The 115,343-nt window shown below is 40.2% G+C and carries 109 protein-coding genes (2 of these 109 cut by a window edge); 43 read left to right on the forward strand and 66 right to left on the reverse strand.

The window, feature by feature from the left end:
* The 7 genes from metH to Q4567_RS04120 form a co-directional block, all read right to left on the reverse strand.
* On the reverse strand, positions 1-978 hold the start of the coding sequence (gene metH / locus Q4567_RS04090; RefSeq protein ID WP_303499470.1) for a methionine synthase. Its footprint begins 1,659 nt before the window's first position; 978 of the gene's 2,637 nt are visible here — the first part of the coding sequence; its start codon is at positions 976-978; the stop codon falls past the left edge of the window.
* Positions 979-990: 12 nt separating this feature from the next.
* Positions 991-2,046, reverse strand: coding sequence for a homocysteine S-methyltransferase family protein (locus Q4567_RS04095; protein WP_216050087.1), 1,056 nt, complete (start codon positions 2,044-2,046; stop codon positions 991-993).
* Positions 2,047-2,057: 11 nt separating this feature from the next.
* Positions 2,058-2,984 carry a homoserine O-succinyltransferase gene (gene metA, locus Q4567_RS04100; RefSeq protein ID WP_216050086.1) on the reverse strand — a complete coding sequence of 309 codons (927 nt, stop codon included), beginning with the start codon at positions 2,982-2,984 and terminating at the stop codon, positions 2,058-2,060.
* Between the two features lie 197 nt (positions 2,985-3,181).
* Entirely contained in the window at positions 3,182-4,819 is a 1,638-nt protein-coding gene (locus tag Q4567_RS04105; protein ID WP_216050085.1) for a phosphoethanolamine transferase, read from the reverse strand.
* 187 nt (positions 4,820-5,006) lie between these two features.
* The gene (locus tag Q4567_RS04110) at positions 5,007-6,683 is read right to left on the reverse strand and encodes a glycosyltransferase family 39 protein (protein WP_303499473.1); all 1,677 of its coding nucleotides are present in this window, start codon (positions 6,681-6,683) and stop codon (positions 5,007-5,009) included.
* Between the two features lie 79 nt (positions 6,684-6,762).
* On the reverse strand, positions 6,763-7,479 hold the full coding sequence (locus Q4567_RS04115) for a TVP38/TMEM64 family protein (protein WP_252729371.1): 717 nt from the start codon (positions 7,477-7,479) through the stop codon (positions 6,763-6,765).
* Positions 7,480-7,482: 3 nt separating this feature from the next.
* A complete protein-coding gene (locus Q4567_RS04120; RefSeq protein WP_216050083.1) occupies positions 7,483-8,211 on the reverse strand; it encodes a glycosyltransferase family 2 protein in 729 nt (242 codons plus the stop codon).
* Between the two features lie 181 nt (positions 8,212-8,392).
* On the opposite strand from Q4567_RS04120, the gene Q4567_RS04125 reads away from it, so the two are divergent.
* Together Q4567_RS04125 and Q4567_RS04130 are read left to right on the forward strand one after the other, a co-directional pair.
* On the forward strand, positions 8,393-9,070 hold the full coding sequence (locus tag Q4567_RS04125) for a response regulator transcription factor (protein ID WP_216050082.1): 678 nt from the start codon (positions 8,393-8,395) through the stop codon (positions 9,068-9,070).
* Positions 9,067-10,497, forward strand: coding sequence for a HAMP domain-containing sensor histidine kinase (locus tag Q4567_RS04130; RefSeq protein ID WP_303499475.1), 1,431 nt, complete (start codon positions 9,067-9,069; stop codon positions 10,495-10,497). Before Q4567_RS04125 ends, Q4567_RS04130 begins: the two co-directional genes overlap by 4 nt.
* A gap of 97 nt (positions 10,498-10,594) precedes the next feature.
* On the opposite strand, the gene map is transcribed toward Q4567_RS04130, so the two are convergent.
* The 3 genes from map to Q4567_RS04145 all read right to left on the reverse strand — a co-directional run bounded on the left by map (position 10,595) and on the right by Q4567_RS04145 (position 12,312).
* On the reverse strand, positions 10,595-11,371 hold the full coding sequence (gene map, locus Q4567_RS04135) for a type I methionyl aminopeptidase (protein ID WP_216050080.1): 777 nt from the start codon (positions 11,369-11,371) through the stop codon (positions 10,595-10,597).
* The gene (locus Q4567_RS04140) at positions 11,364-11,570 is read right to left on the reverse strand and encodes a ParD-like family protein (RefSeq protein ID WP_216050079.1); all 207 of its coding nucleotides are present in this window, start codon (positions 11,568-11,570) and stop codon (positions 11,364-11,366) included. The genes map and Q4567_RS04140 overlap by 8 nt, the downstream gene beginning before the upstream one ends.
* Positions 11,571-11,712: 142 nt before the next feature.
* A complete protein-coding gene (locus Q4567_RS04145; protein ID WP_216050078.1) occupies positions 11,713-12,312 on the reverse strand; it encodes a TetR/AcrR family transcriptional regulator in 600 nt (199 codons plus the stop codon).
* Between the two features lie 200 nt (positions 12,313-12,512).
* On the opposite strand from Q4567_RS04145, the gene Q4567_RS04150 reads away from it, so the two are divergent.
* Positions 12,513-13,274, forward strand: a complete 762-nt coding sequence (locus tag Q4567_RS04150) for a haloacid dehalogenase type II (protein WP_303499478.1) — start codon at positions 12,513-12,515, stop codon at positions 13,272-13,274.
* Between the two features lie 222 nt (positions 13,275-13,496).
* Here the strand turns inward: Q4567_RS04150 and Q4567_RS04155 are convergent, their stop codons facing one another.
* The 15 genes from Q4567_RS04155 to pssA all read right to left on the reverse strand — a co-directional run bounded on the left by Q4567_RS04155 (position 13,497) and on the right by pssA (position 28,842).
* Positions 13,497-14,525, reverse strand: a complete 1,029-nt coding sequence (locus Q4567_RS04155) for a proline iminopeptidase-family hydrolase (RefSeq protein WP_252729370.1) — start codon at positions 14,523-14,525, stop codon at positions 13,497-13,499.
* A gap of 202 nt (positions 14,526-14,727) precedes the next feature.
* Positions 14,728-15,138, reverse strand: coding sequence for a DUF2802 domain-containing protein (locus Q4567_RS04160; RefSeq protein ID WP_216050076.1), 411 nt, complete (start codon positions 15,136-15,138; stop codon positions 14,728-14,730).
* 32 nt (positions 15,139-15,170) lie between these two features.
* On the reverse strand, positions 15,171-15,665 hold the full coding sequence (locus Q4567_RS04165) for a chemotaxis protein CheW (protein ID WP_216050075.1): 495 nt from the start codon (positions 15,663-15,665) through the stop codon (positions 15,171-15,173).
* 25 nt (positions 15,666-15,690) lie between these two features.
* Positions 15,691-16,407, reverse strand: coding sequence for a chemotaxis protein CheW (locus Q4567_RS04170; protein WP_216050074.1), 717 nt, complete (start codon positions 16,405-16,407; stop codon positions 15,691-15,693).
* Positions 16,404-17,186 carry a ParA family protein gene (locus tag Q4567_RS04175; protein ID WP_216050073.1) on the reverse strand — a complete coding sequence of 261 codons (783 nt, stop codon included), beginning with the start codon at positions 17,184-17,186 and terminating at the stop codon, positions 16,404-16,406. The genes Q4567_RS04170 and Q4567_RS04175 overlap by 4 nt, the downstream gene beginning before the upstream one ends.
* Before the next feature lie 34 nt (positions 17,187-17,220).
* On the reverse strand, positions 17,221-18,372 hold the full coding sequence (locus tag Q4567_RS04180; protein WP_303499480.1) for a chemotaxis response regulator protein-glutamate methylesterase: 1,152 nt from the start codon (positions 18,370-18,372) through the stop codon (positions 17,221-17,223).
* 32 nt (positions 18,373-18,404) lie between these two features.
* Positions 18,405-20,603 (reverse strand): chemotaxis protein CheA, encoded by a 2,199-nt coding sequence (locus tag Q4567_RS04185; protein ID WP_303499481.1) that lies wholly within the window; start codon positions 20,601-20,603, stop codon positions 18,405-18,407.
* 13 nt (positions 20,604-20,616) lie between these two features.
* Positions 20,617-21,384, reverse strand: coding sequence for a protein phosphatase CheZ (locus Q4567_RS04190; RefSeq protein ID WP_216050070.1), 768 nt, complete (start codon positions 21,382-21,384; stop codon positions 20,617-20,619).
* Between the two features lie 34 nt (positions 21,385-21,418).
* A complete protein-coding gene (gene cheY / locus Q4567_RS04195; RefSeq protein WP_216050069.1) occupies positions 21,419-21,802 on the reverse strand; it encodes a chemotaxis response regulator CheY in 384 nt (127 codons plus the stop codon).
* Between the two features lie 38 nt (positions 21,803-21,840).
* Positions 21,841-22,572: an RNA polymerase sigma factor FliA gene (locus Q4567_RS04200; RefSeq protein WP_216050068.1), complete on the reverse strand. Its 732-nt coding sequence runs from the start codon at positions 22,570-22,572 to the stop codon at positions 21,841-21,843.
* Positions 22,569-23,435 (reverse strand): MinD/ParA family protein, encoded by an 867-nt coding sequence (locus Q4567_RS04205; protein ID WP_216050067.1) that lies wholly within the window; start codon positions 23,433-23,435, stop codon positions 22,569-22,571. The genes Q4567_RS04200 and Q4567_RS04205 overlap by 4 nt, the downstream gene beginning before the upstream one ends.
* Positions 23,432-24,802 carry a flagellar biosynthesis protein FlhF gene (gene flhF / locus Q4567_RS04210; RefSeq protein WP_303499483.1) on the reverse strand — a complete coding sequence of 457 codons (1,371 nt, stop codon included), beginning with the start codon at positions 24,800-24,802 and terminating at the stop codon, positions 23,432-23,434. Before flhF ends, Q4567_RS04205 begins: the two co-directional genes overlap by 4 nt.
* A gap of 54 nt (positions 24,803-24,856) precedes the next feature.
* Entirely contained in the window at positions 24,857-26,953 is a 2,097-nt protein-coding gene (flhA, locus tag Q4567_RS04215) for a flagellar biosynthesis protein FlhA (protein WP_303499485.1), read from the reverse strand.
* A gap of 296 nt (positions 26,954-27,249) precedes the next feature.
* Positions 27,250-27,843 (reverse strand): PEP-CTERM sorting domain-containing protein, encoded by a 594-nt coding sequence (locus Q4567_RS04220; protein ID WP_303499487.1) that lies wholly within the window; start codon positions 27,841-27,843, stop codon positions 27,250-27,252.
* 204 nt (positions 27,844-28,047) lie between these two features.
* Positions 28,048-28,842 (reverse strand): CDP-diacylglycerol--serine O-phosphatidyltransferase, encoded by a 795-nt coding sequence (pssA, locus tag Q4567_RS04225; protein ID WP_216050064.1) that lies wholly within the window; start codon positions 28,840-28,842, stop codon positions 28,048-28,050.
* A 457-nt stretch (positions 28,843-29,299) separates the two neighbouring features.
* On the opposite strand from pssA, the gene xdp1 reads away from it, so the two are divergent.
* Both xdp1 and prsT (Q4567_RS04235) read left to right on the forward strand, forming a co-directional pair.
* A complete protein-coding gene (xdp1, locus tag Q4567_RS04230; protein ID WP_303499490.1) occupies positions 29,300-30,100 on the forward strand; it encodes an exosortase-dependent surface protein XDP1 in 801 nt (266 codons plus the stop codon).
* 201 nt (positions 30,101-30,301) lie between these two features.
* The gene (gene prsT, locus Q4567_RS04235; protein ID WP_303499492.1) at positions 30,302-33,067 is read left to right on the forward strand and encodes an XrtA/PEP-CTERM system TPR-repeat protein PrsT; all 2,766 of its coding nucleotides are present in this window, start codon (positions 30,302-30,304) and stop codon (positions 33,065-33,067) included.
* A gap of 111 nt (positions 33,068-33,178) precedes the next feature.
* Here prsT (Q4567_RS04235) and clpB read toward each other — a convergent pair whose 3' ends face one another.
* The 3 genes from clpB to rluD all read right to left on the reverse strand — a co-directional run bounded on the left by clpB (position 33,179) and on the right by rluD (position 37,677).
* Positions 33,179-35,749, reverse strand: a complete 2,571-nt coding sequence (gene clpB / locus Q4567_RS04240; protein WP_303499494.1) for an ATP-dependent chaperone ClpB — start codon at positions 35,747-35,749, stop codon at positions 33,179-33,181.
* 196 nt (positions 35,750-35,945) lie between these two features.
* On the reverse strand, positions 35,946-36,701 hold the full coding sequence (gene pgeF / locus Q4567_RS04245; protein ID WP_303499496.1) for a peptidoglycan editing factor PgeF: 756 nt from the start codon (positions 36,699-36,701) through the stop codon (positions 35,946-35,948).
* The gene (rluD, locus tag Q4567_RS04250) at positions 36,694-37,677 is read right to left on the reverse strand and encodes a 23S rRNA pseudouridine(1911/1915/1917) synthase RluD (RefSeq protein WP_216050059.1); all 984 of its coding nucleotides are present in this window, start codon (positions 37,675-37,677) and stop codon (positions 36,694-36,696) included. Before rluD ends, pgeF begins: the two co-directional genes overlap by 8 nt.
* Before the next feature lie 232 nt (positions 37,678-37,909).
* On the opposite strand from rluD, the gene Q4567_RS04255 reads away from it, so the two are divergent.
* On the forward strand, positions 37,910-38,677 hold the full coding sequence (locus tag Q4567_RS04255; RefSeq protein ID WP_216050058.1) for an outer membrane protein assembly factor BamD: 768 nt from the start codon (positions 37,910-37,912) through the stop codon (positions 38,675-38,677).
* 96 nt (positions 38,678-38,773) lie between these two features.
* Here the strand turns inward: Q4567_RS04255 and Q4567_RS04260 are convergent, their stop codons facing one another.
* The 3 genes from Q4567_RS04260 to Q4567_RS04270 are packed head-to-tail and all read right to left on the reverse strand — an operon-like array spanning position 38,774 to position 40,690.
* Complete coding sequence (locus tag Q4567_RS04260) at positions 38,774-39,445, reverse strand: ChrR family anti-sigma-E factor (RefSeq protein WP_216050057.1); 672 nt, start codon at positions 39,443-39,445, stop codon at positions 38,774-38,776.
* Positions 39,438-40,052: a sigma-70 family RNA polymerase sigma factor gene (locus Q4567_RS04265; protein ID WP_216050056.1), complete on the reverse strand. Its 615-nt coding sequence runs from the start codon at positions 40,050-40,052 to the stop codon at positions 39,438-39,440. The genes Q4567_RS04260 and Q4567_RS04265 overlap by 8 nt, the downstream gene beginning before the upstream one ends.
* A gap of 56 nt (positions 40,053-40,108) precedes the next feature.
* The gene (locus Q4567_RS04270; protein ID WP_216050055.1) at positions 40,109-40,690 is read right to left on the reverse strand and encodes an LON peptidase substrate-binding domain-containing protein; all 582 of its coding nucleotides are present in this window, start codon (positions 40,688-40,690) and stop codon (positions 40,109-40,111) included.
* A gap of 182 nt (positions 40,691-40,872) precedes the next feature.
* Between Q4567_RS04270 and Q4567_RS04275 the strand changes: the two genes are divergently transcribed.
* Genes Q4567_RS04275 through Q4567_RS04305 form a run of 7 tightly spaced genes read left to right on the forward strand, consistent with a single transcriptional unit; the run spans position 40,873 to position 46,353 of the window.
* Entirely contained in the window at positions 40,873-41,295 is a 423-nt protein-coding gene (locus Q4567_RS04275; RefSeq protein ID WP_216050054.1) for a nuclear transport factor 2 family protein, read from the forward strand.
* Positions 41,292-42,020 carry an SDR family NAD(P)-dependent oxidoreductase gene (locus Q4567_RS04280; RefSeq protein WP_303499499.1) on the forward strand — a complete coding sequence of 243 codons (729 nt, stop codon included), beginning with the start codon at positions 41,292-41,294 and terminating at the stop codon, positions 42,018-42,020. Before Q4567_RS04275 ends, Q4567_RS04280 begins: the two co-directional genes overlap by 4 nt.
* Positions 42,017-43,306 carry an NAD(P)/FAD-dependent oxidoreductase gene (locus Q4567_RS04285; protein WP_216050052.1) on the forward strand — a complete coding sequence of 430 codons (1,290 nt, stop codon included), beginning with the start codon at positions 42,017-42,019 and terminating at the stop codon, positions 43,304-43,306. Before Q4567_RS04280 ends, Q4567_RS04285 begins: the two co-directional genes overlap by 4 nt.
* Positions 43,306-44,049, forward strand: coding sequence for a DUF1365 domain-containing protein (locus Q4567_RS04290; protein WP_216050051.1), 744 nt, complete (start codon positions 43,306-43,308; stop codon positions 44,047-44,049). The genes Q4567_RS04285 and Q4567_RS04290 overlap by 1 nt, the downstream gene beginning before the upstream one ends.
* The gene (locus tag Q4567_RS04295) at positions 44,039-45,292 is read left to right on the forward strand and encodes a cyclopropane-fatty-acyl-phospholipid synthase family protein (RefSeq protein ID WP_216050050.1); all 1,254 of its coding nucleotides are present in this window, start codon (positions 44,039-44,041) and stop codon (positions 45,290-45,292) included. The genes Q4567_RS04290 and Q4567_RS04295 overlap by 11 nt, the downstream gene beginning before the upstream one ends.
* Positions 45,293-45,346: 54 nt before the next feature.
* Positions 45,347-45,802 carry a chalcone isomerase family protein gene (locus Q4567_RS04300; protein WP_252729369.1) on the forward strand — a complete coding sequence of 152 codons (456 nt, stop codon included), beginning with the start codon at positions 45,347-45,349 and terminating at the stop codon, positions 45,800-45,802.
* Between the two features lie 2 nt (positions 45,803-45,804).
* Positions 45,805-46,353 (forward strand): DUF3833 domain-containing protein, encoded by a 549-nt coding sequence (locus Q4567_RS04305; RefSeq protein WP_303499503.1) that lies wholly within the window; start codon positions 45,805-45,807, stop codon positions 46,351-46,353.
* Between the two features lie 26 nt (positions 46,354-46,379).
* Here the strand turns inward: Q4567_RS04305 and Q4567_RS04310 are convergent, their stop codons facing one another.
* Together Q4567_RS04310 and pomA are read right to left on the reverse strand one after the other, a co-directional pair.
* Positions 46,380-47,309: a flagellar motor protein MotB gene (locus Q4567_RS04310; protein WP_216050048.1), complete on the reverse strand. Its 930-nt coding sequence runs from the start codon at positions 47,307-47,309 to the stop codon at positions 46,380-46,382.
* A 3-nt stretch (positions 47,310-47,312) separates the two neighbouring features.
* A complete protein-coding gene (gene pomA, locus Q4567_RS04315; RefSeq protein WP_216050047.1) occupies positions 47,313-48,077 on the reverse strand; it encodes a flagellar motor protein PomA in 765 nt (254 codons plus the stop codon).
* A 313-nt stretch (positions 48,078-48,390) separates the two neighbouring features.
* On the opposite strand from pomA, the gene Q4567_RS04320 reads away from it, so the two are divergent.
* The 3 genes from Q4567_RS04320 to dxs are packed head-to-tail and all read left to right on the forward strand — an operon-like array spanning position 48,391 to position 51,433.
* Positions 48,391-48,642: an exodeoxyribonuclease VII small subunit gene (locus Q4567_RS04320; RefSeq protein ID WP_216050046.1), complete on the forward strand. Its 252-nt coding sequence runs from the start codon at positions 48,391-48,393 to the stop codon at positions 48,640-48,642.
* Positions 48,639-49,532 carry a (2E,6E)-farnesyl diphosphate synthase gene (gene ispA, locus Q4567_RS04325; RefSeq protein ID WP_216050045.1) on the forward strand — a complete coding sequence of 298 codons (894 nt, stop codon included), beginning with the start codon at positions 48,639-48,641 and terminating at the stop codon, positions 49,530-49,532. The genes Q4567_RS04320 and ispA overlap by 4 nt, the downstream gene beginning before the upstream one ends.
* 38 nt (positions 49,533-49,570) lie before the next feature.
* Positions 49,571-51,433: a 1-deoxy-D-xylulose-5-phosphate synthase gene (dxs, locus tag Q4567_RS04330; RefSeq protein ID WP_303499505.1), complete on the forward strand. Its 1,863-nt coding sequence runs from the start codon at positions 49,571-49,573 to the stop codon at positions 51,431-51,433.
* Positions 51,434-51,577: 144 nt separating this feature from the next.
* Here dxs and Q4567_RS04335 read toward each other — a convergent pair whose 3' ends face one another.
* The 8 genes from Q4567_RS04335 to nrdR all read right to left on the reverse strand — a co-directional run bounded on the left by Q4567_RS04335 (position 51,578) and on the right by nrdR (position 57,461).
* Entirely contained in the window at positions 51,578-52,066 is a 489-nt protein-coding gene (locus Q4567_RS04335; RefSeq protein WP_303499506.1) for a phosphatidylglycerophosphatase A, read from the reverse strand.
* The gene (thiL, locus tag Q4567_RS04340; protein ID WP_216050042.1) at positions 52,063-53,028 is read right to left on the reverse strand and encodes a thiamine-phosphate kinase; all 966 of its coding nucleotides are present in this window, start codon (positions 53,026-53,028) and stop codon (positions 52,063-52,065) included. Before thiL ends, Q4567_RS04335 begins: the two co-directional genes overlap by 4 nt.
* A 1-nt stretch (position 53,029) precedes the next feature.
* Positions 53,030-53,461 carry a transcription antitermination factor NusB gene (gene nusB, locus Q4567_RS04345; RefSeq protein WP_216050041.1) on the reverse strand — a complete coding sequence of 144 codons (432 nt, stop codon included), beginning with the start codon at positions 53,459-53,461 and terminating at the stop codon, positions 53,030-53,032.
* A gap of 3 nt (positions 53,462-53,464) precedes the next feature.
* Positions 53,465-53,938, reverse strand: a complete 474-nt coding sequence (gene ribE / locus Q4567_RS04350) for a 6,7-dimethyl-8-ribityllumazine synthase (protein ID WP_008845708.1) — start codon at positions 53,936-53,938, stop codon at positions 53,465-53,467.
* A gap of 65 nt (positions 53,939-54,003) precedes the next feature.
* A complete protein-coding gene (ribBA, locus tag Q4567_RS04355) occupies positions 54,004-55,101 on the reverse strand; it encodes a bifunctional 3,4-dihydroxy-2-butanone-4-phosphate synthase/GTP cyclohydrolase II (RefSeq protein WP_303499510.1) in 1,098 nt (365 codons plus the stop codon).
* A 48-nt stretch (positions 55,102-55,149) separates the two neighbouring features.
* Positions 55,150-55,812 (reverse strand): riboflavin synthase, encoded by a 663-nt coding sequence (locus tag Q4567_RS04360; protein WP_216050039.1) that lies wholly within the window; start codon positions 55,810-55,812, stop codon positions 55,150-55,152.
* Between the two features lie 39 nt (positions 55,813-55,851).
* Positions 55,852-56,973, reverse strand: a complete 1,122-nt coding sequence (gene ribD, locus Q4567_RS04365; protein WP_303499511.1) for a bifunctional diaminohydroxyphosphoribosylaminopyrimidine deaminase/5-amino-6-(5-phosphoribosylamino)uracil reductase RibD — start codon at positions 56,971-56,973, stop codon at positions 55,852-55,854.
* A gap of 32 nt (positions 56,974-57,005) precedes the next feature.
* Positions 57,006-57,461: a transcriptional regulator NrdR gene (gene nrdR, locus Q4567_RS04370; protein ID WP_216050037.1), complete on the reverse strand. Its 456-nt coding sequence runs from the start codon at positions 57,459-57,461 to the stop codon at positions 57,006-57,008.
* A 68-nt stretch (positions 57,462-57,529) separates the two neighbouring features.
* Between nrdR and Q4567_RS04375 the strand changes: the two genes are divergently transcribed.
* Complete coding sequence (locus Q4567_RS04375) at positions 57,530-58,003, forward strand: DUF6265 family protein (protein ID WP_303499512.1); 474 nt, start codon at positions 57,530-57,532, stop codon at positions 58,001-58,003.
* A 15-nt stretch (positions 58,004-58,018) separates the two neighbouring features.
* Here Q4567_RS04375 and Q4567_RS04380 read toward each other — a convergent pair whose 3' ends face one another.
* The 3 genes from Q4567_RS04380 to Q4567_RS04390 all read right to left on the reverse strand — a co-directional run bounded on the left by Q4567_RS04380 (position 58,019) and on the right by Q4567_RS04390 (position 61,029).
* Positions 58,019-58,417, reverse strand: a complete 399-nt coding sequence (locus Q4567_RS04380; RefSeq protein ID WP_303499513.1) for a rhodanese-like domain-containing protein — start codon at positions 58,415-58,417, stop codon at positions 58,019-58,021.
* 143 nt (positions 58,418-58,560) lie between these two features.
* On the reverse strand, positions 58,561-59,817 hold the full coding sequence (gene glyA, locus Q4567_RS04385; protein WP_216050034.1) for a serine hydroxymethyltransferase: 1,257 nt from the start codon (positions 59,815-59,817) through the stop codon (positions 58,561-58,563).
* Positions 59,818-60,036: 219 nt separating this feature from the next.
* Positions 60,037-61,029 (reverse strand): Gfo/Idh/MocA family protein, encoded by a 993-nt coding sequence (locus tag Q4567_RS04390; protein ID WP_216050033.1) that lies wholly within the window; start codon positions 61,027-61,029, stop codon positions 60,037-60,039.
* A gap of 212 nt (positions 61,030-61,241) precedes the next feature.
* Here Q4567_RS04390 and ettA point away from each other — a divergent pair, with 212 nt between their 5' ends.
* From ettA to Q4567_RS04405, 3 genes are all read left to right on the forward strand, one after another.
* On the forward strand, positions 61,242-62,909 hold the full coding sequence (gene ettA / locus Q4567_RS04395) for an energy-dependent translational throttle protein EttA (protein ID WP_216050032.1): 1,668 nt from the start codon (positions 61,242-61,244) through the stop codon (positions 62,907-62,909).
* Positions 62,910-63,024: 115 nt separating this feature from the next.
* Positions 63,025-63,378, forward strand: a complete 354-nt coding sequence (locus tag Q4567_RS04400) for a PilZ domain-containing protein (protein WP_216050031.1) — start codon at positions 63,025-63,027, stop codon at positions 63,376-63,378.
* Positions 63,379-63,542: 164 nt separating this feature from the next.
* Positions 63,543-64,421, forward strand: a complete 879-nt coding sequence (locus tag Q4567_RS04405; RefSeq protein WP_216050030.1) for a diguanylate cyclase — start codon at positions 63,543-63,545, stop codon at positions 64,419-64,421.
* Between the two features lie 16 nt (positions 64,422-64,437).
* On the opposite strand, the gene radA is transcribed toward Q4567_RS04405, so the two are convergent.
* The gene (gene radA, locus Q4567_RS04410) at positions 64,438-65,802 is read right to left on the reverse strand and encodes a DNA repair protein RadA (RefSeq protein ID WP_216050029.1); all 1,365 of its coding nucleotides are present in this window, start codon (positions 65,800-65,802) and stop codon (positions 64,438-64,440) included.
* A gap of 137 nt (positions 65,803-65,939) precedes the next feature.
* Here radA and Q4567_RS04415 point away from each other — a divergent pair, with 137 nt between their 5' ends.
* Positions 65,940-68,447: a PilZ domain-containing protein gene (locus tag Q4567_RS04415; protein ID WP_303499516.1), complete on the forward strand. Its 2,508-nt coding sequence runs from the start codon at positions 65,940-65,942 to the stop codon at positions 68,445-68,447.
* A gap of 133 nt (positions 68,448-68,580) precedes the next feature.
* The gene (suhB, locus tag Q4567_RS04420) at positions 68,581-69,354 is read left to right on the forward strand and encodes an inositol-1-monophosphatase (protein WP_216050027.1); all 774 of its coding nucleotides are present in this window, start codon (positions 68,581-68,583) and stop codon (positions 69,352-69,354) included.
* A gap of 274 nt (positions 69,355-69,628) precedes the next feature.
* Here the strand turns inward: suhB and secF are convergent, their stop codons facing one another.
* From secF to Q4567_RS04450, 6 genes are all read right to left on the reverse strand, one after another.
* Positions 69,629-70,570: a protein translocase subunit SecF gene (gene secF / locus Q4567_RS04425; protein WP_216050026.1), complete on the reverse strand. Its 942-nt coding sequence runs from the start codon at positions 70,568-70,570 to the stop codon at positions 69,629-69,631.
* Positions 70,571-70,579: 9 nt separating this feature from the next.
* The gene (gene secD / locus Q4567_RS04430; protein ID WP_216050025.1) at positions 70,580-72,424 is read right to left on the reverse strand and encodes a protein translocase subunit SecD; all 1,845 of its coding nucleotides are present in this window, start codon (positions 72,422-72,424) and stop codon (positions 70,580-70,582) included.
* Between the two features lie 61 nt (positions 72,425-72,485).
* Positions 72,486-72,818 carry a preprotein translocase subunit YajC gene (gene yajC, locus Q4567_RS04435; protein WP_216050024.1) on the reverse strand — a complete coding sequence of 111 codons (333 nt, stop codon included), beginning with the start codon at positions 72,816-72,818 and terminating at the stop codon, positions 72,486-72,488.
* Positions 72,819-72,839: 21 nt separating this feature from the next.
* Positions 72,840-73,952 (reverse strand): tRNA guanosine(34) transglycosylase Tgt, encoded by a 1,113-nt coding sequence (tgt, locus tag Q4567_RS04440; RefSeq protein WP_216050023.1) that lies wholly within the window; start codon positions 73,950-73,952, stop codon positions 72,840-72,842.
* A gap of 171 nt (positions 73,953-74,123) precedes the next feature.
* Positions 74,124-75,164 (reverse strand): tRNA preQ1(34) S-adenosylmethionine ribosyltransferase-isomerase QueA, encoded by a 1,041-nt coding sequence (queA, locus tag Q4567_RS04445; RefSeq protein WP_216050022.1) that lies wholly within the window; start codon positions 75,162-75,164, stop codon positions 74,124-74,126.
* A 202-nt stretch (positions 75,165-75,366) separates the two neighbouring features.
* The gene (locus Q4567_RS04450; protein ID WP_216050021.1) at positions 75,367-75,654 is read right to left on the reverse strand and encodes a DUF6471 domain-containing protein; all 288 of its coding nucleotides are present in this window, start codon (positions 75,652-75,654) and stop codon (positions 75,367-75,369) included.
* A 216-nt stretch (positions 75,655-75,870) separates the two neighbouring features.
* Here Q4567_RS04450 and Q4567_RS04455 point away from each other — a divergent pair, with 216 nt between their 5' ends.
* The 12 genes from Q4567_RS04455 (at position 75,871) to Q4567_RS04510 (ending at position 86,624) form a co-directional block, all read left to right on the forward strand.
* Positions 75,871-76,260: a DUF2170 family protein gene (locus tag Q4567_RS04455; protein WP_216050020.1), complete on the forward strand. Its 390-nt coding sequence runs from the start codon at positions 75,871-75,873 to the stop codon at positions 76,258-76,260.
* A 25-nt stretch (positions 76,261-76,285) separates the two neighbouring features.
* The gene (locus tag Q4567_RS04460) at positions 76,286-76,966 is read left to right on the forward strand and encodes a PspA/IM30 family protein (RefSeq protein WP_216050019.1); all 681 of its coding nucleotides are present in this window, start codon (positions 76,286-76,288) and stop codon (positions 76,964-76,966) included.
* 16 nt (positions 76,967-76,982) lie between these two features.
* Positions 76,983-78,035, forward strand: coding sequence for a potassium channel family protein (locus Q4567_RS04465; RefSeq protein WP_216050018.1), 1,053 nt, complete (start codon positions 76,983-76,985; stop codon positions 78,033-78,035).
* A gap of 30 nt (positions 78,036-78,065) precedes the next feature.
* Entirely contained in the window at positions 78,066-78,713 is a 648-nt protein-coding gene (locus Q4567_RS04470; RefSeq protein WP_303499521.1) for a YjfK family protein, read from the forward strand.
* A gap of 33 nt (positions 78,714-78,746) precedes the next feature.
* Positions 78,747-79,163 carry a DUF350 domain-containing protein gene (locus Q4567_RS04475; protein WP_216050016.1) on the forward strand — a complete coding sequence of 139 codons (417 nt, stop codon included), beginning with the start codon at positions 78,747-78,749 and terminating at the stop codon, positions 79,161-79,163.
* 11 nt (positions 79,164-79,174) lie between these two features.
* Positions 79,175-79,786, forward strand: coding sequence for a DUF1190 family protein (locus Q4567_RS04480; RefSeq protein ID WP_303499522.1), 612 nt, complete (start codon positions 79,175-79,177; stop codon positions 79,784-79,786).
* A 38-nt stretch (positions 79,787-79,824) separates the two neighbouring features.
* A complete protein-coding gene (locus Q4567_RS04485) occupies positions 79,825-80,991 on the forward strand; it encodes a glutathionylspermidine synthase family protein (protein ID WP_216050014.1) in 1,167 nt (388 codons plus the stop codon).
* A 5-nt stretch (positions 80,992-80,996) separates the two neighbouring features.
* Positions 80,997-81,554, forward strand: coding sequence for a rhomboid family intramembrane serine protease (locus tag Q4567_RS04490; RefSeq protein ID WP_303499524.1), 558 nt, complete (start codon positions 80,997-80,999; stop codon positions 81,552-81,554).
* Between the two features lie 102 nt (positions 81,555-81,656).
* Positions 81,657-82,391, forward strand: a complete 735-nt coding sequence (locus Q4567_RS04495) for a VC0807 family protein (RefSeq protein WP_216050012.1) — start codon at positions 81,657-81,659, stop codon at positions 82,389-82,391.
* Between the two features lie 30 nt (positions 82,392-82,421).
* A complete protein-coding gene (locus Q4567_RS04500; RefSeq protein WP_216050011.1) occupies positions 82,422-83,090 on the forward strand; it encodes an ABC transporter ATP-binding protein in 669 nt (222 codons plus the stop codon).
* Positions 83,083-85,545: an ABC transporter permease gene (locus Q4567_RS04505; protein ID WP_303499525.1), complete on the forward strand. Its 2,463-nt coding sequence runs from the start codon at positions 83,083-83,085 to the stop codon at positions 85,543-85,545. The genes Q4567_RS04500 and Q4567_RS04505 overlap by 8 nt, the downstream gene beginning before the upstream one ends.
* Positions 85,530-86,624 (forward strand): lipocalin-like domain-containing protein, encoded by a 1,095-nt coding sequence (locus tag Q4567_RS04510; protein WP_303499526.1) that lies wholly within the window; start codon positions 85,530-85,532, stop codon positions 86,622-86,624. The genes Q4567_RS04505 and Q4567_RS04510 overlap by 16 nt, the downstream gene beginning before the upstream one ends.
* A 48-nt stretch (positions 86,625-86,672) precedes the next feature.
* On the opposite strand, the gene Q4567_RS04515 is transcribed toward Q4567_RS04510, so the two are convergent.
* Both Q4567_RS04515 and Q4567_RS04520 read right to left on the reverse strand, forming a co-directional pair.
* Positions 86,673-87,965: an alkaline phosphatase gene (locus Q4567_RS04515; RefSeq protein ID WP_216050008.1), complete on the reverse strand. Its 1,293-nt coding sequence runs from the start codon at positions 87,963-87,965 to the stop codon at positions 86,673-86,675.
* Between the two features lie 174 nt (positions 87,966-88,139).
* Positions 88,140-89,090 carry a chemotaxis protein CheV gene (locus tag Q4567_RS04520; RefSeq protein WP_303499528.1) on the reverse strand — a complete coding sequence of 317 codons (951 nt, stop codon included), beginning with the start codon at positions 89,088-89,090 and terminating at the stop codon, positions 88,140-88,142.
* Between the two features lie 348 nt (positions 89,091-89,438).
* Between Q4567_RS04520 and Q4567_RS04525 the strand changes: the two genes are divergently transcribed.
* The 3 genes from Q4567_RS04525 to Q4567_RS04535 all read left to right on the forward strand — a co-directional run bounded on the left by Q4567_RS04525 (position 89,439) and on the right by Q4567_RS04535 (position 94,380).
* Positions 89,439-91,040 carry an isocitrate lyase gene (locus tag Q4567_RS04525; RefSeq protein ID WP_216050006.1) on the forward strand — a complete coding sequence of 534 codons (1,602 nt, stop codon included), beginning with the start codon at positions 89,439-89,441 and terminating at the stop codon, positions 91,038-91,040.
* Positions 91,041-91,153: 113 nt separating this feature from the next.
* Complete coding sequence (locus Q4567_RS04530; RefSeq protein ID WP_216050005.1) at positions 91,154-92,092, forward strand: LysR family transcriptional regulator; 939 nt, start codon at positions 91,154-91,156, stop codon at positions 92,090-92,092.
* Between the two features lie 116 nt (positions 92,093-92,208).
* Positions 92,209-94,380: a malate synthase G gene (locus Q4567_RS04535; RefSeq protein ID WP_216050004.1), complete on the forward strand. Its 2,172-nt coding sequence runs from the start codon at positions 92,209-92,211 to the stop codon at positions 94,378-94,380.
* Between the two features lie 83 nt (positions 94,381-94,463).
* Here the strand turns inward: Q4567_RS04535 and Q4567_RS04540 are convergent, their stop codons facing one another.
* The 7 genes from Q4567_RS04540 to Q4567_RS04570 form a co-directional block, all read right to left on the reverse strand.
* Entirely contained in the window at positions 94,464-95,483 is a 1,020-nt protein-coding gene (locus tag Q4567_RS04540) for an NAD-dependent epimerase (protein ID WP_216050003.1), read from the reverse strand.
* Between the two features lie 10 nt (positions 95,484-95,493).
* On the reverse strand, positions 95,494-96,774 hold the full coding sequence (gene tviB / locus Q4567_RS04545) for a Vi polysaccharide biosynthesis UDP-N-acetylglucosamine C-6 dehydrogenase TviB (RefSeq protein ID WP_303499530.1): 1,281 nt from the start codon (positions 96,772-96,774) through the stop codon (positions 95,494-95,496).
* A gap of 237 nt (positions 96,775-97,011) precedes the next feature.
* Positions 97,012-98,133 carry a nucleotidyltransferase family protein gene (locus Q4567_RS04550; RefSeq protein ID WP_303499531.1) on the reverse strand — a complete coding sequence of 374 codons (1,122 nt, stop codon included), beginning with the start codon at positions 98,131-98,133 and terminating at the stop codon, positions 97,012-97,014.
* A 4-nt stretch (positions 98,134-98,137) separates the two neighbouring features.
* A complete protein-coding gene (locus tag Q4567_RS04555) occupies positions 98,138-98,986 on the reverse strand; it encodes an HprK-related kinase A (RefSeq protein WP_216050000.1) in 849 nt (282 codons plus the stop codon).
* Positions 98,973-99,251, reverse strand: a complete 279-nt coding sequence (locus tag Q4567_RS04560; protein WP_303499532.1) for a hypothetical protein — start codon at positions 99,249-99,251, stop codon at positions 98,973-98,975. Before Q4567_RS04560 ends, Q4567_RS04555 begins: the two co-directional genes overlap by 14 nt.
* A gap of 14 nt (positions 99,252-99,265) precedes the next feature.
* Positions 99,266-99,913 (reverse strand): hypothetical protein, encoded by a 648-nt coding sequence (locus Q4567_RS04565; RefSeq protein WP_303499533.1) that lies wholly within the window; start codon positions 99,911-99,913, stop codon positions 99,266-99,268.
* Positions 99,914-100,058: 145 nt separating this feature from the next.
* The gene (locus Q4567_RS04570; protein ID WP_216049997.1) at positions 100,059-100,829 is read right to left on the reverse strand and encodes a serine protease; all 771 of its coding nucleotides are present in this window, start codon (positions 100,827-100,829) and stop codon (positions 100,059-100,061) included.
* A 92-nt stretch (positions 100,830-100,921) separates the two neighbouring features.
* Here Q4567_RS04570 and Q4567_RS04575 point away from each other — a divergent pair, with 92 nt between their 5' ends.
* Positions 100,922-101,770: a patatin-like phospholipase family protein gene (locus Q4567_RS04575; protein WP_303499635.1), complete on the forward strand. Its 849-nt coding sequence runs from the start codon at positions 100,922-100,924 to the stop codon at positions 101,768-101,770.
* 59 nt (positions 101,771-101,829) lie between these two features.
* Here the strand turns inward: Q4567_RS04575 and Q4567_RS04580 are convergent, their stop codons facing one another.
* On the reverse strand, positions 101,830-102,720 hold the full coding sequence (locus Q4567_RS04580; RefSeq protein ID WP_303499534.1) for a hypothetical protein: 891 nt from the start codon (positions 102,718-102,720) through the stop codon (positions 101,830-101,832).
* 176 nt (positions 102,721-102,896) lie between these two features.
* Between Q4567_RS04580 and Q4567_RS04585 the strand changes: the two genes are divergently transcribed.
* The 3 genes from Q4567_RS04585 (at position 102,897) to Q4567_RS04595 (ending at position 105,766) form a co-directional block, all read left to right on the forward strand.
* The gene (locus Q4567_RS04585) at positions 102,897-103,634 is read left to right on the forward strand and encodes a PEP-CTERM/exosortase system-associated acyltransferase (protein ID WP_303499535.1); all 738 of its coding nucleotides are present in this window, start codon (positions 102,897-102,899) and stop codon (positions 103,632-103,634) included.
* Positions 103,635-103,728: 94 nt separating this feature from the next.
* Complete coding sequence (locus Q4567_RS04590) at positions 103,729-104,580, forward strand: ThiF family adenylyltransferase (protein ID WP_303499537.1); 852 nt, start codon at positions 103,729-103,731, stop codon at positions 104,578-104,580.
* Positions 104,581-104,914: 334 nt separating this feature from the next.
* Positions 104,915-105,766: a PEP-CTERM sorting domain-containing protein gene (locus tag Q4567_RS04595; RefSeq protein ID WP_303499539.1), complete on the forward strand. Its 852-nt coding sequence runs from the start codon at positions 104,915-104,917 to the stop codon at positions 105,764-105,766.
* Between the two features lie 569 nt (positions 105,767-106,335).
* On the opposite strand, the gene Q4567_RS04600 is transcribed toward Q4567_RS04595, so the two are convergent.
* From Q4567_RS04600 to Q4567_RS04620, 5 genes are all read right to left on the reverse strand, one after another.
* Positions 106,336-107,394, reverse strand: coding sequence for a hypothetical protein (locus Q4567_RS04600; RefSeq protein ID WP_303499540.1), 1,059 nt, complete (start codon positions 107,392-107,394; stop codon positions 106,336-106,338).
* A gap of 75 nt (positions 107,395-107,469) precedes the next feature.
* A complete protein-coding gene (prsT, locus tag Q4567_RS04605) occupies positions 107,470-110,229 on the reverse strand; it encodes an XrtA/PEP-CTERM system TPR-repeat protein PrsT (RefSeq protein WP_303499541.1) in 2,760 nt (919 codons plus the stop codon).
* A gap of 46 nt (positions 110,230-110,275) precedes the next feature.
* Positions 110,276-111,529, reverse strand: coding sequence for a UDP-N-acetyl-D-mannosamine dehydrogenase (gene wecC / locus Q4567_RS04610; protein WP_303499542.1), 1,254 nt, complete (start codon positions 111,527-111,529; stop codon positions 110,276-110,278).
* A gap of 9 nt (positions 111,530-111,538) precedes the next feature.
* Entirely contained in the window at positions 111,539-112,663 is a 1,125-nt protein-coding gene (gene wecB / locus Q4567_RS04615) for a non-hydrolyzing UDP-N-acetylglucosamine 2-epimerase (RefSeq protein WP_303499543.1), read from the reverse strand.
* A 26-nt stretch (positions 112,664-112,689) separates the two neighbouring features.
* Positions 112,690-112,977, reverse strand: a complete 288-nt coding sequence (locus Q4567_RS04620) for an acyl carrier protein (RefSeq protein WP_303474391.1) — start codon at positions 112,975-112,977, stop codon at positions 112,690-112,692.
* Positions 112,978-113,065: 88 nt separating this feature from the next.
* Between Q4567_RS04620 and Q4567_RS04625 the strand changes: the two genes are divergently transcribed.
* Together Q4567_RS04625 and Q4567_RS04630 are read left to right on the forward strand one after the other, a co-directional pair.
* Entirely contained in the window at positions 113,066-114,643 is a 1,578-nt protein-coding gene (locus Q4567_RS04625; protein WP_303499545.1) for an acyl-CoA ligase (AMP-forming), exosortase A system-associated, read from the forward strand.
* Positions 114,636-115,343: the 5' portion of a pyridoxal-dependent decarboxylase, exosortase A system-associated gene (locus tag Q4567_RS04630; protein ID WP_303499546.1), read on the forward strand. The gene runs 528 nt beyond the window's last position; 708 of the gene's 1,236 nt are visible here — the first part of the coding sequence; the start codon lies at positions 114,636-114,638; the stop codon falls past the right edge of the window. Before Q4567_RS04625 ends, Q4567_RS04630 begins: the two co-directional genes overlap by 8 nt.

Raw genomic sequence — 115,343 nt, forward strand, 5'->3', positions numbered from 1 at the left:
GGTAATACCTTTAACTAAAGCGTGCTCTAGACGCTTACTAACTGGGAATTCACGCCACTCTAGATTCTCTTTTACAACCGCTTTGCCGTCACCTTGATATTTGGGTGCCAGCGCCAATAGATTATCAGTGGCATCTGGGTGGCGATTAAGAATCACATCTTCAACAGCGTCTTTTAATTCCTTAGGAATATTGTCGTAAACTTCTAACTGGCCGGCATTAACAATCGCCATGTCCATGCCTGCTTTAATGGCATAATACAAAAACACCGAATGCATTGCTTCGCGAACTGGGTTATTGCCGCGAAATGAAAAGGAAATATTCGATAAACCACCAGAGATATGACAGTGCGGTAGATTTTGTTTTATTTGACGAGTCGCTTCGATGAAATCAACCGCATAGTTGTTGTGCTCTTCAATTCCGGTTGCTACGGCAAAAATGTTCGGATCAAAAATAATATCTTCAGGTGGAAAGCCGATTTTTTCAGTTAATAGTTTATAACTGCGCTCACATATCTCGTATTTTCTAGCTTGTGTGTCGGCTTGACCTTTTTCATCAAACGCCATCACAACAGTCGCTGCACCATATCGTTTCAATAATTTAGCTTGCTTTAAAAAGGGTTCTTCACCCTCTTTTAAGCTAATCGAATTGACTATCGCTTTCCCCTGAACACACTTTAAGCCAGCTTCGATGACGCTCCATTTAGAAGAGTCAATCATAATAGGCACGCGAGAAATGTCTGGTTCAGAGGCAATTAGACATAAAAATCGTACCATGGCAGCTTCGGAATCCAACATGGCTTCATCCATGTTGATATCGATGACTTGCGCACCATTTTCAACTTGCTGACGAGCCACATCTAACGCTGCTTCATAGTTATCTTCGAGGATCAGACGTTTAAACATTGCTGAACCTGTAACGTTGGTACGTTCCCCTACGTTTACAAAGGTAGCACTGGTATTTTGTTGTTCTTGTGACACGAAAAACTCCTGTTAATGCACAAAGGGTTCTAAACCAGACAAGCGCATTTTAACTTCTTTTTTGACTGGAACCCGAGGCGCAATGCCTTCTACGGCTTTTGCAATTGCAGCAATATGTTCTGGCGTACTGCCGCAACATCCACCGACAATATTCACCAATCCTGATTTCGCCCATTCTTGGATATGTTCTGCCATTTCGTCTTCTTCCATGTCGTATTCCCCAAACTCATTCGGTAAGCCCGCATTAGGGTGCGCAGAAACCAGACACTCAGCTTGGTTAGCAATCTCTTCTACATACTGACGTAATAGATCCGGTCCAAGGGCACAATTGAGCCCAAATGACACAGGGTTGATATGTCGCAGTGAATAGTAAAAAGCTTCAGCAGTTTGCCCTGATAAAGTACGGCCAGAGGCATCAGTGATAGTACCTGAAATCATAACGGGTAGAGTAATACCTAACTCATCAAACACAGTGTCTACTGCGAAGGCAGCCGCTTTAGCGTTCAATGTATCAAAAATAGTTTCAATTAGAATTATGTCAGCTCCGCCCTCAATCAAACCGTGTGTCGCTTCTGAGTAGGCTGCTACCAGTTGATCAAAATTCACATTACGCTTGCCCGGATCATTTACATCGGGAGAAATTGAAGCCGTGCGGTTTGTGGGTCCTAAGACGCCCGCAACAAAACGAGGTTTATCGGGCGTTTTTGCGGTGTATTCATCGGCCGCTTTACGGGCTAACTTGGTTGCTTCAATATTAATTTCTTTGGCCAGGGATTGCATATCATAATCAGCCATGGCGATAGTGGTAGCATTAAAGGTATTGGTTTCGATTATGTCAGCGCCAGCTTCGAAATATTGGCAATGAATATCATAAATAATTTGGGGTTGACTCAATACAAGCAAGTCGTTATTGCCTTTGACATCACAATGCCAATCGACAAATCGATCACCGCGGTAATCATCTTCTTCCAGTTTATGCCGTTGAATCATAGTTCCCATTGCACCGTCAAGAATAAGAATTCGTTGCTGTGCAATGGAGTAGAGTTGTTCGGTGTTATTTTGCGCCACGCAATTACCTCTTATTTTTTACTTGGAAGATCAGCAAGATCAAACGGTGTCGTCTGATAAACATAATAGTTTAACCAGTTTGTAAACAGAAGCGAACCATGGGAGCGCCATGTTACATGATAGGGCTGACTGGGATCATCATTTTCGTAATAGTTTTCTGGAATTTTCGGCGCTAATGCATTATTACTATCACGCTTAAACTCCTGATCCAGTGTTTCAGGATCATATTCTGGGTGCCCAGTAACGCATACCATTCGTTTATCTTTTGAGGCGACTAAATACGCCCCAGTTTTTTCCGAACTGGCTAATACATTTAGCCCCTCAACACTTTTATATATGTCGATGGGAATTTCCCCAAAACGAGAATGGGGTGCATTGAACTGCGGATCAAAGCCGCGCATTAACGCATCGTGTGGTTCGTTCACATTATGGGTGTAAACACCGGAAAGCTTGTCGTTTCGAAGTTGACGATTGTGCCCGTAAAAATGAAACATGGCAGCGTGGGCCGCCCAACAAGAATATAAAGTAGACTGCACATGACGTTGTGTCCACTCCATAATAGTGGTGATTTTGTCCCAATATTTGACGTCAGCATAATCGAGGTGAGCAATGGGTGCACCGGTGATAATAAACCCATCGTAATTTTTATGAGCCACGTCATCAAAAGACAAATAAAAGGCATCCATATGGGCTTTAGGTGTATTCTTAGGTGCCTGATTATCGATGCGAATAAGATCAATATTAATCTGTAATGGCGTATTGGAAAGAAGTCGTAAAATCTGAACTTCAGTTTCAATCTTATTCGGCATTAAATTCAAAATGCCCACTTCTAGAGGACGAATGTCTTGCTTAGCAGCGGCTTCGCTGTCCATAACGAATATATTTTCCGCGTTCAAGACCCCTTGGGCGGGAAGATCACTAGGTATTCGAATAGGCATAAGTTCTCCAATGTGGTTGTAAGAAAACAAATTTCGCCTATTCACACTCAAAAGTCAACATCTTTACGTCTAGACGTCTAAACGTTTATCCGGCCTATACACTTTATACCTGAGAATTTTTATTTCACATATTCGAAATAACCTTAATTATTCTTATTCCTCACATAAAATTGGTTAACTGAAATTGGAGCAAATAATCAACTTTTAGCCATTATTGTTGTTGTTCTACACTGCTGAAATATATCCATTTCTGGTTGATAAATGCTGCTTTTCACATTGGTTAAACCTAACAGGGTGTCAAAAATATTGTCTTGTGAGAAATCAGAATTCAATTTGCTGGAAATACAGTCTTTAAAATTAGCATCCGCTAATTCAGTACTCCAGTACAACATAGGCACATGAGTTTGCTCTTCAGGGGCAATGCTGTAGGGAAAGCCATGCAAATAAAGTCCATTTTCACCTAATGACTCGCCATGGTCTGAAATGTACAGCAAGGACTTATTGGCTACATTACTTTGCTGCAGAACCGCAATAACTTTACTTAATACAAAGTCGGTATAAGCAATAGTATTGTCATATGTATTTTTTAACTGGTTTTCGCTGCAATGTTGAATATCACTTTGCGGACAATCTGGCATAAAAGGTTTAAATGTATCGGGATAGCGCCGGAAATAAGTAGGACCATGGGAACCGATCATATGTAAGACGATAAGTTTATTGTCGGATTTATGCTGGCTAATTTGTTGTTGCAATTTTTCGATAAGAATTTCATCAAAACAATAATCACCATCACACAACGGTGAGTCTTGAGTTGGATCAAAACGAATTTCACTCACTCTTTCACATACCCCTTTACAAGTACTGTTATTATCAATCCAAGTGACGTCCACGCCTGCTCGATGAATTATATCTAAAGCATTATCTTGACTACTCGCCACTCGACTTTCGTATTTGCTTCGTGGTAAACGAGAAAACATACATGGCACAGACACTGCGGTAGCAGTACCGCAAGAGCTTACCTGTTTAAAACTGAGTATTGGGGTTTGCGCCAAAAACTTATTGGTATTGCGAGTATAACCATTCAACGAAAAGTTCTGTGCACGGGCAGTTTCCCCGACCACAACTATTGTTAAGTTTTGTTGTCCTTGTTTTGACGGCTTGATCGTTGGCGATTTATCTAAAACTTTAAAGGGCAAAGGGGGATAAAAATAATTATCTCGTAAATACCTAAATCCAGAATCATAAAATGCAAAAGGGACAATATACTTAAATAAATTATGATTATTTCTGCCTACCGCTGCGTAATCTTTATACAGGAAAGTAACAGTCGAAGCAGTGACGATTAGTGCAAGCAGATTTATCGTTAACACACTTTTTATTCGGCTTTTTAAATCTCCTTTAACCTTTATTTTAAACATCAATATTGCAGGGACAACTCCCAGCAGAATAAAGTAGATAAGAAAACTAATATTCAAATAAGATGAGGCTTCACCAGAATTGGTTTCAGCAATGTTTTGAATCATGCTTTTATCAAAAATGACACCGTATTGAAAAGTTGCATAAAACAATAAGCATGACACTAGCACTGTGACCGCAGATATAGTTCTGGGAAAAACTATTCCTCCCAAAATACTAGTGATTATAATGGTTAGACTAAACAATAATAGAATAACTGAAGCGTAAAAACTCCATTGTGACAAGTTGTTAGGTTGAATGGCTGCAAATACACCATTTAAAAAACAATAATTAAATACAAATACAATAAATAACGAATTTATCGCGATAATTTGTGCGCCAGTATATTCATGTCGCATTAGCTTTAAAATTACATTCATCTTGTTTCATTTATGGTTGATTACACAAGCTATTTTAGAAGCCAAACCTTAGCTGAAACTGAAGATAAACTGATGTTTTGCAATAATTTTTTAAATAAAAACAATTCTATAATTTAATTTAAAATCTCTACTGTCTGAGTTGAACTTTTTGCAGTTATTGATATGTTTTTTTGATTCAAATAGGCACTTAGGGTTTGGGAATATACTGATATTCAATAATATTGCCCTGTGGTTTATGAAGCTGTGGTTTAGGACACCCATTTACGCGACTAGCGGTATTTAATAATACCCAATCAGTGCGGTGGGCAAACCCAAGATGTATGGCTTTATTTTTATCAAAACAAAGCCCCTCGACTAACTCAAAACTTAGCAATATAAATCGGTTTTTACTGGTTCCTATCCACTGGTAAGCCGCTTTAACTTGCTCTGCATTGTCAGTGTGATAACCAAAATGAGTAATAGGATAAGGGGAAAATAGAATAAATTGCTCGGCAAAATCGACTAGCCCAACTTCAGCATTTTGCGGAACAATATGTTGCATTTGTTGAAATATTTTTTTCGGCGTTTTAACCACTTCTAATAAACCGTATCCCCAAGTAGAGTACAAAATCCATAACACAGATATAAATAGCGGCCAGCTCCGCCACTGCTGTTGTTTGACTGTGATAAGTGTGCCCAGGAGTCCAGCCAAACCAATTGATATAAAAAAGTACCAAGGTGAAATAGCGTATTCAGTCACTAGCTTTTGGGTAAAACTGGCATTGCTTAATCCAGCCAATGCGAAAGCTAATAAGCCTAAAGATATACCAGTCACCAGTGCCCATAAAATCCAATTGACGGCCCGTCGCTGTAAAATTTGTCGCACATAAGGTGCACTGATTAAGGCTAACATTGGCAAAGCTGGCAATATATATACGCCTCTTTTGCCTGGGCTGATACTGAAAAACACTAACACGAGTACAATCCACGTTAGCGGCAGAATTACCCGGGCATCCTGCTTTTTGATTGCGCGTATCCAATGAGGAATTAACCACGGAATGAAAATGCTTAGGGGTAACCAAAAGGCAGGGATTACGGATACGAAATAATACCAAAATGGTTTAATATGATGCCAAGAATCAGCATAACGAGTAACTGTTTGTTTAAACAAAATATTATCGCGATATTGTTCTAATAACGGATTGTGGCTTAATTCAACTAATACCAACATAGGTACAAACCACAAACCTATTGCTAAAAGCATGACCAATAGTCCCAGCAACCACTTAACAATAGACTCATTATCCGGCTTAAGTATTGAGTGATAATTGCAAATAAAGCGCATAAACATATACGGAATCAATATCAATATAGGTAAAAAGCCTACGCCTTTGGTGATAACACCGATTCCCATAAAAAAACAGGCTAAATAGAACCATCGCCATTTAGCGTCAAATAGCAAAAACCTCAAGAAACCATAACAACCAAGGGTGATCCACGCACAAACCATTGCATCAATTTGCGCACTTTTAGCTTGCAGCATAAATTGAAAGCTAAACACTAGTAGTAAACCTGCTATAAAACCAGTTTCTGGGCTCCATAGCTTACGTCCAATATCAAATACTAAATAAATAGTCAGTAGTGAACACAGCGCAGAAGGCAATAAGAAAGCTATATTTAAAGAGCCGAACAATGCGTAAAAAATCGCGATTGACCACATAAATACAGGTGGTTTATCAGGATAAAACTCTGCCGCTCTGGCCGGGAAAAACCATTGACCAGTTTCTACCATCTCTTTAGCAATTTGTGCGAAACGAGGTTCATCTGCAGGCCATGGATCGCGAAATCCTAATCCCACAAAAATTAAGATGATCGAAATGAACAAAAGTACACCCAAAAGCTGCAGTTCGCGCGCATGTTTTTGAGAAGATAAATGGAACTGAATTAAATGCGTAATCATGTCACTATTTATGACCGCTCGTGGCAGCAAATTGAGCAGTATTTTGTGCACCGGTGCTAGTGATTAAGTACTTATCAGCCTTAAACTTTTTATAGACATAAAGACTTAACAAACTGGATATGGCGAGAAATACAACACTGAGAGTGATCTTCCAATAAGATTGCACCACAACCCCCTTTCCCATAAGCGCAAAAATAGCCATCTGAGGGATGTAACCAAACATAGATCCCATCACAAATGGCCAAATTTTAATAGTGGTTACTCCCGCCGTTATATTGGTAATGAGGTTATTGCCAACTGGCAACAACCTAACAATAATTGTTTTTATAAAAACTTGATTAGTCAAAAACCGATTGAGACCGATCACTTTGTTTGGGAAAAAGTGCGTGACCACAGGTTTGGCATAAAAACGAGAAAGAAGCATGGTGAGTAAACAACTCAACGTAATCGCAAACGTCGAATAAACTACACCTTCAGCAAAGCCAAAGGCATAGCCGCTTAGAAAAGCGATGAATTGTCGAGGAGCGCCCAAAGACGCCAGTAAACCGCTAACTAAAATAAAGTTAATAATCCCCTGCCATCCATTGTCTCGAGTGTGAGCATCTATCCACGATTGATTAAATGTATTAATCGATGGGATCTGAGCTAGTAGCTCACTACCAATTAAACAAATCAATAATAAAGGTATTAGACGTACAAAAACGTTGAGAAACAACTTCAAAATTTATTGCTCATGAGTTGTTTCAAGCAAAGCAATTTTACCTCGTCGTTGTAGCCACATCACACCAAGAAGATCGACAATTCCCACTCGTAGTCTTCCCAACATATTATACTTGGAAGTGCCATATTGACGATCTCTATGGCTGACTTCAACAACCACAATCTTTCCTCCAAGACGACGCACTAAGGCAGGAAGAAAGCGGTGCATATGATCGAAGTATGGGAGTTGTAAAAAGGTACTTTTGGGAAAGATTTTTAAGCCACATCCCGTGTCAGGGGTATTGTCCCGCAAAATTCGACTGCGTATATTGTTAGCAATCTTAGACTGCATGCGTTTCCATGCCGTATCTTTACGATTTTTCCGATAACCGGCGATACAAAAATGAGCACCAACTGGAAATTTTTGAGCTTCTTTTAACAAATCTGGAATGTCAGCAGGATCATTCTGACCATCTGCATCTAGGGTTATTATCAGCTTTCCTTTGGCAAAACTGACACCGGTGTGAATCGCTTTGCTTTGGCCAACAGAATACTTATGTCGAATAGGTTTTACTTGAGGGTAATCACTTGACGCGGCTAAACACAAGTTACTATAGGTATTATCATCGCTACCATCGTCCACATAGACAATTTCAAACTCATTATTACGATTAAGAACAGCAACAATTTCTTCTATCAACGGAATGATATTGTCTTGTTCATTTTTAGCGGGGATAACTACAGAAATATCCACAATATCAACTCTCCCAGACTTATTACTTTAAGTTTTTAGCAATATATCCGAGCAACCTTAAGGTTAACTGAAGATTAGATTTAATATTGTTTAACACATACAAGTTTACGATCTTAAGTAAACCTTAAGATTGGAAGCGTAAAGTTGTCACTTACTAGCATTCAGTGGCGAACAATAAATTGTGCGATTATTACTAATTGAAGATTCGGAGTCTTTGCGACGCAGTTTAAAAATAGGTTTAGTCAAACTAGGATACTCTGTAGACACCTCAGGAGATGGCGCTGAGGGCTTAAGCATGGCCTTGATGTGTGAGTACGACGGCATAATACTTGACCTAATGCTCCCTAGTATTGACGGCATGACAATTCTCGAAACACTGCGAAAAAGTAAAAATGACACTCGCGTATTAATTTTATCAGCTAGAGCCGAACCTGAAACGAAGATCACTGGGATTTTATCAGGCGCGGATGATTATTTATCTAAACCGTTTTCGTTCGATGAATTGCACGCAAGATTAATCAACCTTATGCGACGAGGTTCAACTCAGAATCATTTTGACAAAATTAAAGTCAAGGGGTTTGAGCTTAACTTGCAATTAAAAAGCATTAGTTTTGCAAATCAAAATATTGATTTAACCCCCAATGAATACAAAGTTTTAGAGTGTTTATTTGTTAACCGAAACAGAATAACCACCGCAGAGAAACTGAGCGAATATATATCAGGGCAATACGACAGTATTTCTAAAAATGCGATTGAAGCACACCTGTCATCTGCTAGAAAAAAGGCTAGAAAACTCGGTGCTGATCTCCCTATAAAGAACAAACGTGGATTTGGTTATCAAATGCTGGAAGGTGAATGAAATCCATCCGCAAAACACTAACAAGACGGTTATCGTTTTTTATTTCACTCATTGTTTTAATTGTACTTTTAGCTGCAGATATTACTGTAGATACTTGGATCTCTGACGAATTTGAGCGTTCCATGATCAACAAGGCTGGGATGCTCATGACATTTGTACGGGAGGATCACGACGGTCTTGAATTCGAATTTGCCGGTGAGTTTTTACCTGAGTTTGAGGGTACAACGGAATCAGAGTACTTCCAAATATGGCATGGAGAGGATATTTTCGAACGCTCAGACACACTGACAATGCACACAATAAGAAGTTTAGCCTACAAATCAATCCCTGTTGATTCAATCCTATCTGAAGATATTAAATTACCCGATGGTCGTTCAGGCAGGGTAATCTATTCACGTTTTATCCCACAAATTGATAGTGAATATAGAAGTGAATTACTCAACAACAAACAAGCAGACGAAGATTTTCAAAAACCCGTGTTACTCGCCTATGCAGCTTCCGTTGAAAACCTGAACTTTTATCTCTGGTTTATTGATTTAGCCTTTATCATTGCCGTAATAACTATCCCCCTACTTATCAGGTTAACCGTTAGAAGAGTGGTATCCTCGGCACTAAAACCAATCGATGAATTAAATAAAGAAATTAAAGCCATACGATTTTCGGAACAAAACCAATGCTCAAGAATAAAAGACACAGCTTCAGAACTAGTGCCTATAGTAGAAAGCTTAAATCATTTTATTAATGAAAATTACTCTCTATTTCTTCGGGAAAAAAGGCTGACATCCGATATTGCTCACGAGTTAAAAACCCCAGTTACCGAGCTGATTAACTTAGCAGAAATAGCCATTCGTTTTCCTGAAGAATATAACCTTAACTCGGAATTTAAACCGGAAGTGCTTAAAATCAGCGAACGAATGAAAAGTATCATTTCAAATCTAATGCTGATCCATAAATATAGCGTGCAAACCTTACAATGTACTGATGAGATTGACCCGTTATCGTTAGTTCAACAACTTAGTACTAAGCTTAACCAAAAGCGTATACAGATAATTAGCGCGGATCATTCACACAGCATACTAACCAATGCATTTGCATTGGAGTCAATATTAACAAACCTTCTGACCAATGCATTGCAACATAGCGTTGAAAACTCCACTGTGACAGTCGCTATTAAACATGCTAACAAAGGCCCGCTAGTGATTGATATAAGCAATATTTGTGTTAACCACTTAAACAATGAAGAACTTGCAGGGATGTTCGAACCACTGTGGCAAAAAGACACAGCCAGGACTTCAACCGAAAACTTTGGGTTAGGACTGACAATAGCCAAAACGCTAGCTAATGGAATTGGTTCAGAACTTACGGTGACAGGCGATATGCAACATATTACATTTCAATTAATCTTAAATCAGCAGAGCACTGATTAGAATGCCTATGCAACCTAGTAACTAGGCTGCACTTTATTCAAAAAACTTGGGGTTAAAAGTAAAGTCACTAATATGAGGCGCCCACTAAATAGCAGTTTTAAGATTGCTTTTCTTCATCACGTAAGGTTAGCACTTCATATCCAGTTGGAGTCACTAACACAGTGTGTTCCCATTGGGCTGACAACTTTTTATCTTTGGTGATAACCGTCCAGCCATCTTTTTTCAATTTGGTTTTAAATGAGCCTTGATTGATCATAGGTTCAATCGTAAATGTCATACCTTCTTGCAATACAACACCTGAGTTAGGTTTTCCTATATGTAAAACCTGCGGTTCTTCGTGCATCTCGCGACCTATTCCATGTCCGCAATAATCGCGCACCACACTGAATCCATGTTTTTCTGCATGTGTTTGAATTGCATGCCCAATATCGCCAAGGGTATTACCAGGCTTGACCGATTTGATGCCTTGCCACATTGCTTGGTAAGTAACATCGACTAGTTTTTTAGCAATAGGCGATACATTGCCAATCATATACATTTTGCTACTGTCAGCAATATAGCCATTTTTCTCTAAGGTAATATCAATGTTAACGATATCTCGTTCCTTAAGCTTTTTCCCTATCGATGGTACGCCGTGACATACAACCTCATTGATAGATGAATTTAACGTATATTGATAACCGTATTGACCTTTACTGGCAGGCCTTGAATGCAACGAATTTACAATATAATCATCAACCAAATCATTAATTTCCATGGTGGTCACGCCTGCTTTTATAAAGCTATCTAAGACTGCAAAAACACTTGCTAATAGCCTTCCTGACTCACGCATAAATGCTATTTCTTGGTGCGACTTGATGTTGATATTACTCATTGACTAATTTCACTGTGGTGACATTTTGACTACGCATTTCACGCTGCAGAATTTGTTCGTAAGTTAAAGTTGGATTTTGCTCCGCTAAGCGCCCGATTTTCAGCCAAAATTCAGCCTGTGAATTGATTGACCTTTCCATTACAGCACTATTTTTTCGAACTTCTTCATGCAATTCATTCGAAATTTTTACTATGCCCATACCTCCCCCCGGATATACATTATGCTACAAAACGTAGTATATCGTATATTTATTGAAAAAGTTAAGTGAAATGAATTATAAATTAGCGGATCAGGAAAATTCCCATTTCTTGGTTTTCATATAGGCTTTTGAAAACAAGCCTCTAATGTAATGACTTGTGTGAAATAAAAGGTGAAAATATACCGTCAATGATTTCCTCGGTCGGCACTTGTCCACCATACACTCTTATATAAGTTCGAAGTCCTGAAAAGTTAATCTGTACATGGCGAGCAATGTTTTTACTGTGATAATTTTTATCTAACTCCCCTAAAGATTGCGCTTCAATAATCAGTGACTCAAAACTGCTTTCCATGGCTTTTAATGACATTCTGGCTTGTTCTAATAACTCCGAATTATCATCGGTTAACTCTGCTATCGTTTTAGCCAATAAACAAATACTGCAAGGAGAAGACATTTGATTTTCAGCGACTCTGTGTAGCATAAACATTTTGAGTGCGGCCAGCGGAGAGGTAGCTTTGTTGCGACATTGTTTAAGATGCTCTGACCCTATCTGGGTGTAACGAATAAGCGCTTGTTTAAATAAACCTTCTTTGCTACCAAATGCTGCATAAATACTGCCTGGACGCATATCAATTTCATTCTGTAATGTGCGCATGGAAGTGCCATGAAAGCCTCGATTCCAATAAAGTTGTAGGGCTTTATCAATCACTTCATCTCGGTTAAATTTTGTATTACTTGCCACTTACAACCTCCTTTTGAACAACTGTTCAATATTAACTTGAACGATTGTTCAAAGCCAGATATATTGCGCTAATCAAGTTAATCGTTTTAACTTGATATTATTCAACAGATTTAAATTCGAACCGATTATGGTTGTCTTCGGTGAAATTTAATCACCCAAGTTCAACTAATTTCCCACCTAAATTAATGTAGCGAGTATCCATGTATTTTAAAGTGTTATCCCAATACTTCCGTTTTTTACTATTGAGCCTAGTTTTAGTTGGTGTGAGCTTTAACAGCCAAGGCGCAAGCAAACCTAAGATCATTGTTTTTGATGTTAATGAGACCTTGCTTGATCTGGAATCCATGCGCACATCCATTGCAAAAGCATTGCATGGAAACGACGATTTAATCAGCTTGTGGTTTTCAACTATGCTGCATCATTCACTGGTCACCACTGTGACGGGCGAATATCATGATTTTGGTAAAATTGGCGTCGCAGCATTGATGATGGTTGCAGAGAGTAACAATATCGAGATTACCCAAGAGCAGGCCTTAACAGCAATTAAAAGCCCGTTGTTATCGTTGCCACCTCATCCCGATGTGAAAGCAGGTTTAGCCGCATTAAAAGCCGAAGGCTACATGCTCGTCAGCTTAACTAATTCATCCAACAAGGGAGTAGAGACACAGTTCAAGAATGCCGGTTTAACCGAGTTTTTTGATAAACGTCTAAGCATCGAAGATATTAAAATCTACAAACCTGACTTAAGATCATATGCATGGGCATTAGAAACCTTAGGGGTAAAACCAGAAGAAACATTGATGGTTGCCGCCCATGGCTGGGATGTGGCGGGAGCTAAAGCCGCTGGCATGCAGACCGCGTTTATTGCCCGTAAAGGCAAAGCACTTTATCCACTTGCTGAAAAGCCAGATTATATTGTTGAAGATCTGCAGCAACTGGTAACGATTTTGGAATCAAAATAAAAACGTCAATAATGCAAATGAGCAATCTGAATTATTCAACAATGGGTGTTAATAGGCACTGATAACATTCGCTCATATCAGATATTACAGTTTGAATGAATAGACCTTTTTCCTTCAACTAAGCTGATATGAGCGAATAACAACACCGACCTTTGTTTCACCTAACCTAATAATGCCAGTGTTAAAACTTTTTTGTAAAATGCATTTGTTTAAAAAGACGTTTTATCTATTTATTTCAAAAGCAGAATCTTTTCGAGTAAGCCAGTCTTTTAATATGGCTTGGGTAATTATCGGCCGATCAGAATAGAAGCCATGTGCTCCTCCTGGCACCACAGCCAGTTCAGCACCCGACGTCAGTTTGATATAGTCTTGCACGGTATCAATGCGCGCCGAGTCATATTGGCCAATCATAAAAAGAGTGCGGCTGCCATCAATCTCAGTCAATAAATGGGTGGCATCGTAGTGTTTAAGCACACCTGTAGAAGAAAACTCACTTGGTCCCCACATTTGATTATAAATAAGCGGATTAAACCCTTTTCCACCAACGTTTTCGTAGTACGCTAAAGCCGCTTCAGTGGTTGGTTTAGGCTGGTAATAAGGTGAATACAAAACGGTATAGGCATTATCACAAATATCTTTTTTCGGAGGCGAGTCAGATTCACATTGTTTAAGGGTTTCTCTTATTGTTTCCGGGGCTGCTTTTACAAGCAAGTTGGCATCCATGATCCAGTGCGGCGTAGAGATAAATGTCCCCCCCAAAACTGTGGAGACAGTATGCTGCGGGTATTTAGCCGTATATTCGAGGGCCAGCGCAGAGCCCCAACTATGTCCAACCACATGCCAGCGTTCAATTTTAAGTGCTAGGCGTATTTTATCCAATGATTCAACAAAGCGTTCAACTCGCCAATTTTCGGGATTGTTAGGCTGTTCAGATTTACCACTGTCGAGCTGATCATACATTATAACCATACGCTCATTCGCCAGCCCCAGCATTTCAGCAAAGCCGTTATGTGCGCCACCAGGCCCTCCATGAACAAAAATAACAGGATAAGCATCACTGTGAGACAGGCCATTTAGCCGGACATACACTTTACCGCCTTCGACTTCGACCATTAATTCCTGTTCAGGTGGACCAAAAGGCTCTGTGATATTTGTGCTGCTTTGGGCCTCAGTACCTGTTGCTACCAATGGCACCAGGGTGAATTGAACAGCCATTAAAAAAGCCAGTAGGTGTAAAACAGTGGTTTTCATAAATGTATATCTCATTAGAGGAATATTAGTGACTGCATAGCGGAATAACACCATGTTAAATCAACTTATCAACGATAAAGGTAATCTGCTGATATTACACAACACATTGATTAGTTATCCCATAAACCAACAACCACGACAAGGGAAAAAGGTTTTTAAGAGTAGATTGAAATAAATGCCGATAACAGAGGTTAGGGAAATTTTACTGGGATTTTTTCACCGCAATTAACAATTCAGCTTCTGCCCGTGGAAGCTCACATTCTCGCATAAGTTCTTCTACGCTTGCGCCTGCGTCGGCCATTTTAGCAGCTTGGGAATACAATTTAGTTTCTGGATCTAGATACTCAATTTCTTCTAACTTATCTTGCATCAATCCGATTTTAAGCACTAAATCCTTTACTTTCGCTGCAACACCCATGGCTCCGGAGCGCACTTCATGCAACTCTTCTTGTGCGTGTGAAATTTGCTGTTGTAGAGTGTGAATTTGCAGCATTAACTCATCGACACGCTGCTTGTTTTTTTTATCTCGATTAGCAAAAACGTAAGTAACTATGCCAATCAGAATAACCAAAAACACCAACGTTGCGATGGATGCATATTGCCAAGTAAGCATTTAGGTATGCCTTTTACACAAAATCAAACGAATTATAATCCACTAATTTCGTCCCACTCTTCATCACTTAGCAATTTATTTAAATCTACTAATATAAGCAATTCGCCGTCACGATTACTGACACCTTGAATAAATTTAGCACTTTCTTCGGTGCCAACATTGGGTGCGCTATCAATTTCAGAAGAACGTAGGTAAACAACTTCAGCGACACTATCAACCAAAATGCCCACCACTTGTTCTTCAGACTCAATAATGACTATACGGGTGCTGTCAGTGATGTCATGGGGTGGAAGACCAAAACGAGTTCGAGTATCAATCACAGTTACAACATTGCCCCGCAAATTGATAATACCAAGCACATAATCTGGTGCACCGGGAACAGGAGCGATTTCTGTATGCCTAAGTACTTCTTGTACTTGCATAACATTAATTCCGTAGGTTTCGTCACCTAATCGATATGTTACCCATTGCAGTACTTCATCGTTGCTATCGGCGGCTACATTTTTAGTACTTCTTTCATCACTCATATGACTCGCTCCCTACAAGCTGCGTCTACTTATCATTGCTATTTTGGCCCTTGTCGAGCAATTTAATCAACTGCTTCACATTAACAAGTGCACACATTTTATCTTTTACCATGCCAGCCAGCCAAGGGCGTTTATTATTCGCTTTTCGCCACTTCACATCAGTGGGTGCTAACGTCGATGTGGTAATCAAACGTTCGCAAGCCAATCCCCAGCCACTTGAATCTAGCATAATAAGATATTGATAATTTAATGATTCTGCCAGTTCATCATTATATTTTTCAGGCATTACCCACAATGCGGTATCAACAACGCTTAATTTTTCATCTCTATGCAGCATAACACCTTTAAACCATTTAGGTTTACCAAACAAGGGGCCTACTTTTTGGATTTTATGTATGCCGCCTAACTCCGTTAAAGGTAATGCTAAGGTTAATCCTGCCACTTCAAAAAATAGTGCTTGAAAATCTTTAGTCGGAATAAAAGACGCTTCAACTTCCTTTGCCTTGACTGACGAAGACTCTTTATTTTCGACCAAAACACTGGTTTCTTTAATTTCCGGCAACGGATTCGGTTCGCAGAAAGTCGGCTCTTCAAGGGATTCTTGAACGGCCGCAACATCTGCTGTGGCCAAGAGCTTAGCAACACTTTCGAGTTGCTCCCTATCCTCTTCTACCTCTTCAGTCAGTAATGATGTTAGATAATCTTCTACAACGTCTTCTTTTGCAAAGGTACCTTTACTCATGTGATGTAATCGACTTTAGTTTGAAGTTGCGACAATAAATTTTTATACGCAAAAACGCCTCGGGTTTTAGGACTAAATAACGACGGAGGAGATTGTGCCTGACTCGCGTCTCGAAAGCGCGTATCAACAGGAATGATGCCAGACCAAACTCTGCCTTTGTTATTATCGCACAGATCTTTATATGCATCTGACGCCGCGTTAACACGCTTATCATACATTGTAGGTACAATAATATAATCAAAATCGCGTTTTTGCGACCTCGACATAATTTTTAATGTATGCATCATTCGCTGCAACCCTTTAAGCGCAAGAAACTCGGTTTGCACTGGCACTATTAATTTGTCACATGCGGCTACAGCATTCACCATCAATACACCTAATACAGGAGGACAATCAATTAAAACATAATCAAATTCATCTTCAATTTTTGCAAATGCTTTTTTTAATATCAGACCCATGCCAGGCCTAGTACCCATGGTTCGATCTAACGTTGCTAGCGCCATTGAAGAAGGCAAAATAAATAGCGAATCGAGTTTGGTCGAACACAAACTATCCAACACTTTATCTTTGTCTAACCCGTCACCAGCAATAAAAACATCATGGACACTATGCGATAACTCCTCAGCATCCACACCAAAATAATAGCTCAAAGATGCTTGCGGATCCGTGTCAACCAATAGAACACGTTTCCCTTGTTGTGCCAAAATTCCACCTAAAGTGACAGTCGTGGTGGTTTTTCCAACTCCACCTTTTTGGTTAGCAACAGCCCAAACTATCACAAGCGATCTCTTTCTACTCGATATCCAATAGTGTTCATTTTATTTGCATTTCCAACACTATACTCTTGGCAATATCAAATATTGGTATATTTCGTTCTGAGATATTGGCTTTCGTCACGGCTTGTGGCATGCCATAAACCACGCAAGTTTGCTCGTCTTGCGCCCAAATTTTAGCGCCTTTTTGTTTTAATGCTGCGCAGCCTTCTTTTCCATCAGAGCCCATTCCCGTTAATATTATGCCCAACACATTGCCAGCGTAAACCTGACTTATCGACTGAAACGTTAAATCAACGCTAGGTTTAAACAGATGATGAGCCTGGTCGTGAGTTTCTACGATATTAACGGTGGCATTGCGACTTGAACCTTCAATTAACATTTGCTTCCCGCCGGGAGCTAAATACGCACAACCTTTGACTAAACGTTCTCCATGAGTCGCTTCTTTGACGGTAATTTTACAATTGTGATTTAATCTATCAGCAAAGGCTTTAGTGAAACTACCGGGCATATGTTGTACAAGAATAATCGGATGTGGAAATGTTTCAGGCAGTTCAGTAAGTATCTTCTGTAAAGCCACTGGTCCCCCAGTAGAAGTACCAATTGCTAATAGTTCGTAACGTTTACCTGATGAACGGCGAATAGTTGAAAATGACTCTTTAACATCAGTTTGCGATGCTGCCGGTGCAACGGCAACACTTGAACTTCGCATAAATATTTGGGTTTTCGCCGTGGTTCCGGGAGAATTAAACGCTGTTTTCGAGGCTGTTGAATAACGTCTTGCCACTAGTCCACGCTTTGCAGCAAGAGTCCGTACCCTATTTTGCAGCAATTCAACAGACTCTTTGCTATTTCTGGCAATGTCTTCAAACTTTTTAGGTAAAAAGTCCAAGGCTCCAGCATCTAACGCGTCTAAGGTTGCTTTCGCGCCATCAGATGTCAACGACGAAAACATTAGAATCGGTAAAGGCTGAATTTGCATGATACGCTTGACCGCGGTAATGCCATCCATTACTGGCATTTCAACGTCCATAGTGACAACGTCGGGTTTTAGCTCAGTCACCATTTTAATGGCTTCTTCACCGTTTCGAGCAATACCAATGACTTCCAACAGACGATCTTGATTTAGGATATCTTTTACGCGTCGGCAAAAAAAACTTGAGTCGTCAACTACTAATACCCTGTATGCCATCGCGAAAAAGCGTCCTCTTATGAATTTGGTTATTATTTCTTTTTAGCGTATCGCTTTAATAAGCTTGGAATATCAAGAATTAAGGCAATCCCGCCATCACTTGTAATTGTAGCGCCAGCCATGCCAGGAGTACCTTGTAGAAGCGCATCTAGGGGCTTAATAACCACTTCTTCTTGCCCTATTAAGCCATCAACAACAAAGCCGACTTGCTGGGTGCCTATTTGCACGACGACCACATGTCCTTGATTTTTATCCACCGTTCCAGGTTCTTTTCGCAACCAGTCTCGAAGATAAAAAAGCGGAATGGCTTTAGAACGAACAATCATAGTCAATTGACTATCAACCGTATTGGTTTTGCTCAAGTCCATATTAATAATTTCGTTTACCGCACCTAAAGGTAGTGCAAACGTTTGCTCTCCAACAATAATCATTAATGTCGGCAGGATAGCTAACGTCAGTGGTACTTTGATTTCTAAGCGTGTGCCTTTACCCAATTCGGAATTGATATTAACCGTGCCATTAAGCTGGTTAATCTTGGTTTTCACCACATCCATGCCAACACCACGTCCAGAAATATCAGATATCTCTGTTTTAGTGGAAAATCCTGGAGCAAAAATGAGATTGAACGCTTCTTCATCCGACATTCGAGCCGCCGCGTCAGCGTCTAACACACCTCGACTTATGGCAATATCTTTTAACTTATCGGGATCCATGCCTTTACCATCATCTTCAATGGTAAGCAGTATATGATCCCCTTCCTGAGACGCAGCGAGCTTTACAGTGCCTAGTGACGGTTTACCTGCAGCCAAGCGTTCATCTGGCATTTCGATTCCATGATCGACTGAGTTTCGAACCAAATGAACCAAGGGATCTGCCAAAGCTTCGACTAAATTCTTATCTAAATCTGTTTCTTCTCCCTCAAGGACCAAAGAAATTTCTTTTTTGAGACTACGTGCCAGATCTCGCACTACTCTGGGAAAGCGACCAAAGACTTTCTTAATAGGTTGCATGCGCGTTTTCATCACCGCGCCTTGCAAGTCACCTGTCACAACATCAAGATTCGCAATCGCTTTGGTCATGCTTTCATCATTGATATTGACACCTAAACTTAACAGTCTGTTCCTAACCAATACCAGTTCACCAACCATATTCATGATCTGATCTAGGCGCTTGGTATCGACTCTTACTGTTGTTTCACCCTGGGCACTGGCAACTGGTTTTTTGTCATCTTTTTTGACGACAGCCTTGGCAGCTGCTGGCGAATTTGCTGGTTTTACAGCCACTTCTGCTTTGGCTGCTGGAGGTGGTGGCTGTATTGATGACGGTTTTGGCGCTGGTGTAGGTGAAGGCGCTGCTGTTGGCGTCGGCGTCGGCGCTGGTGTAGGTGTTGGCGCTGAAGCTTGCGCTTTTACAGCAGGTCCTTTCCCTTCACCATGCAATTGATCTAACAATGCTTCAAACTCATCATCTGTAATATCTTCAGAATCAGAGGTCTCTTCTGGTGCGGCACTCACTGGTTCTGGCGTCGGCTCTGGAGCTGGCTGGACTGCTTCAAATTTATCGTTTGAGAAGCCACCTTCACCGTGAAGTTGATCAAGTAAGGCTTCAAATTCATCGTCAGTAATATCTTCATCACTGGCACCAGTGATTAAGTCGGCGGGGGGAGTAACTTCTGCAGGTATTGACTTAGCTGTACCATGCAGTTCATCCAATAGAGCTTCAAATTCGTCTTCAGTGATGTCTTCCATGTCGTCGTTCGACTCTGCACTAGAGTCGGTCTCGACTATCTCTTGAGGCGCTTCAAAGGCCGCTGGGGGTTCTACACTTGACTCATCTTTTGATTCTGGTTTACTCAATCGATGTAACGTTTCTAAGAGTTCAGGGGCGGCAGCTTCAAGTGGCACGCGTTTTTTGACATCTTCGAACATCTGCACAACCACATCTGTGGCTTGTAAAATAACATCCATTAACTCTGGCGTCAGAGTGCGTTGTCCATTACGCATGGTATCGAAGACATTCTCAGCACCATGGCAAATATCGACTAATTCTGTAAGTGATAAGAATCCAGCGCCACCTTTAACTGTGTGGTAACCGCGGAATATCGCATTCAGCAAATCAGAATCTTCTGGATTGTTTTCAAGATCAACAAGCTGCTCTTGCAGTTGCTCTAATAATTCACCTGCCTCAACTAGAAAGTCTTGTAGAATATCCTCGTCAACTTCAAAAGACATGAATAAGTTCCTCTTAAAACCCTAAGCTAGATAATAAATCATCTACATCGTCCTGATTGGACACCACATCATCGCGTATTTCAGCATCAATGATTGGACCTTCAGCTTTCACTGTATCGGACTCAGCTTTAGATTTATGAGCATTTTCATCTGCTTTTGAAATTAACGAACTTGTTTCAGAAGCACCAAAAACAGTCAACATATGCACTAAACTGTCTTCAACTTCTTTCACCAATTCGATAACTCTGCGAATAACTTGGCCAGTGATATCTTGATACCCCTGTGCCATCAATATATCTGTTAAGAATGCAGTTAATTGTTCGGTGTCTTTAGATGACTGTTCTAATAATCCATCTAAGTCCGAGCAAAGAGATTTAAATTCGCCAAGTTGTAACTGCCTAGTCATCAACTTTTTCCACTCGGGGAGCAAATTATTAATACCTGTATGCAGCTTTTCAGCAATAGGCATACTTGCTTCCACGGCATCCATCGTTGTGTTAGCCGCTTTTTCGGTCGTTTCTATAACATAGTTCAGGCGACTTTGCGCATCAGGTATTTCTTCATTGGCTAAATTCGAAATGCGATCATCAAGTTGAAAACTATTCAGAGAGTCATGGAGCTGGCGGGTTAATTTGCCCACCTCTGCAAATAATTCAACAGAATTGGTTAAAGAGGCTTCTTCGAGCAATTCGCTAGCAGCTTGGTTATCTCCGCTTTCCAGCAATTCAACTAATTTTTTAGCGTCATCAAGAGACATTGGAGCTTTATTAGAGCCGGTCATTTAGACACTCCTAATTTTCAACACAGGTTAAATCTTAACCCAGTCTCTCAAAAATCTTGTCTAGCTTCTCTTTAAGCGTAGCCGCCGTAAAAGGCTTAACAACATAACCGTTCACTCCAGCCTGAGCTGCCGCCACAATTTGTTCTTTTTTCGCTTCAGCCGTTACCATTAAAACTGGTAAATGCTTTAAACTATCATCTGCACGAATGGCTCTAAGCAAGTCAATTCCTTGCATGCCTGGCATATTCCAGTCTGTTACTACAAAATCAAAATCACCTTGTTGCAACATAGGTAACGCAGTGCTGCCATCATCGGCTTCTTGAACGCTTGTGTAACCTAAGTCTTTAAGTAAATTTTTGATGATGCGTCTCATCGTTGAAAAGTCATCAACAACGAGGATTTTCATATTTTTATCCAAAACTGCCTCCAATGAGGATTAAATCAAATGGTGTTTTATTATTCTTCGTTAACTCGCCAAGATTGCATTTTGCTTTTCAATTTTAACATTGCTTGGCTGTGAATTTGGCTGACTCTGGACTCGCTAACTTCGAGTACCTCGCCAATTTCTCTGAGATTCAACTCCTCATCATAATACAATGACAGTACGATTGCTTCTCGTTCCGGCAAAGTAGTAATAGCATGTGCTAATGCTTTTTGAAATGAACCTTGTAGTAAATCCTGAAAAGGCGTGTCACTACCTTTATTTTGCTCAGTGGTAATCACATCTTCGGTAATACCTAAATCTTCAATACCGATAATTTTTCCAGCGTTGACTTCATTCAACATCTGATGGTATTCGGGTAGGCTTACTTCTAACTTTTCCGCGATATCTATATCTCTAGCATCTCTGCCCGTTTCACGTTCTACTTGATTAATTGCTTGGGTAATTGCTCTGCCATTTTTATGCACAGATCTGGGTGTCCAGTCGCCTTTGCGGATTTCATCAAGCATGGCTCCGCGGATACGGATACCTGCAAAAGTTTCGAAACTTGCGCCTTTTGAGCCATCGAAGTTTTTTGCGGCCTCGAGCAATCCAATCATTCCAGATTGAATTAGATCATCCACTAATACACTGGCAGGTAATCTGGCTAATAAATGATGGGCAATTCGCTTAACCAAGGAAGCATGTCTTTCTACAAGTTGAGCCAAATCGGCTTGTTGTTGATAAGCTGCTGCCTTTCTAATCACCTTTGTCCACCTACCACTTTTTCGGCGACAAGTTGTTCTAAGAAAAACTCTAAGTGTCCACCAGGTTGGTTGGGAATTGGCCAATGCATTGCTTTTTCTGCAAGGCCTTTAATAGCGATAGAAGCTGGCGATCCTGGAAATGCATCTACAATTGCTTTTTGTTTTCGAACTGACTTACGAATATTCTCATCGTAAGGAACCGTTGCTACTAGTTCTAAAGCAACATCTAAGAAACGGTTAGTCACTTTAGATAACTTTGCAAATAACTCTTGTCCTTCGCGCATGTTACGTACCATGTTGGCAACGATCTTAAAGCGAAACACGCCGTGTTCTCTGTTCAGTAGTTTGATCAACGCGTATGCATCAGTTAAAGAGGTGGGTTCATCACAAACAACCATCATTATATCTTGTGATGCTCTGGAAAAACTGAGCACCATATCTGATATGCCCGCGGCCGTGTCTACAATAAGCACATCTATATTGGTACGCAACTCACTAAACGCGCGAATTAGTCCTGCATGTTCAGTGGGGCTGAGTTCGGTCATTGATTGTGTTCCGGAGGTTGCCGGTGCAATCAATACCCCATGAGGGCCCACAACTAAAACTTCATCCAGCGTACATTCACCAGATAAAACATGGGATAAGTTTTTTTCTACTCGCAAGCCTAACATGACGTCGACGTTTGCCAACCCTAAGTCGGCATCTAACACCATGACGCGCTTGCCCATTTTAGCCATCGAGATAGCCGTGTTTAAGGTAATGTTCGTTTTACCGACCCCACCTTTACCACCGGTTACCGCAATCACTTTGATTAATCGAGATTGATTCATTCGTCTTAAGCTACTCGCTTGGTCGTCAATCATATTGCTAATGCCGATTTGTTTAGTTCTGGCTTAGCAGTATGAATCAAACCATATTTTTTATAAAGCTTAGCCGCTGCAGAGATTAAAAACTTTGCGTCTGCAACTTTAATATCTTCAGGGACTCGTTGTCCATCCGTCAAATAACTAACGGCTAACTTATGTTCAATTGCCACACTTAACGCTTCTCCGAGACTATAACTCTCATCGAGCTTGGTTAAAATACATCCCTGCAAATCAATATTGCTAAATGCACTCAAAGTATGCTGCAGCACTTTGTATTGTGCATTGGCTTGAATCACAACATACTTCTTGATATTAGCACATGAATGCTGATTTAAGGTATCTAACTGCTTGATTAGTCGAGAATCTCTTTGACCAAAACCTGCAGTATCTATTAAAACCAATCGCTTGTTACGCAGTTGGAAGAGTATATCTGACAATTCTTCCGCATTTTGCGCTTTTTTTACGTTACAGCCAATAATTTTTCCATAAGTCGCCAATTGTTCAAACGCCGCTATACGATAGGAATCAATTGTTACCATCGCGATTTGGTCAGCGCCATACTTTTGCGCTGCTCTGGCCGCCAATTTGGCTATGGTTGTGGTTTTTCCTGTCCCTGTGGGACCAACTAATGCAACAACACCTTTGTCGGCCAGAATAGCATTGCCAGTGGTTTGGATACGATTAGACAATAGTTTAAGTAAAAATAACCAAGCCTGCCTTTCATCTGCGTTTTCGGGAGTAGGAGTATAAGAGACTATGTCATCGGCAATGTGACTACTAATGCCCATTTCAATCAGTCTTGAGGTTAAATACCCGTGCATAGGATGAGCACTTTGACGTTGTTGTTTTAGCAAACCAGAAACTTGAAATTGAAGTACATTGCGCAGCGAATTTAACTCATTTTTTATTTCACTAATGGCAGAATTCGAAACGTCTTCAGCCTGTGCCGTTTTTACCTCATGACTATTAGCTTCATTTTGTGACGTTGGCACGGCTGCTGCGGCTTGTTTTTCGAGTAACTCACGCAGGCTATCTGGCCCCGAGTCGCCAATAATTTCACTCAGACTCGGCACTTTTTGTTGTGCTGCTCGCAGGCTTTGTGGTTGATTAAAGTTTGCTGTAGTAGCTTGTCGCCCAGGATGCGCAGTTGCAGTTGCAGTTGGCTGTTTATTAATACCAGAATGCTTAATTCGTTGATTAGGTTCCGTAACAGCTTCAGGTTTTGCTTGATCGTACGCAGCAACAATTTCGATTCCTTCCGAAGTCTTCTTGTTGGACATAATGACCGCATCACCGCCAAGTTCTTTTTTTACTTGGTTAAGCGCATCGCGCATGTCTTTTCCGATAAAACGTCTAATTTTCACATTGCCCCCCAAAGAAGCATCTGGTCTAGTTTATATAAATTAGTCTGCGCCATTTTATTGACCCACAGCACTTACAATTCGAATTTGTTTGTCACTTGGAATTTCTTGATAAGATAAAACGTGCAAGCCCATCACTGAATGTTTGAAGAATTTTGATAACACAGGTCTGAGCATGCCTGATGTTAATAATACGGCTGGCTCACCTTCTAATTCTCTTTGTTGCGAAGCTTCAGACAACGAGTTTTGTAATTTTTCAGCTAAGCCAGGTTCAATACCAGCGCCGTCTTCTCCACCAGCTTGTAAAGATTGATGGAGCATTTGTTCCAAGTCAGGTGCTAGGGTAATAACCGGCAACTCTTGTTCGTTGTTATTAATCTCCTGCACGATTAAACGTTTTAACGATATTCTAACGGCAGATACCAACACATCAGGATCTTGAGTTTTAGGACCATATTCACATAACGTTTGCACAATACTGCGCATATCTCGAATAGGAACGCCTTCATATAGCAAGGTTTGCAATACTTTTACCACTGTACTTAACGGCAAGACTTCCGGTACCAAACCTTCAACCAACTTAGGACTGTTTTTAGCTAACATATCGAGGAGTTGTTGAACCTCTTCATGTCCAAGTAGCTGATACGCATTATTAGTTAGTAACTGGCTAAGGTGTGTAGCAACCACTGTTGCCGCATCTACTACTGTGTACCCTAAAGTTTGTGCGTGTTCACGTTGTTGAGGGCGGATCCAAACGGCTTCTAAACCAAAGGCTGGGTCTCGTGTTGCCTTGCCCTCTAGTTTTCCGAAAACCTGCCCTGGATTAATCGCTAATTCATCGTCATGACTAATCTCGGCATCCCCAACCGTAACTCCTAGCATAGAAATGGTATAGCTATTGGGGTTTAAATCTAAGTTGTCACGGATATGCACAGGTGGAATTAAAAATCCCAACTCTTGAGACAATTTTTTACGAACGCCTTTAATCCGGGTGAGAAGCTCACCACCTTGAGTTTTATCAACTAAAGGAATTAAGCGATAACCCACTTCTAAACCTATGGTGTCGACATGCTGCACATCATCCCAACCAAGCTCTTTAATCTCTTGCTGCTGGCTTTGTTCCGGCGTATTTTCCAATACTTGCGGTTCAGCAGCCTGCTTCTTGGCGTTCCAGAAATTGTAGTAAGCAACTGCCGCTACAAATGCACTAAAACCAAGAAATGCTATGTGTGGCATACCTGGCACTATACCCATCACGAATAAAATCGCGGAGGTAACATAAAGCGCTTTTTGGTTACCTAGTTGGCGTCTCATTTCCTGACCCATTTCTTGAGAGTCATTTTCGCGGGTAACAATAATCGCCGTAGCCACGGAAAGTAATAACGAAGGTATTTGCGCAACTAAACCATCACCAATGGTTAAAATAGTATATATTTCAATGGCTTCGCCAAAGGCTAAGTCATGTTGAATAATACCAATGAATAAACCACCAACAATGTTGATAAGCATAATGAACAAACCAGCAACGGCGTCACCTTTAACAAATTTAGAAGCACCGTCCATTGAGCCGTAAAAATCGGCTTCACTGGTAATTTCCGAACGTCTTTTTCTGGCTTCATCTTGATCAATATAACCGGCGTTCAAATCGGCATCTATCGCCATCTGTTTACCGGGCATCGCGTCCAAGGTAAAACGAGCACTTACTTCTGAAATACGTCCTGCACCAGCAGTTACCACTTTAAAATTGATAATCAGTAGGATAGCAAACACCACTATACCCACAGCGTAATTACCACCAATAACCACTTCACCAAATGCCTGTATTACTTTACCAGCAGAATCTCCACCTTCATGCCCTTCCAACAAGACAATTCGCGTGGAAGCAACATTTAAGGCAAGGCGTAATACAGTGGCAACTAACAGTATTAAAGGAAAAATACCAAAATCAACAGGCTTATTAGTAAACACAGATACCAAAATCACCATAAGTGATAAGGCGATATTGAAGCTAAAAAGTATATCTAGTAGAAATGCCGGCATCGGCAGAATAACCATGCCCATTATGGCTAGCACTACGATTGGAGCGCCGACCCCATTCATAAAGCTTTTTACCTGATTTTTGTCTACCCGATTGAGGTAACCTGCAAGTTCCATAAACAAATTTTTGACGGTTATTAATATAATATGTGGAATTGCAACAAGCGCGCCAAAACTAAAATGACTGTAAATTGACGTTCTTTGCTAGAAAATGAGTTTACGAAATTAAAGCCACTCTACTCCGCTCTATCACGCATAGTGAATAAGCCTGAGGACAAATTAAACTGCTCCGCAATAAAATAATGGAAATGAACAAAAAAGCAGAAATAGGACAAATCGGTATACAGGTGAATATATTAACAGACATAAAAAAACCTGGCTGAAGCCAGGTTTTTTAAAACGAGAGAATAAATTTACTTAGCAGCCACTTTTCTGCGTACTAGTAAACCTAAACCAGCAAGCATAAGAACTAATGCTGAAGGCTCTGGAACATAAGTTACGGCGCCAAGAAAAATATCAGCATCTACTGATGGAAACACGCCTATTATATCGCCACTAACGTCATATACATATTCATCAACAAACAAGAAGCCGTCAAGAAAGCCAACATCTAACGTTAATATATAGTCTGGCATGGAACCAAATAAAGGAAATGTTTCAAATAAAAATTCTAACCCAGCATTTGGAGCAAATGGATTAATACCCGCTATAATTGGAAGACCTTGATCCGCTGAATCACCATCAGCCTCAGTTAAAACTAAATCGCCGATAGACAAATCGAGCTCTACAACGCTCAAAAAACCGGCCCCATCCGCGTCTTCAGTATTGTAAGTAACAGAACCTATTACCTGAGGACCTAAATCAATATTGAATGGATGAAACTCAGAAAGCAGAACATCTGCATAGATATCTTGTTGAATAATTGCGCCAGCGTTAGCTGAAAGAGACATTCCCAGTGTAGTGGCAATAAGACCTGTTGCGAGCAAAACTTTTTTCAAATACTTCATACTAGTGAACCTTATTATTGTTTTAAACGATTTCGTTCATTTTTATTGTTATATTTCGGTCACAAACTAAACAGTGCGACCTCAGCAATTAAGTAAAGCAATTACTGAACCAACTTATTTTTATTATATGAATCAGTAATTTATTATTACGTAACAAAATAAGCCTATTGAGATCGTTAAATTTTTTGACACTTAGTTGCTCGATTATTTATCGTCTTCAGTCGATTTTTTGGGTGTATCGTCGAAATCACAATCAGACTCTTCACGATCCCCAACTACATCTTCAAGACGCACTTTATCAACACTTCGAAACGTATTTATAGGTCCTGCTAACGCATAGAGGGCAAACACTATAAACAACACTAAAGAAGGCGCCGTGGCAACAATGATGAAAATTAACATCACAATTAAAAGTCCAACAAAAGGTACCTTGCCGTGCCAGTCAACTTCTTTAAACGAGTTATATTTGAAGTTACTTACCATTAATAATCCAGCTAAGCCCGTTAACACAGCAACTACTAGACCGAAATCTTTGCCATCGACGTCGTATTCAACGCCAACCCAGACCATTCCGGCAACTAATGCAGCCGCAGCGGGACTTGCTAAGCCTTGGAAAAAACGTTTATCCGCCACACCTAATTGGGTGTTAAACCTTGCCAGTCTTAATGCAGCACCCGCCACATAAATAAAGGCAGCCAACCAGCCAACTTTACCTAAATCGGTTAAACCCCAATTATAAGCAACAAGAGCCGGCGCCATTCCGAAAGACACCATATCGGCCATAGAATCGTATTCAGCACCAAATTCGCTTTGGGTATTTGTCATGCGCGCAACTCGACCATCTAGGCCGTCAAAAATCATCGCCACAAAAATCGCCACTGCCGCGGCTTCAAATCGACCGTTCATCGATGCGACTACAGCATAAAAACCCGAAAACAGACCAGCCGTTGTCAGCAAGTTCGGTAACAAATAAATACCTTTACGTTTAGAATCCGACATTATTCCCCCTTCAAAATGAGCGCACAAGATAGCATAATCCTGAATTAGCTCAAAATCATACACACCCTTGCACGGACTAATTTTAACGCTTCTTTGCGCAAATATACTGTTTCTTTTTGAAAAATGTTTCCTATTTGAGCATTTCCTTTATAAGTAAACGCTTATATCTCAAAATACCTATGCTACGAAAGTCATACATAACTCCCTTTAATCTCGCGGTATACTGGCTTTAAGAAAGATTAGAACGATAAAATCTTACCATGTCGCCATCTGGAAACAGGTAAATTTTTTACTGTCCATTATTTTTACAGGGAGACAAATTGACCTGGGGAAATATTACCGAAAAAGCACTTAAGCTGTTGTTTACAATACACTTACAATAGTTGGTTTGTTTTTTGCTTAACTCATTCCAGTGAAGGTCTCGGCCTTTAGGTTGGAAGATGTAGGAATATTAGTTATGGTTAATAAAGTTTTAGCGGGATTTTTCGCATTAGCGGTCACAGGTTTTGCTTCAGCAAGCACGACCACGTATGAAACTCAGAATTGGAATTTCAGTTCTGGTGGAAGTTGGGGTTCTAATTCCCTTAGTTATACCTCTGGAACAATCGGTATGACGGTAACAGCTTGGTCATCAACCGGCTATGCCAGTTGTGGCACAGGCCCAGAGTGTAACAGTAGTAATGTCGCATACGATCAAGACCCGTTTATCGAAAGCGCAGATTTACAACGTTACTCCTCTGGTCTTGGCGCAATAAACGACGATGATTCTGATTATTCTCCTCATCATGCTTTAGATAATAAAGGTAGTAACGACGGATGGCGTGACTATGACATGGTGTTATTTGAATTTGATACTGCTGTAGAGTTAACCAGCGTTCAAGCCGGTTGGTATAGTAATGATTCAGATGTCAGTATCGTTGGTTACACTGGTACGAAAGATCTCGGTACTACTCCATTTTCTTCGGATACCAAGTGGAGTGATTTGTTATCTGAAGGTTGGGGATATCAAACCGACAAGTTCAACATTGGCACAAACACGGCAACCATTGCCCCAGGTTTTGAATCAAAATATTGGTTAGTGGGTGTGTATAACTCTGTTTTTTCTGGCAATGCGGAAGACAGTTACTATGATGCGATTAAACTGAAAAACATCACAACCCGCAAAGGTGAAGGTCAAACACAAGTTCCTGAACCAGCAACATTTGCGTTATTTTTAGCGGGTGTGGCAGCAATATTCAGACGTAAAATGTCAGTCTAGACAAATATATTGTGACAAAAAGACGGTTCGCCGTCTTTTTTTATGTCTAAAATCTGACATTATCAACGCAGCAGTGCGCAGTAATTTATCCGCTAACAGTATAAAGTATGTGCGCTTTGCGGTATCTTGTAATGCAAAATGATAGCAATTCATAGTTACATAATTATAGAGAGATCATACGTGGTGAAACTGGCCAGAAAAATGTCCTTAGCTGCTTTTCTTTTAGTAAGTAGCCAGGTTATCGCACAAACCAGCAGTGAATTTTACGAAAAAGCTCTGGCTTCATTTGAAGATAAAGATTTTGAAACTGCTTATATCCATTTGAAAAACAGCTTACAACAAAACGAAGATAGCCTACCCGCTAAAATACTCATGGGTAAAGTACTGTTAATCAGTGGTTATATGTATGAATCAGAGGAAGTACTCGAAGAAGCATTAGCCATGGGAGCAGATCCCAGTTTAATAGTAGATACCCTCGGTAAGGTTTGGCTTTATACCAAGCAAAACGAAAAAATCATTGATAGTCAATTCAATAACCTCACTCCTAAGAGCCGAAACGATTGGCAAATTATTGTCGCCACCGCCCACTTAAACCTTAAAAATATCGACGCTGCACGCAAAGGTTATGAATTAGCATTAAAGAATGATCCAGCCAATATACGCACACTCAATGCGCTTGCGTCACTTGAAATACGAGATGAGCAGTTTGACAAAGCTCTGTCTTACATAGAATTATCACTTGCGCTAGAACCCACCAACGCTCAAACATTGCGTATCAAAGGAGATTTGTATCTTTTCCAAAAAGATATGCCAGAAGCCATAACTTACTATAAACAGAGTTACGCACTTGACGTTGATGATCCTATTATAAAACGTTCGTTAGTAAGTGCTTATCTGCAAAACCAAGATATAGATTCAGCCAAGCAGTTATTGGACGAAATTTTGCAGCAGACCCCCGGCGATCCGACTGGAATGTTATTGAAAGCTTGGTTATTAGCGAAAAATCAATTAAGTGACGATGCTGCAAAAGAATTAGAAAAATTAAGCTCTCAACTAGCAGGACTTAGTGAAGAAAGTTTGCAAGATGATCCATCTTTGTTTTACGTCAGTGCTTTATCCGCTTTTGCCTTACAGAACTATTTGCAAGCCAAAACATTTTTCATTCAATATCTTAATTTCGTGCCAGATAACATCGAAGCTATCGCACTGCTGGCGCAAACTCATTTAAAACTGAATGATCCTAAACTTGCTTTAGAAGTTATGCAGCGTCATGAAAGTAAACTCATGGAGAAGCTAGATAATGCTCTGTTACTTGCCGAATTATATTTAGCTAACGATAAAGCATTTAAAGCGGTGGAAATATCTGGGAAATTAAAACGCCAGTATCCAGAAAATCCAAATGTTGAATTATTGGAAATTAAAACCCTAAAGTCGAGAGGCAAACTCGAAGATGCTTTAACCAGATTAGACCAATCCGAATATGCGCAAACAAATCTTCGTTTTGTTATTCTGCGCAGTGAATTATTAATGGATATGGGTAGGCTAAACGAAGCGGATGAAATTGCCGATAAACTGCTACAAGCGGTTCCTGAAAATATCGACTTTTTGAATTTAAAAGCTGGCATTCAAATTCGCCTAGGTAACCCAGCAGTAGCTGAACAATATTTAGACCAAGCACTTGCCATTAACCCTGAACATTTCTCTGCACAATTTAACAAAGCCAACCTATTAAGCTCCCGTGGTGAACATCAGACAGCACTGCAGATTGTCGAAAAGCTCAACACTATTCAACCCGACAATGTGCGGATTTTAACCCTGTTAGCTCGCTGCCAATTTAATGCAAACATGAGCGATGAGGCAGAGAAGAATTTAGAGCGGGTATTACAGAAAGACATTAATAATTTAACCGCTCTAGAATTGCTGGCCACTATTTATACTCAACAAGGTGAGCTTGAAAAAGCAATTAGGCAATTAAACGTCGCAATTAAAACTGAACCTGATATGGCCGTTTATCAAATGCGTCGAGTGGAGTTATATATTGCGTTGAAGCAAATTGACCGAGCGGCGCGAGAAATTAAAAAGATTCATTATTTGGTTAAAGATGATGCTGTAGGTTTGGTTGAGTTAAGTAAACTTCAGTTTAAAGCGGGGCTTTTTGATGATGCGAAACAGAGCATAGCTGACGCTTCCGCAATACATCCTGATAGTTTGTTTCTTGCCACTGAGTACATTCGCCTACATTTAGCCAGCAACGACTTGAATAAAGCTAATGATATGGTCAGTAAATGGTTACAGACCCATCCTAATGATTCAAGATTGTTGATCTTGGCTGGAGATGTGAATGTGGCTAGCGACAACTTGGATGCGGCATTTGAACACTATTTACTTGCCCTAGAGGTCAATAATTTAAACCGCACTGCAATGTTTAAATTATACCAGTTAGCTTCCAGAGGCATTAACAGTGACAAGTTTGAGCATTTTACTACTGAGTTTTTACAACAAAATCCCGAAGCACATTTCCATCGTAGTATGTTTGCGGACTTTTTGCTTAATCAGAATCGTTTTGAAGAAGCTTCGAAGCATTATGAGAAATTAGTAAAAATTCAAAATTTACCGAACAAAGCTTATATGTTCAATAACTTAGCTAACATTTATGTTAATAAAGATTTGACTAAAGCGAACCAATATATCGAAGAAGCACTAGCCCTTGGAGCAGAAAATGCGGCAATTTATGATACCCAAGGATGGATCAAAACATTACAAGGCAAACATGAAGAAGGACTAACGATATTGCGTAAATCTTTTGCAATGAATTCTAATTCGCCTTCTAATCAATATCACTTAGCCTTCACTTTGCAAAAGCTAGGAAGAACGGGTGAAGCTAAAGCTTCTTTGCAAAGAGCCCTATCTTCTGATCAGGATTTCATCGAAAAGAAGCAAGCTAAAGCGTTGTTAGAAAAACTCTAAAATCATCGTTTGAAGTAAATAAAAAACGCCGACTACAAATAGTAATCGGCGTTTTAATAAATGGCCTTACAATGGGTATAGCAACAACAATGCTGTACCCAAATTCTCGGTTTAACTAATCTTCAATGAATCACCATCCATATCGATTCGAATAGTACTTTCAGCCTGAATCTCTCCTGCTAGCAACCGTTGTGCTAGCGGATTTTCAATCTCCATCTGAATTGCTCGTTTAAGCGGTCTTGCTCCGTATACAGGATCAAAACCAGCCTCAGCGATTTTTTCCAGAGCTGCTGGCGACAAATCAAGTTCAAAGCCTTTTTCAAGTAGACGCTGACGTAAAGACTGTAACTGTATCTTAGCGATAGCTTTGATTTGTTCCAAACCAAGTGGATGAAACACCACTACATCATCAATACGGTTTATGAATTCAGGTCTAAATTGTTGCTCAACGATCTGCATTACCATATTTTTCATTTCGGAATACTGACTCTCTTGATGTTTGTCTTGAATTACATCAGAACCAATATTCGAGGTCATGATTATGACCGTATTTTTAAAATCAACAGTTCGACCTTGACCATCGGTTAGACGACCATCATCCAGTACTTGCAATAAAATGTTGAACACATCTGGATGCGCTTTTTCAACTTCATCCAACAATATGACTGAGTAAGGTTTTCTTCTTACCGCTTCGGTCAAGTATCCACCTTCTTCATAACCGACATACCCTGGAGGCGCACCCACTAAACGGGAAACCGAGTGTTTTTCCATAAATTCTGACATATCGATACGCACCATTGCTTGCTCAGTATCAAACATAAAGTTAGCAAGGGCTTTACATAGCTCTGTTTTACCTACACCGGTAGGGCCTAAGAACAAAAATGAACCAATAGGTCGACTGGGATCAGACAATCCGGCGCGAGAACGTCGTATAGCGTTACTCACTGCGTTCACCGCTTCTGTTTGACCAATCACTCGACTTTGCAAGGCTTCTTCCATGCGCAACAGCTTGTCTTTTTCCCCTTCAAGCATTTTGTTGACGGGAATGCCTGTCCAGCGCGATAACACATCCGCGATTTCGTTTTCAGTCACTTTATTTTTTAACAACTGAGTTTCTGTTTGCTCCGCTTCTGACGCATGTTCTAATTTCAATTCAAGTTCAGGTATGCGTCCGTATTGTAACTCTGACATGCGATTAAGATCAGAAGCCCGACGCGCTATTTCCATATCTAATTTAGCTTGCTCAAGTTCAGATTTAATGTGCTGTGTACCTTGCATCGCACTTTTTTCAGCATTCCAAATGGCTTCAAACTCAGAAAATTTGTTTTCTAATTGTTCACGCTCCAATTCAATTAGTTCTAGGCGTTTATGACTGGCATCATCTTTTTCTTTAGATAGCGCCTGCTCTTCTAGCTTTAATTGAATTATTCTACGTTCTAAACGATCCATGTCCTCTGGTTTAGAATCCATCTGCATACGGATACTGGAGGCAGCTTCATCAATCAAATCAATCGCTTTATCTGGTAACTGTCGATCCGAAATATAGCGATGCGATAACGACGCTGCTGCGACAATTGCCGGATCAGTAATATCAACAGAATGGTGCAATTCATAACGTTCTTTGAGCCCACGTAAGATCGCAATGGTGTCCTCAACACTAGGTTGATCGACAATGACTTTTTGGAAACGTCGCTCTAAAGCAGCGTCTTTTTCAATGTATTGACGATACTCATCTAATGTCGTTGCGCCAACGCAGTGTAATTCCCCTCGCGCCAAAGCAGGTTTGAGCATATTACCAGCGTCCATCGCGCCTTCGCCTTTACCCGCGCCGACCATAGTGTGCAACTCGTCGATGAATAAGATCACCCGACCTTCTTCTTTAGACAGTTCATTTAGCACTGCTTTTAAGCGCTCTTCAAATTCACCTCTAAATTTTGCTCCTGCGATAAGTGCGCCCATATCCAGAGATAGCACACGCTTATTTTTCAATCCTTCAGGCACTTCAGAATTAATAATCCGCTGTGCTAAACCTTCTACGATAGCGGTTTTACCCACGCCAGGCTCACCGATTAATACAGGGTTGTTTTTGGTACGTCGTTGTAAAACTTGGATAGTACGGCGTATCTCGTCATCTCTACCTATCACTGGATCCAGTTTGCCCTGCTCTGCTCGTTCAGTAAGATCTGTAGTGTATTTTTCCAACGCTTGACGTACATCTTCGGCATTCGGATCGGTCACTTTTTGACCGCCCCGCATGGTTTCAATGCCTTTCTCGATTTGTGATTGGGTAATGCCTAGCTGACGAAGAATATCGCCTAGTTTGCCTTTATCTTCTAATGCAGCTAACACAAACACTTCAGAACTAATGTATTCGTCTTTACGTTTCTGGGCGATTTTATCGCTCAGGTTCAACAGTACAATGGAGTCTTTGCTCAATTGCACATCGCCGCCAATCCCTTCTACTCTGGGCAATCTATCAATTGCCTCTGCTAGGGATGAGCGTAAACCATTAACGTTAGCTCCTACGCTATCAAACAACGAGCGAATTGAACCACCTTGCTGATTAAGCAAAGCTGTCATTAAATGGACAGGGTCGATATATTGGTGGTCTCGGCCCAATGCAATCGATTGTGCGTCAGAGATTGCCATCTGAAATTTACTGGTAAATCTATCTAATCGCATAAAATTTCCTCAAAATTGATTTACCAACTTAATGGGTACTTTTAGTAACCAATTCAAGGTAAGGAATGATTAATGATTGATCTAGATCAGTAAATTGTCGATATACGCGAGAGAATTGCGATTTTAATTTGGAATAAGACCTAAAGTTGGATTTAGGAAAAAAAAGCTACTGAATTTATAGCAACTCAAATTACAATTACTGTAAATAAATACCGCATACAAATCGACCTGTCTGAGCTTGGCCGTGATGTTGGGCATACCGATGAGAGTAGAAGTCGCCATGATGAACATAAGTACATATACCACTTTCTACAAAACTACCCACACCTATTGAATGACACTTTTCACGGGCTATTTGGGCTAAACTACACAAGTATTTTCCCTTTACCGTATCTTTAACAAATGCTTCAGGATACTGAGCAAATACTTTCCTCAAATCCTCAGATACTTGGAAATGTCGTTGCGAAATATGCGGGCCGATCCAAACCGTCAAAGCACCAGGCTCACAATTCATCGCAGCAATTGTGTTTTCAATAATACCATTGGCTAAACCGCGCCAGCCAGCGTGAATGGACGCCACACAAGTGCCGGCAGTATTCGCCACAAGAATTGGCATACAATCAGCAGTCATCACAGCGCATACACTTTTTCTTTCAGTGGTAAAACTGGCGTCGGCTTTGGCAACTTCTAGAGGTAAAAAATAATCTTTTGTAATACGAATACATCGAATTCCGTGTACTTGCGTTAACCAAGCCACCGAGTCTGCACATGGCAATGCATCTCGATTAAACTGCACATCAGCTGGATTATCGCCAACATGCATTGCCAAATTATTACTCTCGTATGGGGGCTGGCTAACTCCCATTTTACGTGTGGTATAAAAAGCCTTAACACCTTCAGGCAAAGTCCAATGAGGCGTCCGAATTGGGCTTGATAACACAGCTTCAGTCATCGGCAAATCCATGTTCCTTGGTATCTTCTTTGAGAACAGATAGTAGTTCCACCATGTCATCTGGTAAAGGGGCCTGCCAACTCATCCACTCACCTGTAGTAGGATGAGATAGTTCCAATTGAATAGCGTGCAATGCTTGGCGTTTAAATCCTCTTAACATGTTAATCATATCTTCAGAACAGGCTTTAGGTAAACGTGGTCTGCCGCCATATAACACATCTCCAACTAACGGATATCGCAAATGGGACATATGGACGCGAATTTGGTGGGTACGGCCGGTTTCTAATTTTAGTCTTAGGTGCGTATGGGCGCGATATTTCTGTTTAATACGATAATGAGTGACCGCTGGTTTACCGGTTTCACGGACAGCCATACTGGTACGTTTAGTCGGATGTCGCCCAATCGGAGCATCAACAATACCACCAGCGACCATAGTGCCATAGACCACAGCTTCATATTCTCGACTAATTTCGCGAGCTTGAAGTTGTTCAACCAAATGAGTCTGGGCAGGAACTGTTTTAGCAACGACCATAAGGCCTGTTGTATCTTTGTCGAGGCGATGAACAATACCAGCTCTTGGTACACTAGCGACCTCAGGCGCGTGGCTAAGCAGAGCGTTTAAAATGGTGCCGTCCGCATTTCCTGCTCCAGGATGAACAACAAGATCCGTTGGTTTGTTAATCACTAATATATGTTCGTCTTCATACACTATATTTAATTCGATATCTTGCGCCACATGATTTTCTTGCACCTGCAACGTGGCGTCTATGGATACTTGCTCACCACCAAATACTTTTTCTCTTGGTTTATCGCACACAGTCCCATTTAGACTGACACTTCCGGCTAAAATCCATTCTTTTAAGCGAGATCGTGAATAATCAGGGAACAATTCGGCTAAAGCTTGATCTAACCGTTTACCAATTAATGTTTCTGGTACATCTGTAGAGAGTTTTATCGCTTGAGGATCGCTGGGCATGTAAAATTGTGTCCTTAAAGATCTATAAAAATATAATTTCCCGCAACTGGCGATATAATTCACATTATGCGGGTACAAATGCAAACGCCAGATATCACGATTAGGTGATTTATAACAAAACGTGCATCCCATGGATCCCTAGGGTAGAATGCCTCGGATCGATGGATTACTGAAAACAAAGTTTAGCGGATTTTTTAACGCCTGCTAAATCCCTGTATAGAATAAGAGTAACATGACATTTAAAAATTCATTCTACAAACTAATCATTCTGCTTTCTGTTGCCACTATGTATGGCTGTTCTTCTTCACCTGATGATGAAGATATTTTAATTGGGAACAGAAGCGAAAGTGCGCTGTATGATCAAGCAAAAGAAAGTATGTCGCAAGGTAATTTCAACGTTGCGACGGAAATATTAAGTACACTTGATTCTCGTTTCCCTTTTGGACCACATTCACACCAAGTGCAATTAGATCTGATTTACTCTTATTATAAAGTAGGTAAAACAGATGAAGCTATTGCCACTATTGATAGATTTGTGCGACTCAATCCTAATCACTCAGATGTGGATTATGCACTATATATGCGTGGTTTAACTAATTTAGATGCTGATAAAAACCTTTTCCAAGAACTGGTTGGCATTGATCGCTCAGATCGAGACCCGAGCCGTTCACGAGAAGCATTTTCTGATTTTCGCCGTTTAATTAATAAATTTCCCGATAGTAAATACGCTGCTGATGCTAAAAAGCGCATGGTGTTTATTAAAAATCGTTTAGCCAAGTATGAAATCGCCGTTGCACGTTTTTATATGCGCAGAGAAGCTTATGTTGCTGCTGCAAATCGTGGCAGATACGTGCTTGAATACTTCCCTGATTCTAGTGAAATTCAAAATGCATTAGAGATAATGGTTGAATGTTATGACCAACTGGAACTTGAAGAATTAAAAAATAATGCGTTAAAAACCTTGAGACTGAATTATCCAGACAGTCGCTACGTTAGCTAATAGATAAATCTAACGTACTAATTAATTTAAATCATTAAAAAACGCGCTGACAATAATTGCCAGCGCGTTTTTTTATATGGATTGTTAGGATTATACCTAGAAAAACAAGTGACTAAAGGGATTAAGCAAACGTGCGATACCAGATGTGAAGTGCAAGGGCGCATCAACAATGGTAAACACCAAACAGCCTTCACTGGCTTCAGAATATGGCGCGTGAGTATTTTCGCTATTCATCAGAATAAAGTCACCCGTATCATAATGTGAAATACCGTCACTAAACTCACCATCAATCACCAAGGTCAGTTCTGTTCCTCTGTGAGTGTGTTCCGGCACCCGCCCCTGTTTTTGCATAAAAATAAAATTAGCTTTACCTATGGGACCTAAATCAACGGGAGCTTGCCAAAGGTTTCCCAATAGATGTGACCAATTACCGGTCTTTTCAACATAGCGTTTCAAAGCTCTGGGGACAGTAAATTTGCGACCATCTAATTCTATCTGATGGGATTGAGAGATATTGCTCGGCCCCTCAGCAGCGGGTAAACAGGTAATTTCAGCTAACATAGATGCAAAATCAGTGGGTTGTTCAGCCATTCTGTCAATAGGTTGCTCAACAAGTATTTTCGCAGATGCACTTTCTAACTGAGAAATTTGCCTTTTACATTGTGGGCACATGTCAGCATGGGCGGAAATCACCAGCGACAACGCTGGAGCACTTAAGCCTTGAGCAAAATCGCTCAACTGCTGCTGAGTTGGGTGGAAATTAATCATCGTCTTTAATCAACTCTTTCAATCGTTGTAACGCCAACCTTGTACGAGACTTCACAGTCCCCAAAGGAATATCTAGCTGTGAAGCAACCTCTTGTTGAGATTTGCCCTCAATATAAATGGCTTCAATAACCACTTTCTGCTTTTCTGGAAGAGATTCGAACATGGTATTTATTTGTTGCATGGTCATTTGCTGTTCCAGCGAAACCTCGTTGACATCCGCTGTATGCTCGCACAACACTGGCCACAAGTCGTCTGAACAGATGTCTTCCTTGCGGTTTTGTTGTTTGCGCAACATGTCAAATCGTAGATTTCTAGCTATAGTAAAAATCCATGTCGAAGGGGAACCTTTTTCAGCATTGAATAAATGCGCTTTTTGCCAAACATTAGACATAGTGTCTTGCACTAACTCCATCGCCAGCGCTTCGTTTCCTGTTTGTTTCAAGCAATAAGATCTAAGCCTAGGTGCGAAGTAATTAAATACTTCAGCGAACGAACGCTTACAGCGCATTTCAGCCACTGTAACCAAGTGCTCAGACATTTCTTTAGCACATTCTTTAGGTGTGGGTATATTTGCATTTTTCGACTGCAATGGAATTCCGACCAGCATGCGTACTTTCCTGAAATCAAATTATTTCAATTTATACGCATTCAAATAGATAAGGATCACTTTACCAGTTGTGATAAAAATTCCAAGGCTGCTAGACAATCTTTCTGCTGTAAAAAGGTTTGTTTCTGATCTGCATCGACAGGGAGAAGTTCTAACCAGCGATAAACCACCCAAACCGGATCGTCGAATTTGGGGTTAGGGTAAAGCGCTTGAACTTCTGGGTATTTATCGAAAATTTCTTTTAATTTTAAATCTACATCGATATTTCGAGTTTCAACTGCCGAAGATGTCCAGTTTTCTTGCCAGCGGCACTGTCCGATTCTGAGATCGTCCTTTGCCGTCTCAACTGATTCTATACATACACAAGAATGGCCCTTGACAGTGATACCCAGCAAGCCATCTTCCAATAAATCAAAGTCTTCAACTGTGACATAAGTCCCAATTGGATACATATGTTGGTTTGATGTTTTGTCACCCATTGAATTGAGCATACTAATAACGAAGCCAGATTGTTCAGCACAAGCCTCTTTTACCATTCGAATATATCTGGGTTCAAAAATACGTAATGACATTACGCCACCTGGCAATATATGTGCAGACAATGGAAACAATGGAGAAGTAAAGGTTTCAGAAGCCAATTTGCTGTTCCTAATTATTCATCACTAACATCTACGCTAGGCAAAGCAAATTAGATCCAAATAATCTGAAATTTCATCGTTCACCGAAGTTCACCACAAACTAGACTATTTTTAGTCTAAATATGATCCCAATGAAACTGGGTCGAGTAAACCTAACTATGAGCTAACAGAAAGTATTGATCATGAGTGTATTGAAAAAATTCGAAAATTTTTACCGAAACTTGTCGTTGCAATCAATTGCTCACTTGGGCGATGTATATGCTCCCGAAGCAACTTTGATAGACCCGCTTAGCCAACATCAAGGACTTAAATGTATAAAAGATTACTTTGAAAATTTACTTACTAACACATCAAAATGTGACTGTTTGATTCAACATATCACTGAGGTTGAGGGTGATATTTTCGTAACCTGGAAAATGAGAATAGTGCACCCCCAGCTAAATTCGGGGAAAGAATTTGAAGTTGACGGTATTAGTCACTTAAAAAGCGCTAACGATAAGATTGTATTCCACCGAGATTATTACGACTTGGGAGAGATGATTTATGAGCAAGTCCCGCTGCTAAAACATATTATCAGGGCACTTAAACGAAGGTTAGTCTCATGAAAACAATTTTAATCACAGGCGCAACATCTGGCATTGGTAAAGCGCTCACGCTTTTGTGTGCACAAAAAAATTATAAGGTAATTGCTTGCGGACGAAATCAAGACGCGTTAGAAGCGCTGGCGAAATACGACAATATATCGACACTCAAATTCGATATAGCGAATCAACAGCAAGTTGCTGACGGTTTGCAAAACGTGCATCCAGATATCGCGGTGCTAAACGCAGGCGTGTGCGAATATGTCGATATAGATTGCTTTGAAGTGGCATTGTTTAAACGGGTGTTTGACGTCAATTTCATGGGTGTCGTAAATTGCACTGCTTCACTAATCAAAGCGAGCAGTCCACCACAGCAAATAGTGATTGTGGATAGTTTAGCGAGATTGCTGCCCTTCACTCGCAGTCAAGCATATGGTGCCAGTAAAGCAGCCTTACACTACTTCAGTAAGAGTATGCAAGTTGACCTAGCGCCCAAAAACATCCTCATTCAGAGCGCTTCTCCAGGCTTTGTAGAAACACCATTAACGGATAAAAATGATTTCGAAATGCCAATGAAAATTAGCGTCAATGAGGCTGCTGATGCCTTATTAGTGGGAATTGAACAGCGCCATTCAAGCATTTATTTCCCCAAAAAATTAAGTTTTATATTACGTTTTTTAAATCTTTTTCCTGCATGGGCGAAATTTAAAATAAGCAGCAAAATGAAGAATACTCAGGATACTGAATGAAAAAGCGAATCGCGATTATTGGAAGCGGCATTTCTGGCATAACATGTGGCCATTTACTCCATGAAAAGTTCGACATTACCGTGTTCGAAGCCAATAACTACATTGGCGGCCACACCGCCACTGTAGATGTTGATGTAGCCGGAAAAAGTTACGCCATAGACACTGGGTTTATAGTCTACAACGATTGGACTTATCCTAACTTTATTAAGCTACTTGCAAAAATCGGGGTGGCAGGTCAACCCACAGAAATGAGTTTCAGTGTGAAAAACCTGAGTGAAAACTTAGAATACAACGGCAATACAATTAATAGTCTATTCGCCCAACGAAGAAATATTCTTCGTCCTAAATTTCACCGAATTGTCCGCGACATATTGCGCTTCAATAAATTATGTAAACAACTTTTTAGTGAACAAACGCCCGAACAAATTGGCGATATCACTCTGGGCGAGTTTTTAATTCAACATAAATTTAGCGAAGATTTTAATCACAATTATATTTTACCTATGTGCGCTGCGATTTGGTCAGCAACGTTGCAAGATATTAAAGGCTTTCAGCTCGCGTTCTTTTTACAATTTTTCAATAACCATGGGTTATTAAATATCACTGACAGACCACAATGGTACACCATCATTGGTGGCTCCAGAGAATATATAAATCCATTAACAGAAGGTTTCAGGGACAAAATTCTATTGAACAGTCCTATTAGTCAAGTGGAATATGTAGATGGCAAATATCGTATTACATTGGCGGCAGTCGATGGGGATCTAAGTAACAGCAACTTTGAATTCGATGAAGTGATATTTGCCTGTCATAGTGATCAGGCGCTAAAAATGATTAAAAACCCTTCTGTTGCACAACAAGATATTTTATCGGCTATGCCCTACAGTCCCAATGAAGTGGTATTGCACACTGATACCTCTGTATTGCCGAAGCGCAGATTGGCTTGGGCGAGTTGGAATTATTTACTCAAAGGTGGTCCTGACGAGGAACAAGAACCAACATCACTCACTTACAACATGAATATTTTACAACGCCTAGAGTCGGAACATACTTTTTGCGTGACACTGAATAATAGTGAGCATATCGCCCCTGATAAAATTTTAAAACAGTTCGAATACCATCATCCTCAATTTAGTTTGCAAAGCGCCAAGGCACAATCCCGAAGATCTGAGATTTGTGGCGTGGCGGGCATGCATTTTTGCGGTGCTTATTGGTATAACGGTTTTCATGAAGACGGCGTGCGCAGTGCTTTAGATGTGTGTAGTCGATTTGGGGCTGAACTCTAATGGACAGTGCGCTATATATTGGCAACGTTTTTCATGCGCGACACCTTCCGAAAAAGCATGCCTTTAACTATAAAATATTTATGTTTTGGCTCAACTTAGATGAAATAGACGAGCTTTGCGAAAACGTAAAAGGCTTTTCTACCAATCGTTTTTCAGTGGTTAGGTTTAAGCGTTCAGATTTTTTAGGTAATCCACAAGATGATTTAAAGTCATCGGTGATACAACGTATGTCTGAATTAGCGCAAAAGCCACTGTCTGGAAAGGTATTTTTGTTAGGCCAACTGCGTATGTTTGGCTTGTATTTTAGCCCAGTCAATTTTTATTATTTACAACAACCAGATGGCACATTTAGTCATCTACTTGCTGAGGTGAGCAATACACCTTGGAACGAAAGACATCACTATTTGGTTGATTTAGCGGTCCAACAAGACTGTGACAAAGAATTTCATGTTTCTCCATTTAATCCCTTAGATATGCAGTATAAATGGAACGTTAAGCAACCTAGTAAAAGACTCACATTATCACTTAGCTGCTTTAAAGAGCAGAAGCACTTTCAAGCAAATCTCAATCTTGTTCGTGAACCATTGAACTCAAAACACCTTTTACGCGTACTACTAAATATCCCAAGTATGACAATAAAAACCGTTGTCGGTATTTATTGGCAAGCATTGAAATTGTTTGTTAAAGGTGTGCCTTTTTATGGTCATCCTGGCAATAAGGAAAAAAAAGCAGATGTTAAATAGTGAAAACACCCTGACTCAGACTGAAACGTTATCCACCACAGATCGAATTTGCAGAAATATTTTGCTCAAAATTTTCAGTCAGATACCTGAAGGTATGATGACCATAAAAGAACACGGAGTCTTAGTTGACAGGTTTGGCGATGCAAATTCAGATCTTCACGCCGAAATTAACTTTCTCGACTTAAAAGCATACAAAAAATTACTATTTGGAGGTAGCGTCGCTTCGGGTGAAACCTACACGGATAATTTGTGGGAAACGCCAAATTTGACCGATGTGATTCGAATCTTCGCGCGCAATTTGCCTATGCTGGATGCTTGGGAAGCAAAAATGAGATGGATAGCCACTCCACTTCGTCAGATTAGTCATTTAAAAAATAAAAACTCTAAACATCAAGCCAAAAAGAATATCTCAGCACATTATGATTTAGGGAATAGGCTTTATACCCAGTTTTTAGATAACAGTATGATGTATTCCGCGGCTATTTATCCAACCCAAGATATTAGCTTGGAACAAGCCCAACAACTTAAACTCAAAGCGATTTGTGACAAATTGCAACTCAATGAAAATGATCACCTTTTGGAAATCGGTACGGGCTGGGGTGGTTTGGCCATATTTGCAGCTAAACATTACGGTTGCAAAGTCACTACAACAACTATTTCTGATGAACAATTTGATTATGCGCAACAATGGGTAGCTAAGGAAAATCTGACAAGTCGTATCACTTTGTTAAAGCAAGACTACCGAGTGTTAACAGGTCAGTACGATAAACTGGTTTCCATTGAGATGATTGAAGCGGTGGGCAAAGAGTACTTGCCTAATTTCTTTGAAAAGTGTTCTTCACTACTAAAAAAAGATGGTTTGATGCTGCTGCAATCCATCACCATAGATGATCGTCGTTACGAAAGTTACAGTAAAGACGTGGACTTTATTCAAAAACATATATTTCCGGGAGGATTTTTACCTTCTCAATATGAGCTAAACCGGCACTTAAAACTATACAGCGACATGATGATCCGCGATTCACATGATATCGGACTAGATTATGCAAAAACCATCAATCACTGGCATCAGCGCTTCTTAGACAAACGTGAAGTGCTCGCTAAAGAAGGATATGACGAAAGGTTTATGCGAATGTGGCGTTATTATTTTAGTTATTGTGAAGGAGGATTTTTAGAACGCACCATTTCAACAGTGCAGTTAGTGCTAAGTAAGCCGTCTTTCATCGGACAAGTAATCAGATAGCCGATGTTAAAAACTTTGGGATTTTTTTTCATATTGATGGTGAGCAGTAACACAATGAATATAGTAATGGCTAATCCAATAACAGGACTGACGAAAGTCGGTTCTGCCAAACTAGAGGTATTCTTTTTCGATATTTATTTCTCAACTCTTTATAGCAAGAATGGAGAATATGCTGCTGATAACCTGCCATTGGCACTGCAAATAAAATACTTACGTGCAATAAAAAGTGAAGACTTATTGGAGCGCACAGAACAGGAATGGCAAAAACTAGGTTATTCCTCGCAGAATATTCGAAATTGGCTGGATGAGCTTGATTCAATTTGGCCGAATATCAAAAAAAATGACGTACTGACCTTGAAGGTCAATGCGAATGGTCACAGCCAATTCTTTTTTAATGATGATCTCATTGGAGTGATACAAGACCCCAAATTTGGACCGAGTTTTCTGGCCATATGGCTCGACGAAAACTGCAGTTACCCCAAACTTCGTAAACAACTGATTGGAGGTTAACGATGAACTTTATTCAATACACAGCGGTTTGCGCTGCAATGGTCGGTTTATCTGGGTGTTCATCCTCGGTCGATGATTATCAAGGAACCACACCAGAATTTAAACTAAAAGAGTATTTTTCAGGCAATTTAACCGCGTGGGGAATTGTGCAAGATATCAATAACAAAACGACTCGTCGTTTTTGTGTTGACATCATTGGCACTTGGCAAGGTGATAGCGGAAAATTACACGAAACGTTTTACTATGCAGATGGCGAAACGCAAATCAGACAGTGGCAACTTAATATTCAGCAAGACGGCACTGTCACAGGGTCTGCAGGTGATGTAATTGGCCAAGCAAGTGGCGAAGCTAATGGTATGAGTTTCAATTGGCACTATACACTCAGAGTGCCTGTAGATGATTCAGAGTTTGATCTGAAAGTAGATGATTGGATGTACATGTTGGATGAAAAGCGCATGATGAATCGTTCGTATATGAGTAAATTAGGTATCGGAGTGGCAGAAATTTCCATCTTCTTTGATAAAACTGAGCCGCTTAGGAAATGCCAATAACCTAGGGAGTTAGGTTAGCATCACCCTTAAGGCTCGATAACCGAAATGGGTTTTGAATACATAGGTTTACCTTGGTTAATAGCAATTTCTACGCGGCGATTACGACCTCTGTCTCCAGCGTTTTCATTGGTCGACAATGGCGCGGTATCCGCCTTCCCTACCACCAACATGCGTTGCTCATCAAAACCGTCAGCTTTTCTAATTTCTTCTGCTACAGCAACCGCCCTTTGTGCGGATAAATCCCAGTTAGAGCGATATAACTCATTGGATATTTGCTGACTGTCACTGTGGCCAGAAATCTCTATCTCACCTGGAACATCTGCAAGTAATTCACCAATCGTCTTCAAAATGGGACGAAATTGGGGTTGTAGAAAGGCAGATCCCGCGGAAAACGATCCATTCTCACGGATCCTTATGATAATTTGCTGGCCTAAAGATTCCATTTCAATAGAACCATCTAATATTTGTTTTTGTAATTGTTGAGCGACTTTTTTCATCAACTCGTTAGTTTGTTCTTGACTAGATTGTTGTTGAGCAGAAGACGACGACTGGTCAGTAGCGGTTTGTTGTGCTGCCCCACCTCGTTGTTCACCCCGTTGTTTTTGCCGTCCGCCAGCAGAATCTTCATCGCCGGCTTGGAATTCCAACATTTCTTGGGTCATATCAACAGTTTGCTGCTGGATATTTTCGATGGGTGTGGGATCTGGTCTGCCAGGTCGAAATTCCATGGCAATAACACTGGTACCTTTAGGAATATCTTTGACTTCAATTTTATTCTGCACACCAAAAGCGAATTTCATTGAACCGGCAATTTGCTTAAATTTAAGCACATCCATTTCAGAAAAGGCCAGCAACAGCACAAAGAAACACATCAGCAGAGACATTAAGTCCGCAAAAGTCCCCATCCACGCAGGGAGTCCTTCAGGAGGACATTTTGGGCATTCTTGCTCTGCCATTGACTATTCTTCCTCTGTCGCCGCACCGCGCTTATTCGCAGCAAGATAACTTTTCAATATTCCTTCGATAACTCTTGGATTTTGTCCGTCTGCGATACCTATTATGCCGTCTAACACCAGGCTTTGATTAAGTTTTTCTTCGTTCGCACGGTTTAGCAATTTAACTGACATCGGCAAACAAATAACATTCGCAAAAAAAGCGCCATATAGGGTGGTTAATAGTGCCACTGCCATTGCGGGTCCAATTGCTTTTGGATCATCCATGTTAGAAAGCATAGCAACCAAGCCAATTAAAGTACCGATCATGCCCATTGCAGGAGCAACGTCTCCCATACCTTTGTAAATTGTGGCACCAAACTCGTGACGTTCAGTGGTCATCGCAATGTCTTTAGCAAGGGTATCTCTGACCACATCGACATCGTGGCCATCTACCAACATATCGACGCCTTTTTGCATGAATGCATTTTCTATTTCAGCTTCTTCAAGGGCCAAAAAGCCACCTTTTCTAGCTGCATCAGCCATTTCTACAATTTTCTGAATTAGGTCGTCAGGCGATTCAATCTTAAACATGAATGCTTTTCCGCCGATTTTACCCGCACCGAAAAACTGCCCAAGTGTGTACTGAGATAGCACCACAAACAATGTACCACCAAATACAATAAGGATAGATGGCACGTTCATAAACATACTAATGTCGCCCCCCATAACCATGGCCATGACGACGAAACCGATTGCACCAAGCATACCTATAAGGGTCGCTAAATCCACATTGTCCTCCCAAGGATTCGATAAGCTAATCGAAAAAAGACCCGAATACCTTACTCTTTTTAAGGTATTTACCCGGATAAGTCACTGAATTATTCCATTTTATCGACTGTTGAAGCCGATTCTAAAGGAGTTATATCCAAGTTATAGGAAAACATAGCATATACAATTACAGTTTGGCACAAATGAACTACTAAAATTATCAAGTTTATTGCCCGCTATGTACCTAGGTGGAGTAAAATCCATTGACCAAAAATGGTGCCTCAGGTATCGTTCCCAACTTTTAAAATATTCGCTATTAAGGACACTGTACCAGATGAGTAAAGACAACGAACTAAGTGACAATTCGTTTGAAGACACAATGCAGGAATTAGAGCAACTGGTTGCAGAAATGGAACAGGGAGATATTCCTTTAGAACAAGCATTAGCGAAGTTTGAAAGGGGCATATCACTTGCTCGAAATAGCCAAAAAATGCTCAAAGCGGCTGAACAAAGAGTGCAGATTTTGATGCAACAAGATCAAGAAGATGTGCTTCAGGAGCTAGACCAACAACGGATAGATGAGTGACCGCTTTAGTTCAAAACCAAAAGCGCTTTCACCTGCGCATTGACAATTTACTCAATCAATATTTTGTCGAGCATTCGTCCCCTGCGACACGCTTAACACAAGCGATGCAATACGCATTACTCAATGGCGGAAAACGAACACGACCATTTTTGGTTTATGCTACTGGTGAAATGCTGGGTGTTTCTATAGATAAATTGGATGTGCCAGCCTTTGCAGTTGAATGTATTCATGCCTATTCGCTGATCCATGATGACTTACCTGCGATGGATGATGATGAACTGAGGCGGGGTAAGCCGACCTGTCACATTGCGTTTGATGAAGCAACTGCTATTTTGGCCGGTGACGCATTGCAAACTCTCGCCTTTGATGTACTTAGCTCAGCAGATTCTGCGATAAACAATCCAATTAAACAGTTGAAGCTGGTTAAATTGCTCTCTCAAGCTTCTGGAATTCACGGTATGTGTGCTGGGCAAGCCCTTGATTTAGCAGCCACCAATAAACCGATTTCCCAATCAGAGTTACAACAACTGCATAATCTCAAGACAGGTGCATTGTTTAAAGTATCGGTTTCCATGGCCACAATTTTGGCCGAAGATCTTGCTCCAGAAGTGAGTCAACTGCTTGATCAATATAGTGAAGCTTTAGGCCTAGCTTTTCAGGTTCAAGACGATATTTTAGATATAATAGGTGACTCCAAGGTGATTGGTAAACCGCAAGGTTCTGATCAAGCTCAGAACAAATCCACCTACCCTTCGTTGTTGGGATTAGAAGGTGCAAAAACATATTTGCAGCAACTTCATCAACAAGCACTTCACGCATTAGACGCTTTGCCATACAATACAACGTTATTGCGCGAATTTTCCGATTTTGTTGTTAATCGACGTTTTTAGACTCGCAAGCCACAAACATAAATAATACTAGGCAAAACATGACACTTGATTTAGCTCACTATCCTATCTTGGCAAAGGCCAATACGCCTGAAGATTTGCGTAAACTTCCACAAGAACAATTAAGACAGTGTGCAGATGAATTGCGTCAATACCTTTTGTCGTGCGTCAGTAAAAGTAGTGGGCATTTCGCTTCTGGACTAGGCACTGTTGAGCTAACGGTCGCACTTCATTATGTTTATAACACACCTTTTGATCGTCTCATCTGGGATGTGGGTCATCAGGCTTATCCCCATAAAATTCTGACAGGTCGTCGAGAACTAATGACGACCATTCGTCAAAAAGATGGCCTACATCCGTTTCCTTGGCCGTTAGAAAGCGAATACGATACCTTTGCTGTAGGTCACTCTTCAACGTCAATAAGCGCAGCCCTGGGCATGGCTGTGGCTGCTGAAAAAGAAGGTAAAGATCGTAAGGTAGTCGCGGTAATTGGTGATGGCGCTATGACCGCAGGTATGGCGTTTGAAGCTCTAAACCATGGCGGAGACATCGATAAAGATGTGTTGGTTATTCTGAACGATAACGAAATGTCGATTTCAGAAAATGTTGGCGCACTCAATAGTCATTTAGCGCGCCTGTTAACGGGAAACTTCTTCAATTCGATTCGCGATGGCGGCAAAAAATTATTAAGCAATGTACCGCCTATAAAAGAATTTGCCAGTCGAGCAGAAGAACATATAAAAGGTATGGTGGTTCCAGGCACCATATTTGAAGAGCTTGGATTTAATTATATCGGTCCTATCGACGGCCACGATGTGAAAGGGGTTGTTGAAACCTTACGTAACATGCGAAATATTAAAGGCCCACAAATTCTTCATGTGGTAACCAAAAAAGGCAAAGGATTTGAGTTAGCGGAAAAAGATCCGATTAAATTTCATGCAGTGCCTAAGTTCAATCCTGCAGACAATGGCTTACCAAAATCAGCTCCCAGTGGTCCTACTTTTTCAAACGTATTTGGCGAATGGTTATGTGATATGGCCGCTTTGGACTCAAAATTGATGGCCATCACTCCGGCAATGCGTGAAGGCTCGGGTATGGTCAAATTCTCTCAAGAATTTCCAGAACAGTACTTTGATGTGGCCATTGCCGAACAACATTCAGTGACCTTCGCTGCAGGTTTAGCCAAAGAAGGGCTCAATCCAGTTGTAGCAATTTATTCAACATTCTTACAGCGAGCTTATGATCAGTTAATTCATGACGTAGCATTGCAAAACCTTCCGGTGCTTTTTGCCGTAGACCGCGCTGGTTTGGTCGGTGCCGATGGTCCAACCCATCAAGGCGCCTTTGATATCCCCTTTATGCGCTGTATTCCGAACTTAATTATTATGGCCCCTTCTGACGAGAACGAGTGCCGTCAAATGCTGTACACCGGCCACAAACTAAATCAACCCGCGGCGGTACGTTATCCGCGAGGTACTGGGGTTGGTGCTAAAATTGAAAAAACCATGAGCGAAATTAAAATTGGTCAATCGCGGACGCTCAGACATGGTAATAAAGTAGCTATTTTGAATTTCGGTACCTTGCTGCCCTATGCTATTGAAGCGGCGGAAGAATTAGGAGCGACTATGGTAGATATGCGCTTTGTAAAACCTTTGGATAGCAACATAATCGATTCATTAGCCAAGGATTTTGAGCTATTTGTAAGCCTTGAAGATGGCGCAATTACGGGTGGTGCAGGCAGTGCAGTGGCAGAATATTTACTCAGTCAAAAGTACACGAGCAAGTTACTGCAAATAGGCTTACCTGATGAGTTCATCATGCAAGGAACGCAACAAGAAATGTATAAAGAGTTGCAGTTAGACGGTGCTGGTATTGTTGCCAAAGTAAGAGAATTTTTAGACTAATCACTGACTTTTAACTGGCTATTTAATTAGCCAGTTATTTGATATTGCTAGGGTCTTATAAGCTAAGTGACAGTGGCGGCAAAGATTCAGATAAATTTATAGAAGCTGGAAATAGTGGAAGAACAAGACGTTAAAAGTAACGAGCTATAGAACCCCGAAGTGCAGTAACAAATGTAGACTAGCAAAAGCAGCGATTCCCGCCAACACATCGTCGGCCATAATACCAAAACCACCGTGAACATGTTTATCTAAGTAGCTTATTGGCCATGGTTTGAGAATATCGAAAACGCGGAACAATACAAACCCCACCAGCATAGTCTGCCAGCTCAAAGGCACCGCAATCATAGTAATCATCATGCCTGCCACTTCATCCCAAACGATAGATGAATCATCGTGTACACCCATATCATCGGCAGTTTTGCCGCAAATCCAGATACCGGCAACACTGGCTATCAGACATAGAAATAGATAAACATTCAAGGAGACGGTTTCTAGCAGCAAGCAAACAAGTGGTACAGCGGCAAGGGTACCAAATGTTCCAGGCATTTTAGAGGCAAGGCCTGACCCTGCTCCTAAAGCCAAAAAATGTGCTGGGTTACTCAGCGTAACTCGGCTTCGTTGTTCAGCGTTCAAACGCTAAAGTGCTCAAAACATGCACCCTGTTGCTCATAAGGCTCATCATCAAAAACCAATTCAAGCTTTCGTTTTACGCCGGTAAGTTGACCAATGCAAGTTGCATTAATATTTGCGTTAGCCAAAGCAGTTTCTAAATTGCCCTTTTGTTCTTCATTAACAGTAAACAAAAGCTCATAGTCATCACCTGAACTGAGTGCATATTGGATTGCTTGCTCTAAATCGACCGTTTCTTTGAGGGCCACTGATAAGGGAAGATTTTTCACGTGGATTTTAGCACCACATTCAGATGCATTAAGAATATGTTGCAGGTCTTGCACTAGGCCGTCAGATATATCAATACAAGAGCTTGCCGTGCGTCGTAACGCCGTTCCAGCCAGCAATCTTGGTGCAGGATAATTTAGTCGGTTTAATAAGTAATTAGCAGCAAGTTCAGAACTATCGAGTTTGCCCAATTTAATATCTAGTCCGGCTCCTGCATCACCTATGGTGCCAGTAACATATACTAAGTCGCCAGGTTTAGCAGTGCTGCGCATTAACGCATGTTCATTCGGAACAAATCCTTGAGCTGTAATGGTAATTGCCAATGGACCTTGTACAGTATCACCGCCAATTAATTGTATTGAGTAGTATTTAGATACTTCAAATAGGGATTGTGAAAAAGCCTCTAACCAAGCTTCGTCTATATTAGGGAGAGATAGCGACAAACTAAACCAAGCTGGTTCCGCCCCCATAGCCGCCAGATCACTTAAATTAACCGCCAATGCTTTATGCGCAATCGCTTCAGGTGGCGTATCCACGGGAAAGTGCACGCCACTAATTAATGTATCAGTGGTGATGGCAAGGTTAAGGCCTTCAGGCACACGAGTGATTGCACAATCATCCCCAATGCCCTGAATTACGTCTTTACGCGACTCTCGCTCTTGTTTAAAAAAGCGATCAATAATATCAAATTCTTTCACGTTACTCTTTTGAAGATAATTCGTGTTTTCTGAGGGTTTTAATTGCTTTATCAAGCACACCGTTTACAAACTTATGGCTTTCGTCCGCACCGAAAGATTTCGCCAATTCGATAGCTTCGTTTATCACTACCTTGTAAGGGACATCAATACGTGCGGTAAGTTCATAGGTTGCAATGCGCAGAATAGCTTTTTCCACCACATCAAGTTCTTCTGGTAAACGCCCAAGGTATGGTTTGATCGTTTTATCAAGGTTTTCACTATCTTTGACAACATTTCGCAACAATTCTTGGAAATATGCCATATCGACTTTTTCCATATTTGTGCTTGTGGCAATTCCCAGTTCGATTTGCTCCACTGGGTTTTTGCTCATTTGCCAAGAGTAAACGGCTTGTACCGCAAGCTCTCTTGCTTTTCTACGTGCAGATGGCTTCACGGATTATGCCTCTTCAATTTGCGCGATGACATTTACCATTTCCAGTGCACCCATGGCCGCATCAGCGCCCTTGTTACCTGCTTTGGTGCCTGAACGTTCGATTGCTTGTTCAATGCTGTCAGTAGTGATTACACCGAAAGAAACCGGTATGCCGTATTCCAATGAAACCTGTGCTAGACCTTTATTACATTCGCCAGCAACAAAATCAAAATGGGGGGTACCGCCACGGATAACAGCACCTAAGGCAATAATAGCATCGTATTTTTTTTGCTCAGCTAATTTTTTAGCTACGATGGGAAGCTCATAAGCACCGGGAACTCGAACCAAAGTAATGTCTTGATCACTCACTTCACCCACACGTTCTAGAGTGTCTAATGCTCCGTCAACTAAGCTCTCAACAACAAAACTGTTAAACCGAGATACAACCAGCGCAAACTTTTTGCCGGTTGCGCGAACATTACCTTCAATGATATTCATGTTTGTGAAGCCCTGTAAGAAAAACGGCGCGGATTATAGCACAACACCATGGAAACCCAAATGGATTAATATACGTAATCGACAACTTCTAGACCAAAACCCGATAAGGCGTGATATTTCTTAGGTTTGCTTAGCAAACGCATCTTACGCACCCCTAGGGTAGCGAGAATTTGACTTCCCACTCCAACGGTTCGTGAAGTGCCTTGATATTTAGCTGCAGCCGCACTTCTGCCTTGATCTTCGGCTTCAAATTGTTTTACCTGCGCAATCAGATCTTCTTGCTTACCCAATAGCACCAAAACGCCTCCTTCATCGGCGATTTTTTGCATCGCCTCGTGCAACCCCATGCTGCGCTGGGCAGAGCGTTCAGATGCAAATAAATCGTTAAACGTATTATGTAAGTGCACTCTAACCAAGGTAGGATTGTCACTGTCGATTTTGCCTTTACATAAAGCAAAATGCACTTGGTCATCAATGACATCTTTAAAGGTATGTAAATCAAACTCGCCGTAGCGAGTGGGCAATTTGCAACTAGCGACTTGTTCTATGGTCGTTTCATTGAGGTTTCTATATTCGATTAAATCGGCAATGGTACCCATTTTCAAATTATGCTTTTCAGCAAATAATTCTAGTTCAGGTCTTCGTGCCATAGTGCCATCTTCATTTAAGATTTCGACGATAACCGAAGCAGGTTCTGCACCAGCTAATCTTGCTAAGTCTACTCCTGCTTCAGTGTGGCCCGCTCTATTGAGTACACCACCCTCTTTGGCAATTAACGGAAAAATATGGCCAGGCTGAACAATATCTTCTGCTTTTGCATTTTTGTTGACGGCAGCCAAAATAGTTTGCGCTCGATCCGCCGCAGAAATCCCAGTAGTAACTCCCTTAGCGGCTTCAATTGAAACGGTGAAATTAGTTGAAAATTGGGCACTATTGTTATCGACCATTAATGGTAAATTCAAATGCTGACAGCGTTCTGCTGTCATTGGCAAACACACCAAGCCTCGAGCATGGGTGACCATAAAATTGATAGCCTCAGGAGTCGCATATTCTGCGGCCATAATCAGATCGCCTTCATTTTCACGATCTTCATCATCCATCAGGATCACCATTTTGCCCTGTTTGATGTCTTCGATTATTTCTTCGATGCTATGTAATGCCATTGTGTAGGGTACTCTGTATTTTGTGTATTTTAATAGATTAAATTTGGTTTACTTCAAATAGCCGTTTTCAGCCAAAAATTGCAGATCTATGCCTGATTTATTCTGACTGTGTGCGGCTTTATCACCTAATATCAAACGCTCCAGATAGCGAGCAATCAAGTCCACTTCTAGATTAACTAAACTTCCAACTTGGTAATTACCGATAATTGTTTCTTGTAAGGTATGTGGAATTAACGTGAGCATAAACTTAGCTCCATCCACATCATTGACAGTTAAGCTAACACCATCAATTGTAATGGAGCCTTTTTCAGATATGTATTTAGCTAATTCATCTGGTGCTTGAATCCAGATTTCTAACCAACGATCAATCGGATTAATGGCCACGATTTTTCCCACACCATCCACATGACCACTGACAATATGGCCGCCAAAGCGAGAGCTTGCCTGCATGGCTTTCTCAAGGTTTACTTTGTCGCCCACAGTGTAGTTAGCAAAACCAGAACGTTTGATGGTTTCAGGAGAGACATCAACGCTGTAATGTTTATCTGAAAAATCCACAACGGTTAAACACACACCATTGGTGGCGATACTGTCACCTAATGCCACGTCTGACATATCTAACTTATTCACTGCAACGGTAAGGCGAATATCATCACCCTTGGGTTGCAATTTTGCGATATGACCTACATCTTCTATTATTCCAGTAAACATTTTGTCATCCGATATTTGCAAAAGTTTCAATTGAGTCAGTTATTTAAAATGTGCGACCATTTTCAAATCATTACCGACCATACGAACAGTGGACCATCGTAACATTTTAGCTTGATTCATTTGTGTCAGTTCATCCATCACAAACAAATTTTGACCTTTATCCCCCAATAGTTTGGGCGCTTGATATAAAATCAACTCATCAACTAAGTCTCGTTGAACTAACGCCCCTGCAAGCCGGCCACCAGCCTCTACCCAAACTTCATTTAATTGTCTTTCAGACAAAATTTGTAACATGGCCTGTAAATCAAGTTTATTGCCTAGGCTATTTATTTGGACTTGTTCTACGCTGGCTCTTATTGAAGGGTTATGTTTGCGATTTATAATTAGATTTCGACCATCAAGATCAAACATTTTTAAATTATCAGTAAGTTGGTTTTTACCATCTAAAATAATTCGCAGGGGTTGCCGAAGTTCAGATTCAGTTATCCACGTTTTGGCATGACTTAATTCGTTATATCTTACATTTAGACTTGGATTATCGGCTAAAACCGTTCCGGAACCAGACAATATGGCGCAGCTCCTAGCTCGATGTTCTTGCACATCAGAGCGCGCCGCCGCCCCTGTAATCCATTGACTATGACCATTCGCTAATGCTGTTTTACCATCAAGGCTTGCGGCTAGTTTCACTGTGAGCCACGGACGATTATATTTCATCCGTTTTATAAAACCGCGATTTAATAGTTCAGCCTGCTCTGTCATTAGACCATGGGAGACATCGATACCTTGTTCAGATAAACGTTTTAATCCACTTCCCGCGACCTTCGGGTTGGGATCAACCATAGCAGCAACCACACGTTTCACACCGGCGTAAATTAACGCATCAGCGCAAGGAGGAGTTTTGCCAAAATGACTACAAGGCTCTAAAGTAACATAAGCGGTCGCGCCTAGTGCTTTGTCACCTGCTTGTTTAAGAGCATGTACTTCAGCATGAGGAGTGCCTGCTTTATGGTGCCATCCTTGACCTAGTACATCCCCATTTTGATTCGCAATAACACAGCCGACATTGGGATTTGGTGTCGTAGTAAATTGACCTTTGCTGGCCAACTTTAGAGCGGTGCTCATTAAATGATGGTCTAAATTTGAAAAATTATAGGCAGACATTTTGTACCAATTTCGCTAAGCGGATAAAAAAATTAAGGCTTTTCACCTAATTTGGCAATTTCTTCACCAAACTCACGAATATCTTCGAATGAACGGTAAACCGATGCAAAACGCACGTAGGCGACTTTATCTAGCTCTTTGAGCGCATCCATGATCAAGCTGCCCAAGAATTCGCTGCTAATTTCCCGCTCTCCTGTTGCGCGCAAAGATGACTTCAACTGACTAATACAATGTTCCACTTTTTCAGTGCTTACGGGGCGTTTCTCTAATGCTCGCAATAAACCGGCGCGCAATTTATCTTCATTAAACGGCTCTCTTGAACCGTCGCGCTTAACCACTCTAGGCATCACTAACTCTGCAATTTCAAAGGTAGTAAAGCGCTCATGACAAGCGGTGCACTCTCGTCTGCGGCGCACCTGATGACCTTCGGCAACCAATCGGGAATCGATAACTTTAGTTTCTTGTTCAGAGCAGAAAGGACAAAACATAGACTTATTTTCTTTTCACTATCTACAGATGCTCGCTAAACTAGCATAAAAAAGTCAAAAGGTGATATATGCAACGTCTAATTTATCTATTATCAATAGTGATAATTATATTTAATGCGCACGTAGAGGCTGCTGATTCGAAATGTGTTTCCCTAACCCAACTGCAATGGCTTGTGGGGAACTGGCAAACGACGCCTGATGGCAATACCCAAGAAAGTTGGTTGAAAATAAGCGACGACACCTTAACAGGAACAGGCAGCAGCCGAGATGCATCAGGAAAACTCCAGCAACAAGAAAGTATGCGTTTAGTACAAATGCAAACAGAGATATTTTATTTAGCAAAAGTTGGCCACAATAGTTTACCAGTGGCCTTTAGAGCGAAAAACTGCACAGCAAATACCGTTACCTTTGAAAATCCAAATCACGATTTTCCAAAGCAAATAGAATATTTACGTACGGAAAACACCCTGTTAGTAAATGTATCAGGTAACAATGGCAGAGGGTTTAAGGTGCACTACCAATTAAAACCAAGTGCCAATTAGTCTTTGGCCAGTGATTTACTCTTCAGTGACTAATTCAAATCCTTCGTCTAACCAACCTGTTACCCCACCAATGAGTTTTTTCACTGGTCGCCCCAATTCAGCTAATTTAAGAGCGGCCTTGTCAGCGCCATTGCAATGAGGGCCAGCACAATACACCACAAATAAGGTTTCATTAGGGTAAGTTTGGATTGTCTCAGAGTTGATGTTTTTGTGGGGTAAGTTTATCGCGTTGGGTAAATGGCCTTGTTTGAAAAGCACTAAACTTCGCACATCCAGCAACACAAAATCTTGACGGTTATTGCTGATGGCAAAATGTGTATCCCAACAATCCGTTTCTAAACTTAATAAGTGTGCAAAATGGGCCTTTGCGATGTCAGCTGACGCGGCAGGTATTCGTGATACTACTGATGACATATATTACTCCTCTAACAAAAGTGAGTTTTATTATCAGCAACTTAAGGGCAAAGGCAAAGTAGCTAGTAAGCCAATATTCGATGATTCTAAGACAAAAAAAAGCCGCTGATAAACAGCGGCTATATGTAGTAGAGTGTTAGAAATTAACCGTAAACGGGGAATTTCTCACATAATTCAATCACTTCTTTTTTAACTCTAGCAATAGTTTCCGCACTTTCAATATCATCAAGCACATCACTAATCCAATTTGCCACTTGTTTAGCTTCCTGTTCGCCAAACCCGCGACGGGTAATTGCTGGAGAGCCAATACGCAAGCCACTAGTTACAAAAGGAGAGCGAGGATCATTTGGTACCGAATTTTTGTTGACTGTGATATTGGCACTACCCAATGCAGCATCGGCATCTTTACCAGTAATATCTTTATCAATTAAATCCAGCAAAAACAGATGGTTATCTGTTCCATCCGAAACAATTTTATAGCCACGCTCTTGCATTACGCTAACCATAGCTTTGGCATTTACGACAACTTGCTTTTGATATTCTTTAAATTCTGGTTCTAGGGCTTCTTTAAAGGCAACTGCTTTTGCTGCAATCACGTGACACAAAGGACCACCTTGATTACCCGGAAATACAGAACTATTCAATTTTTTGTAAATAGTTTCGTCACCACAAGCAGATAGAATCAATCCACCACGAGGACCAGCTAACGTTTTATGGGTAGTAGTAGTTACGACATGTGCATGGGGTAATGGATTAGGATAAATCCCAGCAGCCACCAAACCAGCAACATGCGCCATATCAACCAACAAGAAAGCACCCACTTTATCGGCAATCTCACGGAACTTCTGCCAATCAACAATACCTGAATATGCAGAGAAGCCACCAATAATCATTTTCGGTTTATGCTCAAGTGCTAAATCTTCCACTTGCTGCATATCAATTTCGCCAGTCGCTTCATTTAGACCATACTGAACAGCATTATAGGTTTTGCCTGAAAAGCTAACATGTGCACCGTGAGTAAGGTGTCCACCATGAGCTAGACTCATTCCTAGAACGGTATCCCCAGCGTCAAGTAACGCCATAAAGACAGCAGAGTTTGCTTGCGATCCTGAATGCGGTTGTACATTGGCATACTCAGCACCAAATAGCTGTTTGGCTCGCTCAATCGCTAAATCTTCTGCGATATCAACATACTCACATCCACCGTAGTAACGCTTGTGAGGGTATCCTTCTGCGTATTTGTTGGTAAGTTGAGAACCTTGGGCTTCCAAAACTCGCGGACTACAATAATTTTCCGAGGCAATAAGCTCGATGTGATGCTCTTGGCGTTGAGTTTCTTTTACGATCGCATCGTATAACTCGGGGTCAAAGTCAGCAATATTCATGTTACGTTTCAGCATGGTGTCTCCTCAACAACTCGGCACAACGTTCAGGTGATAACGCATAATTTCACCTTCGCAGGGATAAAAAATGAGCGCTTATTCTAGTCATTTTGATCGTTTTGTACATACTTTTACTGAAAAATGATCCAAACCCTTAAGTATAATTTATACCTGTTAGAGAGGGCTATTGTGATTATTTACGAGAATCTAAACTGTTGCCCAAATACGGCTGAATATTTAATCAACAGACTCGATAAATTCTGGAAACCTTAGATTTATTTGTTGGCGAATCGCATCTAAGGTGAGCATCACACTGAGACTGTCTGCATGGTTCATTCTAGAATCGCAAGAACGCCCCAGTAATATTGACTCCATGGTTGATTCGATTTGATATTCAAAGCCATTAACTGGATGAGGGAAATCCAAGGTTTGTTGCAATTTTTCATTTTTGAATAATTGCGCTTGCCGTCCGTTCCAAAAATATGCCGGCAAAGAAATGTAACCATCTTTTCCATGAATGCTCATAACATTGGAGCATTGGGCAGCCATGGTACAGGTAAATTGACTAATGACGCCGGACGGATAAGTTAAATTCACCGCTGTATTGTGATCAATTCCATCTTTGTTTATTTTGGCTGTTGCCTGTATCTCAGATGGATTTTCGGCTAACAAATACTGACTCAAACTAACACTGTAAATTCCCAGGTCCAATAAGGCTCCGCCAGCCAACGCAGGATCGGATATACGGTGATTTTCTAGGTCTGAAAAAGCAAAACCAATTTGCGAAGTAATATATTCAACCTCACCAATTTGTTGTTGTTCTATCCACTCTTTAACCTGTTCAAAGCACGGCATGAAGCGGCTCCACATAGCCTCTTGAAATACACATTGATGTTGTTGAGAAAGACTTATCAATTGCTTAGTTTGCTGGGCATTTACCGTAAGCGGTTTCTCCATCAACACGTGTTTCCCAGCCATTAGGCACGCTTTGGCTAACGGAAAATGATGGGAATGTGGAGTGGCAATGTAGACCACATCAACGTTTGGATCGGCAATTAAAGCGTGATAATCTTCAAATGTCACAGGCGCGCGATATTGCTCTGCAAACGCTTTGGCACGCTCAATATTTCGACTTGCCACAGCATATAATATTCCTTGAACCGAACTTGCTAGTGCCGTAGCAAATTGATGGGCTATGACCCCTGGTCCAATAAGACCCCAATTCAACATAACTATTCCTAATTTCATTTCCGTTAAATTTATTCTGCAGAAGGTAAATAAAAATACAAGGGGCAAAGCGATAGTTTTAAACACGAAAACGATTCAACTAACTAGTACTTATCAGCAAATACCGTAATCTGTGGCAAAAAATATCACATCAGCATTGGACTGTGGCTCGGTCTGGATTACACTAATGTTTTACCCTTTATTAAATCGGTACTATGGCACAATACGTATATAGCATGCACAGAGTGGGCAAGATTGTCCCACCCAATAGACACATACTTAAAAACATTTCATTGAGTTTTTTCCCGGGCGCTAAAATTGGCGTTTTAGGTTTAAACGGCGCAGGTAAATCAACATTACTGCGCATTATGGCTGGAATTGACAAAGATATAGAAGGGGAAGCTAGGCCTTCTCCAGAGCTAAAAATTGGCTACCTCCCCCAAGAACCCCAATTAGATGAAAGTAAAGATGTGCGCGGTAATATTGAAGAAGCCGTTGCAGACGTTGCCCACGCTATTAAACGCTTAGATGAAGTCTACGCTGAATATGCAGAAGAAAACGCAGACTTCGATGCCTTGGCAAAAGAACAAGGCCAATTAGAAGCAATAATTCAAGCCAAAGACGGCCATAATCTGGAGAATTCTTTAGAACGAGCTGCAGATGCACTTCGTCTGCCACCTTGGGATGCAGATGTAAGTAAATTGTCTGGTGGTGAAAGACGACGAGTGGCTCTGTGTCGGTTGTTATTAGAAAAGCCTGACATGCTGCTTCTTGATGAGCCTACTAACCACTTGGATGCTGAATCAGTCGCTTGGCTTGAGCGTTTCCTACACGACTATGAAGGCACAGTAGTGGCGATTACCCATGACCGCTACTTCCTTGATAATGTCGCAGGTTGGATATTAGAACTTGACCGCGGCGAAGGTATTCCGTGGGAAGGTAATTACTCCTCTTGGCTTGAACAAAAAGACCAGCGTCTTGCCCAAGAAGAGCGCACAGAAAGCGCCCGTCAAAAATCCATTAAACAAGAATTAGAGTGGGTTCGTTCAAACCCCAAAGGCCGTCAAGCCAAAAGCAAAGCAAGAATGGCTAGGTTTGACGAATTGACCACTGGTGATTACCAGAAGCGTAATGAAACCAATGAGTTGTTTATTCCGCCCGGTGAGCGGCTAGGCGACAAAGTTATTGAAGTTACGGGGTTATCTAAGTCTTATGGAGATCGACTGTTAATCGATAATTTATCTTTTAGCATGCCAAAAGGCGCGATTGTCGGCATTATTGGCCCTAACGGTGCAGGTAAATCAACCCTGTTTCGTATGCTCACCGGACAAGAGCAACCGGATTCGGGAGAAATCGTTTTAGGCGATACAGTGCAACTGGCAAGTGTCGAACAGTTTCGCGATCATATGAACGAGAAAAACACCGTTTACAAAGAGATATCCGATGACTCGGATATTATCCGAATTGGTAATTTCGAACTAAACAGTCGAGCATATTGTAGTCGTTTTAACTTTAAAGGTACTGACCAACAGAAATTTATTAAAGATCTCTCTGGTGGTGAACGTAATCGAGTTCATTTAGCGAAATTGCTTAAAGCAGGTGGCAACGTACTTCTGTTAGATGAACCAACCAACGACCTAGATGTTGAAACCTTGAGAGCCTTGGAAAATGCAATTTTGGAATTCCCTGGTTGTGCTATGGTTATTTCCCATGACCGTTGGTTTCTAGACAGAGTGGCCACTCACATTATGGATTACCGTGATGAGGGAAAAATCAACTTCTATGAAGGTAATTACACCGATTACGAAGCTTGGTTAAAAGAAACCCTTGGAGAAGATGTGGTAGAACCCCACAGACTTAAATACAAAAAAATCAGTAAATAGCCAGTGAGACGCGCGAATATCAGTGTGTGAAAGATGTGTCCGGGTAAAATCTTGGGCGCATTCACACGCTTTTTATGCTTAACTATGGCCATTGATGGCAACTTTGGGACTTACTATGGAAAAACGTCAATTTAACCGCGTTGATTTTTCAGCGCCAGCCATTTTGTTCCAACAAAATCGTCATTGGCAAACTAGCATTATTGATATTTCTTTAAATGGCGCACTTATTGGATATCCCGATGAATTTGAGGCTGACCTAGAGCAAGAATTTGAACTCAATATAGAGATCGAAGGAACTAACCAAGTAATTAAAATGTTTGGTGAAATCGTGCATTGTGCAAATCATTGTTTAGGCTTTCATATTAAATGTATGGACATTGACAGCATTTCAGATTTACGCAGGTTAGTTGAACTAAATTTAGGTGATGCTTCACTGCTGCAAAGAGACATAACTTCTTTGGTTTCTTAATCCTAAGTATAATAAACATTAGTATAAATTTTATGTACACTCTTGTGTACTTAACATACCCAGCTCAAAAACGAACTTTATATAAGTGTTTTGTTGAAAAGCTTAAGACAGGAGTTTGAGTTATCTTCAAAGTAGTTGACAAATTATTTGAAAAAGACAAAGTTTTGATTCTGATAGTGGAAGATGAACCAATTAGTGCATTAATTGCAGCTAAAGCGCTTTCAGATAATTTTATAACCCATCATGCAGCCTCTGGGCAAGAAGCTTTAGACTTTTGCAGCCATAGACTACCTGACATCATATTGATGGATATCAACATGCCCGTTATGGACGGTTTGACTGCGTGTAGAAAGCTAAAAGAAAACGAAAGTACACAAGAGATTCCGATCATTTTTGTTAGCTCCCACAACTCGCCAGAAGCAGAAGATGAATGCTGGGAAGCGGGATGCACCGACTTTATAACCAAACCTTTTTCTGTGACCACACTGCGGCATAGAGTCAATTCACATTTAGCCGCTAAATTAATGGCGGATAAACTTACGCGATTGGCTACTGTCGATGGATTAACAGAGGTGCAAAATCGACATTATTTTGATGGCTTTTTGGGCAATCAGATGAAGTTGTGCACGCGAATGAAACATCATATTGGATTAATCCTAATCGATATCGATAATTTTAAGCTTTATAACGACACTTACGGTCATATCAAGGGAGATTATTGTTTACGGGCAGTAGCAGATGCATTGGGTAAAGTTTTAAAACGTCCCACAGACTGTCTAGCCAGATACGGAGGCGAGGAATTTGCGATAGTGCTGCCTCATACTGATTTGAGCGGCGTACAATATATTGCCGATAGCATGCTTAACGCTGTTCGAAACTTGAATTTACCACATAAGCTATCGAGTTTTAGTCGGATAACAATCAGTGCAGGCGGTATCTGTATTTCTCCTCAGGATCTAACCCCGAATGAACTTATCCAAAAAGCAGATCAAAAATTATATGCAGCGAAAGATGCAGGCCGTGATCAATTCATTATTGAGTAGACCTGCATAGACTCCACTATAACGCCTCTAATGCTTCAGATAATCGCGAAACCGCTACGACTTCAATGCCCGGAATCACCTGTTTAGGTTTGTTTCCTTTAGGTACGATTGCTCGCTTAAAGCCATGTTTGGCAGCCTCTTGAATACGTTCAGTTCCATTTGGTACCGGACGTATTTCGCCCGCTAACCCCACCTCACCAAACGCAATAAGCTCTCGCGATAGAGTATGATTCCTAAAACTGGATATCATTGCCAACAACAGGGCTAAATCGACACTGGTTTCGGCTATACGCACCCCTCCGACGACATTGACAAACACATCTTGATCATTCATTTGCACGTTGCCGTGTCGATGTAAAACCGCAAGTAACATAGCCAAACGATTAGCTTCAGTGCCCACCGCGATACGTTTAGGATTTGCCATTTGAGAATAATCGACCAACGCCTGAATCTCCACCAACAAAGGACGGGTTCCTTCCCAAACCACCATTACGATGCTGCCTGGTGATTGTTGCTCTTCGCGACTCAAGAAGATGGCGGATGGATTGCTTACTTCTTTCAATCCCTTATCGGTCATCGCGAACACACCCAACTCATTCACTGCGCCAAAACGATTTTTATTACCTCGTAATGTTCGGTATCGGCTATCACTTTCGCCTTCGAGCATCATTGAACAGTCAATACAGTGTTCCAATACCTTAGGGCCTGCCAAATTGCCTTCTTTGGTTACATGCCCCACTAAAAACATGGCAATGTGATGTTGTTTAGCAAAACGTGTGAGAAAAGCTGCACTTTCGCGCACCTGAGAAACACTGCCCGGTGCAGATTGAATATCACTCACATGCATAACCTGTATAGAGTCAATCACCATGATGTCTGGTTTATGTACTAATGCTAATTCACAAATCGTTTCGACATTGGTTTCGGCTAGCACTTTTAATTTCGCAGTAGGTAATCCTAAACGTTGAGCGCGCATCGCAACTTGTTGCAACGATTCTTCGCCGGTCACATAAAGCGTATTCCGTCCTTGAGCCAAGTGACACATTACTTGCAATAATAAGGTACTTTTACCCGCTCCAGGAGAACCACCAATAAGCATTGCTGCACCAGGCACAACACCGCCTCCGAGTACTCGGTCTAGCTCTTTAAAACCAGCACTAAAGCGCGGCAGCGCTTGTAAGTCTATTTTATCTAAGGTTTCGACCTTGGCATGAGTTTGCCCTGCATAACCTTTTAAATTTCGTTCTGGTGAATGTTTGTCAGAACTGAGAACCACTTCAGAAATAGTGTTCCATGCCTGACAATCGTTACATTGTCCTTGCCAGCGAGGGAACTCTGCTCCACAATCGGTACATACAAAAGCAATTTTACGTTTAGCCATAAGTTGTTGAACTACATTAAATTAGGGCTAGTTGAGTAAATCAACTAAACCGGTAAGTTGGGATCAAAGGTTATTTATTCGTTGCCGATAAAAGAATATCATAACGACGCCTTAACCATAGCGAACATTTGATTGGCATGAGTCAAGATTTAGAAAAGTACCACGACATTATAGAACAGTTAAAACCAATGATAAATGAACCTGAATTTAATCAGGTTCTATCGCAGGTGGCTTCAGGCATCCCCAAACAAAAACGTTTTTTAATTAAAATGGAATTAAAGCGCCTATCCCGCCCCTGCCTGCGGCTTATCGATCTCAGAGGACAAGTGGCCGGTGACTGTCGAGAATTTACCTATCAAGATAAAACCCACTTTCTAGATGATACTGCCATTGATGTGTTCGAAAAGCAGGTACGGCTTTTTGGTGAATATACCATGGGCGTTTATGAGGCGGTCAAAAATACCGAAAACAGTTATCGAGTTATTTATCAAAAGCAAAGAGAAGAAGCTGAGAAAGAAGGGGTCGTAGTAGAAGAACGAAAACCCCACCATGCTGAAGTTCTGCGCTTTGGTGAATATGCAAAACGCAGTGAAGAGCGGATGAATTTTGCGGTGAATATTGAGTTGTTTACCGAGCTGAATAAGAGCATCCAAGCGACTACCATTGACGTTTCAGTGAGTGGTTTAAAAGTGAAAGTAGCCAACGAACATCTGTTCAAAGTTGGCGAACGTATAACAGTCCAATTCAGAGGCTTGGAAGGCGAATACACTATTGATCGCAAGGTTGGGGTTGGTTACAACATAGTCGATGTAGAAAACAGTCAGCGCGAACAACGTATTTCATTACAGAAGAATGATGAGCATGCTCCCCATTCCTTTAAAGATTTTTTTGAAAAGTTTATCCATGGCAATAAACGTCGCTATAAAGTTAATATGGACAACACGCTCACGGCGATACATTTAAAAACCTACGAGCAGTATTTCATTCCCAATGTCACCTCTGTGCCGATTTATATCGAAAAAATAAACAATATCTATGTTCCCAAATACGCATTAATTAATGATAGTAATAAAGACCCATTATATTACTGGAGCGATGAGTTATTTGAGCTGCGTTTAGGTTACGTTTTAGGACATCAACGTATTGCACGGCTGTTAACCTTGCCTGAGCACTTTCAGGAAACCATTGTGTATTCTTTTAATCACGTTAAAGATGACAAAGTTTACTTTTATTCAGCCACCCAAGAAGAATTGTTTGAGCGTCCTGATTTAATGAAGGTTTTCCTTGGTTATGGCGGCAGAAAAGCCAGTTGGCGGGTTTTCAAATTACAAATTACAAACCTAGATTTAAATCAGGTACACATGCCACTGTCTTTGCCCGACACTGTCAGCAGTGCTGTGAAGCGTCAAAATCATCCACCGGCACCAAGATTAATGTCGCGCCTTAAAAATGTCAGACATATCGCCCTATTAACAGATATAACCGATGAAGTGGGCACCCAAAATTACGAAAAAATCCCCATTCGCCGTGGCGAAATATCACAGCTTAAAGTATTTGGGCATCCTCGAAACAAACTGCCACCAGCGGTGCAAATGTTTCGATTTAAATACCATAACCAACGCAAAGAAACTCGCTATCAACTGCGCACAAAAGTGCAATTAAATTTTGGTGACATGACCATCGAAGGAAGCAGTGAAGATGTGTCTACACGAGGAATGCGCGTTGAGTTGAATGACTTTTTCCATGGCGAAGAAAACGATCTCGTGAAACTCAGTTTCCCGCTACTACAAAATGTCACCAAAAAATTTAACCTTGCCAACTTACCTTACAAAGTGAAAGGCATTTCATACGATCGAAACGTACTGCATTTACAAGCTGTAGTAGATTCGGTTAACAAGACGGCACAACGCTTTTTTGACGAGCTGATACGCAATAACCGAGGCAAATTAAAGGCCCATAGTGAAGAAGAGGAAATTCCAGGGATGGGCTCAGCATTGCGCAATCTGTTTGCTAAGAATGTGCTCAATACCGCCTTTTTTATCCGTAAAGAAGGGATTGATTTTCTACCTGATGCGATAGTTACTAGCAATCCGAATAGTCGGTTAAATAATCTATTGGCTTTTGATGCTGAAAGCGGCCAATACAATATGCATTTTTTATATTCAACTTACGGCGTTGAACTCGACTTTATTCAGTACACCTTGAAAAAGATCAAAACAAATAACAAACCTGTAATGCGAGAAATATTTGTTGCCTTCGACCCAAGCCGTGAATTCATCAATGAGGCAATTAAGAGCCGTTTTTCAGATCAGTTTCATGGTGATAAAGAACGCAAAAACTTCATTAATCAAGCACGCGAATCGGGCCAATTTATAGCGGTTAAAGTATTTTTAGCCAGAGCAGGACGGCCTGATATTGAACGATTGCAAGCAGAAATTAGTTACGTAGGTATTTACGCAATACATCGTGCCAAAATACTCGAAGAACAACTTTGGAATATTATTGGCGTAGGTGATTTGATCGATGTCACCGACGAAGTGATGATTCGACATAACTTTAGCCAGCAACAGATTTTTGATAACCAACAGATGCCGGCTTATCACAAGGTAAATTCCGACAAAATCGAAGATTTGTTAAAGGCCTAGCCGACACTAATACTAGAATTTGATTGCATCTGCAGGTAAAACTGGTAGACTGCGCGGCGAAATTTTGTGCGGTTTTGAAAGCGATAATTGTTCAAGACTGCTCGTCCGTTCTTTTAAAAATTGGTGGTAACTTATGCATCCTATGCTGAATATTGCGGTGCGCGCTGCTCGCGCTGCTGGAAATGTGATAACTCGTGGTTTTGAAAATCGTAATGATTTGTTGTTAGAAAAAAAAGGTGAGAACGACTTTGTCACCAAAATCGACAAAGAAGCCGAAAAAGTCATTATTGAAAAAATTCAGCAATCTTTCCCAGATCACTCATTTCTAGGTGAAGAAGGCGGCATAGTTGAAGGCAGTGACGAATTTAAATGGATCATTGACCCACTCGACGGTACCACTAATTTTATCAAAGGCATTCCTCACTTTGCCGTTTCAATAGCACTCATGCACAAAGGCCGAATCGATCAGGCAGTGGTATTTGATCCAATTCGCGGTGAACTTTTTACTGCAAGTAAAGGGGCCGGAGCACAATTAAATGGTTTCAGAATTCGTACCGGAAAAGCAAAAGACTTAAACAATACTGTACTAGCGACGGCTTTCCCTTTTAAAGCGAAAGAAACTTCAGACGATGCCATTCAGCGTTTTTCAAATATTTTTAAACAGTGTGGTGATGTGCGCCGTTGTGGTTCTGCCGCATTGGATTTAGCGTATGTTGCTGCCGGCCGTTACGATGGTTACTGGGAGCGTGGTATCAAACCTTGGGATGTTGCCGCGGGTGAACTCTTAGTGCGTGAATCTGGTGGATTAGTTACCGATTATAAAGGCGGAAACGATCCCCTTGATAAAGGCGAAATAGTCGCGGGTAACCCTCGTGTTGTTCAGTCATTGGTAAGACATTTGAAATAGTTGCCGCTGTATTGACTAAAAGATTGTTATAGTTTGGTCTTTTATCTATGTGAAAAGGAAGCGCTTAGCTTCCTTTTTTAATGCCTTGAGTTTATTAAACCTCACATACCCCCAGCCGCGTTCAGCCATGTAACTGAGTAGATGTTCCCCCTTCATCTATCGTTTAAAGACTGAATACCTTACCTTTACATGTATGGAAATAATCGCGACGCTGGCAGCTAAATTTGAGGCATAAAAAAGCCGGGATAAACCCGGCTTTCGAAACAGTAAAAGACTAAGGAAGAGGGTCTAGATCCGCACCTTCTTTTTCTACTACTGTAGGCATTAAATCTTCGCGACTTATTCCCAGCATTAATGCCACCAGACTTGCCACATAAATTGAAGAATAAGTACCGATTATCACACCAAACAATAACGCCGTTGCAAAACCATGTATCAATGCCCCACCTTTATAAAATAACGCCATTAATACTAAAATAGTGGTTAATGAAGTAATAATTGTGCGGTTAAGGGTCTGCGTCAAAGATGTATTAATGATATCGATCGGCTCCCCTTTACGAATTTTACGGAAGTTTTCACGGATACGATCCGAAACAACAATAGTATCGTTCAATGAATAACCGATAACCGCCAATACCGCAGCCATAACCGTTAGGTCAAATTCAAGCTGCAATACCGAGAATAAACCCAAGGTTAAAATGACATCGTGGGCCAAAGCGATAACTGAACCCAATGCAAATCGCCACTCAAATCGCATAGCCACGTAAATCAGAATACAGATCAACGCGACTAACATTGCAAGACCGCCCTGCTCTGTCAGTTCTTCACCCACATTTGGCCCAACAAACTCAATCCGGCGCATGTCAACGTTATCACCGCCTGCACGTAAAGTGCTAAGAACCTGATCGCCCACTTCTTCAGCTTTTACACCTTCACGAGGAGCTAGACGGATTAACACATCTTCACTACTACCAAAGTTTTGCACAATGGCGTCACCAAAATCTGCAGCTTCGAGTTGCTGTCGAATTTGGTTTAATTCTGCAGGTTTATCGTAGCCTACTTCAATCAATGTACCGCCGGTGAAATCTAATCCCCAATTAAGCTGATTAACCCCTAAAGATACTAATGAACCAATAATGAGTATTCCCGATATAATCATGGCGGGAATGCGCATTGACATAAAATCAATACTTTCTTTTAATTTAAAAAATCGCATGTCCCGCTCCTAAATCGACAATTTCTGAAGACGTCTACCACCCCAAACACCGTTCACTATCACACGGGTTAGAATAATGGCTGTAAACATCGAAGTAGCTATACCTATCATTAACGTGATAGAGAAGCCTTTAATTGGACCAGTACCTACTGCGAATAAGATGATAGCAGCAATGAAGGTGGTTATATTCGCATCCAAGATAGTTGAAAATGCGCTGTCATAACCATGATGAATGGCTTGTTGAGGACTTCTGCCCTCGCGCATTTCTTCCCGTATCCTTTCAAAGATCAAGACATTAGCATCTACAGCCATACCAACTGTTAATACAATTCCAGCCATTCCTGGTAGAGTCAAAGTTGCCCCAGGTATCATTGACATCACACCAACAATCATCACTAAGTTCGCTGCTAGTGCAACATTTGCAACCAAACCAAACGCGCGGTAGTAAAACAGCATGAATGACAGTACTAAACTAAAGCCCCAAAGGATGGCTTGCATGCCTAGATTGATATTTTCTTGTCCTAAACTTGGACCTACTGTGCGTTCTTCGACGATGGAGATAGGTGCTATCAAAGCCCCCGCCCGTAAAAGCAATGACAAGTCACGAGCTTCTTTGGGTGAGTCTAGGCCGGTAATTTCAAAGCGACTGCCTAATTGAGCGCGAATAGTAGCAACACTGACGACTTCTCTCTCAGGAACAAATATTAGTTTGCCTTTCTCATTTTTCTCGCCAGTTGCTTGATATTCAATAAATACGGTTGCCATTGGCTTACCAATATTACCTTTAGTCGCCAAAGACATTTTACTGCCACCAGCAGAATCTAAAGAAATAGATACTTTTGGCATACCGTATTCATCGACACCAGCATTCGCATCAATGATATGGCTACCTTCTAACATCACTTTTTTAAGTAGTAATTGTGGAACACCTTGTTGGTCTTCTACAATTTCAGAACCTGGAGGAATACGACCATTTAAAGCATCACGAATGTCATGTTCTTGATCTAGCATTTTAAATTCTAGGGTAGCTGTGGCATTTAATATTTCTTTTGCCCGAGCCGTATCTTGAATACCGGGTAATTGAACAACAATGCGATCTGCACCTTGGCGCTGAATAACCGGTTCAGCAACACCAAGTTGGTTTACCCTGTTGCGCATTATGGTGATATTTTGTTTTACTGCATAATCCCGAATCTCAGACAGTTTCTGCTCTGACATTTTGGCCACTAAAATCAAATCACCTTGATCAACAACAGTAATATCACGATTGCGATTTCTGAGGAAAAATTCGGCTTTTTCTAATGTTTCTTGATCACGAAAACGCACATGAACAGATTCATCGACAATACTCACTCGTGAATAACGAATCTTCTCTTCACGTAAAGAGGTTTTAAAATCCCCTTCCATGTCTGTCAATGACTTGGTGATTACAGAGTTCATATCCACTTCCATCAAAAAGTGAACACCACCACGTAAATCCAGACCTAATTTCATTGGTGTACCGCCTAAGCTGTCCAACCAATCAGGAGTATCAGGGGCTAAATTCATCGCTACTGTGTAGTCTTTGCCTAGTGATTCGGCGAGGGTTTCATTAGCTAATCTTTGTGCACTGTCATCGTAAAGACGAACCAATATTTGCTCATTTTCAAGTACAATCGACTTTTTTTCGATACCGGCATCGGCCAAGTCTTGATTGACTTTATCTACCAAAGACAAATCTAGAACTGCATCACGACCAGCAGATATCTGCACTGCATAATCTTCACCATAAAGATTAGGGGAAGCGTATAACGCGCAAACGGCAACGACCATCAACACTAAAATGTACTTCCACAGGGGAGTTTTATTTAACACTTGCTATTCCTTTCCTACTTAAACGAAAAAGGCAAACTACCGTTTGCCGTTTTCAATTTAGTTAGATTGATTTCATTGTACCTTTAGGTAGCACAGCTGTAACTGCGCCTTTTTGAATCACGATATTTGTACTGTCATTTAACGAAATCTCAATAAAGTCCTTTTCTTCAGAAACTTTTGAAACTTTGCCAACCATACCGCCTTGAGTAAGGACTTCGTCACCTTTACCAATAGAGGCAACTAGGTTTTTATGTTCTTTAACCCGTTTCGCCTGTGGACGATACAGCATGAAATAGAAGATTAATCCGAAAACACCCAATAAAATAAGCATTTCAAAGCCACCGCCTTGTGCGCCAGCGTCTTGTGCATAAGCATTAGAAATAAAAAAACTCATAAATTCCTCATATATTTTTAGTTATAAAGCCGGTACCGGCATGTCTTTTTGTGCATAAAATTGTTCAACAAACTGATCAAGTTTTTGTTCAGCAATGGCATCACGTAAACCTTGCATAACTCTTTGATAGTAACGCAAGTTATGAATGGTGTTTAATCTTGCACCGAGTATCTCATTACATTTGTCCAAGTGATGTAAATATGACCGTGAATAATTTTTACAAGTATAACAGTCACATTTCTCATCTAAAGGCCCTGTATCTGTTTTATGTTTCGCGTTACGTATCTTAATGACACCATCGGTAACAAATAAATGACCATTGCGCGCGTTACGTGTAGGCATAACACAATCGAACATGTCAATTCCACGTCGTACGGCTTCAACAATGTCTTCTGGTCGCCCTACACCCATTAAATAACGTGGCTTTTCAGCAGGTATTTTATCTGCGGTATGATCCAAAACACGAATCATATCCTCTTTCGGCTCGCCAACAGATAATCCGCCGATGGCATAACCATCGAAACCGATATCTTCAAGACCTTTCAAAGATTGATCCCGCAGACCTTCGTACATACCGCCTTGAATAATACCGAATAATGCCGACGGGTTACCTTCATGGGCCTGTTTGCTGCGTTTAGCCCAGCGTAAGGACAATTCCATTGAACGTCGAGCTTCAGGCTCAGTGGCTGGATAAGGGGTACATTCGTCAAAAATCATAACGATATCGGAACCCAAATCCCGCTGTACTTCCATGGATTTTTCAGGAGTCAGGAGAATTTTCTCGCCATTAATTGGTGATCTAAAAGTCACACCTTCTTCAGTGATTTTACGTAAATCTCCCAAACTAAATACTTGAAAGCCGCCACTGTCAGTCAGAATCGGCTTATCCCAATGCATAAAGTCATGCAAATCACCATGTTGCTTCATGATTTCAGTACCAGGACGTAACATCAAATGAAAGGTATTACCTAGACAAATATGTGCACCGGTTTCTTCTAGCTCTTCCGGTGTCATGCCTTTAACCGTGCCATAGGTGCCCACGGGCATAAATGCAGGCGTTTCAACAATGCCTCGGTCAAACACTAATCTACCGCGGCGAGCTTTACCATCGGTTGTATCTAATTCAAATTTCATTTTTAACCTTTTAAAATTTCTGCATACCGGAAAACAGTCCAGTGCTGAAAAACAGCGGGGATTATAAAGGAATAATGAGCAAGCTGAAATCATCTAAGGGAGATTTCAGCTTGAAAGTTACATTAATAAGCGAAAAGGAAGGATTTATATCTCACATTTCAACAGTAACAGCTAAGATTTTTCGATAAACATAGCATCACCGTAACTAAAAAACCGATATTCGTTAGTAATTGCTTGCTGATAAGCATTCATCACGTTTTCTCTACCAGCAAAAGCACTAATCAACATAATTAAGGTTGACTCTGGTAAATGGAAGTTGGTCAACATGGCATCCACTATTTCGAATTGATAACCGGGATAAATAAAGATATCGGTATCTTCAAAAAAGGCTGTTAATGGTTTACCTTTTTTAATGGTTGCAGCAGCGGCAGACTCCAATGAACGAACAGATGTAGTTCCCACGGCAATAACACGTTTGCCTTTTGATTTAGTTTCGTTAATTGCATCGACAACATCTTGAGCGACTTCTGCATATTCAGAATGCATATGATGATCTTGAATATTATCGACGCGCACTGGTTGAAAGGTACCCGCCCCTACGTGCAGCGTAACAAAAGCAGTATTTACACCTTTTTGTTTTAGCGCCTCGATAGTTGCTTCATCAAAGTGCAGGCCTGCCGTAGGCGCAGCAACGGCACCAGGTTTTTCAGAGTAAACGGTCTGATAACGTTCTTTATCTGAATCTTCATCGGGTCGATCGATATAAGGTGGAAGCGGCATATGCCCAAACTTTTCCAGTAAACTGAGCACAGGTTCATCATTTACAACGTTTAATTCGAATAATTGATCATGACGAGTCACCATTTCCATTTGAATATGTTCTTCTAATATTAGAAGCGCTCCCGGTTTTGGTGACTTACTAGATTTAACATGGGCTAAAACCGTATTTTCATCGATAATTCGCTCAACCAACACTTCTACTTTTCCGCCGGTTGACTTTTTCCCTAACAAACGCGCGGGGATCACTCGGGTATTATTAAAAATAAGTAAATCACCTTCATCTATAAAATCGATGAAAGTAGAAAAATGAGTATGTTTTAAACCTCCATTCTTACCATCTAAACACAGTAATTTACTGGCGGTTCTTTGTTCTGTAGGGTATCGAGCGATTAGCCGCTCAGGTAAATCAAAATGGAAATCAGAGAGTTTCATGAAGTTTGGTTAGCCCAACTGTAAGTTAATATTAATTATTTTACGTATTAAAAAATATACCTGCAACGCTTTCTCTATACCCTGCTTCCCTTGAGTTATAGCCGTCATAGTATAAATTATAATCACCTTAAAGATTTCGATGTTTCTCCCAAACATAGTTTTTTGCTCAGCAGCCCTAGCTGGGCTTTTTTTTGTGTGTTTTTCAAAATTCATCTTCATCCAATGAAATTTGCATATCTGCAAATAACTCAATGATATCTTCTCGCTCAATTCTACGCATTTTTAAAACGTACATTATTTGTAAAAGTAAATCAGCACCCAAAATTCCTTTGTTCACTTTATTGCGCAAATTATCAGCACTTTGCGTAATACCAATAGTATTTAATCTGTCACTGAGATCTTGGTATTTGACTCCGCGCTTAGACATTTCAGCCTTAATGATACGTTGCACTACTTGTCGCCAGTTTGCGTTATGTTGTTTTCCTGTCACGTTCCACCCAATCAAAATAAACCAATTTGTGAATTATAATTTACAAAAATAAATTATACTAGCCAAATAAGTAAAATAAAGTTTGACTTTAAAAATCATTTATCAGTACAATCCGACCCGTTGCGAAAAAACTTACAATTCATTTTGAACTGATCATGTTTTTTCGTTTACAAAGGTAACATACTATAGTCATTACACTGACAGGAGAGTAGGCATATGACTTGGGACCTTGATCAACTTGAGACCCTTTTATCAAAAAACGACAACATTGTTGTCACCCGGGAAGACAATTGTTTATTGATCGGAAATGGTGATGGTTTAGACGCATGGTTGGCGCTCAGTGGAGAGCAGATCATTATCGAATCCATTCTATTTTCAAGTTCAGAAGTCAAAGATAAAGCAGCTTTGAACGAAGAAATATTAAAAACACATATGTTGTTTCCATTAACAACGATTGGAATATCCCAAGTTGCTGAGCAAGACTATTACACTGCATTTGGTGCATTAAGTTCACAATCTAAAGCAGAGAGCATTCAAATTGAATTAGATGCCTTATTCCACAATGTGGCTGCATTTTTAGACGCTTATCAAGAACATTTGCACTAAACATTTAGGTATTTTGGAGAAGATTATGTCGGTTTGGAGAAAGTTAATTACAGCTGTTAAAGGTGGCGCAACTGAAGCTGCTCAATCCGTTGTAGACAGTCAGGCCATTCGAATTCTTGAACAAGAAATTCGTGATGCAAAAGAAGAATTGCGTAAATCAGATCATGCTCGCACGCAAATTCTAGCAAAATGTAAATTGGCAAAACAAAAGGTTGATAGCCTGAAAGTATCAATCGGACAATATGAAGAGCATGCCCGCAAAGCGGTAGAATCGGATCGTCAACTGGCGTTAGATTGTGCTCAAAAAGTAGCGGATTTAACTGCAGAGATGGAAACAGAGCAAGAGTTTCTTGATCAATTTACGCAATCAGAAAAACAACTTGCCACAAACATTAATCAGGCCAAAGACAACCTGAAGCGTTTAGAACAACAAGTTGACATGGTTAAGGCTACTGAGTCAGTTCAAAAAGCACAAGTTGCGGTTTCCTCCAGACACATGGGTGCAAACAGTAAAATGAAAACCGCTACTGAATCGTTAAGTCGTATACAAGATAAGCAGAAGTTACGTAGTGCTGAACTAGAAGCGGCTGAAGAGCTTGCCTCAAGTGATTCGACTACGGACTTAGAAAAACGCTTAGCGGAAGCTGGAATTCAGGGCGGGAAAAGCTCTGCCGATGACGAACTTAAACGCATTTTAGGCCAATAAATTGGTCAGTTTCTAAATGTTATTAGTACTTAAAGTTCGCAAAGTACTCACTCGAGTTTTTTCGGAGATGCGCTGGTACACTATTGTACTGGCGCTTTTGTTTTATGCACTAAGCACATGGATTTTACTTTATGTGTCTGGTGAAGATGCCCTTCTCAACGTTAATGATTTCATATATTGGTTAGTTGTGACCGGTTCGACTGTGGGTTACGGCGACATGTCGCCCGTTACGAGCGCTGGTAAATATATTGTTTCCTTTTATGTTATCCCCTTAGGTTTGAGTATTTTCGCCTTAGTCTTAGGCCGAGTCGCAGCTTGGGTTTCTATGCAATGGCAAAGAGGAGTGAAAGGTTTGAAACCATTAGATCTTGAAAACCATGTTCTGGTAATTGGCTGGAACGGTCATCGCACGATTCAACTACTTAACTTGTTGCTAAAAGAACGTGCAGAAACAGAAAATAAGCCAGAAATTGTTTTATGTGTCAAAGCGGACATAGACAATCCGATGCCAGACAAAATCGAATTTATTAAAGTTATCTCATTCAATAATGATAAAGAAATGGATCGGGCCTGTGTAGACAAGGCGGCGGTCATTGTCATGGATAACGAAGAAGATGATGTCACTATGACAACGTCTTTGTATTGTAGTAAACGAAATGAGAACGCCCATTTATTGGCTTACTTTAAAGATGAAAGCTTAGTCGACTTATTGCAAACCCACTGCCCTAATGTTGAATGTACTCCCAGCGTAGCGGTTGAAATGTTGGCTAAGTCAGCATTCGATCCTGGCTCAAGCTTATTGCAACACGACTTGTTGACAGTACAAGAAGGACAGGCACAGTTTTCGATGGAAGTGCCAGACTCAGTTCAGAACCTGTCTGTTGAAAAATTATTTGTCGTCCTTAAACAAAAATACAACGCTACCTTTATTGGTTTCGTTGAGCCAAGTATTCCCGCCAAAGTTACGTTAAACCCAGACTTCAATGTGGCAATCTTGCCAAAATACAAATTATTTTATATTGCTGAACAACGTATCAGAGCCCTTGATTGGCAATTGTTTACTGAATAAAAACAGCAGTTTAGATTCTACGGAGAAATCATGTTTTCAAAATGGTTTACTAAAAAGAGTGATAATTCTGACATAAAAGCGCCCGAAATTATGGGCTTATATTTAGGTGGCTCTTTTGAACTTGACGACTTAAAACTCAAACTTATCGAACCTGAATTAGTCATTGAAGGTGCGGCTAGACAGCATTTAATTCAGGCTGTCGGCGAAGCTCACATAGATACCGGTGGCAAGATATTACGATATTACACTGACGATGACGCTTTTTTACAGGTTGTTTTAGACGGTGGTGACACAGAAAATCACATTACCGATGTGAAGTTATGGTACTTTTATGAAACACAAACCGTTGGTACTGATAACCAATGGAGAGATTTGATTGAACGTCAGATTTCTCAGCCCCATTACCAAATCGAAAACAACACTTATAGTCGAGTATGGAACGCCGTAGGAGATGAGTCTCCCCCCGTGGCAATGACTGAAAAAACCTTCGAGCTTGATGGTGATACAAGTCAAACGGATCAATTTGTGATGTTATACGAACGGCAAATCGGCAACGAAAGCTACGAAACTTTGTTGGTTTGTGCAGAAGAAAAAATTGTAGATAATAACCATGATCGCTGCCTAGTTATCAGCACTGGGTTCGATGTCTTGCCTGCCGATATAAAAATAAACGGTTAGCAAATCTAAATTTATATAGAAAAGGAAAAATCGATGGACATTTTATTGGAATCAATAGCCGGATTGGGTAACTTTACAATTTATTTCGTGGTCTCAATAGTGCTTCTATTTCTATTTAAAATTGTGTACGCATGGGTAACCCCCCACGATGAATGGAAACTGGTAAAGGAAGAAAAAAACACCGCTGCCGCTATCGGTTTTGGTGGCGCTATAGTCGGCTTTAGTATTGCCCTTTCTGGCGCTGTTACCAACTCGGCATCGCAATTTGATTTCGCTATTTGGGGTGTCATCGCTCTAGTGGCACAAGTTTTAGCTTTTCTTTTGTTGCGTTTCACTTTTATGCCCGCAATTGCTGAACGAATTGATAATCAAGAAGTGTCTGCTGGAGTAATGTTAGCCTCAATGTCAATTGGTGTTGGTTTACTCAATGCGGCTTGTATGACCTATTAGGAGACACGAGCATGACACGTAAACGCAGTGAACATATTAATTTGAGCAGAATGCGTAAGCATTTTTCAGTCAAGCCTTTGGCGATTGGCGTAGCCTCTGTTTTTTTAGCCGCTTGTACGGATAACCGTCAAGAAGCAACAATATACAAAGATGCCCAAGATTGCGCAAATGATAACCCTGAGCAAGCGCAAATTTGTCAAACAGCCTATCAAGAAGCGCTGGCGGAAGCTGAGCGCACAGGCCCTAAATATAACACCGAACAAGATTGCGAAGGCGAATTTGGCCCGAATCAATGTCAACGAATAGAACGCAGTTCGGGGTCCTTTTTTATGCCGTTTATGGCTGGTTATATGTTGAGTAACCTGCTCTCACCTAATCGTTATCAATATCAACCTATGTTTACCTCCTATTCACCTTACTCTTCATATCGTTATCGATGGATTGGTGCCGGTGGATACGATTATGGCGACTTGCGTAAACGTAACTACAAAGTCAGACCCGACGCATTTAAGCCTAAACCGGCCGTCACGCGAACAATAAAACGAGGTGGATTTGGTAGTTCTGTGCGGGCTAAATCAAATTGGGGCAGTAAGAGCAGCTCCAAAGGTGGTTGGGGCGGTTAATTCCCCTTTCATTCATTAATCACAGCAATAGAGTCCTGATGTTCAGAATACCAAGTGAGCCCCGCAAAAACTGGCAACAAAAAGCCAAGGAATTTGGCTTTTCGTTCCACAGTATGTACGGCGAACCCTACTGGGATGAGTCAGCTTATTATCAGTTCAATTTGCAGCAAATAGAAAAAGACTTGGAAGACCCCACAGTCGAAATTCATCAAATGTGCTTACAAGTTGTAGACAAAGTGGTGAATAGTGACGCTTTATTGTCAGCTTTTAAAATCCCAGAAGCATTTTGGCAAGGGCTTAAAGATTCTTGGCGCAATCATGATCCCTCTTTATATTCACGACTGGATTTTGCATATGATGGCAGTGGCCCTGCCAAGCTTTATGAAAATAATGCAGACACACCTACCAGCTTATATGAATCAGGATTCTGGCAGTGGTTGTGGTTACAAGATTTGGTGGATGGTAATCGCATATCTCGCCATGCTGATCAATTTAATTCTTTGCAGGAAAAGTTAATCTGGCGATTAAATGAAATTGCTAAACATTATCAAACCGAGCATATCCACTTTGCCTGCTGTCAGGACACAATAGAAGACAGAGGCACCGTTCAATATTTGCAAGACTGTGCCGCAGAATCTGGACTCAAAGCGCCTTTTGTATTTATCGAAGACATTGGATTGGGTGAGTCGGGCCGTTTCACAGATTTAAAGAATAATGAAATAGATACCTTGTTTAAACTGTATCCTTGGGAATTTATGCAGCGCGAGGAGTTTGGTGACTTTGTGGAAAGCTCCCAAACTAATTGGATCGAACCTTTATGGAAAAGTATTCTGTCGAACAAAGCGCTAATGCCTATGTTATGGAAGATGTTTAAAGGTCACCCAAATTTGCTGCCTTCTTATTTCGAAGATGAATTACATCTATGTGATCACCAGCGAATTGTAAAAAAACCCATTTTTTCTCGTGAAGGTGCAAACGTCAGTGTGATTGAAAAAGGACAACAGATTATTCATGCCGACGGCCCTTATGGCGAGGAAGGATTTATTTACCAAGCATTCCATCCACTGCCTAAATTTGACAACAACTTCACATTGATTGGCTCCTGGTTAGTTAATGATAAAGCCGCTGGAATTTCTGTTCGAGAAGATACTTCGGTTATTACCCAAGATATGTCCCGTTATCTACCACATATTATTTTAGGATAAGTCGAATGGGCTCAAAAACAACGGCTTTAGCATCCCAGTTGAAATTTGTTTTGTACTTGATGCTATTTTTTGCCGTGATAGAAGGCATCAATATCCTATTTGGCCGCAGTCTAAATATTTATGGGATATACCCACGTGAACTGATTGGCTTACGGGGAATTATTTTTAGTCCATTTTTACATGGCAATTTGAGCCATTTTGCATCCAATATTATCACTTTAGGCATATTTAGTTTGCTCGTCATGCAGTACGGTAAAAAAACCTATATAACTGTCAGCATCTATTTAATGTTAAGTATTGGTGTGTTGGTGTGGTTGTTCGCTCGCCCTGCTATGCACATTGGGGCTAGTGGGATAATTTACGGTTATTTTGGATTTTTAGTTTTAGGGGGGCTAATATCAGGTCGCATAAAACTCATTATAATTTCACTAATAGTAGGCTTTTTCTATGGAGGCCTAATATTTGGTGTAATTCCCTCAAATGCTTTTGTGTCATGGGAATCTCACTTATTCGGATTTATCGCGGGGTTATGCGCGGCTAAATTATGGGCAAAAAAACGCTAATCACAATAAAAGGTCGCTTTACGTTTAATGCCTATGAAAACCATAGTGGATTGATTGCGAGTTCGATATACTGACAACAGTTAAATTTATTTTAAAGATTTTATGAATAAGCCAGCAGCAAACGAGTCAACTCAAAATACGAAAAAGAACCCGCCACAAAATAACGGGTTTTTAGGTAATCTTGCGTTCAATATTGTTATTCCAGTATTGATTTTGTCGTATCTCAGTGGTGAAGAATATTTGGGACCCGCATTAAGTGTGGTTTGCGCTTTGGCATTTCCTATTGGATACGGTATATGGGACTTAAAAAAATCTGGAAAAGTAAACGGTTTTTCCATTCTTGGCATTATCAGTGTCATACTTACCGGTGGTATCACCTTGTTGAAACTTCCCGCCGAATACATTGCGATTAAAGAAGCGGCTATCCCGGGCATTTTAGGTATTGCGGTTTTAATTTCCCAATATACCAACCGGTCGTTAGTTAAAATTCTTATCCTTAATGAAAATGTGATCAATTGGAATGCATTAGACGAGGCATTGGAGAAAAAACAAAATACCGCATTATTTAATCGAAAAATAACCATCAGTTCTTATATCGTCGCCGCTTCGTTTTTTGTTTCATCCTTTCTCAATTACATATTGGCGAAAATCATCTTAGTCAGCGAGCCTGGCACAACCGCATATACTGAAGAGTTAGGGCGCATGACTGCGCTAAGTTATCCGGTGATCATGGTGCCAAGTTTAATTATGCTTTTTTCCGCTTTGGCCTATTTAATTGTACAAATGAAAAAGTTAACCGGTGAAGATTACTTGTCTTTCATTCAAGAAGAAGGTTAATTGATTAAACGTTAAAAATTTGGTGGTGCAATGATTAAGATTGAAGCGCTATCTAAGTCTTACCAAGACGGAAAGCAATTAACGACTGTTTTAGACAATCTAAATTTAACTATTGCTCCTAAGCAACAAATTGCAATTACTGGCGAGTCTGGTTCTGGTAAGTCAACACTGCTGCATTTGTTGGCTTGTTTAGACAAACCAGATACAGGCTCGATAATAGTTAACCAGCAAAATATCTGTTTATTCTCCTCTAAGGCTAGTGATGCCTATCGACAAAAATCTATCGGCATTGTTTTCCAAAAATTCAACCTCATTGAATGTTTATCGGTTTGGGAAAATGTGTGTTTTCCTGCTCGTTTAAACCAAAATTTAGATGAAAAATATCTGCTTAGTCTGCTGGAGGAGTTAGGCATTGCGAAGCAACGCCATAAAATGCCCATGGATTTGTCTGGAGGTGAGCAGCAACGAGTAGCCATCGCCAGAGCTTTGTCTCATAAACCACAACTAATATTAGCCGATGAACCCACTGGTAATCTTGACGACAAAAATAGCGACAAAGTAGCTAATTTACTGTTATCACTGTGTTCTTTGCACAACGCTATGCTGGTTATGGTTACTCACAGCCATAAACTAGCCAAGCAAGCCCACCTCCACTATCACTTGAGCGACAAAAAGCTAACCCTTCAAGCTAATGATTAAATTAATTCATGCTGTATTGTGGGTGATCCTAAAAAGCTATCGATTGCAAAGATATCGAATTTTTATTGTATTGTTAGCAATCATTATCGGATGTGCTGGCTTCTCTTCTGTTCTAGTCATAAATGAGACCGCCAAACGCAGTTACAACGATGCAAACCTGCCGTTGTTTGCAGACGTACACTACGCAATTTATGCCAAGCAAGGAGCGTCAATTTCCAAGGCAGATTATGCCAATTTACGGAAAAGTGGAAACCGAAATATAGTTGCGCTATCGAGCATGGAAGTTGAGGCGATAGATAACAGCACCCTAGTTTTTATTGGAATCGATTATTATGCGCTAATGAGCTTAAACAACGGGCATTTGAATTCCAATTCGTCCGAGGATTCCATTGGGCGGTTTTCTCCAAATATAAAATTCATGCTTCACCCCGACTATGCTAAGCAATTAATTGCCAAAAAAGTACTCTCCTCAGATAATTATTTAACACTCAATTCTCAGCTATCAATAGGCCCTATTAGCCAGATAAAAACTGCGGGGTTAAATAATCAAATTGTCAGCGACATTGAAACCTTATTTAACCAATTCGATAACAAGACGATTTCTTATCTGTTGGTTGTGGGAAATTATGACGACAAACGGCCTCCGTCAATTAAGCTGCCAACAAATCTAAAATTAGTCAAATTAAAGACTGCAGAAGACGCTAGCCAACTGACTGCCAGCTTTCACCTTAACCTGTTCGCGATGGGACTACTCATGTTCGTGGTGTGCATGTTTGTAGTGTTAAATGCGTTAAATTTATTAATGATTAAACGCGTACCCATGTTCAAGATTTTAAGACAACAGGGGGTGCCAGTATCAGCCGTGTTTATCGCTAGCATCATTGAAATGTTGGGTTTAGCCGTGATTTGCAGTGCTATAGGCGTAATCTTAGGCATCGAAATATCGCAATGGTTATCGCCTGCAGTAAACCAAACTCTTGAGAGCTTGTATGATGTAAAAGTAGGTTTTCAGACATTTTCTTGGTTCACTTTATATTTGCAAGTTTTGCTAGCCAGCATTATTGGTTTAAGCCTCGCCGCAGCCTTGCCCTTGCGTTTGGTTAATCATCAAATAGGCTCAATAAGTGCTTCAACTCCACGAACAAATAATGAGAACAAATGGTTAGCATTTTCACTCATATCAATTTTAATCAGCATATTGGTTTATTTTAGCGACGCAGACATATTTGGTTCGTTTGTGATTATTGCTTTGTTGATAATCAGTGGCTGTTTCATGGTTTTGTTTATATTACCCAAGTTACTTTCCGTGGTTATTCGCCTAATTCCTCATAAAATGCCGACTTTACGTTGGAGTTTGGCGGACGCAAAACGCGTTTCAAACAAAAGTAGCATTGCTTTTTGTGCCTTTTTTATCGCTGTAGCGGCAAATGTTGGTATGAATTTAATGGTCAACAGTTTTCGAGTTGCAACGGATTCATGGATAACCCAACGTCTCAATGCCGATGGCTACATTTATACTAAGAATACAGACCAAGTTATCTCCTTAATTAAACAAAACTACCCTACTGTTAACCCCGTTATTCGGCAGCAAGAAACGGCAAGCTATCAAGGGAGTCCAATTCAAATTCGCTCCTATCCAAGTAATGTTGAGCACCAAAAAGCGTTGTTATTTGAACGTTCTTTATCTGCACCTTGGAACACCTTTATCGATGGTAACGGCATTTTTATTAATCAACAGTTTGCCCTTTCAAAGCAACTTAAATTAGGGCAAAAAATAGAGATATCTAGGCGTGATAATTCTAAGTTATCGATGCAAGTTGTTGCTATCTACTATGATTATGGTAATCCCAAACCACAGGCATTCATCTCTGAGGATTTAATAAAAGATCAATTAATCGGCCGACACGTGATCGCCTTATTCAATCAAGCACCTGATCAATCTTGGTTGGCTGAACTGAAAAAGCGAATAGCAATGCAAATTCCAGAAGCACAAATCATGGAAACACAGGAAGTGCTGAAAACATCAATGCAAACATTCGATAGCACATTTGTGGTGACCCAAAGCCTCAATATCATCACCCTATTGGTCGCTGCTTTTTCATTAGCATCTTCCCTTAGCGTGATAGATTTTGACAATAAACCTCAGCGCGCTTTAATCCGCTCATTAGGCATCCCAGCCCTTCGAATTTTAATCCTCACGCTGTTTCAATACACTGTGTTGTGTTTGTTCATTTGTGCTCTGGCGATACCATTTGGCATTTTACTTAGCTGGCTACTGATCCACCTTATCAATGTACAAGCTTTTCACTGGTCTTATCCTTTGATTATTGAATTAAAAACGATTGTACAGCTAGTTTGTTCCAGTTTGGCTGTCGTGCTATTCGTTGTTGTTTTACCTGCAGCTAAGGCAATATTGAAGCCACCTATTGAGGATATAAAATGGCTAAATGGATAAGACTGCTGAACGTAATACTATTAACAAGCCTAGTATTAACTGCCTGCTCGGAAGCTGATAAACCTTCTTCTGGCATGTATGGAGGCTTACTAAACCAAGAAAACTTTTCCAGCGCAAAAGCCCATACAGAATTAAAAATTAAATTTCCGCAAGATCATTTAAGCCATCCAGAATTTGCCATTGAATGGTGGTACTTAACCGCTAACCTGTTTGACCAGCAAGGAAATCAATATCCGCTGCAGTGGACGCTATTCCGTTTTTCAGGGGGGGTTACCGATTCTAACTGGAGCGATGGGCAACTATATATGAGCCATGGTAAATTAAGCTCCAAAACCGATGATTGGTTTGAAGAGGTGTTCGCCCGAGGAGGCGTTGGTAATGCAGATGTTTCGTTAGCAGCGAATTCTAACGCTTTTACGGCGTATTTAGATGACTGGCAATGGCGTTCAGAATCAGCAGATTTATTTCCAGCCACATTGAATTTTAACCTCAATGAAGACGTTAATATAAGACTCACAATGAAAGCAAGTGGTCCGTACGTTTTGCACGGTGAAAATGGTTACAGTATTAAGCTTAGTAACCATCAGCACGCCTCAATGTATTATAGTCAGCCATTTATTGATATTACTGGAGTGATCGAGTTACCCACCGCAAAAATTGAAGTTTCTGGGCAAGGTTGGTTCGATCACGAATGGAGTGCAGGCCTGTCAGATCAGGCAACCGAAGGCTGGGACTGGTTTTCATTGCATCTACAAGATGGTCGTAAACTTATGTTGTATCAGGTTCGTCATGGGCAATTGAGGAATTCCTGGTTCGGCAGTTTAATAAGTTCAAATGGAGATAAAACTCACCTAACTGAACAAGATATTGCCGCTTCAATTAATGGCTACTCAGAAATTGATGGTGTGAAAGTACCACTCAATTGGTCGATATCCTTACCCCAACACCAAATTGATATTCGCGTTTCAGCATTTAAAAAGGACCAATATAATCGTGGCATGTTTCCCTATTATGAGGGAGCAGTGTCAATTGAGGGCAGTCATAAGGGGTTAGGGTTTATGGAGTTAACAGGGTATTAGCAGCCAAATCAGGAAAGAGACTTGACTGCTAACTTTGCCAATTGATGACTATTCAGATTGCATTAATTCAAAAATAACTTTTGGAATATCAGTATTATCCATATGACCATGGAAGTGTTCTTTTCCTGCGCCCATAGCAAAAATTTGAACATCCACGGCAGTATGACCCGAGCTAGTCCAACCTGAGTTTGAACGAATATCCATCAATTTTTTAAGCTGAACATAAAGTGCTTTACTGTTTTTCAAATCCGCTTTTTGCAAAAGTGACTTTTCAGTTTCATTCAGTTCAAAACCCAACCCTGCTTCTGCGGTGTCTAACGGTGTTTCACTATTTGCCATTGATTTTGCCAAAGAGCTTAGAGACTGTGTCAGATTTTTTAACGGATCAGGATTCCATTGATAGTTGCCATTAGCTGCAATTGTAAAACCACCAGTACTATGATCGGCAGTCACCACCACTAAGGTATCTGGATTCTCTTGAACATATTGTTCTAACCATTCCAGAGTTAACGCCAAGTCATGCATCTCTGCCATCGCAGATGCAATATCATTTGAGTGTCCAGCCCAATCAACCTGACTACCTTCTACTAATAAAAAGTAACCTTTATCGTTAGTTAACTGTTTAACCGCTGTTTTCACCAATGCAGGTAGACGCTGTTTTCCCGGCATATCCAAGGCCCAAGGCATGCCTTCATCGCCAAATAGTCCAATAACAGGTCCAGCTTTAAGGGAAGTTAGTTGCGCTAAATCATCAATATATTGATAACCCGCCGATTGAAACTGCTCAACTATATTACGATCATCACGAATAAAGTATTTCCAACCACCACCTAACATTACATCTAGTGCAAATTGACCATTCACTTTGTCGTCAAAATAACTGTCTGCTATTGCATCGTAGTTGCGGCGACTTTCATTGTGCGCTGCAAAAGAGGCTGGGGTTGCATGATTAATTTGTGATGTCACAGCGACACCTGTTTTTAAGCCATTCATACGAGCTTGTTCAAGTACCGTTTTAACCGATTTTTTGTTCTCATCCACAGCGATGGCGCCGTTATATGATTTCACTCCAGCAGACAAAGCGGTAGCACCTGCAGCGGAGTCGGTTACATAACCACTTACTCTAGCCGGGTAAGTGCTGGCCATCCCAACTAAATGTCGGTCAAAGACCGTTGGTTCAATGACTGGCGAAGACTTTTTGTCTGCAAAATAACGATATGCTGTGGTATACGCTGGCCCCATGCCGTCGCCAACTACCATTATAATGTTTTTAGGTTTTTCTTGACTAGCTTGCGCTACAGAAACAAACAGCAATAATGTAAAAACCGAAAGCCGCTTCATTCTATCTCCAAAGGTTAGTAAAAATAATTTCAGGGGAAATGATACGTGAAATTTTATCTGGATAAACCGATTTCTTGTATTTTCACTAAACTTAACAACAATGTGATCTACAAGGGTAAAAAATCATAACAAAAAATCAAAAAAGTAAATTGCAGAGCCATTGAAGATAAATATCTATTTGGACTCTTGAAGTTTTTCTCGCATCCGTTGTTGAACCACATCTACGAGTAAATCCGGCTGAAACTTTGAAATAAAACGGTTACATCCCACTTTTTTAACCATCGCCTCATTAAAGCTGCCACTGAGTGAGGTATTTAGGGCAATAAATAAATCACTCATTCGCTCGTCTTGTCTCACTTCTGCGGTCAAGCGATAGCCATCCATTTCGGGCATTTCAGCATCAGTAAACATCATTAGAATTTGGTCTGTTACCTGTTTACCACTGTTTGCCCACTCTCGCAGCAGGTTCAACGCCATCAAACCATCACTGCGCTCTATAATATTAATACCCAGCTGTTTTAACGTATCGCGAATTTGAAGACGGGCGGTAGAAGAGTCATCAACAACTAAAACTGTTTGCCCGTTTAAATGTTTCAGCACATCTTCATCTAATATTTCTTCAGAAATGTAAGTGTCATATTCGATGATTTCAGCAAGTACTTTTTCAACATCAATAATTTCGACAAGTTCTTTATTGCCATTTATTTCAATTTGCGTAATTGCTGTTAAATAATTATTTTTTCCAACTGTAGTTGGTGGGGCTTGAATATTACCCCACGACGTATTAACAATATTAATTACATCTCCAATCAGAAAACCTTGCACAGTTCGGTTGTATTCAGTAATGATTACATTTTGGTTAACAATATCTGTTGAATCTGGCAACTTTATTGATTTGCGTAGATCAATAATGGGAATAGACTTTCCCCGATAATTAGTCACCCCTTTTAAATTCCCGTGGCTACCAGGCATTTGATGCATCATGGGGACAGTAATCACTTCCTTTACTTTAAATACATTAATTGCAAATGTGTGCCTTGAACCTAATTTGAACATGAGCAATTCCAGTCGGTTTTCACCAACTAATTGAGTGCGCTGATCAACGGACGCTAAAATTCTGCTCATAAAATCTTAAAACTACTAAGTGATAAACGAAAGAATAACGCGAAACCAGTACATAAGGGAGTAAATAAACCACTAGCGGCAATTTAAAAGTCACTTTTTTGAGCTTATCAACGATGAGGTGAATTTACTTTACCCTTTGAATTCTAAGGAAATACAAACCAACATTCACAATATCTATTTCGAAAATCATTATTATACGTTTTTTTTATTATCCATGTGAGGCTAGGATAATTGCATCGACACAAAACAATAATCAGGTGAATCGATACCAGTCGTCTAGATGTGTTCAGAATAATTATGCACTAGGCCTCAGTTCCCTACACATGTAATAGAAATAAGGAAAATATGATGTCTCAATATCAAAATGACCTAAACGCTGTAAGTCAGTTATGCCAAGAAAATGGTTCTGGTTGGAATGCGATTAACCCTGAATTTGCTGCAAGAATGAAAGCTCAAAACCGTTTTCAAACCGGACTTGATATCGCGAAATACACAGCGGCTATTATGCGCAAAGATATGGAAGAGTATGATGCAGACTCTAGTCAATATACTCAATCTTTAGGTTGCTGGCATGGTTTTATTGGACAACAAAAAATGTTGGCAGTGAAAAAGCACCAAGGCACAACAAATAAAAAATATTTGTACCTATCAGGGTGGATGGTTGCAGCACTTCGTTCAGAATTTGGTCCTCTACCTGACCAATCTATGCATGAAAAAACCACTGTGTCTTCACTTATAGAAGAGCTATATACTTTCCTACGTCAAGCAGATGCAAAAGAATTAGGTGAGCTATTTCACGAGCTTGATTCAGCAAGAGCTGCAGGCAAAGATACTAGCGAAATTCAGTCAAAAATTGACAATTACGAAACGCATGTGGTGCCAATTATTGCAGATATCGATGCAGGCTTTGGTAATGAAGAAGCAACCTACTTGTTAGCTAAGAAAATGATCGAAGCCGGCGCATGCTGTATTCAAATCGAAAACCAAGTATCTGATGCTAAACAGTGTGGTCACCAAGATGGCAAGGTTACTGTTCCTCATGAAGATTTCTTAGCTAAAATTAATGCCGTTCGTTACGCCTTTCTTGAGCTAGGTGTAGATGACGGTGTAATCGTAGCAAGAACTGACTCTCTAGGCGCAGGCTTGACGCAAAAAATACCTGTATCTACATCTGAAGGCGATTTAGCGTCTCAGTACAATGCATTTTTAGACACCACAGAAGTTAAATCTGTAGATGACTTACAAGAAGGCGATCTTGCCCTTCGTCAAAATGGTAAATTGGTTAAACCTGTTCGTTTACCTAACGGTTTATTTAAATTCAAAGACAATACTGGTGTTGATCGTGTAGTGCTTGACTGCATAACTTCATTGCAAAACGGTGCAGATCTTTTGTGGATTGAAACTGAGAAACCTCATGTTGGTCAAATCGGTGCAATGGTTAACGAAATTCGCAAAGCGGTACCAAATGCTAAATTAGTTTATAACAATTCACCTTCATTTAACTGGACCTTAAACTTCCGTCAGCAAGTATTCGACGCTTGGGTTGAAGCAGGTAAAGACGTTAGCGAATATAACCGTGAAGAACTTATGCAAGTTAAATACGACGATAGTCAATTAGCCATAGAAGCTGATGAAAAAGTGCGCACCTTCCAAGCAGATGCTGCTCGTGAAGCTGGCATTTTCCATCACCTAATCACGTTACCTACTTATCACACGGCTGCATTATCAACTGATAATCTAGCCAAAGGTTACTTCGGTGACGAAGGTATGCTTGCTTATGTTAAAGGTGTTCAACGCCAAGAACTACGTCAAGGCTTAGCTTGTGTTAAGCACCAAGCGATGGCAGGTTCTAACATGGGTGACGATCACAAAGAATATTTCAGTGGTGAGCAAGCCCTTAAAGCTGCAGGTGAAGACAACACTATGAATCAATTCGACGTTGCTTTATAAAGCTAACTTTTAACACGCTAAAAAAGCAAGACGTAATGTCTTGCTTTTTTTTTGTGGTATCCCTTATACAGCTGGTATAATCACTGATAAATCAGTTTAGAAGTGAAGTTAATTTGAATATTGCTAAAGTTGATCTAAATTTATTGGTATATCTGGATGTGTTGCTTCGCGAAGGAAGCGTAACCAAAGCTGCAAATCAACTCAGCATAACCCAACCAGCAATGAGCAATGGTTTAAAGCGTCTACGTGATTTGTTTAATGATCCCTTGTTAGTGCGCACCAGTGACGGTATGACGCCAACTAAACGGGCATTGGAACTTCAACCTGTTGTGCGTGATGTTTTAGCCAAGTTGGAAACAACTATTCAGCCTGAAACAGAATTTATACCTGCCAGTAGCCAAAGAACATTCCGCATAATGGCCAGTGATTATGCAGAGTCAACCTTGTTAATTGAAGTCATTAGACAATTAGGAAAGATCGCACCTAATATCACCTTGGACGTTATTACACCAAGTGATGTGACTTTCCATGATGTTGAACATGGCAAAGTCGACATGGCGATTAACCGCTTTGATGAACTCCCCCTCTCCTTCCATCAAAAAGTCATTTGGTATGATGCTTTTTCTTGCGTATTAAAAAGTAGTAATCCGATTGTTTCCCATTTTGATTTAAGCAGTTATTTGTCTGCGCAGCACATTTGGGTAAGTAAAACAGGCTTTGGGGTAGGTGTTGGTGTTGATCCTAACGAAGTGCAAAAGTTAGGTTGGGTAGATGCAGAGTTAACTAAATTAGGTAAAAAGCGAGATATCAGAGTGTTTACCCGACATTATCATGTTGCCTTACAGTTAGCTAAAGCTCAAAATCTAATTGCTACACTACCTAGCAAAGCTGCAAACTTGTATCGCAACGATCCTGACGTGGTCATTTTAGAACCGCCATTTGATATTCCCCCCATTGGCCTAAAAATGGCTTGGAGCGCGCTGCTCCACCATGATGCTGGGCATATTTGGTTCCGTCGTCTTATTAGTGAAGTAGCCAATCAACTTAGTTAATTGGCACTCCTAGCTTCAACATTCACAGAATCTATCGCAAGGATAAAAGCCATAAATTAAACATATTCCTAAGAAGTGGGTAGAATCAATCTATTGGACAGCTTTGGAGTATTACAATGCAAAATTATATATCTCGCGGAAAATTGAAAATAGCGGAAGAATTAGATTGTTTCATTAAAGACGAAGCAATTGGCCAAACAGAAGTAGAATTAGATACTTTTTGGAATGGGTTTGAGCAGCTGTTGACGGAGTTCATGCCGAAGAATCAGGCGCTGTTAAAAAAGCGCGACGACTTACAAGTAAAAATCGATAAGTACTGCCAACAAAATCCGCAATATAACCTATCTGACTACAAAGCGTTCTTGCAAGAAATTGGTTACCTGTTACCTCAACCTGCTGGGTTTCAAATTAGTACGCAAAATGTTGATCCTGAAATTGCAACTATGGCAGGTCCACAACTAGTTGTTCCAATCAACAATGCGCGCTATGCGATCAATGCGGCAAATGCAAGATGGGGTAGCCTTTACGACGCCCTTTATGGCACAGATGTGATTAGTGAAGAAAATGGTGCTCATAAGAGTGGTCCTTATAATAGTGTTAGAGGGCAAAAGGTTATAGAGCACGGACGTCACTGGCTTGATGTCGCCGCTCCGCTTGAAAAGGGAAGCCATCAGAATGTAACAGCCTACTCAATTGAACAATCAACTTTAATTTGCAAACTTGATAATGGTGAGCAAACCCAACTGAGTGATACAGATCAATATATAGGTTTCATTGGCGAAGTTGGCGACCCTACATCAATTATTCTTATCCACAACGGGCTGCATATTGAGTTGCAATTCGACTGCTCGCACCCAGTTGGCGCTGCCGATCCAAGCGGATTAAAAGACATCGTACTCGAAGCAGCTTTAACTACTATCATGGATTGTGAAGACTCTGTCGCTGCAGTAGATGCGGAAGATAAAACACAAGTTTATCGCAATTGGTTAGGTTTAATGAAAGGCACGCTTTGCACCTCTGTACAAAAAGGTCAAAAGTCCATTGAACGAAAGCTTAATGAAGACAAGGTTTTCACCAACCTTGATGGACAAGCGAGTAGCTTAAAAGGCCGCAGTTTGATGTTTATTCGAAATGTTGGTTTATTAATGTCCAATGATGCAATTCTATTTAATGGTGAAGCTATACCTGAAGGTATTATGGATTGCATGATAACTTCATTAATTGGAAAACATGACTTATTAGGTCACAGCCCATTTTCGAACAGTGAAAAAGGCAGTATCTATATAGTGAAGCCTAAAATGCATGGTCCAGAAGAAGTTGCGTTTTCAAATGCTTTATTTGCACAAGTTGAAAAAATACTTGGACTAGAAGCAAATACTATAAAAATGGGTATTATGGATGAAGAAAGACGTACTTCAATTAACCTAAGTGCGTGTATAGAAGCAGCGAAAACCCGTGTAGTGTTTATCAATACTGGATTTTTAGACCGTACCGGCGATGAAATCCATACGTCAATGCAGCTTGGTCCATTTGGTTTAAAAGGCCAATTGAAGACGCTTCCATGGATAACTGCTTATGAAAAAGATAACGTAGGTCATGGCTTAGCGGCCGGCTTGTCTGGAAAAGCACAAATTGGTAAAGGCATGTGGCCAATCCCCGACCACATGGCCGAAATGATGAAAGCAAAAATACAACATCCTAAAGCCGGTGCTAACACAGCTTGGGTGCCCTCTCCTACCGCTGCGACTCTGCACGCTTTGCACTATCATCAAGTTGATGTATTTGCAGTGCAATCGACACTTAAAGAGCAACATAGTGATGGGTTGGACGATATCCTTACTGTTCCTTTAATGGAGCCAGGAACAGTGCTAGATGACGAAACTAAGACCCGAGAATTAGACAATAATGTTCAAGGCATTTTAGGTTACGTGGTTAGATGGGTAAACCAGGGAATTGGCTGTTCAAAAGTGCCAGATATCAATGATGTAGGGCTGATGGAAGACAGAGCGACACTTAGAATTTCCAGTCAGCATATAGCCAATTGGTTATTGCATGGAATAGTTGACGAGTCACAAGTCAATGCATCATTAAATAGAATGGCAAAACTGGTAGACCAGCAAAATGCCGGAGACCCTGAATACATCAATATGTGTCCAGATCTGGATAAATCTATTGCTTTTGAGGCGGCTAAGGCGCTTATTTTTGAAGGGGTAGATCAGCCAAATGGTTATACCGAACCTTTACTGCATGAAATGCGTCGTAAGATGAAAGAACAACTCGCTTCTTAACCATTTACTGAGTACAAATAAAAACGCAAGGTGACTCTTATATAGAGTACCTTGCGTTTTTTTATTTCAAACTTGAAAAACGATTAATTCACGTTGAAGTAATCTTTATACCAACCTACAAAGTTTTTAATCCCGGTTTGAATTGTCGTTTGTGGACGGTAATCAACATCTCGAACCAAAGCTTCAACATCTGCGTAGGTATCAGGAACATCGCCCATTTGCAGAGGTAAAAGCTCTTTCTCTGCGGTTTTACCCAGGTTTTCTTCTAAGGTCTCGATATATTCCATTAACTGAACGGGTGATTGGTTTCCAATATTGTAAACCCGCCAAGGAGCTTTACTTGTGCCAGGGTCTGGATTCTTACCTGACCAATCTGGGTTAGATTCAGCCGTATGATCAAGGGTACGAATGATACCTTCCACAATGTCATCAATGTAGGTGAAATCGCGTTTATGGTTACCGTAATTAAACACTTTAATCGGTTTATCTTCTAAAATCGCTTTAGTAAATAAGAATAACGCCATATCTGGACGTCCCCAAGGACCGTAAACGGTAAAGAAACGCAAGCCAGTAGTAGGCAAGTTGAATAAATGACTATAAGTATGAGCCATCAGTTCGTTGGCTTTTTTACTTGCCGCGTATAACGATACTGGATGGTCAACGTTATCGTGCACGGAGAAAGGCATAGACTCGTTAGCCCCATAAACTGAACTAGAGGAAGCATAAACTAAGTGTTTCACTTTATTGTGTCTGCAACCCTCTAATATATTCATAAAACCAACAATATTGGCATCAATATAAGCGTGGGGATTTTCTAATGAATAACGCACACCAGCTTGTGCCGCTAGGTGTACGACTTTGTCAAATTTATGTTCATCAAACAAATCAGCCATAGCCTCTTTGTCTTCCACTGACATTTTAACAAAAGTGAAATTGTAGCTATTCTTATGCTGCTCTACTCTTTTTAATCTATCTAGCTTGAGGTTCACGTCATAATAATCATTGAGGTTGTCTAACCCCACTACTTCATCACCACGTTCAAGCAAATACAAACTTACATGAGATCCAATAAAACCGGCAGCCCCAGTTACTAAAATTTTCATTTACTTTGTCCTAAAGTCTTAAATCAACGATTTCTTTATCAATAATATATTTCAAGTCAAACACAACACAATTGTCTTTGCCTAGCGCACGGAGTTCTTGGCTCGACATTTGTTTGAACTCTTGGTGGGCAACGGCCGCAATGATAGCGTCATATTTTCCCACTTCCGGTTCACTGACTAATTTCAATCCATATTCAGCTTGAACCTCTTCAGATTCGGCCCAAGGATCATAAATATCGACATTCACATGATAGTTATCCAGCTCAGTGGCAATATCGACCACCTTAGTATTGCGAATATCGGGGCAGTTTTCTTTGAATGTGATCCCCATAAGAAGCACATTAGCGCCATTAACCATGATTTTTTTATTTAGCATTTTTTTCACTAAACGACTGACCACATATTCGCCCATTTGGTCGTTAATGCGACGTCCCGCCAAAATGACTTCAGGATGATAACCAATCTCTTCGGCTTTATGGGTCAAATAATAGGGGTCAACACCAATACAGTGTCCGCCCACTAATCCGGGGCGAAACGGCAAGAAGTTCCATTTACTACCAGCGGCTAATAACACCTCTTCAGTGTCAATACCGAGCCTTTCGAATATCATTGCCAACTCATTTATTAGCGCAATATTTAAATCTCTTTGGGTGTTTTCAATTACTTTAGCCGCTTCGGCGACTTTTATGGAAGACGCCCTATGTGTGCCCGCTTCAATAATACTGAGATACAATTGATCGACTAAATCACCAATTTCAGGAGTGGAACCACTGGTGACTTTAATAATGCTTTCCAGACGATGGGTTTTATCTCCTGGATTGATTCGCTCTGGGCTGTAGCCTGCATAAAAATCTTGATTGAACTTCAAACCAGAATATTTTTCGATTAACGGAATACATACTTCTTCAGTCGCACCAGGGTATACCGTTGACTCATAGATAATGGTAGCGCCAGATTTGACCACTTTACCAATCATCTCACTGGCTTTTTTCAAAGGGGTCAGATCAGGTTGACGATTTTTATCAATTGGCGTAGGCACGGTAACAATAATAAAATCACATTGAGAGAGGTCTTCAGGTTCAGATGAAAACGTCAAAGATGTCACGCTTTTTAACTCTTCAGGAGAAACTTCCAAGGTGTGATCTTCACCTCGATTGAGTTCTTCAATTCGCTGTTGATTGATGTCGAAACCCAGCGTAGAAAACTTTCTGCCAAAAGACACTGCTAGGGGCAAACCAACATAGCCTAAGCCAATGATGCCTATGCGCTTTTTATATATATTTTCCGTCAAACCCTAACCTCTCTCTAAAGAACAGAATATGATTATTTTTAACCGCGTAGTTTGCACGTAAATCAGGCAAATTAGTAGTGCTATTTAAGATACCTAAGTATCTAATTTACCTAGCTAGCTATACCAACTTTTATTTGACACTATGCGTTATGTTATTGAAAGTAAGTGAATAAGTTTAATATTTCATATAAATAGAATGGTTAAAAGCAAAAGCTGTTTAAAATCTATAAATAGATATTACCAGTTCGGATTTTGGGGTAATTTGGGGTCAAAATGATGTTTACCCATAATCTGATCACGTATCGCAAAAAATGATTTAAACGCAAAGTGTTTGCAAAGTACTGCAAATGGCATCTTGATCCAGTGGCCACGAAAATAAACGATTGTTTTAGCCCATTTAATTTTGGATGACATAACTAAACTATGTTCGGGGGCAATTGATGGCAATATAGCATTTTGAATAAGCCAGCGTTGCAATTTGGTCAGTCTATAATCATTTATGTAGCTGACGACATCTGTTGGTATATTCAGGTTGGAATAATGTTGCAAAGCCTTTATACAACAAACAAATTCAAACTCAAAATCAGTTTGTTGAGAAGATTCCATTAAAACTTTCCAGAACTCAACACTCTCATTTTCTTTAATCAGAAGAATAATATCATAAAGATCACGCATCCAGCTGCTGCTATCTTCATTGGCAAACATATGAATAATGCTATGCATAACAGTGGTTGCTGGTTCCAGTACAAAGCAACCAGATTGCATTTTTTGGCGTGAAGAAATAAATTTCTTGATATTAATTGCACGGCCACTAATCGGTGGGTATAAATTATGATGCATATCCACCACAGTTGCTCGGTTTATATGAATCAATGGTGGTATTTCATGAGCCCAATCTCGATAGTACTTTTCGTCATAGTCATTAAGGGTTTCTGATTGCCAGCGATTTTTTTTAACATGGGCTTCAGCAGCCGTAAGGTCATTCTTATTCACCAAAACGTCAATATCAGAACAGACTCTGCCGTAACTATTCAAACTATTTCGTAGAGTATATCCCGCTCCTTTCAAGAACACTGCAGTAATACCTACTTGCTCAAGCAATAAGCGAAATTCGTTTGCCTCGAAAAAGATTTGTTGAGCCTGACGGTTTGCATAGACGTAAGCAGAATATAAATGACGTTTTACAAAGTGCGGATAAGCGTCGTAGCAACCATCGCGTTTTGCTGCATGATATAAACTAGCTAACAACTTACCTTCGCGTAAGATAAAAATAACATTTTGCCAATCCGTCAAAGCTAGATTTAACCCTCGACTTGGGTTTAATAAAATCTGATAAAGCAATTTTGTATTCAACAACACATTATCACCCGATTACATCTTCTTTGAGAAATTCATTGACTTCATTTAAGTCATTGTACTCAATTTCAAAAAGGCGGCAGGATTTAATTATCTTAGCAACTGTATCAAACCCCGTTCCACCAAGTACATTATAGTTAAACGCATTCTTACTCAAAGTATTAAAAGCTTCCAATTGTGTTAATTGGTAAATGGTTAATTCTGAATCTGGGGAATACTTGGGAAACACGACCGCGACAATCTCGGCTGGTTTAAATTGACTATATTGAGTTCTTTCCAGTACTTTAAGGTGTGCTACATCGCCTTTTTGAGTATCTTTGCAGATGGGAGTGAAAAATGCTTCTGGGTGCCACTTTTTGATAAGATCAATAGAGTTGTTTTTTAAACAAACAGGTCGATACCATGGGTGAACCTTAGATGTCGTGGTATCAATTATTGCCATCTCATCTGAATAGACATCCCAACCAGATAATCCAAGATGAGCCGTCAGTGTACTTTTCCCTGAGCCTGGCAACGCAGGAAAAACAATGGCTTTACCGTCTTTAACTAAAACCGCTGAATGGATAAGTAAACGTTCAAATTCATGGGCTGCTATACACCAGTTCATTCCCCATTCAAGAACAGCTGCAGCTTGAGATATTGGAAGAGGTTTAAAGGGGGAATGTTGATCTGAATAAAAACTGATTTGCGGTTTAATAAATCGTCTCAATAAAGACTCGTAAACGAGACGGATTGAAAAGTCGATAGGCCCGTCTAAATCGCAGGAATCTGAGTACAAACTCTTAGCAACTGTTGAAACATGTTTCACATCTGATTTTAACGAAAAACGGTAAAGACCTGTGTCAAGAATCTGCATCGAACTCCACTACTTCCCGAAGAACTTTCTTCTCAACTAAATCGTGGAAAACGAACTCTGCTTCAGACTGATCTAGTCCAAGAATGGATTGAAATAAACTTGCATCGAAGGTTGACTCTAAATTGAGTTCAACCTTCTTGACATTTTCTAACTGTCTAGAATTAATGAAAAAGGTATTACTATCGTAACCAGAATAAATCCCTATGCCGCTTCCATCTTCAAAAAGATAAACCCGCGAACCCGGAGTGAGACTATAGTAACTCACGTCTATTTAATTTCTTAGGAAGGTTCCCAGTTACTTAACCTATGGTTGTCAGTCATACCCAATTCATTATCGGTTACCAAAGAGCCGGTTTTATCTTTCACGTATAAGTAAACAAATACTTCCTTGCACAAGTCTTCAGCTTGAGAGATACCTTCATAACCTGGATAAAAACCAAAACACGCATTCAAAAATACCGCGCCCAACTTTTGATAGCTGCTGCCACAGTTGCCGCTCAATAGATTTCCACAACTATCATCGCTATAGCGGAAAAATTCTTTTGGTAAATTTAGCGAGCAACTTTTAACTGCGTCGATACTAGCGTTATACTTTTCTCTTTCTTTTTTACAATCATCGTCGTCCCTTCTGTGTCGACCATGATTCATTTGCTTCAACTTATCGAACATGTCATCACAATTGCTGTCTGAGTCTTTCCATTTTTGAGGACGGCAACCATAATTCAAATCTGGAATAGTACATGTTTTTTCATGGGTACTTGTAGACAAATTACCTGACAAATTACCTGACACATTACAGGTAGTTCCCCATACTGATTTAGCTGGAAGGCTAACAATCACTGCTCCGGTGGCCGACTTCTTAAGAAAATTACGGCGCTTGTTCACAGCAGAAACATCCTTTTTAAACGACTTATCGAATTCATTCATTGATTTAAACCCTTTTTATGCGACTTCTGAACGCAATTAACTTTAATGATATCGTTAAAGCAAAAACCACGCCAAGACAACAATCCATTGATTTATATATGTTTAATTAATGTAATATAGTGGTAGTGTAAATTTTTTCGACAAGCTAATCGACTTCTACGTTAGCTGATCTTAAAAGTTGTCTGACGTATTTTACAGGTATTGAGTAAGTAATGCCACTAGGCGCGGATAAAATAGTCTCTTTTGTTTCTTTTACGAACACTTTATTGATAACAGCTACGACTTTACCGGTGTCCACCTCATAAACTGCACTGCCGCTATTGCCAGGGTAAGCCGTGGCATCCATTTGATAGACTAAATACGGATCTCTTAAGCGTCTCAATGTTTTAGCATCTAATTGACTAGAATGTTCAGTAGGCACTATAACCGGCGTTGACGAGGCAATAATACCGCGATGAGTAGCCGGGTAAAGCCCTAAAACAGCCCCAATGGGAAATCCTGTAAATGCCACTTCAGTGCCGTCAGCTATCAAGTTACTTCCGGCTAGTTGAAAAGGCTTTAATTTGTTACTAATTCGAAGTAACGCTAAATCATGTAATTCATCAACTTCGACTACATATGCCTCGTACATTTTGGGATAACGTCCGACACCAGCTAGAACCACACGTTTTTGTTTTGCATTGGCGTCCAACGGTTTAGCAATAACATGATTGTTCGTCACTATATACTGTCCATTAGCTACCGCGAAACCAGTACCGTGTAAACTCGTTTGTGGGGCTTTAATTGGGTCGTATATGCCTATCCCGACTACTGATTGTTTAGCCACTTTTACGATATCGACAATGTCGTGGGCATAACTTGGACAATTTGAAAATAAAATAACAAATACAAACAAACGCTTAATCAAACTAGACATAAAATCCATATTCCATTAATTAGCTTAAAATAATAATGCAAAAAACCAAATTGTCAGCCATATTTGAAAGAAAACCAGCTTTGAGCGAAGTAATGATGCCTCAACCATACGATACCAATAAAAACCAAATCGTTCCTATATTTTCAGGTGGAGGGACACGTTTAACCTGTCATATCGGTATCCTACAGGCTCTGTTAGAAATGAAGTTAACATTTAGCCATGTAGTTGGAATATCTGGAGGCTCTATCGTTTGTGCCCTTTATTGTAGCGGAATGCCATTAGAAAAAATATTGACTCTCGCACTGCACACAGATTTTAAACAATTTAAAGGCTATTCTATATTTCGCTTATTAAAAGAAGGAGGCTTAAGTTCTGGCAATCAATTTGAAAATTGGATGGATAAACAGTTAAATGGCAAAACATTTTCTCAATTATCGACTGATTTAAGTATAGTCGCCACCGATGTCAACGGCGGTGGACCAGTGATTTTCAATAAGGAAACCAGTCCAGACTTGAAAGTTTCACAAGCGGTCCGGTTTTCAATGTCGATTCCATTAATTTTTAGTTTTAAAACCTACGGTGATCATCTACTTGTTGATGGCGCAATTTTAGCCGAAGATGCACTTTTTAGAAATTGGACTGACAGCGATGCTAAAAATGTTTGTTTCAGATTGAAGAGTCAACAAATACATCAGGTGCGAAAAAGGCAGGCATTTTTTCACCTACCTGAATATATTTTCATGTTGATAAAAACATTTATGACGGCCCTATCGAGAGAGTATGTCCACGCTGAGCATTGGCATAACACGATAATTGTTGAAACAGGAACCTACTCTTCAGTCGATTTTTCGTTAACGGTAGAACAAAAAAAAGAGCTTTACCAAATTGGCTATGACACTGCCCATGAATTCTTACCCAAAAAGATCACTCCGATACAGTAAACATAATTGTTTAATTTTCCCTTGAGCGTTATTCAGTTCAAAACGTAAAAAACCTGAAGTTACTTATCTAACATAGCACTTAGTGGCAAAAGCACAATTTGCGCCATAAATAGGGGGACATTTCCTTTTAAATAACCAACACAGATGTGACTGACTTTATGCCCATTGCCTGGCATCGCTATTTCTGGTGTCACTACAATGTTTAACACATCATTACTTCGTAAAGATTCTAATAATCGTTTATCAATACTCAATTTATGAGAAGAGTAAATCATAGGATCTTTAATTAAGTCATGACCTATTGCTTGTGCACGTTCTAATAAAGCCGATGACAATAGACTCATGGGATACATCTGTGGAAACCGTACCTTATCTGCAAATTCATCGATGTATTCAGATTGTTCGCCAAATGCGCTGGTTAAAAAATTCTTGGCGTTGCCTACGATCATGTATTTCCGTTTTAAGAAACACTGACTTGCTTGATCAAAAGTGCGATCTGCACGCATGCCCCAGTCAATATTTTTAGGAAAATTATCCGGCAACTGAATTGGGCAAAATTCAGACTCTCGTTTAAACCCTAAAATAACAGCTTTGCCATTTGCTTTTAATAAAAGTCGATTAGACTGCTGTTCACCGTCCACACTTTGCGTTTTTTTACCTGCTTTGATATCCAGCGTTAGACTATCACCAGGATTAACGACCCCAGCAAACGTGAACTCAAATACACTGAAGGAAAAATTTTTAATTTCATCCGATGTATTTAATTCAGTTTGGCGGTGTTGAAATTGTGTTTCGATAAAGCAGCCTAATTGAAATCCCAGAGCGATAGGCCCTTTAAATGGATTATCAGCAATCCAATTCCAGCGATTTTTATCATGAAACAAGTTAAAATCGTCTGTCGAATTCCTAGCCGTTTCAATGTGAATTTGTGATAACTGATAGTTTTTCAATTAAAATCCTCTTTTGAATGATATTCAGGCCAACTTTAAACTAATGTATAACATAGAAATTGCGGTATTTGTTTGACAAATAAGGACTTTAACCCGACACTTTAGTATTACATAGTTTTAATTTTTTGAGTTTCCCTATTAATAATGGTCAATAAACATAACAAAGGAAAGTTGTAATGACAGAAATTTCTGCAGACAGTATTTCGGGTCATTTTTCCGATTATTTAAAACCGGTATTTTCAGAGTCCGAAGAGCATAAAAAGCATTCTTATGGTATACGCCATCAGGTGTACTGTGAAGAACTGCACTTTGAACCTGAAAACGAACAAAAAATTGAAACCGATAATTTCGATGATCATGCATATCATTGTTTAATCCAACATAAATCTAGTCAGCAATATGCAGGCACGGTGAGACTAATCACCTCAGCAAACGACTCCCAGAAATTACCCATTGAGCTTTATTGCCAAAATGCGATTCAGCGGCCAGAACTTTTCCCGAATAATTTTGATCGAGATGATATTTGTGAAATATCACGTTTAGCTGTCCCTTTAGAGTTCAGACGAAGAAAAATGGATAATTTCGATGGTGCAGCTCTAGGGGTTATTAATAAAGAAATTTATTCAGAAACAGAACTTCGCTGTTTTCCTTTTATCGCCGTTGGATTATATCTATCAGCTACAGCAATTCTAATGAACAAAAACATTCATCATTGTTACGTAATGGTGGAACCTAGGTTAGCCAGAAGTATGCGATTTGTTGGGTTGCCTTTCGAACAAATTGGCCCCGTGATCGACTACCATGGAAAACGCGCGCCATTTTATATCCAACCACAATCTGTCGAAGGTAATCTTAAACCGGATTTTAAAGCGCTGTTGAACAAGATTAAAGTAGGAATCGATGAACAGATGTAAATTCAACATTTGACATCTGCGGAAAGAGACCTTTGAATTTAAAATCCAAAATTTTTCTATTTGACTCAAAAATTAATAGCAGAGAATTTAGATAATGTTTGACTATGACAAAGCATTTTCAAGAAACATAGGCTGGGTAACTGAAGAAGAACAGCTTATTTTAAAAACTAAAAAGATTGCAATAGCTGGTTTAGGCGGCGTTGGAGGTGATCATTTAGTGACATTAGCCAGACTTGGAATTCAACGATTTGCCATTTCCGACTTTGACGAATTTGAGGTTCATAATTTCAATCGACAAGCAGGCGCATATATAAGTACGTTAGATAGACCGAAATGCCAAGTCATGAAAGAAGTATGTTTAGACATCAATCCGCAGAGCACTGTAGATTCATTTGAGCAAGGAATAGATGAAACAAACGTCGACCGTTTCCTTGAAGATGTAGATGTGTATGTAGATAGTCTAGATTTTTTTGCATTGTCTGCACGTAAACTCGTTTTCCAAAAATGTCATGACAAAAATATCCCAATCGTTACTGCAGCTCCAATAGGTATGGGAAGTGCTTTTTTATGTTTCATGCCAGGTAAAATGTCATACGAAGAGTATTTTCAATTTGAATCATGCAATACAGAAAATGAACAGTTAATTAAATTTATGATTGGCTTGACTCCTAAAATGTTACAGATGAAATATTTAGTCGATGAGTCCCGCGCAGACTTTAACGCAAAAAAAGGTCCTTCTACGCCAATGGGCGTTAAACTGTGTTCGGGAGTAGCAGAAACAAATGTATTAAAAATTCTGTTGGGCCGAGGAAAAGTTCTTTGCGCTCCCAAAGGATTACATTTCGATGCTTACAGAAATACTTTGGTCAAAACGTGGCTCCCTTTTGGCAACAAAGGACTTTTACAACGTTTAATTTTTAATATCGCCAAAAAGAAGTTACTCTAATTAAAATTATTGACCATTTGGTTAGGTAAACAGTACACAAAGCGACTATTTATAAAATTAATAACAGATGAATATATTCGCAATTCATTATTGTTGATTAATGAGCTCGATTTAAACGATAAAAATGTCAGTTTTTTTTACAATGTGTAATTTCCTCCACTTAATAAAGCAAACAGAAAATCAACTTTTTCTATAATATTCAGTAATTTAAAAAATATCCAAAAAGTAGGCACAGTAAATGCTTAGTAATATATGAGTGCTTTATAGTGCAGCTATTCAAAATGTTGCTAAAAATGTATAGAGCCAAAAATTAATTTTAACACGGAGAAATACAATGAAAGTATTTAGTTTAAAAAGCCTAGCGTTGGCTTCGGCTATGGTCTCTTCAGCAGCAAGTGCGCTTACAATCCCACTTCCAGCTGGTCCTTTAGCACTCGAAGACGACAATTTAGAATATGTTATAGATAGCAGTGGTGCAATCAAAACATCTGGTGACTTAGTAGTTGGTGATACGTTGTACGCGTTCATCTCTTTTGAGAAAGTGACTAGCATTGATAACTCATTTATCTATGACCTTGGTGTTACCAAAGAAGTAACAGGTGTTTCAGCAATTACAATTACTGATATCACTGGTACTGCAATCACTTTCGGTCCAAATGCTGACTTCGAAGCAACTTACGGCGCTGGTGCAATGGCTGCATTGTTTGCAGACCCATCAGTAGACTTTGGTGTTGATTGTCATCTAGGTGGCACAGCACAATGTGAAGCTGAAGCAACAAATGGTGATCCTTGGTTAGTAGCTGGTTTCGGTGATGATGATGATTACTGGAGATCACTTGATTCTCTAGGTGTAGGGGCACCTTTGAATATAGATTTAGTTTCTACTACTAGTTCAGGTACAACCGTTGGTTCTGCTAACTACTCTTTATCAATTTTAGACAACAATACAGGTTATGAATTTAGAGAGCAATCATCACCACTGTCAGCATTTTTTGCAACTGGTGATGACTTTATGACTGACATCGTAGGTTCAGGAAATATTTTGGGTGGCCTTGGTCTTTCTGACCCTTTCTTCGCAAGAAGTGACTTTGACTTTACTCTTGACCGTATCCCAGAGCCAGGTTCAATTGCTTTGCTAGGAATGGGTCTATTGTTAGTCGGTGCTGCACGTCGCAAATCTCGTTAATATAAGATTAACCACTCCAATGCTTATCCTTTCTAGAGATAAGCATTAAACAGAATTTTAAAGCCTCGCTATTGCGAGGCTTTTTGTTATTAAATCTAACCACGATAGACCAGCCTACTCAATAAATGCATTCCCGCCATTCAACTACTCATAGTGATAATTTGAACACAGCTATTTTAAAGGAAGGCTTTCTATTCATAAAAAACCTACAAATTCATTTATCATCAATTTCATTCTAAGAATTTCTAGAGCATCTTTAGATATATGGAGTTAAACCTAATTTCTATGCAATTTAAACTGCTCAGACAATGCGAATTCTCACAAGGCTAAATACCTATTCAAATTAAAATAAGCGCTTGTAGCTGTATTTGAGTGCCTACATTTCAACAAATTTAAATGTGTATATCGTTTACGCTTATATTTGATGGAAGTTTATTTAAGTTGTAGTTCACCAGTGTAAATAATGGGAAATCAAACTTATATTGTATATTTAAGATTGAATAAGAGAAACTGGCTAGCTAAGAGAGGTTAATTAGGCGAAGCTAAGAAACCACAAAAGGTTATCTGTATTAGGCATTTTCAATGGGCATTCGTCCAGTTTTAACCTTTTCACCTTTGAAGATACCGACACGCAGTAAAATACACGGTGTATCGGAACCAATCAGTTCTTTACACTTTACAGAAAAAGCCTGGCGTTTCTTTTCCAGCTTAGCATCTTGAAATGTAAAGTGATTTGACATCATAGTACCGACAGCTGCATATGGGTGAACAGCAAGCCCTTGAGCTGTCAACTTGGTCCACACAGACATCAAAGCACGGCCAGCATTAAACAAGTCGTGTTTATTGTAAGAGCGACTGGATAAGCAGAAAATTAACGGCGCTTTTGACAGCGGCTCTGTTGCACCTTTAAAACCTAACATTTTATAAAAACAAAAATTATTGAGAAAACTCAGCAATTTCCAACTACGAATTAATTTAAGCCCCAAAAGAGCAGCAAAATCTAATTTCAACACTTTTAAAGGTAAGTGTTTTTTGCCTTGATATTTATCGTCAAAGTCAATAGATGAGGTCATTTCTGCATGAATGTTTTTGTCTTGAAAGCGCATTTCTTCTGCCCGACCAGCTAGCTTAGCTATTTGCTTAAAGGTAGGGGAAACAGCTTTATCATACTTGCTCAATTGACAGTCAAATTCATTTATATAAGTCTGCATTTGTTGAATATCTATATTTCCAGTCGGTTTACTAAAAGCAAGTGCTCTTTCGGTATACCGACTAGAAATGTCTGGAGAAATATCGGTATTGCTCACATCTATTTTGGGACCAGGTAATACAAACTCAACATTCAGACGCCCCGCACTTTCCATCAACGACGCTTTTACGGTAATTGCTACTCCCATATATTCAGCTTGTAACACTATACTTTGAGTAGCTAAGCCCAAAGCAAAACTTGACAAGAACCCTTGTTGATCTGAAAAACCTACTGTTTCTTTTTGTTTCTCATAAATAGTAAATCTATTATTTAGTACCTTTTTTACTAAAGGTTGAGAGTTATCAGCTGAGGGAGCTAGCTCAGCTGCCTTCAGAAGTATATTAATTGCTTGTTCAGTGCTAATCGAATTCATTGCCAATAACTCTCAATTTCAAGAACGTTCTCATTACATTTGTTCTATTCTGAAATACCATATAAAAAGTAGTAAATGTAATTAGTTACCCATCCGACTTTTTAGTGTTGCGAGCCGCTCTCTTTCCATTGGTGTCAATTTGACAAGTTTAGAAGACAATTCATTAAACTTGTCAAAGTAATTTAAAGCTAAAAGTGTCTCCATGTAATCCAAGGTAATTTCGTTAACTTTCTCTAGGGCTTCATGTGCCACTTTAAGATTTTCAAAAGAAGAGTCATGGTCACCTAACAAAAAGTCAATACGCCCTAAAGTGGCTAAAATATATGGTTCAAAAAACTTGTCACTCTGGCCAATAAGATCTCTGGCTTTTTCGGCAATTTCTTTTGCATCATCAAGTTTAGCTAACTTCATCTGATTGACGGCAAGGTTATTTAACCAAATAATATTTTCAGGATTAAAATCAAGTAGTTTAAGGTATTCTTGCTCAGCTTTATCAAATGCCTTTATCTCAGTAAATAATGATGCAAGCTTGAATCGTTGCGATACCGTGTAATCAATATCCAAACCAGAGTTATTGATCAGCGCCAAAGCTTCTTGATTTCTATTCATTTTGGCTAAAGCTTGAGCTAGTTTATACATTGTATTGAAGTTTTTAAGCCTTTCGAAAACTGGAGTTCGTAGCTCGATGGCTTGCTCAAAATCTTCTCGGTAGAACGCTAAGTCACCTTCAGAAATAAGTAAAGTCAGCGTATTTTCGCCTTTCGCTTTTAGTTGAGCAATTTGATCTTTTGCCTCAGAAAAGCGCTTAGCAAAAATCATTTGCTCTAAATATAAATAGTCAAAGCGAATTTGATTGGGAAAGCGTGTCTTAGCGGTCTCTGTTAACGCAGTAGCATTAAGTATATCCCCATTTGCCATCATAATTCCAATAGCACGCAGATAGCCACCAGGTTCATTAGGTAATTGTTCACGCCACTTAGCAAACGTAGACAGTGCATTTTTAGGTTGACGTAAATCTATATAGCTATCACCCAATGTAACAAAGCCCAGACCATTTAAAAGGTCTATTTTACTACTTAACAAATCGGCAGATTGTTGCACTTCTCCAGCCATTCTCAATGCTATGGCATAAGCCACAAACAAATTTATGTCATCATCTGAGTTATCGTAGAGTTCCTTTAGAAATTGAACACTGTCAGTATGCTTTTTAGTGTTTACTGACGAACGAAGGAAAACGATTAATAAGCGGTTTTTATTGTCTACCTTGTTTAGAGCAGACTTAGACAAGTTAAATGCTTCAGCATCTCTTCCCGATTGTTCATATAGACGCGCTAAAAAGTAACTAGCACCATTTTGTTTATCGTCTATCTGTAGGGCTTGTTTATAAAATTGCTCAGCAGCCTCGACATCTCCAGTTTGTTCATAGATAACACCTTCAAGTGTTAAGCCCTCCGCTTTTTCGGTTTTCTGCCATTCTTGCGCTGCCGAAATAGCACCTTCGATATCATTTTGTTTTAGATGGCTCATTACCAAATAGACCCAAGCAATATCCATAGAAGGGTCAGCAGATATAATTTCTTCAAAACCAACGCTGCTCTCTTCAGGAGATACAGCAAAATCGATGATTGCTTTTTTAAGTTTTATATCAGTGTTTTCTGGATTAGCTTTTGATGCTTTGTTTATTAAGCTGGATGCGGATTCAAAGTCTCCAGCCCTAGCCAATTCTAATCCAACCATAGTTAATGTTTCAGAATCTTGCTCGCTACTGCCTTGAATTCCCATTAACAAGTTTTTAGCTTGTTCGGAATATCCCAGCTTAATCTGTAACTCAGCAAGCAGTTTAAACAATGGTTTTGGCAAACGATTTAAAGTGTATAACGCATTTAGATGGGTATATGCCCTCTCTTCCTGTCCTATAAAGTAATGGCTAATTCCAGCGATAGAGCGTGATGTAACTGTTGTCGCACCGCCTTGAATTGCTTTTTCCGCGAATAATACGGCTTCTTCATAGTTCTCTAAACCATATACCGCTTGGGCTTTTAAGACATTAGCAGCTCCATTATCAGGAGACACCTTAAGAATTTTATCAACTTGAATGTTGGCCTGTTCGTAATCTTCTAATTTTAAATAAGAGTTTGCAAGCAAATAGGATGATGAATTAATTATTGGAAGCAGTTCATAACCTTCAGTAAGTGCATCAATTGCTAATTGGTAATTTTCACTATAAAAAGCAGCTAGGCCAATTAATGATAAAACCAGAGGTTTCTTATCATTTGTCTGGACATTTTGCAGAATCTGTAAAGCTCGATTAAATTCAACACTTTCAATTAAAATCGCAGCCTCTGCAATTTTCTTATCTGAGGGAGTTAACGTAACATTTGGCGCCGATATGGAGACTTGATCCTCAGTAATATTATCTCTTCTTGAAGCAACTATAGCAAAAAGTGCTAAACTACTAGCTGTTTCATCTGATGAAACGATATATCGATTAAATATATCAGTTGCCGATTCAAATTCTTCCATATGATAATAGACTTTGGATAATAGCGGCAGAACTTCGGATTCTTTAGAACCTAATTCTAATGCTTTATTTAATTCTTTAAGAGCAGATGGGAGATCACCTATTTCAATATAGAGTTTCCCTAGCAGTAATCTCGGCTGGGCAGCTGTAAAGTCAGTAGAAATTGCGTTCTTCAATTCAATAATTGCAGCATTACGATCACCTTCACTAATATACCGCTCTGCACTTTCAACACGTTCTTCAATCGTCGCTGGTGTACAGGCAATTATCCCTGTAAAAACTATTAAAATTATCCATATTTGTTGTATCGTTTTTAGCATCTTCTAAATCCTTTGACTTATTTAAAACAGTACTGATGAACTCAATTCACGAAGGTGTCCGAGTAAATATTCCTCGAGTATCTACTACCACTTTACTCGCTATATCTGAGATGTCCATACTCTTGAACTGCTTATGATCTACAAGAACGACAACAATATTGGCTCGTTCCATTGATTCGTTAAGACCCACTAGTTCTATGTCTAAGTTTTTTGATTTTTCGGGTAAGGCTTTTATATTAGGCTCAACAGCAAGCACCTTACCTAAGCCCATTTGCGCTAATTTAAGGGTAATGTCTAGTGCAGGGCTTTCACGCAGATCATCAATATCGGGTTTAAACGCTAATCCCAGACATGCGATAACCGGCCGTTTAAATTCGTCAGCAGCTTTTTTTATTTTATCAATGACAAATCCCGGTTTACCGTCATTCACTTCCCTAGCGGTGCGGATCATTCTGGCAGTTTTCGGGGCTGAATCTACTATAAACCATGGGTCAACAGCTATACAGTGTCCACCGACACCTGGCCCTGGCGTTAAAATATTCACCCTAGGATGGCGGTTAGCTAAAGCGATTAGGTCCCAGACATTAATATGCAACTCATCGCATATCATCGACAGCTCGTTAGCAAATGCAATATTCACATCGCGGAAGCTGTTTTCAGTGAGCTTTGCCATTTCCGCCGTCCGAGCAGTGGTTTTTAAACAATTACCACGCACAAAAATATCGTAAAGCTCAATGGCTTTATCACTACATTCAGCAGACATCCCGCCGATAATGCGGTCATTTGATACCAGTTCTTCTAATACTCGTCCTGGCAATACTCGTTCTGGACAATGTGCAACAAACATATCCGGCTCTTGACTACTATGCCCAGGAAAGTGCAAATCTGGACGTAATGCCTGTAACCAAGCTGTCAGCTTTTCTGTTGCCCCCACCGGTGATGTTGACTCTAAAACGATTAAATTGCCTTTTTCTAACACAGGAGCAATGGCATTAGCGGCTTTTTCAATAAAACTTAAATCAGGTTTTTTACCTTCTTTAAAGGGGGTAGGTACGGCTATCATAAAAGCGTCAGCGGGTTCAGGTGTAAGAGAAGCTCGAAGTTTCCCCATGGTCACAGCTGCTTGAACAACCATATCTAAGTCTGGCTCCACAATATGAACCTTACCTTGATTAATTGTATCAACGGCTTTTTCAGAAACATCTATACCAATGACTTCGACACCACGAGAAGCTATTACCGCGGCGGTGGGCAAACCAATATAACCCAAACCAATAACTGAAACTTTAGCAAATGCCATGTTTATCCCTTAGTTATTTATTATTAAATTCGCTATTCTTTGACATGCTTTCCCATCTCCGTATGGATTATGGGCAAAAGACATGGCCTGATACGCTTTTTCATCATTTAATAGCGAAAACGCATTTTCAACTATTTTGTTGTAATCTGTTCCAACCAATTTAACTGTTCCAGCTTCTACGGCTTCAGGCCTTTCGGTTGTGTTACGCATTACCAAAACCGGTTTGCCAATGGATGGAGCTTCTTCTTGTACTCCTCCAGAATCGGTAAGAATAATGTGTGCTCGACTCATTAGGTAAACAAAAGGAAGATAATCTTGAGGGTCGATTAAAAATACATCTGGCGTGTTGGCAAGTAAACGATTGACGGGTTCTTGTACATTTGGATTTAAATGCACCGGATAAAGAACTTGAACATCTTCTTGTTCAGCCAGGGTTTTTAGCGCTCTACAAATATTTTCAAAACCATCACCGAAGCTCTCACGTCGATGTCCGGTAACCAATATAAGCTTTTTAGTTGGATCTAAGAATTCGAAACGGCTGGCTAGTTCACGGTTTAAAGAGTCATCAGTGGTAATTTTACTTTCGACTTGAATCAACGCATCGATAACCGTATTCCCTGTCACAAAAACAGAATCCGAAGATATATTCTCTGCCAACAAATTAGCTTCAGCTTTTGGAGTAGGAGCAAAATGCAATTTTGTGAGTGCCCCAGTCAACTTACGGTTAATTTCTTCAGGCCAAGGGCTATAAATATCCCCGGTCCGAAGCCCAGCTTCTACATGACCTACTGGTATGCGTTGATAAAACGCCGCTAACGAGGCGGCAAATGTGGTTGTGGTATCACCATGAACTAAAATAAGGTCGGGTTTAGCTTGACTAAACACATCCCGTAATCCCAACAATGCCCTGGTGGTAATATCATAGAGATCTTGCCCTGGCTGCATTAAATCTAAATCAAAATCAGGGGTAAGTTCAAAAAGCGATAATACTTGATCAAGCATTTGTCGGTGTTGCGCTGTAACACAAACAGAAACATTTAATTCACTGTGCTTTTTAAGTTCAATTGCCAACGGCGCCATTTTAATAGCTTCGGGACGAGTCCCAAACACCAGCATGATATTTTGATATTTCATAATGACTCTTTAGTAATAGGAGAGAATTAAACTTTGGTTTCAACGAATCCGCACAATGCTCCAAAGGTTTCAAATATATCTGCACTTATTTCATCATCATCCACTTCAACACCAAAGGTATCTTCAATAGACGTTAACACTGTTACCACAGCCATCGAATCAAATTCAGGAATTGCTCCCAGTAGAGGTGTATCCTCATCAAATTCAACATCACTAGATAATTGTAAAACATCAATTAAAATTTCTTTCACAGACGCGGCTGTATTCATACTCTCAGTACCTGTATTATTGTATTTTTTAGATAGATCGTACATAAACTTCTATCATCCGTTGATGTATTGTTCCATTATTTAAAGTAATAAGAAATAGTTGCAACCCATAAACAAGAGATTAGTATTAAAAATGGTAACGTTTTTTGATGAGTTAGTATCTGAATCCGCGAAGCAATATGCTCAAAAGTCTGCTTTAATTTTCAAACAAACGAAAATGTCATACGAAGAACTTGAAAGCAATATTTTAAAATTAGCCTCAGGTCTCCAATGCATTGGCGTTAAACGCCATGATCGCGTTGCAGTTTTCTTACCTAAATTACCTGAAACTATTATTAGTCTATTCGCCATAAGTCGAGCAAATGGCGTGTTCGTGCCAGTAAACTCGGTTTTGAAAGGCCCCCAGGTACGACACATCTTAAACGACTGCGACGTGAAAGTTTTAATGACTAGCAGTGATAGGCTCAAATCCCTAGAGCCAGTATTATCAAACTGCCCTGCCCTGCAACGAGTGATTCTAACTGACAAGCTACCCAACTTTAGTATTGAAGGGATAGAATTCAGCCTATTTTCGGATTTAGAAACTAAGCCATTAACGCATGTGCATCGCACTGACAATGATATGGCTGCAATCTTGTATACCTCGGGAAGTACCGGCAGACCTAAAGGGGTTGTATTGTCGCACCGAAATATTGTTGTAGGTGCAATTAGCGTCGCCGAGTATGTTGAGAATGATCAATCAGATGTACTTTTAGCGCTGCTACCTTTGAGTTTTGATTATGGATTAAGCCAGATTACTACCGGCTTTTTGCGTGGCGCAACCGTAGTGTTAATGGACTACTTTTTGGCAGGTGATGTAGTCAAAGCAATGGCCCAACACAAAGTCACCGGACTAGCTGCTGTGCCCCCACTTTGGCAACAATTAATGAAAGCGAAATGGACAACAGAAGCAACTGAAAATTTGCGTTACTTCACTAATTCTGGTGGCGCTATGCCACAAGTAACCTTAAATGTTATTCGTGCTACATTTCCCCAAGCTAAACCATATTTAATGTACGGTTTAACCGAAGCATTTCGCAGTACCTATTTGGATCCTGCCTTAGTCGATGAAAAAATTGGCTCAATGGGCAAAGCCATTCCTAATGCTGAAGTCATGGTTGTGCGTGAAGATGGCACTGAATGTGATGTTGATGAACCAGGTGAATTGGTGCACCGAGGCCCCCATGTTAGTCTAGGATATTGGAATGATCCGGCCAAAACTGCAGAACGATTCAAACCCGTGCCTGCTCAGTTAAACGGATTAGTATTGCAAGAAATGGCTGTTTGGTCGGGAGACACTGTTAAGCGAGACGCTGAAGGTTTCCTATATTTTGTCGGCCGTAAAGATGAAATGATTAAAACCTCAGGCTATCGAGTGAGTCCAATGGAAGTTGAAGAGGCCTGCTATCAAGGATGTAGCGATATTGCTGAGGCTATCGCCAGCGGAGTAAAAGATACAGAATTAGGCCAAGCCATTACACTGCTGCTTGTGCTTAAAGAAAACGTAGAGCGTTCCGAAAAAGAGATTTTAGCTATGTGTAAAAAATCCATGCCTAACTTTATGCATCCTAAATATGTCGAATTCAGAAGCTCCCTTCCACGCAATCCCAATGGGAAGGTTGACCGCAGTTTGCTCACTAAAGAAGTAAAGGAAAAGTACGAAAATGTCTAAGCCAGTTCCTGTACACGCCCCCATGGATCAATTCGAGACCGATCATCAGCAGATTTTAGTGGGTGGAAAAAATCTTGACACCATCGAAGCAATACTCGATAAATCAGTGTTTTACGCCTACGATAAAAAAGTTGTAAAAGCACAAATTGACAAATTTAATCAAGCAATTCCCGATGCCATTAAATTGCATTATGCGATTAAAGCCAATCCCTACCCGCCATTAGTGAATGCCATGTGTGAATGGGTTGAAGGGTTTGACGTTGCATCACAAAAAGAAATGCTAATTGCTCTGCAGTCTGGGATGCCTGTTAAAGACATTAGCTTTGCAGGCCCAGCAAAACAAGAAGCTGAAATTAAATCAGCTATCTGTGCAGGAGTTACATTGCATGTGGAATCAGAGCTAGAGCTTTCACGAGCCATTGAGATAGGTCAGCAAGTTGGAATATTGCCTATTATCGCCTTCCGAGTGAATCCTGCTTTTGAATTAAAAGCATCAGGTATGAAAATGGGAGGTGGTCCGAAGCAATTCGGCATTGACGAAGAGCGTCTGTTTGAATTATTGCCCACGTTAGATTACAGCAAAATACAATTTCGCGGCTTCCACATATTTTGGGGCTCTCAAAACCTCAAGCAAGATGCCATTATCGACGCGCACAACAATACGTTTGAATTGGCACAGCGCCTACTTGATGTAACACCC

It is taken from the genome of Aliiglaciecola sp. 2_MG-2023, from assembly GCF_030548145.1.
GTDB classification, from domain to species: Bacteria; Pseudomonadota; Gammaproteobacteria; order Enterobacterales; family Alteromonadaceae; genus Aliiglaciecola; species Aliiglaciecola lipolytica_A.

Excerpts from the sequence above, each read along its gene's own strand:
- Q4567_RS04525 (WP_216050006.1), top strand. The coding sequence starts at position 89,439 with ATGTCTCAATATCAAAATGACCTAAACGCTGTAAGTCAGTTATGCCAA.
- Q4567_RS04265 (WP_216050056.1), bottom strand. The coding sequence starts at position 40,052 with ATGCTGGTCGGAATTCCATTGCAGTCGAAAAATGCAAATATACCCACA.
- secF (WP_216050026.1), bottom strand. The coding sequence starts at position 70,570 with ATGCGATTTTTTAAATTAAAAGAAAGTATTGATTTTATGTCAATGCGC.
- Q4567_RS04300 (WP_252729369.1), top strand. The coding sequence starts at position 45,347 with ATGAATATAGTAATGGCTAATCCAATAACAGGACTGACGAAAGTCGGT.
- Q4567_RS04520 (WP_303499528.1), bottom strand. The coding sequence starts at position 89,090 with ATGAGCAGAATTTTAGCGTCCGTTGATCAGCGCACTCAATTAGTTGGT.
- Q4567_RS04150 (WP_303499478.1), top strand. The coding sequence starts at position 12,513 with ATGTATTTTAAAGTGTTATCCCAATACTTCCGTTTTTTACTATTGAGC.
- Q4567_RS04500 (WP_216050011.1), top strand. The coding sequence starts at position 82,422 with ATGATTAAGATTGAAGCGCTATCTAAGTCTTACCAAGACGGAAAGCAA.
- Q4567_RS04400 (WP_216050031.1), top strand. The coding sequence starts at position 63,025 with ATGGAAAAACGTCAATTTAACCGCGTTGATTTTTCAGCGCCAGCCATT.
- Q4567_RS04475 (WP_216050016.1), top strand. The coding sequence starts at position 78,747 with ATGGACATTTTATTGGAATCAATAGCCGGATTGGGTAACTTTACAATT.
- Q4567_RS04280 (WP_303499499.1), top strand. The coding sequence starts at position 41,292 with ATGAAAACAATTTTAATCACAGGCGCAACATCTGGCATTGGTAAAGCG.
- Q4567_RS04295 (WP_216050050.1), top strand. The coding sequence starts at position 44,039 with ATGTTAAATAGTGAAAACACCCTGACTCAGACTGAAACGTTATCCACC.
- Q4567_RS04360 (WP_216050039.1), bottom strand. The coding sequence starts at position 55,812 with ATGTTTACTGGAATAATAGAAGATGTAGGTCATATCGCAAAATTGCAA.
- Q4567_RS04415 (WP_303499516.1), top strand. The coding sequence starts at position 65,940 with ATGAGTCAAGATTTAGAAAAGTACCACGACATTATAGAACAGTTAAAA.
- prsT (WP_303499541.1), bottom strand. The coding sequence starts at position 110,229 with ATGCTAAAAACGATACAACAAATATGGATAATTTTAATAGTTTTTACA.
- Q4567_RS04470 (WP_303499521.1), top strand. The coding sequence starts at position 78,066 with ATGTTTTCAAAATGGTTTACTAAAAAGAGTGATAATTCTGACATAAAA.
- pssA (WP_216050064.1), bottom strand. The coding sequence starts at position 28,842 with ATGTCGGATTCTAAACGTAAAGGTATTTATTTGTTACCGAACTTGCTG.
- Q4567_RS04535 (WP_216050004.1), top strand. The coding sequence starts at position 92,209 with ATGCAAAATTATATATCTCGCGGAAAATTGAAAATAGCGGAAGAATTA.
- pgeF (WP_303499496.1), bottom strand. The coding sequence starts at position 36,701 with ATGACTGAAGCTGTGTTATCAAGCCCAATTCGGACGCCTCATTGGACT.
- Q4567_RS04220 (WP_303499487.1), bottom strand. The coding sequence starts at position 27,843 with ATGAAGTATTTGAAAAAAGTTTTGCTCGCAACAGGTCTTATTGCCACT.
- Q4567_RS04575 (WP_303499635.1), top strand. The coding sequence starts at position 100,922 with ATGATGCCTCAACCATACGATACCAATAAAAACCAAATCGTTCCTATA.
- Q4567_RS04130 (WP_303499475.1), top strand. The coding sequence starts at position 9,067 with ATGAAATCCATCCGCAAAACACTAACAAGACGGTTATCGTTTTTTATT.
- Q4567_RS04185 (WP_303499481.1), bottom strand. The coding sequence starts at position 20,603 with ATGTCTTTTGAAGTTGACGAGGATATTCTACAAGACTTTCTAGTTGAG.
- Q4567_RS04155 (WP_252729370.1), bottom strand. The coding sequence starts at position 14,525 with ATGAAAACCACTGTTTTACACCTACTGGCTTTTTTAATGGCTGTTCAA.
- flhA (WP_303499485.1), bottom strand. The coding sequence starts at position 26,953 with ATGGAACTTGCAGGTTACCTCAATCGGGTAGACAAAAATCAGGTAAAA.
- Q4567_RS04180 (WP_303499480.1), bottom strand. The coding sequence starts at position 18,372 with ATGGCATACAGGGTATTAGTAGTTGACGACTCAAGTTTTTTTTGCCGA.
- Q4567_RS04485 (WP_216050014.1), top strand. The coding sequence starts at position 79,825 with ATGTTCAGAATACCAAGTGAGCCCCGCAAAAACTGGCAACAAAAAGCC.
- prsT (WP_303499492.1), top strand. The coding sequence starts at position 30,302 with ATGTCCTTAGCTGCTTTTCTTTTAGTAAGTAGCCAGGTTATCGCACAA.
- Q4567_RS04310 (WP_216050048.1), bottom strand. The coding sequence starts at position 47,309 with ATGGCAGAGCAAGAATGCCCAAAATGTCCTCCTGAAGGACTCCCTGCG.
- Q4567_RS04585 (WP_303499535.1), top strand. The coding sequence starts at position 102,897 with ATGACAGAAATTTCTGCAGACAGTATTTCGGGTCATTTTTCCGATTAT.
- nrdR (WP_216050037.1), bottom strand. The coding sequence starts at position 57,461 with ATGTTTTGTCCTTTCTGCTCTGAACAAGAAACTAAAGTTATCGATTCC.
- Q4567_RS04205 (WP_216050067.1), bottom strand. The coding sequence starts at position 23,435 with ATGATTGACGACCAAGCGAGTAGCTTAAGACGAATGAATCAATCTCGA.
- Q4567_RS04460 (WP_216050019.1), top strand. The coding sequence starts at position 76,286 with ATGTCGGTTTGGAGAAAGTTAATTACAGCTGTTAAAGGTGGCGCAACT.
- tgt (WP_216050023.1), bottom strand. The coding sequence starts at position 73,952 with ATGAAATTTGAATTAGATACAACCGATGGTAAAGCTCGCCGCGGTAGA.
- xdp1 (WP_303499490.1), top strand. The coding sequence starts at position 29,300 with ATGGTTAATAAAGTTTTAGCGGGATTTTTCGCATTAGCGGTCACAGGT.
- clpB (WP_303499494.1), bottom strand. The coding sequence starts at position 35,749 with ATGCGATTAGATAGATTTACCAGTAAATTTCAGATGGCAATCTCTGAC.
- Q4567_RS04320 (WP_216050046.1), top strand. The coding sequence starts at position 48,391 with ATGAGTAAAGACAACGAACTAAGTGACAATTCGTTTGAAGACACAATG.
- Q4567_RS04490 (WP_303499524.1), top strand. The coding sequence starts at position 80,997 with ATGGGCTCAAAAACAACGGCTTTAGCATCCCAGTTGAAATTTGTTTTG.
- Q4567_RS04540 (WP_216050003.1), bottom strand. The coding sequence starts at position 95,483 with ATGAAAATTTTAGTAACTGGGGCTGCCGGTTTTATTGGATCTCATGTA.
- Q4567_RS04160 (WP_216050076.1), bottom strand. The coding sequence starts at position 15,138 with ATGCTTACTTGGCAATATGCATCCATCGCAACGTTGGTGTTTTTGGTT.
- Q4567_RS04105 (WP_216050085.1), bottom strand. The coding sequence starts at position 4,819 with ATGAATGTAATTTTAAAGCTAATGCGACATGAATATACTGGCGCACAA.
- suhB (WP_216050027.1), top strand. The coding sequence starts at position 68,581 with ATGCATCCTATGCTGAATATTGCGGTGCGCGCTGCTCGCGCTGCTGGA.
- Q4567_RS04305 (WP_303499503.1), top strand. The coding sequence starts at position 45,805 with ATGAACTTTATTCAATACACAGCGGTTTGCGCTGCAATGGTCGGTTTA.
- Q4567_RS04380 (WP_303499513.1), bottom strand. The coding sequence starts at position 58,417 with ATGTCATCAGTAGTATCACGAATACCTGCCGCGTCAGCTGACATCGCA.
- Q4567_RS04505 (WP_303499525.1), top strand. The coding sequence starts at position 83,083 with ATGATTAAATTAATTCATGCTGTATTGTGGGTGATCCTAAAAAGCTAT.
- Q4567_RS04390 (WP_216050033.1), bottom strand. The coding sequence starts at position 61,029 with ATGTTGAATTGGGGTCTTATTGGACCAGGGGTCATAGCCCATCAATTT.
- wecB (WP_303499543.1), bottom strand. The coding sequence starts at position 112,663 with ATGAAATATCAAAATATCATGCTGGTGTTTGGGACTCGTCCCGAAGCT.
- Q4567_RS04255 (WP_216050058.1), top strand. The coding sequence starts at position 37,910 with ATGACATTTAAAAATTCATTCTACAAACTAATCATTCTGCTTTCTGTT.
- Q4567_RS04595 (WP_303499539.1), top strand. The coding sequence starts at position 104,915 with ATGAAAGTATTTAGTTTAAAAAGCCTAGCGTTGGCTTCGGCTATGGTC.
- metA (WP_216050086.1), bottom strand. The coding sequence starts at position 2,984 with ATGCCTATTCGAATACCTAGTGATCTTCCCGCCCAAGGGGTCTTGAAC.
- Q4567_RS04260 (WP_216050057.1), bottom strand. The coding sequence starts at position 39,445 with ATGATTAATTTCCACCCAACTCAGCAGCAGTTGAGCGATTTTGCTCAA.
- Q4567_RS04290 (WP_216050051.1), top strand. The coding sequence starts at position 43,306 with ATGGACAGTGCGCTATATATTGGCAACGTTTTTCATGCGCGACACCTT.
- Q4567_RS04285 (WP_216050052.1), top strand. The coding sequence starts at position 42,017 with ATGAAAAAGCGAATCGCGATTATTGGAAGCGGCATTTCTGGCATAACA.
- Q4567_RS04190 (WP_216050070.1), bottom strand. The coding sequence starts at position 21,384 with ATGACCGGCTCTAATAAAGCTCCAATGTCTCTTGATGACGCTAAAAAA.
- ettA (WP_216050032.1), top strand. The coding sequence starts at position 61,242 with ATGGCACAATACGTATATAGCATGCACAGAGTGGGCAAGATTGTCCCA.
- Q4567_RS04510 (WP_303499526.1), top strand. The coding sequence starts at position 85,530 with ATGGCTAAATGGATAAGACTGCTGAACGTAATACTATTAACAAGCCTA.
- Q4567_RS04515 (WP_216050008.1), bottom strand. The coding sequence starts at position 87,965 with ATGAAGCGGCTTTCGGTTTTTACATTATTGCTGTTTGTTTCTGTAGCG.
- Q4567_RS04455 (WP_216050020.1), top strand. The coding sequence starts at position 75,871 with ATGACTTGGGACCTTGATCAACTTGAGACCCTTTTATCAAAAAACGAC.
- Q4567_RS04565 (WP_303499533.1), bottom strand. The coding sequence starts at position 99,913 with ATGAATGAATTCGATAAGTCGTTTAAAAAGGATGTTTCTGCTGTGAAC.
- Q4567_RS04140 (WP_216050079.1), bottom strand. The coding sequence starts at position 11,570 with ATGGGCATAGTAAAAATTTCGAATGAATTGCATGAAGAAGTTCGAAAA.
- Q4567_RS04480 (WP_303499522.1), top strand. The coding sequence starts at position 79,175 with ATGACACGTAAACGCAGTGAACATATTAATTTGAGCAGAATGCGTAAG.
- Q4567_RS04570 (WP_216049997.1), bottom strand. The coding sequence starts at position 100,829 with ATGTCTAGTTTGATTAAGCGTTTGTTTGTATTTGTTATTTTATTTTCA.
- Q4567_RS04375 (WP_303499512.1), top strand. The coding sequence starts at position 57,530 with ATGCAACGTCTAATTTATCTATTATCAATAGTGATAATTATATTTAAT.
- rluD (WP_216050059.1), bottom strand. The coding sequence starts at position 37,677 with ATGCCCAGCGATCCTCAAGCGATAAAACTCTCTACAGATGTACCAGAA.
- Q4567_RS04165 (WP_216050075.1), bottom strand. The coding sequence starts at position 15,665 with ATGAGTGATGAAAGAAGTACTAAAAATGTAGCCGCCGATAGCAACGAT.
- Q4567_RS04275 (WP_216050054.1), top strand. The coding sequence starts at position 40,873 with ATGAGTGTATTGAAAAAATTCGAAAATTTTTACCGAAACTTGTCGTTG.
- yajC (WP_216050024.1), bottom strand. The coding sequence starts at position 72,818 with ATGAGTTTTTTTATTTCTAATGCTTATGCACAAGACGCTGGCGCACAA.
- Q4567_RS04465 (WP_216050018.1), top strand. The coding sequence starts at position 76,983 with ATGTTATTAGTACTTAAAGTTCGCAAAGTACTCACTCGAGTTTTTTCG.
- ribD (WP_303499511.1), bottom strand. The coding sequence starts at position 56,973 with ATGTCTGCCTATAATTTTTCAAATTTAGACCATCATTTAATGAGCACC.
- queA (WP_216050022.1), bottom strand. The coding sequence starts at position 75,164 with ATGAAACTCTCTGATTTCCATTTTGATTTACCTGAGCGGCTAATCGCT.
- Q4567_RS04620 (WP_303474391.1), bottom strand. The coding sequence starts at position 112,977 with ATGTACGATCTATCTAAAAAATACAATAATACAGGTACTGAGAGTATG.
- Q4567_RS04495 (WP_216050012.1), top strand. The coding sequence starts at position 81,657 with ATGAATAAGCCAGCAGCAAACGAGTCAACTCAAAATACGAAAAAGAAC.
- glyA (WP_216050034.1), bottom strand. The coding sequence starts at position 59,817 with ATGCTGAAACGTAACATGAATATTGCTGACTTTGACCCCGAGTTATAC.
- Q4567_RS04170 (WP_216050074.1), bottom strand. The coding sequence starts at position 16,407 with ATGAGTAAAGGTACCTTTGCAAAAGAAGACGTTGTAGAAGATTATCTA.
- map (WP_216050080.1), bottom strand. The coding sequence starts at position 11,371 with ATGAGTAATATCAACATCAAGTCGCACCAAGAAATAGCATTTATGCGT.
- radA (WP_216050029.1), bottom strand. The coding sequence starts at position 65,802 with ATGGCTAAACGTAAAATTGCTTTTGTATGTACCGATTGTGGAGCAGAG.
- wecC (WP_303499542.1), bottom strand. The coding sequence starts at position 111,529 with ATGGCATTTGCTAAAGTTTCAGTTATTGGTTTGGGTTATATTGGTTTG.
- Q4567_RS04590 (WP_303499537.1), top strand. The coding sequence starts at position 103,729 with ATGTTTGACTATGACAAAGCATTTTCAAGAAACATAGGCTGGGTAACT.
- ribBA (WP_303499510.1), bottom strand. The coding sequence starts at position 55,101 with ATGGCATTACATAGCATCGAAGAAATAATCGAAGACATCAAACAGGGC.
- ribE (WP_008845708.1), bottom strand. The coding sequence starts at position 53,938 with ATGAATATCATTGAAGGTAATGTTCGCGCAACCGGCAAAAAGTTTGCG.
- dxs (WP_303499505.1), top strand. The coding sequence starts at position 49,571 with ATGACACTTGATTTAGCTCACTATCCTATCTTGGCAAAGGCCAATACG.
- Q4567_RS04625 (WP_303499545.1), top strand. The coding sequence starts at position 113,066 with ATGGTAACGTTTTTTGATGAGTTAGTATCTGAATCCGCGAAGCAATAT.
- Q4567_RS04555 (WP_216050000.1), bottom strand. The coding sequence starts at position 98,986 with ATGCAGATTCTTGACACAGGTCTTTACCGTTTTTCGTTAAAATCAGAT.